Source organism: Streptomyces sp. NBC_00016 (genome assembly GCF_045040885.1).
In the GTDB taxonomy this organism is placed as follows: Bacteria; Actinomycetota; Actinomycetes; order Streptomycetales; family Streptomycetaceae; genus Streptomyces; species Streptomyces coriariae.
Map to the genome: position 1 here is coordinate 1141634 of NZ_CP108304.1, position 114663 is coordinate 1256296.

The 114663-nt window shown below is 72.3% G+C and carries 103 protein-coding genes and 1 riboswitch (1 of these 104 running past the window's edge); of the genes, 48 read left to right on the plus strand and 55 right to left on the minus strand.

All coding sequences use genetic code 11. From position 1 onward, the window contains the following. Position 1: 1 nt before the first annotated feature. Positions 2-577 carry a CGNR zinc finger domain-containing protein gene (locus OG933_RS05140; RefSeq protein WP_405625626.1) on the plus strand — a complete coding sequence of 192 codons (576 nt, stop codon included), beginning with the start codon at positions 2-4 and terminating at the stop codon, positions 575-577. 211 nt (positions 578-788) lie between these two features. Here OG933_RS05140 and OG933_RS05145 read toward each other — a convergent pair whose 3' ends face one another. Together OG933_RS05145 and OG933_RS05150 are read right to left on the minus strand one after the other, a co-directional pair. After that, complete coding sequence (locus tag OG933_RS05145) at positions 789-1535, minus strand: hypothetical protein (protein ID WP_405625629.1); 747 nt, start codon at positions 1533-1535, stop codon at positions 789-791. Further along, positions 1532-1849 carry a PadR family transcriptional regulator gene (locus OG933_RS05150; protein ID WP_405625631.1) on the minus strand — a complete coding sequence of 106 codons (318 nt, stop codon included), beginning with the start codon at positions 1847-1849 and terminating at the stop codon, positions 1532-1534. Before OG933_RS05150 ends, OG933_RS05145 begins: the two co-directional genes overlap by 4 nt. A gap of 325 nt (positions 1850-2174) precedes the next feature. Between OG933_RS05150 and OG933_RS05155 the strand changes: the two genes are divergently transcribed. From OG933_RS05155 to OG933_RS05170, 4 genes are all read left to right on the plus strand, one after another. Continuing rightward, positions 2175-3026, plus strand: a complete 852-nt coding sequence (locus OG933_RS05155) for a class I SAM-dependent methyltransferase (protein WP_362519986.1) — start codon at positions 2175-2177, stop codon at positions 3024-3026. Between the two features lie 132 nt (positions 3027-3158). Beyond that, positions 3159-3512, plus strand: a complete 354-nt coding sequence (locus OG933_RS05160; protein ID WP_405625633.1) for a hypothetical protein — start codon at positions 3159-3161, stop codon at positions 3510-3512. A 525-nt stretch (positions 3513-4037) separates the two neighbouring features. After that, on the plus strand, positions 4038-5063 hold the full coding sequence (locus OG933_RS05165; protein ID WP_405625635.1) for an NADP-dependent oxidoreductase: 1026 nt from the start codon (positions 4038-4040) through the stop codon (positions 5061-5063). A 214-nt stretch (positions 5064-5277) separates the two neighbouring features. Beyond that, entirely contained in the window at positions 5278-5814 is a 537-nt protein-coding gene (locus OG933_RS05170; RefSeq protein ID WP_405625637.1) for a GNAT family N-acetyltransferase, read from the plus strand. Between the two features lie 30 nt (positions 5815-5844). Here OG933_RS05170 and OG933_RS05175 read toward each other — a convergent pair whose 3' ends face one another. Then, complete coding sequence (locus tag OG933_RS05175; protein ID WP_405625638.1) at positions 5845-6087, minus strand: hypothetical protein; 243 nt, start codon at positions 6085-6087, stop codon at positions 5845-5847. A gap of 51 nt (positions 6088-6138) precedes the next feature. On the opposite strand from OG933_RS05175, the gene ppk2 reads away from it, so the two are divergent. Together ppk2 and OG933_RS05185 are read left to right on the plus strand one after the other, a co-directional pair. Next, a complete protein-coding gene (gene ppk2, locus OG933_RS05180; protein ID WP_142267549.1) occupies positions 6139-6942 on the plus strand; it encodes a polyphosphate kinase 2 in 804 nt (267 codons plus the stop codon). Between the two features lie 187 nt (positions 6943-7129). Continuing rightward, on the plus strand, positions 7130-8842 hold the full coding sequence (locus OG933_RS05185; RefSeq protein WP_405625640.1) for a SulP family inorganic anion transporter: 1713 nt from the start codon (positions 7130-7132) through the stop codon (positions 8840-8842). 82 nt (positions 8843-8924) lie between these two features. On the opposite strand, the gene OG933_RS05190 is transcribed toward OG933_RS05185, so the two are convergent. Next, a complete protein-coding gene (locus OG933_RS05190) occupies positions 8925-9686 on the minus strand; it encodes an alpha/beta fold hydrolase (protein WP_405625641.1) in 762 nt (253 codons plus the stop codon). A gap of 64 nt (positions 9687-9750) precedes the next feature. On the opposite strand from OG933_RS05190, the gene OG933_RS05195 reads away from it, so the two are divergent. Further along, positions 9751-10161 carry a MarR family winged helix-turn-helix transcriptional regulator gene (locus OG933_RS05195; protein ID WP_362519967.1) on the plus strand — a complete coding sequence of 137 codons (411 nt, stop codon included), beginning with the start codon at positions 9751-9753 and terminating at the stop codon, positions 10159-10161. Between the two features lie 111 nt (positions 10162-10272). Here OG933_RS05195 and OG933_RS05200 read toward each other — a convergent pair whose 3' ends face one another. Together OG933_RS05200 and OG933_RS05205 are read right to left on the minus strand one after the other, a co-directional pair. Continuing rightward, complete coding sequence (locus OG933_RS05200) at positions 10273-11850, minus strand: protein kinase domain-containing protein (protein ID WP_405625642.1); 1578 nt, start codon at positions 11848-11850, stop codon at positions 10273-10275. A gap of 510 nt (positions 11851-12360) precedes the next feature. Further along, entirely contained in the window at positions 12361-12840 is a 480-nt protein-coding gene (locus OG933_RS05205) for a MarR family winged helix-turn-helix transcriptional regulator (RefSeq protein WP_362519961.1), read from the minus strand. Between the two features lie 115 nt (positions 12841-12955). Here OG933_RS05205 and OG933_RS05210 point away from each other — a divergent pair, with 115 nt between their 5' ends. After that, a complete protein-coding gene (locus OG933_RS05210) occupies positions 12956-13339 on the plus strand; it encodes a hypothetical protein (RefSeq protein ID WP_405625643.1) in 384 nt (127 codons plus the stop codon). A 125-nt stretch (positions 13340-13464) separates the two neighbouring features. Here OG933_RS05210 and msrA read toward each other — a convergent pair whose 3' ends face one another. After that, on the minus strand, positions 13465-13977 hold the full coding sequence (gene msrA, locus OG933_RS05215; protein WP_054238819.1) for a peptide-methionine (S)-S-oxide reductase MsrA: 513 nt from the start codon (positions 13975-13977) through the stop codon (positions 13465-13467). Positions 13978-14166: 189 nt separating this feature from the next. On the opposite strand from msrA, the gene OG933_RS05220 reads away from it, so the two are divergent. Together OG933_RS05220 and OG933_RS05225 are read left to right on the plus strand one after the other, a co-directional pair. Further along, positions 14167-14775, plus strand: coding sequence for a PadR family transcriptional regulator (locus OG933_RS05220; RefSeq protein ID WP_405625644.1), 609 nt, complete (start codon positions 14167-14169; stop codon positions 14773-14775). Further along, positions 14772-15764, plus strand: a complete 993-nt coding sequence (locus tag OG933_RS05225) for an NADPH:quinone reductase (RefSeq protein ID WP_362519952.1) — start codon at positions 14772-14774, stop codon at positions 15762-15764. Before OG933_RS05220 ends, OG933_RS05225 begins: the two co-directional genes overlap by 4 nt. Before the next feature lie 54 nt (positions 15765-15818). Here the strand turns inward: OG933_RS05225 and OG933_RS05230 are convergent, their stop codons facing one another. The 5 genes from OG933_RS05230 to OG933_RS05250 all read right to left on the minus strand — a co-directional run bounded on the left by OG933_RS05230 (position 15819) and on the right by OG933_RS05250 (position 20811). Next, positions 15819-16907 carry an FAD-dependent oxidoreductase gene (locus OG933_RS05230; RefSeq protein WP_362519949.1) on the minus strand — a complete coding sequence of 363 codons (1089 nt, stop codon included), beginning with the start codon at positions 16905-16907 and terminating at the stop codon, positions 15819-15821. Between the two features lie 173 nt (positions 16908-17080). Next, the gene (locus tag OG933_RS05235) at positions 17081-18319 is read right to left on the minus strand and encodes an MFS transporter (protein ID WP_405633239.1); all 1239 of its coding nucleotides are present in this window, start codon (positions 18317-18319) and stop codon (positions 17081-17083) included. Positions 18320-18465: 146 nt separating this feature from the next. Then, complete coding sequence (locus OG933_RS05240; RefSeq protein WP_362519946.1) at positions 18466-19227, minus strand: CbtA family protein; 762 nt, start codon at positions 19225-19227, stop codon at positions 18466-18468. 25 nt (positions 19228-19252) lie between these two features. After that, on the minus strand, positions 19253-19474 hold the full coding sequence (locus tag OG933_RS05245) for a CbtB-domain containing protein (RefSeq protein WP_020129103.1): 222 nt from the start codon (positions 19472-19474) through the stop codon (positions 19253-19255). A 36-nt stretch (positions 19475-19510) separates the two neighbouring features. Then, positions 19511-19658, minus strand: a riboswitch (cobalamin riboswitch). 58 nt (positions 19659-19716) lie between these two features. Next, positions 19717-20811, minus strand: a complete 1095-nt coding sequence (locus OG933_RS05250; RefSeq protein ID WP_405625645.1) for an enoyl-CoA hydratase/isomerase family protein — start codon at positions 20809-20811, stop codon at positions 19717-19719. Between the two features lie 618 nt (positions 20812-21429). Between OG933_RS05250 and OG933_RS05255 the strand changes: the two genes are divergently transcribed. The 5 genes from OG933_RS05255 to OG933_RS05275 all read left to right on the plus strand — a co-directional run bounded on the left by OG933_RS05255 (position 21430) and on the right by OG933_RS05275 (position 28166). Next, positions 21430-22551, plus strand: coding sequence for a PP2C family protein-serine/threonine phosphatase (locus OG933_RS05255; protein WP_362519933.1), 1122 nt, complete (start codon positions 21430-21432; stop codon positions 22549-22551). Positions 22552-23008: 457 nt separating this feature from the next. Then, entirely contained in the window at positions 23009-24178 is a 1170-nt protein-coding gene (locus OG933_RS05260; RefSeq protein ID WP_362519930.1) for a hypothetical protein, read from the plus strand. 209 nt (positions 24179-24387) lie between these two features. Beyond that, a complete protein-coding gene (locus OG933_RS05265) occupies positions 24388-24948 on the plus strand; it encodes a 2Fe-2S iron-sulfur cluster-binding protein (RefSeq protein WP_362519927.1) in 561 nt (186 codons plus the stop codon). A 66-nt stretch (positions 24949-25014) separates the two neighbouring features. Beyond that, positions 25015-26055 (plus strand): FAD binding domain-containing protein, encoded by a 1041-nt coding sequence (locus tag OG933_RS05270; RefSeq protein WP_405625647.1) that lies wholly within the window; start codon positions 25015-25017, stop codon positions 26053-26055. Next, positions 26052-28166, plus strand: a complete 2115-nt coding sequence (locus OG933_RS05275; protein ID WP_405625649.1) for a xanthine dehydrogenase family protein molybdopterin-binding subunit — start codon at positions 26052-26054, stop codon at positions 28164-28166. Before OG933_RS05270 ends, OG933_RS05275 begins: the two co-directional genes overlap by 4 nt. Here OG933_RS05275 and OG933_RS05280 read toward each other — a convergent pair. Both OG933_RS05280 and OG933_RS05285 read right to left on the minus strand, forming a co-directional pair. Next, complete coding sequence (locus OG933_RS05280) at positions 28163-28339, minus strand: hypothetical protein (protein ID WP_405625650.1); 177 nt, start codon at positions 28337-28339, stop codon at positions 28163-28165. The two genes, OG933_RS05275 and OG933_RS05280, sit on opposite strands and share 4 nt — an antisense overlap. Continuing rightward, positions 28336-28701, minus strand: coding sequence for a hypothetical protein (locus OG933_RS05285; RefSeq protein ID WP_405625651.1), 366 nt, complete (start codon positions 28699-28701; stop codon positions 28336-28338). The genes OG933_RS05280 and OG933_RS05285 overlap by 4 nt, the downstream gene beginning before the upstream one ends. A gap of 227 nt (positions 28702-28928) precedes the next feature. Here OG933_RS05285 and OG933_RS05290 point away from each other — a divergent pair, with 227 nt between their 5' ends. From OG933_RS05290 to tgmB, 3 genes are all read left to right on the plus strand, one after another. Continuing rightward, positions 28929-29213: a DUF1232 domain-containing protein gene (locus tag OG933_RS05290; protein WP_200839884.1), complete on the plus strand. Its 285-nt coding sequence runs from the start codon at positions 28929-28931 to the stop codon at positions 29211-29213. 223 nt (positions 29214-29436) lie between these two features. After that, positions 29437-29628, plus strand: coding sequence for a putative ATP-grasp-modified RiPP (tgmA, locus tag OG933_RS05295; protein ID WP_020129087.1), 192 nt, complete (start codon positions 29437-29439; stop codon positions 29626-29628). A 16-nt stretch (positions 29629-29644) separates the two neighbouring features. Next, entirely contained in the window at positions 29645-30631 is a 987-nt protein-coding gene (gene tgmB / locus OG933_RS05300; RefSeq protein WP_362519909.1) for an ATP-grasp ribosomal peptide maturase, read from the plus strand. A 62-nt stretch (positions 30632-30693) separates the two neighbouring features. Here tgmB and OG933_RS05305 read toward each other — a convergent pair whose 3' ends face one another. The 15 genes from OG933_RS05305 to OG933_RS05375 form a co-directional block, all read right to left on the minus strand. Continuing rightward, on the minus strand, positions 30694-30939 hold the full coding sequence (locus tag OG933_RS05305; protein WP_405625652.1) for a DUF5133 domain-containing protein: 246 nt from the start codon (positions 30937-30939) through the stop codon (positions 30694-30696). A gap of 105 nt (positions 30940-31044) precedes the next feature. Then, positions 31045-32814 (minus strand): ABC transporter ATP-binding protein, encoded by a 1770-nt coding sequence (locus tag OG933_RS05310; protein ID WP_405625654.1) that lies wholly within the window; start codon positions 32812-32814, stop codon positions 31045-31047. Positions 32815-32840: 26 nt separating this feature from the next. Continuing rightward, entirely contained in the window at positions 32841-33701 is an 861-nt protein-coding gene (locus OG933_RS05315; protein WP_405625655.1) for an aldo/keto reductase, read from the minus strand. A gap of 169 nt (positions 33702-33870) precedes the next feature. Further along, the gene (locus OG933_RS05320; RefSeq protein WP_362519899.1) at positions 33871-35148 is read right to left on the minus strand and encodes an ABC transporter substrate-binding protein; all 1278 of its coding nucleotides are present in this window, start codon (positions 35146-35148) and stop codon (positions 33871-33873) included. Further along, positions 35145-36257, minus strand: a complete 1113-nt coding sequence (locus OG933_RS05325) for a branched-chain amino acid ABC transporter permease (RefSeq protein ID WP_362519896.1) — start codon at positions 36255-36257, stop codon at positions 35145-35147. The genes OG933_RS05320 and OG933_RS05325 overlap by 4 nt, the downstream gene beginning before the upstream one ends. Next, positions 36250-37146: a branched-chain amino acid ABC transporter permease gene (locus OG933_RS05330; protein WP_054238840.1), complete on the minus strand. Its 897-nt coding sequence runs from the start codon at positions 37144-37146 to the stop codon at positions 36250-36252. The genes OG933_RS05325 and OG933_RS05330 overlap by 8 nt, the downstream gene beginning before the upstream one ends. Beyond that, positions 37143-38063, minus strand: coding sequence for an ABC transporter ATP-binding protein (locus OG933_RS05335; RefSeq protein WP_405625657.1), 921 nt, complete (start codon positions 38061-38063; stop codon positions 37143-37145). Before OG933_RS05335 ends, OG933_RS05330 begins: the two co-directional genes overlap by 4 nt. Beyond that, complete coding sequence (locus OG933_RS05340; RefSeq protein ID WP_362519889.1) at positions 38060-38842, minus strand: ABC transporter ATP-binding protein; 783 nt, start codon at positions 38840-38842, stop codon at positions 38060-38062. The genes OG933_RS05335 and OG933_RS05340 overlap by 4 nt, the downstream gene beginning before the upstream one ends. 871 nt (positions 38843-39713) lie before the next feature. Beyond that, the gene (locus tag OG933_RS05345; RefSeq protein WP_405625658.1) at positions 39714-40991 is read right to left on the minus strand and encodes an acyltransferase; all 1278 of its coding nucleotides are present in this window, start codon (positions 40989-40991) and stop codon (positions 39714-39716) included. Next, a complete protein-coding gene (locus OG933_RS05350) occupies positions 40988-43189 on the minus strand; it encodes a glycosyltransferase (protein WP_405625661.1) in 2202 nt (733 codons plus the stop codon). The genes OG933_RS05345 and OG933_RS05350 overlap by 4 nt, the downstream gene beginning before the upstream one ends. Before the next feature lie 154 nt (positions 43190-43343). After that, on the minus strand, positions 43344-44264 hold the full coding sequence (locus OG933_RS05355) for a hypothetical protein (protein WP_405625662.1): 921 nt from the start codon (positions 44262-44264) through the stop codon (positions 43344-43346). Positions 44265-44596: 332 nt separating this feature from the next. Further along, positions 44597-45976, minus strand: coding sequence for a PucR family transcriptional regulator (locus tag OG933_RS05360; RefSeq protein ID WP_405625663.1), 1380 nt, complete (start codon positions 45974-45976; stop codon positions 44597-44599). A gap of 108 nt (positions 45977-46084) precedes the next feature. Then, positions 46085-49195, minus strand: coding sequence for a LuxR C-terminal-related transcriptional regulator (locus OG933_RS05365; RefSeq protein ID WP_405625664.1), 3111 nt, complete (start codon positions 49193-49195; stop codon positions 46085-46087). Between the two features lie 213 nt (positions 49196-49408). After that, complete coding sequence (locus OG933_RS05370) at positions 49409-50329, minus strand: alpha/beta hydrolase (RefSeq protein ID WP_405633242.1); 921 nt, start codon at positions 50327-50329, stop codon at positions 49409-49411. Positions 50330-50518: 189 nt separating this feature from the next. Next, positions 50519-50773, minus strand: coding sequence for a hypothetical protein (locus OG933_RS05375; protein WP_405625666.1), 255 nt, complete (start codon positions 50771-50773; stop codon positions 50519-50521). Between the two features lie 450 nt (positions 50774-51223). Here OG933_RS05375 and OG933_RS05380 point away from each other — a divergent pair, with 450 nt between their 5' ends. The 4 genes from OG933_RS05380 to OG933_RS05395 all read left to right on the plus strand — a co-directional run bounded on the left by OG933_RS05380 (position 51224) and on the right by OG933_RS05395 (position 55554). After that, positions 51224-52714, plus strand: a complete 1491-nt coding sequence (locus tag OG933_RS05380; protein ID WP_405625667.1) for a PucR family transcriptional regulator — start codon at positions 51224-51226, stop codon at positions 52712-52714. A 150-nt stretch (positions 52715-52864) separates the two neighbouring features. After that, positions 52865-54256, plus strand: a complete 1392-nt coding sequence (locus OG933_RS05385) for a diaminopimelate decarboxylase (protein ID WP_405625668.1) — start codon at positions 52865-52867, stop codon at positions 54254-54256. Positions 54257-54327: 71 nt separating this feature from the next. Further along, positions 54328-54531 (plus strand): hypothetical protein, encoded by a 204-nt coding sequence (locus OG933_RS05390; RefSeq protein WP_405625670.1) that lies wholly within the window; start codon positions 54328-54330, stop codon positions 54529-54531. A gap of 132 nt (positions 54532-54663) precedes the next feature. Then, positions 54664-55554 carry a Gfo/Idh/MocA family protein gene (locus OG933_RS05395; RefSeq protein ID WP_405625671.1) on the plus strand — a complete coding sequence of 297 codons (891 nt, stop codon included), beginning with the start codon at positions 54664-54666 and terminating at the stop codon, positions 55552-55554. 47 nt (positions 55555-55601) lie between these two features. On the opposite strand, the gene OG933_RS05400 is transcribed toward OG933_RS05395, so the two are convergent. Continuing rightward, positions 55602-56489: a GNAT family N-acetyltransferase gene (locus OG933_RS05400; protein WP_362519857.1), complete on the minus strand. Its 888-nt coding sequence runs from the start codon at positions 56487-56489 to the stop codon at positions 55602-55604. 230 nt (positions 56490-56719) lie between these two features. Here OG933_RS05400 and OG933_RS05405 point away from each other — a divergent pair, with 230 nt between their 5' ends. After that, a complete protein-coding gene (locus OG933_RS05405; RefSeq protein ID WP_362519854.1) occupies positions 56720-57823 on the plus strand; it encodes a PP2C family protein-serine/threonine phosphatase in 1104 nt (367 codons plus the stop codon). Here the strand turns inward: OG933_RS05405 and OG933_RS05410 are convergent. Continuing rightward, positions 57768-60032, minus strand: a complete 2265-nt coding sequence (locus OG933_RS05410; protein ID WP_362519852.1) for an MMPL family transporter — start codon at positions 60030-60032, stop codon at positions 57768-57770. The two genes, OG933_RS05405 and OG933_RS05410, sit on opposite strands and share 56 nt — an antisense overlap. Positions 60033-60172: 140 nt before the next feature. Between OG933_RS05410 and OG933_RS05415 the strand changes: the two genes are divergently transcribed. Both OG933_RS05415 and sthA read left to right on the plus strand, forming a co-directional pair. Further along, a complete protein-coding gene (locus OG933_RS05415) occupies positions 60173-60379 on the plus strand; it encodes a hypothetical protein (RefSeq protein ID WP_020129064.1) in 207 nt (68 codons plus the stop codon). Positions 60380-60442: 63 nt separating this feature from the next. Then, a complete protein-coding gene (sthA, locus tag OG933_RS05420; RefSeq protein ID WP_142267514.1) occupies positions 60443-61846 on the plus strand; it encodes a Si-specific NAD(P)(+) transhydrogenase in 1404 nt (467 codons plus the stop codon). Positions 61847-61864: 18 nt separating this feature from the next. Here sthA and OG933_RS05425 read toward each other — a convergent pair whose 3' ends face one another. After that, positions 61865-62335 (minus strand): DUF5709 domain-containing protein, encoded by a 471-nt coding sequence (locus tag OG933_RS05425; protein ID WP_362519849.1) that lies wholly within the window; start codon positions 62333-62335, stop codon positions 61865-61867. 332 nt (positions 62336-62667) lie between these two features. On the opposite strand from OG933_RS05425, the gene OG933_RS05430 reads away from it, so the two are divergent. Both OG933_RS05430 and OG933_RS05435 read left to right on the plus strand, forming a co-directional pair. Beyond that, the gene (locus tag OG933_RS05430; RefSeq protein ID WP_362519846.1) at positions 62668-64140 is read left to right on the plus strand and encodes an APC family permease; all 1473 of its coding nucleotides are present in this window, start codon (positions 62668-62670) and stop codon (positions 64138-64140) included. 11 nt (positions 64141-64151) lie between these two features. After that, complete coding sequence (locus tag OG933_RS05435) at positions 64152-65111, plus strand: hypothetical protein (RefSeq protein ID WP_362519842.1); 960 nt, start codon at positions 64152-64154, stop codon at positions 65109-65111. Positions 65112-65244: 133 nt separating this feature from the next. Here OG933_RS05435 and OG933_RS05440 read toward each other — a convergent pair whose 3' ends face one another. Further along, entirely contained in the window at positions 65245-65694 is a 450-nt protein-coding gene (locus tag OG933_RS05440) for a carboxymuconolactone decarboxylase family protein (protein WP_362519839.1), read from the minus strand. 81 nt (positions 65695-65775) lie between these two features. On the opposite strand from OG933_RS05440, the gene OG933_RS05445 reads away from it, so the two are divergent. Beyond that, a complete protein-coding gene (locus tag OG933_RS05445; RefSeq protein ID WP_405625672.1) occupies positions 65776-66657 on the plus strand; it encodes a sigma-70 family RNA polymerase sigma factor in 882 nt (293 codons plus the stop codon). Between the two features lie 61 nt (positions 66658-66718). Here OG933_RS05445 and prcB read toward each other — a convergent pair whose 3' ends face one another. The 4 genes from prcB to OG933_RS05465 all read right to left on the minus strand — a co-directional run bounded on the left by prcB (position 66719) and on the right by OG933_RS05465 (position 71247). Further along, a complete protein-coding gene (gene prcB, locus OG933_RS05450) occupies positions 66719-67582 on the minus strand; it encodes a proteasome subunit beta (RefSeq protein ID WP_405625673.1) in 864 nt (287 codons plus the stop codon). An 84-nt stretch (positions 67583-67666) separates the two neighbouring features. Next, positions 67667-70009: a glycoside hydrolase family 65 protein gene (locus OG933_RS05455; RefSeq protein WP_405625675.1), complete on the minus strand. Its 2343-nt coding sequence runs from the start codon at positions 70007-70009 to the stop codon at positions 67667-67669. Further along, the gene (locus tag OG933_RS05460; protein ID WP_405625676.1) at positions 70006-70794 is read right to left on the minus strand and encodes an HAD family hydrolase; all 789 of its coding nucleotides are present in this window, start codon (positions 70792-70794) and stop codon (positions 70006-70008) included. Before OG933_RS05460 ends, OG933_RS05455 begins: the two co-directional genes overlap by 4 nt. A 57-nt stretch (positions 70795-70851) precedes the next feature. Beyond that, positions 70852-71247 (minus strand): SgcJ/EcaC family oxidoreductase, encoded by a 396-nt coding sequence (locus OG933_RS05465; protein WP_362519823.1) that lies wholly within the window; start codon positions 71245-71247, stop codon positions 70852-70854. A 63-nt stretch (positions 71248-71310) separates the two neighbouring features. On the opposite strand from OG933_RS05465, the gene OG933_RS05470 reads away from it, so the two are divergent. Further along, positions 71311-71997 (plus strand): nucleoside/nucleotide kinase family protein, encoded by a 687-nt coding sequence (locus tag OG933_RS05470; protein WP_405625677.1) that lies wholly within the window; start codon positions 71311-71313, stop codon positions 71995-71997. Positions 71998-72007: 10 nt separating this feature from the next. Next, positions 72008-72643 (plus strand): DUF6461 domain-containing protein, encoded by a 636-nt coding sequence (locus OG933_RS05475; RefSeq protein WP_405625678.1) that lies wholly within the window; start codon positions 72008-72010, stop codon positions 72641-72643. Here OG933_RS05475 and OG933_RS05480 read toward each other — a convergent pair. From OG933_RS05480 to OG933_RS05505, 6 genes are all read right to left on the minus strand, one after another. Next, on the minus strand, positions 72633-74468 hold the full coding sequence (locus tag OG933_RS05480; RefSeq protein WP_405625679.1) for a hypothetical protein: 1836 nt from the start codon (positions 74466-74468) through the stop codon (positions 72633-72635). The two genes, OG933_RS05475 and OG933_RS05480, sit on opposite strands and share 11 nt — an antisense overlap. 70 nt (positions 74469-74538) lie before the next feature. After that, complete coding sequence (locus tag OG933_RS05485) at positions 74539-76257, minus strand: hypothetical protein (RefSeq protein ID WP_405625680.1); 1719 nt, start codon at positions 76255-76257, stop codon at positions 74539-74541. 2 nt (positions 76258-76259) lie between these two features. Beyond that, positions 76260-77162: a carbohydrate ABC transporter permease gene (locus tag OG933_RS05490; RefSeq protein WP_362519808.1), complete on the minus strand. Its 903-nt coding sequence runs from the start codon at positions 77160-77162 to the stop codon at positions 76260-76262. Continuing rightward, on the minus strand, positions 77159-78070 hold the full coding sequence (locus tag OG933_RS05495) for a carbohydrate ABC transporter permease (protein ID WP_028806721.1): 912 nt from the start codon (positions 78068-78070) through the stop codon (positions 77159-77161). The genes OG933_RS05490 and OG933_RS05495 overlap by 4 nt, the downstream gene beginning before the upstream one ends. Positions 78071-78186: 116 nt before the next feature. Further along, positions 78187-79515 carry an extracellular solute-binding protein gene (locus tag OG933_RS05500; protein ID WP_362519805.1) on the minus strand — a complete coding sequence of 443 codons (1329 nt, stop codon included), beginning with the start codon at positions 79513-79515 and terminating at the stop codon, positions 78187-78189. A 278-nt stretch (positions 79516-79793) separates the two neighbouring features. After that, on the minus strand, positions 79794-80927 hold the full coding sequence (locus tag OG933_RS05505) for an ROK family transcriptional regulator (protein WP_362519802.1): 1134 nt from the start codon (positions 80925-80927) through the stop codon (positions 79794-79796). Between the two features lie 320 nt (positions 80928-81247). Here OG933_RS05505 and OG933_RS05510 point away from each other — a divergent pair, with 320 nt between their 5' ends. The 6 genes from OG933_RS05510 to OG933_RS05535 all read left to right on the plus strand — a co-directional run bounded on the left by OG933_RS05510 (position 81248) and on the right by OG933_RS05535 (position 90238). Beyond that, complete coding sequence (locus tag OG933_RS05510; protein WP_405625682.1) at positions 81248-82156, plus strand: BadF/BadG/BcrA/BcrD ATPase family protein; 909 nt, start codon at positions 81248-81250, stop codon at positions 82154-82156. A 224-nt stretch (positions 82157-82380) separates the two neighbouring features. Beyond that, positions 82381-84297 carry a phosphatase PAP2 family protein gene (locus OG933_RS05515; protein ID WP_405625685.1) on the plus strand — a complete coding sequence of 639 codons (1917 nt, stop codon included), beginning with the start codon at positions 82381-82383 and terminating at the stop codon, positions 84295-84297. 96 nt (positions 84298-84393) lie between these two features. Further along, a complete protein-coding gene (locus tag OG933_RS05520) occupies positions 84394-86052 on the plus strand; it encodes a glycosyltransferase family 39 protein (RefSeq protein ID WP_405625686.1) in 1659 nt (552 codons plus the stop codon). A gap of 98 nt (positions 86053-86150) precedes the next feature. After that, positions 86151-87074, plus strand: coding sequence for a MurR/RpiR family transcriptional regulator (locus tag OG933_RS05525; RefSeq protein WP_054241013.1), 924 nt, complete (start codon positions 86151-86153; stop codon positions 87072-87074). Positions 87075-87377: 303 nt separating this feature from the next. Continuing rightward, on the plus strand, positions 87378-87758 hold the full coding sequence (locus OG933_RS05530; protein WP_020129043.1) for a hypothetical protein: 381 nt from the start codon (positions 87378-87380) through the stop codon (positions 87756-87758). 149 nt (positions 87759-87907) lie between these two features. Then, on the plus strand, positions 87908-90238 hold the full coding sequence (locus tag OG933_RS05535) for a SpoIIE family protein phosphatase (RefSeq protein WP_405633245.1): 2331 nt from the start codon (positions 87908-87910) through the stop codon (positions 90236-90238). 217 nt (positions 90239-90455) lie between these two features. Here the strand turns inward: OG933_RS05535 and OG933_RS05540 are convergent, their stop codons facing one another. Beyond that, a complete protein-coding gene (locus tag OG933_RS05540) occupies positions 90456-91292 on the minus strand; it encodes a peptidoglycan-binding protein (RefSeq protein WP_405625687.1) in 837 nt (278 codons plus the stop codon). 57 nt (positions 91293-91349) lie between these two features. Next, positions 91350-92177, minus strand: a complete 828-nt coding sequence (locus OG933_RS05545; protein ID WP_362519787.1) for a hypothetical protein — start codon at positions 92175-92177, stop codon at positions 91350-91352. A 185-nt stretch (positions 92178-92362) separates the two neighbouring features. Here OG933_RS05545 and OG933_RS05550 point away from each other — a divergent pair, with 185 nt between their 5' ends. The 4 genes from OG933_RS05550 to OG933_RS05565 all read left to right on the plus strand — a co-directional run bounded on the left by OG933_RS05550 (position 92363) and on the right by OG933_RS05565 (position 97685). After that, entirely contained in the window at positions 92363-93211 is an 849-nt protein-coding gene (locus OG933_RS05550; RefSeq protein ID WP_020129038.1) for a bifunctional methylenetetrahydrofolate dehydrogenase/methenyltetrahydrofolate cyclohydrolase, read from the plus strand. Positions 93212-93332: 121 nt separating this feature from the next. Continuing rightward, a complete protein-coding gene (locus tag OG933_RS05555; protein WP_405633247.1) occupies positions 93333-94082 on the plus strand; it encodes a TetR family transcriptional regulator in 750 nt (249 codons plus the stop codon). A gap of 207 nt (positions 94083-94289) precedes the next feature. Further along, positions 94290-94703, plus strand: a complete 414-nt coding sequence (locus OG933_RS05560; protein WP_020129036.1) for a Zn-ribbon domain-containing OB-fold protein — start codon at positions 94290-94292, stop codon at positions 94701-94703. Positions 94704-94880: 177 nt separating this feature from the next. After that, positions 94881-97685 (plus strand): alpha/beta hydrolase family protein, encoded by a 2805-nt coding sequence (locus OG933_RS05565; protein ID WP_405625689.1) that lies wholly within the window; start codon positions 94881-94883, stop codon positions 97683-97685. A gap of 66 nt (positions 97686-97751) precedes the next feature. Here the strand turns inward: OG933_RS05565 and OG933_RS05570 are convergent, their stop codons facing one another. From OG933_RS05570 to OG933_RS05600, 7 genes are all read right to left on the minus strand, one after another. Continuing rightward, the gene (locus tag OG933_RS05570) at positions 97752-98132 is read right to left on the minus strand and encodes a PPOX class F420-dependent oxidoreductase (RefSeq protein ID WP_362519780.1); all 381 of its coding nucleotides are present in this window, start codon (positions 98130-98132) and stop codon (positions 97752-97754) included. Between the two features lie 26 nt (positions 98133-98158). Further along, positions 98159-99415: a glucarate dehydratase family protein gene (locus tag OG933_RS05575; protein WP_362519777.1), complete on the minus strand. Its 1257-nt coding sequence runs from the start codon at positions 99413-99415 to the stop codon at positions 98159-98161. After that, a complete protein-coding gene (locus tag OG933_RS05580) occupies positions 99412-100320 on the minus strand; it encodes a 5-dehydro-4-deoxyglucarate dehydratase (protein WP_362519774.1) in 909 nt (302 codons plus the stop codon). Before OG933_RS05580 ends, OG933_RS05575 begins: the two co-directional genes overlap by 4 nt. Positions 100321-100365: 45 nt before the next feature. Further along, on the minus strand, positions 100366-101310 hold the full coding sequence (locus OG933_RS05585) for a carbohydrate ABC transporter permease (protein ID WP_362519770.1): 945 nt from the start codon (positions 101308-101310) through the stop codon (positions 100366-100368). Then, positions 101307-102221: a sugar ABC transporter permease gene (locus OG933_RS05590; RefSeq protein WP_362519767.1), complete on the minus strand. Its 915-nt coding sequence runs from the start codon at positions 102219-102221 to the stop codon at positions 101307-101309. Before OG933_RS05590 ends, OG933_RS05585 begins: the two co-directional genes overlap by 4 nt. After that, positions 102218-103549, minus strand: coding sequence for a sugar ABC transporter substrate-binding protein (locus OG933_RS05595; RefSeq protein WP_362519764.1), 1332 nt, complete (start codon positions 103547-103549; stop codon positions 102218-102220). Before OG933_RS05595 ends, OG933_RS05590 begins: the two co-directional genes overlap by 4 nt. A 216-nt stretch (positions 103550-103765) precedes the next feature. Beyond that, the gene (locus tag OG933_RS05600) at positions 103766-104944 is read right to left on the minus strand and encodes a MalY/PatB family protein (RefSeq protein WP_405625694.1); all 1179 of its coding nucleotides are present in this window, start codon (positions 104942-104944) and stop codon (positions 103766-103768) included. A 25-nt stretch (positions 104945-104969) separates the two neighbouring features. Between OG933_RS05600 and OG933_RS05605 the strand changes: the two genes are divergently transcribed. The 3 genes from OG933_RS05605 to OG933_RS05615 all read left to right on the plus strand — a co-directional run bounded on the left by OG933_RS05605 (position 104970) and on the right by OG933_RS05615 (position 108399). Beyond that, entirely contained in the window at positions 104970-106004 is a 1035-nt protein-coding gene (locus OG933_RS05605; RefSeq protein ID WP_405625697.1) for a hypothetical protein, read from the plus strand. A 50-nt stretch (positions 106005-106054) separates the two neighbouring features. Further along, positions 106055-106888: an SAM-dependent methyltransferase gene (locus OG933_RS05610; protein WP_405625698.1), complete on the plus strand. Its 834-nt coding sequence runs from the start codon at positions 106055-106057 to the stop codon at positions 106886-106888. Positions 106889-107007: 119 nt separating this feature from the next. Then, positions 107008-108399, plus strand: coding sequence for a S1 family peptidase (locus OG933_RS05615; RefSeq protein WP_327186643.1), 1392 nt, complete (start codon positions 107008-107010; stop codon positions 108397-108399). Between the two features lie 60 nt (positions 108400-108459). Here the strand turns inward: OG933_RS05615 and OG933_RS05620 are convergent, their stop codons facing one another. Together OG933_RS05620 and OG933_RS05625 are read right to left on the minus strand one after the other, a co-directional pair. Then, on the minus strand, positions 108460-108630 hold the full coding sequence (locus OG933_RS05620) for a hypothetical protein (RefSeq protein ID WP_020129024.1): 171 nt from the start codon (positions 108628-108630) through the stop codon (positions 108460-108462). A 111-nt stretch (positions 108631-108741) separates the two neighbouring features. Next, positions 108742-109902, minus strand: coding sequence for an ROK family protein (locus tag OG933_RS05625; protein ID WP_405625699.1), 1161 nt, complete (start codon positions 109900-109902; stop codon positions 108742-108744). A 173-nt stretch (positions 109903-110075) separates the two neighbouring features. Between OG933_RS05625 and OG933_RS05630 the strand changes: the two genes are divergently transcribed. The 4 genes from OG933_RS05630 to OG933_RS05645 are packed head-to-tail and all read left to right on the plus strand — an operon-like array spanning position 110076 to position 114574. Next, positions 110076-111044 (plus strand): carbohydrate ABC transporter permease, encoded by a 969-nt coding sequence (locus OG933_RS05630; RefSeq protein WP_267023019.1) that lies wholly within the window; start codon positions 110076-110078, stop codon positions 111042-111044. Between the two features lie 15 nt (positions 111045-111059). Continuing rightward, the gene (locus OG933_RS05635; protein WP_405625701.1) at positions 111060-111998 is read left to right on the plus strand and encodes a carbohydrate ABC transporter permease; all 939 of its coding nucleotides are present in this window, start codon (positions 111060-111062) and stop codon (positions 111996-111998) included. A 23-nt stretch (positions 111999-112021) separates the two neighbouring features. After that, positions 112022-113356, plus strand: a complete 1335-nt coding sequence (locus tag OG933_RS05640; RefSeq protein ID WP_362519746.1) for a sugar ABC transporter substrate-binding protein — start codon at positions 112022-112024, stop codon at positions 113354-113356. A 15-nt stretch (positions 113357-113371) separates the two neighbouring features. After that, the gene (locus OG933_RS05645; protein ID WP_405625703.1) at positions 113372-114574 is read left to right on the plus strand and encodes a Gfo/Idh/MocA family protein; all 1203 of its coding nucleotides are present in this window, start codon (positions 113372-113374) and stop codon (positions 114572-114574) included. A gap of 48 nt (positions 114575-114622) precedes the next feature. Here the strand turns inward: OG933_RS05645 and OG933_RS05650 are convergent, their stop codons facing one another. Continuing rightward, a protein-coding gene (locus OG933_RS05650) for a L,D-transpeptidase family protein (RefSeq protein WP_142267478.1) crosses the window boundary here: on the minus strand, positions 114623-114663 show its end. Its footprint extends 655 nt past the window's final position; 41 of the gene's 696 nt are visible here — the last part of the coding sequence; the start codon falls outside the window, past its right edge; it ends in the stop codon at positions 114623-114625.

Genomic DNA, 114663 nt, shown 5'->3' on the forward strand with positions numbered 1-114663 from the left:
CATGCGTGCTGGGTTCCCTGACTTCCGCCTCGGCAACGTGCTGGCGACCAGCTTCACGGGGACTCTGTCGGAGCGTCACGGCAACGCCGTGGAGCGCCTTCCCACGCCGCACCGGCTCATCGACTGGCTGGCAGTGAACGGCCTCGCCGTGGGCTCCTGCACCACTGCCCAGCTCGAACTCGCCCGGGAGCTGAGGGAGTCGATTCACGCCGCCGCGACAGCGGCCGCGATCCAGGACGCCCTCCCCCCGTCTGCTGTCCAAGTCATCAACGACTGCAGCGCTCAGGGTCGGGCCGCGGCGATCCTGACGCCCGAGGGTGAGCGGCAATGGCGGCTCGGCTCGGCTTCCTGCGTGGAAGATGCCCTCAGCGTGATCGCCGCCGACGCGATCAGCATCATCGCAGGCGAACGAGACGGAAAGCTGGCCTTGTGCGCATCGCCGACCTGCCGAGCCGCCTTCTTCGACACCAGCCAAAGCCGCACCCGCAAATGGTGTGACATGAACACGTGTGGGAATCGTCAGAAGAAGGCGCGCTTCCATGCCAACCAGCGCAAAGACCCCGGATCAGCGGAGTGATCGTTACCTCCAAGATGGGCCTGCGCAGCCCCACCTGGGCGGAGCCCTCGCTGCGGGCCCAGAGACCGCTGCAACGTGAGGCGTTGGAGTCGTACGGCGCGACAGGAAGCCGGCTGTACGCATGGGGCGTGAGCACCGGGGCCCCCGGGCATCGTCTTGCCTGTAGATGGTCTCCGGTCGTCTCGCGGGTTGCCCACGACGCGGTGGGTTGCTACTGGTCCCTGGAGTTGTTGTGCGTCGAGGCGAGTTCGATGCCGCGGATCCTGCGGAGCCAGCCGACGAACAGCCGGAGCGCGATTCCACACCCGGCACACCAGCCCCAGCCCTCGGTGGCAAGGGCATGCAAACCGTCCTCGTACTGGATGTACAGGATCTGCGCGCCAACGGCCGACGCGATGAACCCGTGCGTGCGCGACTCCGCCGAGAGCAGCCAGTCCACAGGCAGCCACAGCGGAGCGGCGAGGTCCCGGAGCCGCATTCGGAACGCTGCCCAGAGGAAGCCGAGGGCGTAGCGCATCCTGCGGCGTGACGAGAGGACGATGCCGTTCCCGGGATCGCCGGCCAGGACTGCGGCCCACTCCTCCCGGAGGTGTGCCCTGCGCTCTCCAGCAACGAAGGAGGCGAAGTCCAGAGTCCGAAGGCCGGCCCCCCGGCTCGGGGCGACCATGCCCGTAGAGGCCTCAGGCTCCTCCTCCCTCGTCTGCGGGGAGGTTCGCAGGGCGGTGAGCAGCAGACTGACCGCGGCGACCAGGATCGCGCCCGCCGTTATCCCGCCGAAGACCCAGCCGGCGGCGAGCAGATCCTGGGCGAACGCCGGCTCGGGGTCGAACATCTTCAGGATGTAGCCGGTAGCCAGAAAGATCATGGTCGCCGTGCCGGCCAGAACCGGCCCCAGCACGGCGACAACAGCCAGCAGTCCGGTGCCGGCGACCTCATCGGGGCGCTCGTCGGTGCTCACGCCGTGCCCCCTTCCCCTGCTGCACGCAGCCCGAAGAATCGAGGCTTCCGCTCCCTTGCTTCGACGGCTGCACGCCGGCCGACGGCGGTGAGTTCGTAGTAGTACCGCTTCGGCCGCCCCGGGTGCTCACCCGTTTCCTCGTACCGGGTGGCCCATCCCGCGTCGACCAGGCGCTCGAGGATGGGATACACGGTCCCGGACCCGAGGTCGGTCTCCTCGCAGATCTTCAGCCCCCATGCAGGGTCGTCGGCGGTGGACGCCAGCAACACTTTGATTACCTCAAGTGTTGTCCTTGTGAGGCGAATTGATGCCATGTCACGAGTGAAGCAGCACACCCACCATATGTCGAGTACGACATTCGAGCGGCTCGGACTGCCGCTCGGTGTCGTGTTCCGCGGATGCGAAGTCGGCCTCGTCGAGGGCGAGATGCTCATCGCTGTCCATGACCGGGCAGCGCCTCCGGGCGTCTGTGGGTCACGGCGTAAGACGTGCGCGGTCCCGGCCCGCGAGGACGCCGGGCGAGGCCACTTCGGGAGTCCCTTCGTGGTGCTGATGCGTGATCAATGTCAATGCGTTCGGGGGTCCCGCAGCCTCTGTCGGGCCTGCCCGGGAACGCAGTCGATCTTCTAGGCTGGTGCGGTGACTGATGAGCAGGAGTGGGTGCAGCCGTCGGGAGTGTGGGCCACGGCGGTGGGGGTGGCCAGGGTGCGGGCGCTGGAGACCGAGCGGGAGAACGCGCTGTTCCGCGACCCACTGGCACAGGCCTTCGCCACCGCCGGCGGCCTGTGGCCCTCCTCGCCGCCGCTGCCCGACGACGAGGCCGCGCGACGCCGCCGACTGGCCGTGTCGTTCTCCATCGTCATCAGGACGAAGTTTCTCGACGACGTGCTGCAGCAGGCCTCCGCGTCCGGGGTCCGGCAGGTCGTGCTGCTCGGTGCCGGCATGGACAGCCGGGCCTTCCGGATGGACTGGCCCGAGGGCACCCGGCTGTTCGAGGTCGACACCGCCGCGCCACTCGACTTCAAGGCTTCGGTGCTGCGCCAGGAACAGGCCGTCGCACGCTGCGAGCGGATCACCGTCGCGGTGGATCTGCGTGAGGACTGGCCAGGCGCGCTGGCCGCCGCAGGGCACGACCCGGCCGTGCCGACCGCGTGGATCGCCGAAGGACTGCTGATCTATCTGCCCGAGGATGCGGTGGAGCTGCTGCTGGCCCGGATCAGCACGCAGTCGGCGGCAGGCAGTCGGATGGGGCTGACATTGGGCTCGCGCGGCGTGATCGAGCGCTTCGGCGCGGACGCCGCGCCGGGATCGGCGGCGTCCATGTGGGTCTCGGAGATGCCCGACGACCCGGTGGGCTGGCTGGCCGGGCACGGCTGGGAGGCCGACAGCCACACCCTGCGCGAGCGAGCTGCCGCCTACGGCCGCCCGATCAGCACCCCGCCGCAGCGCGAGGAGCGGCCCGGCGGACTGATCTCGGCGGTCCGCCGGTAGAGCGCCTCCCCTGCTGAATGAAGCAGGTTCATTCGCGGCCAGCCGATCATGCAAGCACCGACCGCCTACGACCACTGAAGTTCGCCCGACAAGCGCCTGGCTGGACGGTGGTGTGGTCGACCGTCCTTCGTCGTGAACGAAGTGCTGCCGCAGTTGAACGAGCTGCTGCTTTCCTCGATCGAGGGCTTGTTGGCGGAATCCATCGAGGTGATCGACACGGTCGTCCGGGTAGAGGCCCGTACGACCGCAGACCGCAGACCGCAGGGCGGGCAGGCTGTCCGGGGCACGGGTGTTTCCCCTGGCATGGTGCCCGATGGTGTGGACATCGGCTCTGGCACGCTGTCGCCGTGGAAGATCTCATGGGCACGCAGCATCCCCGGCACAGGATCAAGGATCCGATCGAGGCGGTCGCCGCCCTGGAAGCGGCAGTCCCAGGACTTGTGCCGCATCGTCGCTGTGCTCCGGCGGCACCCCGCTGGTCCGTGATCGAGGCACGGCTCGGCACGTCACTGCCTGCCGACTTCAGACTCCTGTCGGAGGTCTGTCCGACCTTTACGCTCGGCGACTTCCTGCACGTCTCCCTGCCCCTCTCGGGGAAGGAGGACGCTTGGCTGAGCGGCATCGAGAGTGAACTGGAGATCGTCCAGGACTGGTGGGAGGCCGACATGTCCCTCGGCTTGCGCCCTCACCCTGCTCCAGGCGGTCTGCTCCCGTGGGCCGAATCGCTGTCGGGCGACGTCATCCTGTGGACGACGACCGGTGCCGATCCGGACGACTGGCCGGTCACGGTAGCTTCCCGAAACGGTGGTTGGTGGCACTACACGGGCGGCGCCGTTCAGTTCATTGCGGACTGGGCCCGCGGCGGGCTGGACCCGTGGGGGCTTCCCTCGTTGGATGGGAAGTCCGCGTCTGTGGTGGGGCCGACAGCGGCCACCTCGCCTCGGCTGCCGGTCCGGGAGCTGCTGCTCCATCCGCGTCCATGGTCAACGGCACCCGGGCCAACGACAACGCATGAGGCGAACGCCCACAGGCCCCACGGCCCCACAGGCGCACAGGCGCACAGGCGCACAGGGAGTACGCGCAGGCGAGGTACCGGATCCGGAGGTGGGTGCGGACGACGTGCCGGTCCGGATCCGGGCCGCGAGCATCAACCCGCTCGATCGCATGATCCGCGACGGCGAGATGAAGACGATCCTGCCGTACCGGGTCCCGTTCGTCCTGGGCAACGACCTGGCCGGAATCGTGGTCGAAGTGGGCTCGGCGGTCACAGACTTCGCGGTGGGCGACGAGGTCTTCGCGCGGCCCGACAAGGACCGGATCGGCACCTTCGCCGAACTCATCGCGGTGCACCGGGACGACCTGGCGATCAAACCGGCCACACTGACCATGGAGGAGGCGGCCTCCCTTCCCCTGGTCGCCCTCACCTCGTGGCAGGTGCTGGTCGAACGGGCACACGTCCAGCCGGGCCAGAAGGTCCTCGTCCACGCGGGCTCCGGCGGCCTGGGCACCGTCGCCATCCAGCTGGCGAAGCAACTGGGCGCGCACGTGGCGACCACCACGAGCACGGCCAACGTGCACCTGGTGAAGCGTCTGGGCGCGGACGTCGTCGTCGACTACAAGAAGCAGGCGTTCGAGACGGTGCTGCACGACTATGACGTCGTCCTGGACTCGCTCGGCGGCGAGACGCTCGAGAAGTCACTGGACGTGCTCAAGCCCGGCGGGCAGGTCATCAGTGTCGCGGGCCCGCCCGACGCGGCTCTCGGCAGGGAGCTGGGAGCGAATCCGGTCGTCCGGCTGGTGATGTCCGCGCTGAGTTTCCGGATCCGACGCCGCGCCCGGCGCCGCAACGTGTCGTACTCGTTCCTGTTCATGAAGGCCAGCGGGGACCAGTTGCGCAAGCTCACCCCTCTCATCGAGGCCGGCACGATCCGGCCCGTCGTCGACACCGTGTTCCCCTTCGAGTCCACCCGAGAGGCACTGGAGTACGTCGAAGCGGGGCGCGCGAAGGCCGGCAAGGTCGTCGTCAAGATGCCGTGAGGGTGCAGCACCGCCGACCGGTCGCAGCCGTCCGCGAACGCCGGAACGACAGCGCATGCACAGCGCACGTACCGCGCACCACCCCCGCGTGGTCGACGGACTCGCCGCTCGCCGTCGGGTCATCGCCTTCGACAACCAGTACGCTCGACTACTCACGCGGCGTCCCCACGGCCGATCTCCCTCAACCGGAGCCGTGGCAAGAAGCCGCTTCCCGATGCGTAATACTCTCTTGATGAACTCAGGCATTACGCCCAGGGGCGGGCCGATCACGATACGCCGGGCCGTGGCGAGGGATGCCAAACGGCTCACGCGGCTCGTGCGTGGCTCACGCGCCTACGAAGGCCAGTACGCGCCCATGGTCGCGGACTACCGGGTGGGTCCGGACTACATCGAGACCCACCGCGTCTTCGTGGCCCACGCCGCCGACGAGCACCACGGCCCTGTCCTCGGGTTCTATTCGCTCGTCCTCGCCCCACCGGAGCTCGACCTGCTGTTCGTGGCCGACGGCGCACAGGGACGCGGCATCGGACGGCGGCTCGTGGCACACATGAAGTCCGAGGCCCGCGCCGCCCAGCTCGACCGCGTCCTGGTGGTGTCGCATCCACCCGCCGAGGGCTTCTACCGCGGCGAGGGTGCGGTGCGCACCGGGACCGCGCCCGCGAACCCTCCGGCCGTGGCATGGGACCGTCCCGAGTTCGAGTTCCTCATTCCACCCGATGTGACGACGGCACGCGGCAGCACATTCGAGTGAGGTGACGACTCCGCCGGCCCGCCGACCTGATCAACGGCCGCGAGGCCGCCTGGAGCGGCTCATAGGACCCGGAGGACAGCAGTAGCCGATCACCCCTCGGCGACAGGGGCCCGTACCACGCCGCTCGGGCCTCAGGGGCTCGGTCAGCAGCGGGTGGGCCATCAGACAGAGCTGTCCGGCGGCCAGACAGTTGGCGGCCCGCCCGTACGCGTCCAGGGTGCGCGGCTCCTCGTCTGTCAGTACGGTGGCGTCCTGGTGTTCGGCCGTGGGCATGGTGGGGCTCCGGAAGTCGTCGGCGTTGGATCAACGGGCGGTGGAGGCGGCATGGCCGGCAAGAACGCGGCGCAGCTGCCGCGCAAGGCGTACGAGAAGGAACTGCTGCGACTGCAGACGGAGTTGGTGAAGCTCCAGGAGTGGGTGCGGGCCACCGGCACCCGGCTGGTGGTGGTCTTCGAGGGACGGGACGCGGCGGGCAAGGGCGGGACGATCAAGCGGGTCGCCGAGCACCTCAACCCGCGGGTGGCCCGCATCGCGGCGCTCCCGAAGCCGACCGAGCGCGAACGCACCCAGTGGTACTTCCAGCGGTATGCGGAGCATCTGCCGGCGGCCGGGGAGATCGTGCTGTTCGACCGGTCCTGGTACAACCGCGCCGGGGTCGAGCACGTGATGGGTTTCTGCACGAAGGAGGAGCACCAGCTCTTCCTCCGCCAGTGTCCGATCTTCGAACGCATGCTGGTCGAGGCCGGGGTCCTGCTGCGCAAGTACTGGTTCTCGGTGAGCGACACCGAGCAGCAGGAGCGCTTCCGGCGCCGGCTCGAGGACCCGCTGCGGCGGTGGAAGCTCTCGCCGATGGACCTGGAGTCGATCACCCACTGGGAGGCCTACTCCCGCGCCAAGGACGAGATGCTGGTGCACACCGACATCTCCGAGGCGCCCTGGTACGTCGTCGAGAGCGACGACAAGCGCCGGGCACGGCTGAACATGATCGCCCATCTGCTGTCGTCCGTGCCGTACCGCGAGGTGCCGCCGCCGGTGCTGGAGCTCCCGGAGCGGCCGCCGTCCACCGGCTACCAGCGCCCGCCGCGGGATCTCCAGACCTACGTCCCCGACCACGCGGCGAGCCTCTGATCAGCCGGGCATCTCTCTCACCTCCCCCCTCCTTCGGGAGACCTGCTCGGTACGCAACTCGACGCCGGGATGACGCAGGCGATGTGTACGAGCGGCCGCACGTCCTCGGGGGTGTGGAACTTCGTCGACGAGCTCAGGGCCATCATGTGTCCGGTGGATCATGAGGGCAGACGACGGAAGGCGGCACATGTCCAAGGCCTCGGGCAGACAGGTCCCGGAGTGGCGCCGGCTGGTGCCCGGTCTCGTCGCGCTCCTCGGCTACCGGCGCGCGTGGCTCACGGGCGATCTGCTCGCCGGGGTGACCGTGGCCGCCTATCTGGTGCCGCAGGTCATGGCCTACGCGGGCGTGGCCGGGCTGCCGCCGGTCGCCGGTCTGTGGGCGATCCTCCCGGCCCTCGGGCTGTACGCGGTGTTCGGTTCCTCGCGGCTGCTGTCGGTCGGCCCCGAGTCCACGACCGCCCTCATGACGGCCGCCGTGGTCGCGCCGCTCGCCGCCGGGGACGCGGGGCGTTACGCGTCACTGGCGGCGGCGCTCGCCGTCACGGTCGGGCTGCTCTGCCTGGTCGCCCGGGCGGTGCGGCTGGGCTTCCTCGCGGACCTGCTGTCCCGCCCCGTGCTGATCGGCTATCTCGCGGGCGTGGCGCTCATCATGATGGTGGACCAGCTGCCCAAGCTCACCGGCGTGCGGACGACGGGCGCGGAGTTCTTTCCCCAGGTGTGGTCCTTCCTCGTCCACCTGCCCGACGCGGACCCGGCGACCGTCGTCTTCTCCGCCGTCGTCCTCGTGTTCCTCTTCGTGACGGCCCGTTACGCCCGCGCCGTGCCCGGCCCGCTGGTCGCCTTCGTCCTCGGGACCGCCGCGGTCGTGGTCTTCGACCTCGACGGACGGTACGGGCTCAAGGTGATCGGCGAGGTTCCGGGCGGTCTGCCGAGCCCTGCCGTCCCGGACCTGAGCGAGCTGCCCCAGCTCGTGCTGCCGGCGCTCGGCGTGCTGCTGGTCGCCTACACCGACTTCATCCTCACCGCACGGGCGTTCGCCGACCACGACGCCGAAGGCCCCGGGCTCGACGCCGACCAGGAGTTCCTCGCCCTGGGCGCGGCCAATCTGGGCGCCGGGGCACTGCACGGCTTCCCGGTGAGCAGCAGCGCCAGCCGCACCGCCCTCGCCTCCTCGGCGGGCGCCCGCAGCCAGGCGTACTCGCTGGTGGCAGGAGCGGTGGTGCTCGCCGTGCTGCTCTTCCTGAGCCCGCTGCTGGCGCGGACTCCCTCCGCGGTGCTCGGCGCGCTCGTCGTCTACGCGGCGGTCCGCATGATCGACCTCACCGGCTTCCGGCGGCTCGCCTCCTTCCGCCGCCGGGAACTGCTCCTGGCGCTCGGCTGTCTAGCGGGCGTGCTCGCCCTCGACATCCTGTACGGGGTGATCGTGGCCGTCGGCCTGTCGGTGGCCGAGCTGCTGACCCGGGTGGCGCGTCCGCACGACGCCGTCGAGGGTCTGGTCCCCGGTGTGGCCGGCATGCACGACGTCGACGACTACCCGCAGGCCCGGACGATCCCCGGGCTGCTGGTCTACCGCTACGACTCGCCCCTGTTCTTCGCCAACGCGGAGAACTTCCGGCGCCGGGCCCTGGCCGCCGTCGACGGACAGACCGACCCCGTCCGCTGGTTCGTCCTCAACACCGAGGCCAATGTCGAGGTCGACATCACCGCCCTCGACGCGGTCGACGCACTGCGCCGCGAACTGACCCACCGCGGCATCCTGTTCGCCCTCGCGCGGGTGAAGCAGGACCTGCTGGACGACCTGGAGGCGTACGGCCTCGCGGACACGGTCGGCGCGGACCGGATATTCCCCACGCTCCCGACCGCCGTGGCCGCGTACCACGCGTGGCTCGGCCGTCAGTAGTCCGAGAACTCCCCTTCGGGGCCGTACGGCGCGCCGGAGCAGGTGAGGCGGCCGGTCTCGCTCGTGACCCGCCGGACACTCCTCAACGGCGCGCGGTCTCCGCCGCGAAGCCGTCGAGCAGGGAGAAGGTGCGCGCAGGCTGTTCGAGATGGGGCAGGTGGCCCGCTTCCGCCACGACCTCGAAGCGGGCGTTGCCGAACGACGCGGCGTACTCCTTGCCGTATGCGGGGGTCGCGATGCGGTCGCTCTCGCCCCACAGGACGAGGGTCGGGGTGGTGACGGCCGCGAGGCGGGGGCGGAGGGTGGGGTCGCTCATGGCGGGGCCGCCGGAGAAGACGCGCAGGGCCGCCATGTTGCCCTGGAAGACGGCGAGTCGCTCGGCCGGCACGGTCGCCGGGTCGACGTAGAAGCGCTCGGAGTCGTGGTAGGCGTACTCGGCGACGCCGCGCGCGTCGAGAGTGAAGAAGTCCCGGATCGGTTCGCCGTCGACCTCGATGCCGACCGAGTTCGCCAGAACGACCCCGCTGATCAGGCCCTGTGTGTCGGCCGTGGCCAGCTCGGCGGCGATCCAGCCGCCGAGCGAGGAGCCGATGACCAGGACGTCGGACAGGTGGCGCTCGCGCAGGAGGCGGAGGTAGGCGGCGGCGAGGTCGGCCACGTGGGTGAAGTCGTCGGGCCGGGGGGTGCCGTTCCAGCCCGGGTGGGTGGGCAGCAGGGTGTGGGCCGTCGCGGCGAAGTGCTCGGCGATCGGGGCGACGGTGGCGGGGCCACCGCCGCCGTGCAGGACGAGGACGGGGCGGCCGGCGGCGGGGCCGGATTCGGTGAGCGTCAGTTCCGGAGTCATGGCCAGGAATGTAACTAAGGATATTTAGATAAGCAAGTTTAGTCAGGGTGCTAGCCTGAGGAGCATGTCCGTCGAACCACAGATTCTCGGAAGGGCCGTGAAGGCCGTCCAGTACCGCCAGCACCGAGCGCTCGACAGCCGCCTCGCGTCCGTCGGCAGCACGCTCGCGCAGTGGGACGCGCTACGGGCGATCGGCCGCACGCCGGGCTCCAGCGCACGGGAGCTGGCGGCGGCGACGTTCCAGAGCGAGCAGGCGTTCGGCACGCTGGCCGGACGCCTGGTGGCACAGGGGCTGGTGGACCGGCGCCCCGGGCGCGGCCGCCGTTTCGAGCACCACCTCACCCCCGATGGGGAGCGGGTACTGGAGGCGGGCCACGAGGTGGCGAACTCGGTGCTCACGGAGTGCTTCGAGGGTCTGACAGAGCCGGAGCGAGAGGCGCTGCTGGGTCTGCTGCGAAAGATCGAGGAGCACTGAGATCTCACCGTCCAGGTGGGGGAACACCGCCTGGACAAGGCTGAGTCGAGCGTCCGGTGCCCAGCCGGGCGCACGCCACGAGGGCGCGGCCCCTCCCGGGCACCGCAAGGGTCAGCTCTCCGTTCCCGCCGCCCAGAGCACGGTGTCGCCGGACGTGATCACGACGTTTCCGTCCGCCTGGAACACGAGGACCGCTCCTGGGTGACCATTGGTCCGCGAGGCCCACACGGGCTGCCCGCCGCTGTTGTAGACGACCAGGTTGCCGTCCGCCTGGAAGCGGGCGGTGTTGCCCTCGCCGCTGGTCATCGCGGCCCAACGCGCCTTGCGATCCTGGTCGTAGATCACGAGGTTGCCGTCCTGCTGGATGATCAGACTCCTGGCCCCGGTCCCCACGGACTCTCCGGTGGCCAGGTCGAACGGGGCCTGTACGACCTTGGGCGCCGCGTCCTCTCCCTGCGGCTCCTGGGGCTCCTGGGTCTCCTGGGTCTCCTGGGGCTCCTGGGCCGTCGCGGACGGCGTCTCCCCCGCGGTCGACGAGGCGGCCGTGCCGGACGGCCGGCCCTTCGCGGACGGGGAGGAGTCGGCCGAGGATCGCTGCGTACCGAAGTGGACGGCGGCCACCACGGCCACCACGACCGCGACCGCCGCGAGGGCCGCGGTCAGCAGCCAGGCGGGCCGAAGCCGCCGACGGGGCTCCGCCGGAGCGGCGAGGACGGTGTCGGACCTCGCCGTCGTCGGGGCTGGTTCCTGACCGGCGGAGACCGCCGTGGCGTGCTGCGCGAGGTCGACCAGGGTGTGCGCCGCGTGCTCGACCTCGGTCAGTTCTCCGGCGAGGACCGTGGGGCATTCGTCGGGCCAACGCCCGGCCCTGCCGCCCCTCTCCTCCAGCCATGCGCCCAGCCGGGCCGCCGTCGGACGCTCGGCCGGGTCCTTGGCCAGACACGCGGCGAGCAGCGGCACCAGCTCCGGGGGGACGCCTGCGAGGTCGGCCTCCTCGTGGACCACTCGGTACATCAGGGTGGCCGCGGGGATCTGCTCCCCCGCGCGCGAGAAGGGGCCGCGTCCGGTCGCGGCGTACACCAGCGTCGCGGCCAGCGAGAACACGTCGGCGGGTTCGGCGGCGACGCTGCCGATGGCCTGGTCCGGTGCGAGAAAGCCGGGGGAGCCCACAGAGACACCGAGGCGGGTGTGGCGGCTGTCGTCGGCGGCCCGTGCGACACCGAAGTCGATCAGCCGTGGACGGTCGCGTGCCATCAGGACGTTCCCGGGCTTGACGTCCCGGTGCGCGAGGCCGGCCTGATGCACGGCCTGCAGCGCGCCGCACAGTTCGGCGGCGAGGGCGAGCAACGCGGCCCGGGGCAGCGGACCATGGGCCGCGACCCATTCGGCGAGCGACGGCGCGGGCACATACTCGGTGGCCAGCCACTGCGGGCGTTGGCCCGGGGCGCTGTAGTCCACGACGGTCACGGTCCACGGCGAGCGGACGCGGTCGCTGTTGCGTATCTCGCGGGCGAACCGCTCCTCGAATCCCGGCTCGGAGCTGAGATCGTCGCGGATCGTCTTCAGCGCGAGCAGCCGGCCCGAACCCGTGCGGGACAGGAACACCTGCCCCATGCCGCCCGCACCGAGCCGGCCGAGCAACGGATAGCCGCCTATGGATGTCGGGTCCGAAGGCTGAAGGTTGTTCATGACGACTGTTCCCCGGAAGTGTGCGTCAGCGCTCGAACCCACGCGCTGGGCCTTGGCTTACGTGCTGGTGAGCAGGGTGGTCCGCGCTCGCAAGTATGCCGGACGGCTCCACCCTTCGCGCTTGTCCCCAACTCGCCGACATCGAGCAGAAGTTGTGCCCGGCCGGGGGGCTTCCCGGAACCGTCGGCCCTGACCGCGAAGACCGGCAGACATCACGAAACCGGCAGATATCCGCACGACAACGGGAGGTTGCCCGACCTGCCCCACTCGGTCCCGGGCACCGGATTCCGGGCGCCACCGGCCCGGCAGGACGCCCGCGCGCCACTCGCGCCCCGCCCGGCTCCCGCCCCTGTGCCCCGAAGCTTCCCCGCTCCTGCCCTCACGGACCCGGACTTCATCCCTCAGGCTTCCTCGGACTTCCCCCAGGTTTCCCTCCGGCTGCCTCAGGCCCCCTCTTCCCTCGGCCGCGCTCGATCCGGCACCCCGCCACCGCCCTGAGGACGGCAGGACTCAGCGCTCGCGCTCCTCCGCCACCGCCGCCTCGTACGCGCGCAGGGTGTCGACGAAGAGGCGCCGCTGGGCCGGGGCCAGCGGGGTCAGTACGCGGCGCCAGGCCGTGGCGCCGGGGGCCAGCCAGGCGGCGATCGCGTCGTGCTGGTCGGGGGCGATGGCCACGATCCGGCGACGCCGGTCGGCCGGATCCTCCTGCCGGTCGAGGATGCCCTTACCGCTCAGGTCCCCGACCATCAGGCTGGCCGTGGTGGGCGCCACCTCCAGCCGGGCGGCCAGTTCGTTGACGGTCATGGGGCCGTCGAACAACAGACAGGCAAGCAGGGAGAGGTGCCGAGGTGCCAGCGACTGCGCTTCCAGGGCCTCGGGCACGGGGATGCGCTTCACCCGGCTCACCATCCGCGGCATGAGCAACAGGAGCTCGCGCACCGCGGCGTCCACCTCACCCGCCCCGGCCTCGCGCCGCGCGGATCCGGCCATCTCGCACCCCTCACCATTTACCTTTGACAGTAAAGATGTTTTGCTTGCAAAGACATCAACAGTCGGCCCGCCCGCCACCCAGGCGCGAACCGCAGGCACGAACGGAGATTCCACCATGCCCCACTTCACCGTGCACATCAGCGAGACCGCCCTCGACCGAAAGGCCGAAGAGGGCCTGATCCGCGGGCTCGCGGACGCTGTCGGATCGGTCTACGGAGAGCAGTTCGGCCGCCTGGCCGCCGTCGACCTCGTCGGCATTCCCCAGCAGCGGCGGGGCATCGGAGGGACGCCGACCGACCTGACCGCCCCGAACATCACCCTGAGCCTGCGCGAGGCGGCCTACCGGCACCCGGACGTGCCGGACGCACCCGCGCGCCTGATCACCGCGATCACCGACGCGGTGGCCGGCGTACTCGGCGAGCAGGTACGGCATCAGGTGGCGGTCGGCCTGCTGGCCGTCCCCGAAGGCCGCTCCGGCATCGGCGGCCAGGTCGCCTGACCCGCCCCGGGGAAAGCCCGGAACTCGCCGACCCGCCTTACGTCCCGCGTGCAGAACGTCCTGCACGCCTCACGTCCTGCCCGCCGAGGCCCTGGAGCAGAGGTCCGGGGCCTCGGCGCGGTGGTTCAGCCCTGTGTGCGGGCCGGAAGCCGCCATCCCGGGCGCGGGAAGTGGCAGGTGTAGCCCTCGGGGTAACGCTCCAGGTAGTCCTGGTGCTCGGGCTCGGCCTCCCAGAAGGGGCCCACCGGCTCGACCTCGGTGACGGCCTTGCCCGGCCACAGTCCGGAGGCGTCCACGTCCGCGATGGTGTCCTCGGCGACCCGCTTCTGCTCGTCGTCCACGTAGTAGATCGCCGAGCGGTAGCTGAGGCCGATGTCGTTGCCCTGGCGGTTCTTGGTGCTCGGGTCGTGGATCTGGAAGAAGAACTCCAGGAGCGTGCGGAAGTCGGTCTTCTCGGGGTCGAAGAGGATCTCGATGGCCTCCGCGTGGGTGCCGTGGTTGCGGTACGTCGCGTTCGGTACGTCACCCCCGGTGTATCCGACCCGGGTCGCCGTCACGCCGGGGAGCCTGCGGATCAAGTCCTGCATCCCCCAGAAGCATCCGCCCGCCAGCACGGCCCTCTGCGTCTGCGCTGCCATCTCAGCACCTTCCGTATCTCTCGTCCCGGCCATGTGAGCCGCTCGCTCGCACGCCGTCGACGTACCAGCCTTTGTGGATACAACAGCACGTGAGAGGCCCGAACAATTCCGCGCCCGCACAGTCGGCCGCGGCTCATCCTCGAATCGAGGTGCACATCGAATCGATGCGGGCTGTGAGACGATGGCCCCATGCTGGAACTGGCCATCCTGGGCTTCCTCGCCGAAGGACCTCTGCCGGGTCATGAGCTGCGCCGCAAGGTCTCCCAGCTGATCGGCTACACGCGACCCGTCAGCGACGGCAGCCTCTATCCGGCGATCAACCGACTGGCCAGGGCGGGACTCCTGGATCGTCAGGCGGATCCCCGGGCCGGCGCCGCCCGCTTCGTCCTCAGCCTGACCGAGGCCGGTCACGCCGACATGCTGGAGCGCCTGCGCACACCGGCAGATCACGAGATCACCGACTTCACCCGGTTCTTCACCCTCCTGGCCTTCCTCTCCGAGCTCCCCGACGTGTCGGAACAGCACGCCGTGCTGCGCCGCCGCCTGGCCTTCCTGGAGACACCGGCGAGCTTCTTCTACGACGGCGGGAAGCCGCTGCGCGCCGAAGAGGTCGATGATCCGTACCGGCGCGGCGTACTGCTCACCGCCCGCGCCGTGAGCCGCACCGAGCGCGCCTGGCTCCGCGAGGTCCTCGGCGAGGAGCCGTTCGAGGACGACCCGGCCTCCCCCGACGAAGTCGGCAGACCCGTCGAACCCACCGAACCCACCGCCCGAACCACTACGGGAGATCCCGCATGATCGCGTCCTGGTACGACGGACAGGGACCGGCCGCCGACGTCCTGCACGTGGGCGAGTTGCCCGACCCCCGGCCCGGCCCCGGCGAGGTCCGCGTCCGCGTGACCGTCTCGGGCGTCAATCCCGGCGACACCAAGAAGCGGCGTGGCTGGCTCGGCTCCTCGATGCCCTACCCCCGCGTGATCCCGCACAGTGACGCCGCCGGCGTGGTCGACGCGGTCGGCAACGGAGTCGACGCCCGCCGGGTGGGGCAGCGGGTGTGGGTGTACGGCGCCCAGTCCTACCGGGCCTTCGGCACCGCCGCCCAGTACACCGTCGTACCGCATCACCAGGCCGTCCCGCTGCCCGACCACCTCGGCGACGAACTGGGCGCGAGCCTGGGGATCCCCGGTATCACCGCGCACCGTGCCGTCTTCGCCGACGGGCCGGTCGACGGGAAGATCGTGCTGGTGCACGGCGTACTCGGCGGCGTCGGATCGTCGGCCGCCCAGCTCGCCCGCTGGGGCGGTGCCACCGTCATCGGCACCGTACGGCGCGGCGGTGACCTGGACCGGGTCGACCCGGCCGTCGTCGCGCACGCCGTCGCCCTGGACTGCGGCGACCCCGCCGCGGCGATCCGCGCCCACGCGCCCGACGGCGTGCACCGCGTCGTCGAGGTGTCCCTGTCGGCCAACGCGGACCTGGACAACGCGGTCACCGCGCTCGACGCCGTCATCGCCGCCTACGGAACCCACGCCGACCGCACCGAACTGCCTTTCTGGCCCCTGCTGTTCAACAACGTCACCGTGCGACTGCTGGGCAGTGACGACTTCCCGGCCGCGGCGAAGCGGCAGGCCGCCCGCGAGCTGACCGCGGCGGCCGCGGTCGGTGCCCTCACCGTCGACGTCGGCGGCCGCTTCCCGCTGGCGGACATCGCCGAGGCGCACGACCGGGTGGACGCGGGTGGACGCGGCCGGGTGCTGGTCACCGTCCCCGGCCGCCCCCGGCTCTAGATCCTGGATCGGCTGTGGCGGCGCGACCGGTACCGACCGCACCGCTCCCCCGGCCTATGCCGTGCGTCCCAGGCGGAAGCGGGGATGCGGCTCGGCGCGGCCGGTGGCGAGGTCGGCGGCCATCGCGCCGATGAGCGGGGCGAATTTCGCGCCGTGTCCGGAGCACGGGGAGACGATGACGAAGGGGCCGTGGCGGTCCAGGACGAAGTCCTCGTCCGGGGTGGTGGTGTAGAGGCAGGTCGCCTCGGCGACCGGGTCGGGCTCGAGGCCCGGGAGGCGGTCGCGGACGAAGCCGCTCACGCGCGTCCGCGACGACGGGTCGACGACCCCGCTGCGGGTACGGGCGGTGGCCGGGGTGCCGCGGTCGTGCTCGGCGACCTTGACCGCCGGGAGCGGGCCCCCGTCGCTTCCGGACGGCAGGCCGTAGAGGTGCAGCGCGCCGTCCCAGATCAGGGTCGGCCACCTGACGGACGGGTCCCGCTGCCGGAAGTGGAAGACCTGCTGCTGGGTCACCGCCAACGGCGGCAGGGTGACCGGCAGTTCGAGCTCGGGCAGCCAGGCGCCGGCCGCGATCACCACCGTGTCGGCGACGATCTCGCGGCCGTCGTCGGTGTGCAGACGCACCTTCTCGCTCCCCCGGGCGTCTATGCCGGTGACGCGGGTGCCGATGACCGCCCGCGCTCCGTGTTCGATCGCCCGCCGGACGCAGGTCCCGACGGTCTCGTCGGCGTCGACCACGCCCGCGTCCGGATGGTGGAGCACCGGACCGGTGATGCGGATGTACGGCCAGCGCTCCGCGGCGGCTTCCGCGCCGAGGAGTTCGTGGGGCACTCCGGCCGCGCCGAGGAGGTCGGCGAGCGCCTTCGGGTCGTGGTCCTCGCCCATGTCGAGCCCACCGGTCGTGCGCAGCAAGGAGGTCGACCCGTCGTCCTCCAACTCCCGCCACTGCTCGTAGGCCTGTCCGGTCAGCCGTACGTAGAAGGGGTCGGCGTACACCCTCCGGAAGATCCGCGAGCTGCCGTGCGAACTTCCGTGCCGGTGGCCGATGTCGTACGCCTCGACGAGCGTGACCTCGTGGCCTCGGCGGGCCAGTTGCCAGGCGGTGGCCGCGCCCATGAGTCCGGCGCCGACGACGGCGATCACAGTCCCTCCCCGGGGATCCGGTCGGTGCCCGCGAGCGGAACGCGGGCCATGACAGCAGACTCGATCGTACGGACGACCAGGTCCTCGGGTTCCAGGTGGAGGGGGGTGGGCCCGGGGTGGGCCCAGCCGCAGGCGGACGGCGGACCGGGCAGCGGACGTCGGCTGTGGGGCCCTCAGCCCGCGGACGCCCGGTCCCGGGCGACGCTGGGGTCGGTGGTGTCGCTCGGCCACCGGTCGGCTCGACGGGCGGCCACGATCATCACGGCGAGTCCGCTCAGGACGATGGCGGCGCCGACGTACAGCGGTGCGGTGTAGCCGAGGCCGGCGCTGATGGCGAAGCCGCCGAGCCAGGCGCCCAGGGCGTTGCCGACGTTGGAGGCGGACACGTTGGCGGCGGCGGCGAGCGGCACCCCGTGGGCGTGGTCGGTGACCCGGGTGATCATCCCGGGAACGCTCGCGAAGCCGAACAGCCCCGTGAGGAACACCAGGACCACCGACGCGGCGGGATGGGCGGCCAGCAGTCCGAACGCGGTGAGCGTGACGGTGAGACCGGCCAGGGAAGCGATCAGGGTGAGGTCGCGATCGCGGTCGGCGGCCCGTCCCCCGAGGATGTTGCCCATCACCAGGCCGCTGCCGTACACGACGAGCAGCCAGGCGACATCCGTGCTGGAGAAGCCGGTGACCCGGGTGAAGGTGTAGGCGAGGTAGCTGAACGCGCCGAACATCCCGCCGTAGCCGAGCGCGGTGGCGGTCAGGGTCAGCCAGACCTGCGCCGAACGGAAGGCGTGCACCTGGGTACGCAGCCCGTCCGGCCGGCCGGTGGCCTTGCCGACGGCGTCGGAGGAACGCGGCCCGTTCACCTCGCCGGCCCAGCCCGGTACGCACACGGCGATGGCGACCGCGGCGACGACACCTATGGCCGTGATCGCCCAGAACGTGGCGCGCCAGCCCCAGCGTTCGCCGACCAGGGCGCCGAACGGTACGCCCAGCACGTTCGCGACCGTCAGCCCGGCGAACATCACCGCCACCGCCCGTGACGCCCGCTCGGGGGCGACCATGCGCCGTGCGACGAGCGAGCCGATGCCGAAGAACGAGCCGTGGCACAGCGCCGCGACCACGCGGCCGAGCATCATCAGCGAGTAGTTCGGTGCGACGGCGGACAGCAGGTTGCCGACGACGAACAGTGCCACCAGCCCGGTGAGAACCGCCTTGCGGGGCAGCCCGGCGGTGGCGGCGGTCACCACGATCGCGCCGACCGCGACCGTCAGGGCGTAGCCGGAGATCAGCCATCCCGCCGCGGCCTCGGACACCGCGAGGCTGCGGCTCACCTGCGGAAGCAACCCCGCGATCACGAACTCGGTCAGACCGATCCCGAATCCACCCAGAGCGAGCGCGACGAGACCGGCGGGCATCTGCCGTGTGCGGACGGCCGGTTGGATGTTCATGCCACCATCTTCGCGCGGCCTTGCGGCCGCTGATCCGTTGTCGGCTCGCGAACGCGAGAAGGCCCCCGGGGTGGTTCCGTGGGCCCTCTCGTCGGATCGTCGTGCCGGTCGGGTCAGTGTGGGGCGGCCACCGGCGTGCCCGCGGTCACCGTGGCGGGCCTGGGGTGCAGCAGCCGTTCGGCCAGTTCACCGAAGACGAGGCCGAAGCCTGCCCAGAGCGTGACCTGCATGGCGAGGGCGGACAGGCGGAACCGCCACAGCAGGGCGGCCGGGAAGTCGCTCGGCACCTCGTTGACGGCGGGCAGGAACTCGTAGGCCAGCCCGATGACGAGCACGAAGCCGAGGACGGCTGCGACGGTGGCGTTCCAGGTGCCCAGCCTCGGTGCGAGCCGCTTGCCCAGGATCACCGCGGCGACCGCGAGCAGCACGCCGAGCACCATCATCAGGAAGTACAGGGTGGTGCGCTTGCCGATGGTGTCGGGGTCGCCGACCGCGGGCGGGTTCGCCGGGTACTTGAGGAACGGCACCACGTACACGGCGAGCAGGGCGGTCCCCGACAGCAGAAGTGCCGTGGCCCGGGGGCTGAAGCGGCCGACGCGGCCGAGGGCGAAGCAGAAGGCGAGGGCGGCTATGCCGCCGAAGGCCACCCCGTAGATCAGCACGCCGGTGGCGAGGCCGGCGGTGGACTGGAGGCTGCGGGAGACGAGTTCCACCTCGTGGTGCTCGTGGCCCGCGGCGTGCGACTCCTCGAAGCCGATCGCGCTGTCGACGTTCGGCTCACCGAGGAAGTAGGCGACGATCAGGGCGAGCACGCCGGCGCCGAGGCCGGCGAGCATGCCCCGCACGAGGAGGTTTCTTACCGTTGCGGAGTTCATGGGTGTGCCGGGGTTCCCCTCGGGATCAGTGGCAGGGGAAACCGAGCAGGTGGCGGGCGTCGTGCACCCACTCGTGAACGTCCTCGCCGGAGACGACGGCTGTCGCGCCCTGCTCCGCGCCGACGAAGTACAGCAGGACCAGCATCAGGACGCCGAAGAAGACCGCCCACGGGGCGATGTCCTTCAGCGGCAACTTGGCGGGTACGACGGGCGTGGTGGTAGTCGGCTGGGCGACATGCTGCGCCATGGCAGGACCTCCTCTGGGAGTTCGCGTCCCATCTCGGTGGTGCACATGACGACGGCCACGGGTCTGACTCGCGGTGTGTGCCCCTTCGGGGTACACCGTCCACAGTGGCGCGACCGTGCCGGGTTCTCACCGGCTTCCGTCTCGCCGTCGTCGATATCAGAGCGACGGTACCGCGTGCCGGGCCCCTGGCCAATACCGCCCCACCTGGCGTGATTCCGCTCTCCACGGCCAGGTGGCCCGGATCACCACGTCGGTCCCGCTCGGCGGAGCCCCTCCGCGGTGGTGTCGGGTCGGGCGAGCCCGAGTTCGCGCTCGCCGAGCGGGGTGAAGAAGCGCTCGACGTCGGCCGCGGTGACCTCGGCGAGGGTGGCCGGCGACCAACGCGGGTTCCGGTCCTTGTCGATGACCTGGGCGCGGATGCCCTCGACCAGGTCGGGCGTGGTCAGGGCAGCGCAGGAGACGCGGTACTCCTGTTCCAGCACCCGTTCCAGCGAGCCGAGCCGCCGGGCACGGCGCAGGGCGGCCAGGGTGACCTTGAGCGAGGTGGGCGACCTGGTCAGGAGGGTCTCCGCGGCCTCCTTCGCCGCCGGGTCGCCGTGGGCGAACAGCCGTCGGACGATCTCCTCGACGGTGTCGGCCGCGTAACAGGTGTCGATCCACGCCCGGTGGCCGGTCAACTCGCCCGCCGGCAAGGGCTGTACATGACGGTCCAGGGCTTCCCTCACGGGCAGCTCGGCGAGGTCGTCGGCCAACTGCCGGAGGGAGGCGGACGGTACGCAGTGGTCGGCGAGCCCGCACGACACCGCGTCCCCGGCACCGATCTGGGCGCCCGTCAGGGCGAGATGGGTGCCCAGTTCGCCCGGGGCGCGGGCGAGCAGGTGGGTGCCGCCGACGTCCGGCACGAAGCCGATGCCGGTCTCGGGCATCGCGATCCTCGACCGCTCGGTGACGATCCGGACGCTGCCGTGTGCGGAGACGCCGACACCGCCTCCCATCACGATGCCGTCCATCAGGGCGACGTAGGGCTTGGGGTAGCGGGCGATGCGGGCGTTGAGGTGGTACTCGTCGCGCCAGAAGGCGGCCGAGGCGGTGCCGTCGCCGTCGCGGGCGTCGTCGTGGACGGCACGGATGTCGCCGCCCGCGCACAGGCCGCGCTCCCCCGCGCCGGAGACGACGACGGTCTCGACGGCCGGGTCGCGCTCCCATGCCGTCAGCGCGGCGTCGATGCGGCGCACCATCGCGTGGTTCAGGGCGTTGAGGGCCCTCGGTCGGTTGAGCGTGATGTGGGCGGCTCGGCCGGCGGTGTGCAGCAGGACGGGTGCCTCGATGTCGTTCATCGGGATTCCTCCGTCAGGCCGCGGGCCACGATGACGTGCATGATCTCGTTGCTTCCCTTCAGGATCCGCTGGACGCACAGGTCATGGACGATCTTCCCTACTCCGTGGTCGATGCGGTAGCGCCGGCCCTGCCGCCGAAGCCGGCCGCTTCCAAGCGCGTACGGCTTTTGATCCGGTCGATCCGGGCGGGCCGACCTGCCCCGGTGGGACGATCGACCATGTGAGCGGTGTGGAGGCGGCCGTTCCGGTCCCCGGGCCGGAAAGCCGACCGGCTGACCGGGGGCGCCGCGCGCAGCGAGGTGTGGAGCCAGGTGTTCGCCCATGCGCTGCGGCGGCCGGTCGTGGGGAGCGACGTGCGGGAGAGTGCCGCCCGGGGAGCCGCCCCGCACGACGCCACCGCCGTCGGCCTGCTCGACGACGTGACGGACCCGCACGCCGGAGCCGCCGGGCTCCGGGAGCCCTCGCCGAAGGCCGCGTCCCGCTCCGCCGAAGCGGCTCGGCCTCCGGCTTCGTGGAGCGGCCGGCGGAGAAGGACTCCCGTCTCGCACAGCCACGGCCCCGTCCACGGTCCCGGAGCTCCGCAGCCCCGTACGCGGGGGTACGTGGAAGGCTTGAGGCATGGCCCTTCGATCACGGCTGGACTTGCGGCGTTCCTGGCGGCCGGGTCGCACCCCCGCGCTGGTCGTGATCCCACTGGGGCTGATCGTCACAGTCTGCGTGGTGGATGTGCTGGCTCCGCCGCACATCCACCTCGGCCCCCTGCTGGTGGCGGCACCCGCGATCACGGTGGCGTTCGCCGGCGCCCGCGTGACCGCGCTGATGGGAGCTCTCGCGGTGACGGCCCAGGTGCTGATCGGCGTGATCAGAGGGGTCCTTCCCACCGCCAACATCCAGGCCCAGATCACCGCCCTGATCGTCGTCTCCTTCGTGTGCGTCACGATCTGCGTGGTCCGGGACCGGCGTGAGCGGCAGTTGCAACGCGTGCGTTCGGTGGCCGAAGCAGCGCAGAGTGTGCTGCTGCAGCCACTGCCCGCCCGCGCCGGCCCGCTGCGGATCGCCGGCCTGTACATCCCTGCCGAGGAGGAAGCCGACCTCGGCGGAGACCTGTACGCGGCCGCACGGACCGACCACCACAGCACCCGGCTCCTCATCGGCGATGTGCGCGGCAACGGCCTGGCCGCGATCAACAACGCGGCCCTGCTGCTCGGCGCCTTCCGCGCGGCCGCCCATCGACAGGCCACCCTCCCCCGGCTCGCGATCCACCTGGACGCCGCGTTCCGCTGGGACACCGGCCAGTGGCGACCAGAGGCAGCTCAGGACACCGACGAGGACTTCGCCACAGCCATTCTGCTCGACATCCCCGACCACGATCCGGTCGTCCATCTCATCGCCTGCGGCCACCCACCGCCGCTCCTCCTGCGGGGGGATCGCCTCACCCCACTGCTGCCCGAGGCGAGCCACCTCCCGATCGGCTTCGGCGGGGTCTTCGGCGTTGCCGCCTACGACGTCCAGACTTTCCCGTTCGAGGTCGGCGACCTGCTGCTCCTCTACACAGACGGCGTCATCGAGGCACGTAATGGCGACGGACTCTTCTACCCCTTCACCGAACGGGCACCGCAATGGTGCAAGGACGACCCCGACGAACTGCTGCGCCTCCTCCAAGGCGACCTGCTGGCCCACGTCCACGGGCACCTCGACGACGACGCGGCCGTGGTCGCGATCCGTCGCCTGGCAGTCTGATCGCCGTGCGCATCCCCGCGCGGCACGAGGATCGCGTCGCAGGTGCCGGGATCCCGTCGACGGCGGGGAAGCCTGCGGGGCGACGGACAGGGCTCGCCCCGACGCGGATGGAGAGCGGGCCCTGTCCACCGGCTCCGATTCTCGGGTCCAGGAGGCCGGCGGGCCCATGGGTGCGCGGGCACCGGCCGTGGTGAACGGCGCACACCCCGTACGAGTGGCGCACACCCCCGCCCGGACCGTCGACCCGCGAGCCGGATCCGCACGCGTGACCTGCGTCGGGCCGGGGAAGGCGCATCCCGGCCGGGCGCCTGCGGGTGCCCGCGCCACCGACCCGCTTGATCGCACACCCCCCGCGGCGAGCGATACTGGCCTTCGCACGTCGTCGCCACGTCGTCACCGCACTCACGAATGGACTCACCACATCTCCGCGACCGTTCCGCCCACGACGCCCTCCACGGTGTGGCAGACCCGTGGCCGTCACACCGGCCCCACCGCTCCGGACGTCCTGCGCAAGCACCTTCAGGCACTCAAGGACGCCGAGACCGTCCAGGACTTCATGGAGCTGCCGGACACCGACACCCCCGAGGGGGAGACGGCCTTCGAAGCCCGGTGGCTGATCGCGGAGGAGGTGACCGTCCGTGCCCGGCTCAGGCTCGCCGAGTGGTCGGGCCAGGGCCAGGAATGGACGCTGACGGCGGAGGCGGAGCGGCCGTGGGACCAGCGGTGGCCCTCGCCCGCCGGGATGTTCTGGTCCTGGGAGGCGGACACCCCGTGGGGCAACGAGACCGTCACCGGTGAGCGTTTCCTCGTCGCGAACCCGCTTCCGGCCGACGAGAAGGAGCTGCGGCGCGCGCTCCGGGGCGCCCTGCGGGACACCTGGGCCGTCCACCTCGTCGTGCACGAGGCCATGACACCCGACGAGCAGGGCCGGCGGTCGCTGGTCCCGCTGCTGCCGCCCGGCCTGCACCACCGGGTCGTCGAGCACCGCGCGGCCCCGCACCAGCTGCGCACCGTGAACTGGGCGCTCAAGGAGGCCCGGGTGGAGGTGCCGCGCGGCGGGGCGCTGGTGCTGCCGGGCGTCCCCGCCCCGGCCGACTACGACGCCGCCGACTACTCGGTGCGCAGCGTGTTCCTGGACGGCACGCATCCCACCGAGCTGCTGGACGCGGTACGGCGCTTCGCGGCGCTGCCCAGGCCGCTGCCGGAGGACGCCGACGCCGCGCTCACCGCCCTGCGGGAGGAGTGGCAGCTGCTGACCCCGGAGGAGGAGCTCGCGCGCGAACGCAAGCTCGTGGTGATGTACAAGGAGGCGCTGGAGGCGATGACGGAGTCCCGGGACCTGTACCGGGAGGCCGCCGAGCACGCCCACGAGGCGCTGGCCGCGTACCGGGAGGCGGCGGCCGAGGCCGGGGAACCGCAGCAGGCGCCGGCCAGGAAGAGCGGCTCGCCGTTCCAGCAGCTGGGCCGGACCCTGGAGCGGTTCAGGGAGTCGACCAAGGGCCTGCGCCCGGTGGCGTCCGCCGCTCCCGCGGCTCGGGTGGAGTCGCCGGAGCAGGACCGCACCGGCGGCACCGGGAGCACGACCGGTGCCACCGGCGGCGACGAAACCGAGGTCACCGACCGGTAAGGGGTCGGCCGGCGCCGGCAGGCAGGTCGGTAGGCGCCGGTGGGCGCCCTGCGGGCGTCCGTGCCCGCCCGTGTCCGTCCGCCCGTGTCCGTCCGTGCCCGCCCGTGTCCGTCCGTTCCCGAATTACCTCGTACCGGGACGTGTCACACGCCCCTGTCTGGATACGCGGTCCCCACGGCACCACGGACCGCCCCGGAAGGGACCCGCACATGGGCAGCGAGCACGGCCCCCGGTCATCGCCCCACCGATCCGACACGACGCTGCGCGTCAACGGCAAGCCGCACACCCTCACCGTCGACCACCGGCGCGTGCTGCTGGACCTGCTGCGGGAGGATCTGGACCTCACCGGAGCGAAGAAGGGCTGCGACCACGGTCAGTGCGGCGCGTGCACCGTCCTCGTCGACGGGCGGCGCGTCAACAGCTGTCTGCTGCTCGCCGTCACCCTGGACGGCAGCGACATCACGACCGTCGAGGGACTGTCCGGCGACGGCGAGGATCCGCATCCGCTCCAGCAGGCCTTCCTGGAGCGCGACGCCTTCCAGTGCGGGTACTGCACGCCCGGACAGATCTGCTCGGCGGTGGGCGCGCTCGCCGAGGCGGAGTCGGGCCATCCCTCGCACGTCACGGACCCTGCGACGCCCTCCGGACGGCCGGTCGCGCTGGACCGGGACGAGATCCGCGAGCGGCTCAGCGGCAATCTCTGCCGCTGCGGCGCGTACCCGCGCATCGTCGACGCCGTCCAGGACGTGACCGGGGCGGGCAGCACATGACGGGGCAGCACATGACCGGGCCGACGGCCCAAGGGCACGACCGGGGCAACCAGAGGACGTGATCCGGTGGAAACCTTCGCCTACGTACGGGCCGGCACTCTCGCGGAGGCCGCCGAAGCCTTCGCCACGCACCCGGGCGCACGCTATCTGGGCGGCGGCACCAACCTCGTCGACCTGATGAAGCTCGGCGTGGAACGGCCGACCGCCCTCGTCGACGTCACCCGGCTGCCGCTGGACGAGGTGACGGAGCTGCCGGACGGGTCGCTGCGGATCGGCGCCCTGGTGCGCAACAGCGACCTCGCGGCGCACCCACGCGTGCGTGACCGCTACCCCGTGCTCTCCCAGGCGGTACTCGCGGGCGCCTCGGGCCAGCTGCGCAACGCCGCCACCACCGGCGGGAACCTGCTCCAGCGCACCCGCTGCCCGTACTTCCAGGACGTCTCCAAGCCGTGCAACAAACGGGAGCCGGGCAGCGGCTGCGCCGCCCGGGACGGCGTGCACCGCGACCACGCGGTGCTCGGGTACTCCGAGCACTGCATCGCCACCCACCCCTCGGACATGGCGGTGGCGCTGGCCGCGCTGGACGCCGAGGTCGAGCTGTACGGCACGGCGGGCGTGCGCCGGGTGGCGGCGGCCGAGTTCCACCGGCTGCCCGGGGAGGAACCGGAGCGGGACACCGTGATCGAACCCGGCGAACTCGTCACCGCCGTCCTGCTGCCCGCCGCCACGGCCGGGCTGCCGTCCGCGTACCGCAAGGCGCGCGACCGGGCCTCGTACGCCTTCGCGCTGGCTTCCGTCGCCGTGGTCCTGGAGGTCGCCGACGGTGTCGTCGCGCAGGTGGGGATCGCCTTCGGGGCGTTGGCCCACCGCCCGTGGCGGGCCCGGCGGGCCGAGGAGGCGCTGCTGGGCGCGGCTCCCACCCGGGCGGCCTTCGAACGCGCCGCCGAGCTGGAACTCTTTGAAGCCCGGCCGCTGCGCGACAACGCGTACAAGGTGCCGCTGGCCCGCAACCTCGCCGTCGACGTCCTGACCCGACTCGTACCGCACGAGCCCGGACCGGACGGGCCGCCACCGCACGGGCCCGGATCGCGGGAGGAGGACTCATGACCGCCGTGGGCGCTCCCGCCGAGCGCAGGGAGGGCCGGGAGAAGGTCACCGGAACCGCCCGTTACGCCGCCGAACAGCCCCTTCCCGGGCGGCTGTTCGCCCGTCCCGTCCCGGCGGGGATCGTGCGCGGCCGGGTGACCGACGTCGACGACACGGCGGCGCTGGCGCTGCCCGGTGTCGTCACCGTGCTCACCCACCGCAACGCGCCCCGCCTCGCCTCCGCGGACGACGCCACCCTCGCCGTGCTCCAGGACCCCGAGGTACCGAACCGGGGCTGGTTCGTCGCCCTGGTGGTGGCCGACAGCCCGGAGGCGGCCCGGGCCGGCGCCGCCGCCGTGCGGGTCACCTGCGTCGAGGAGAAGCACGACGTCACGCTCACCGCGTCGCACCCGCAGGCGTACGTCCCCGAGAAGATCAACGGGATGTTTCCGGGCGTACGCGAACTGGGCGACCCCGACGGCGCGTTCGCCGACGCGGAGGTGCGCGTCGACGTCGGCTACCGGGTGCCGCCCCTGCACAACCACCCCATGGAGCCGCACGCCAGCACCGCGTACTGGGACGGCGAACGGCTCACCGTGCACACCTCCAGCCAGGGCACCACGGTCGTACGCGCCGTGCTCGGCACGATGTTCGGCCTGGCGGACGAGCGGATCACGGTCGTCGCCGAGCATGTCGGCGGTGGCTTCGGGTCCAAGGGCATGCCCCGGCCCGACGTGGTGCTCGCCGCGATGGCCACCTGGCACACCGGACGCCCGGTCACCGTGGTCCTCCCCCGCCGCGTGCTGCCCACCTCCGTCGGCCACCGGGCGTCCACCCTGCACCGGCTGCGCCTGGGCGCGGACTCCGACGGCCGGCTGACGTCGCTCGTGCACGAGGTGACCACGTACACGTCGCGGATCAAGGAGTTCGTCGAGTACGCGGGCATCCCGGCCCGCATCATGTACGCCGCCCCGAACCTGCGCAGCCGGCATCACGTGGTACGGCTCGACGTGCCGACGCCGTCCTGGATGCGGGCCCCCGGCGAGGCACCGGGCATGTACGCCCTGGAGTCGGCGCTGGACGAGCTCGCCGAGGCCCTCGGGCTGGACCCGGTCGAGGTGCGGGTCCGCAACGAGCCGGACGCCGAACCGGACAGCGGCAAGCCGTTCAGCAGCCGGCACCTCGTCGAGTGCCTGCGGGAGGGCGCCCGCCGGTTCGGGTGGTCCGACCGGGACCCCCGTCCCCGCACTCGTTCCGCCGGCCCGCTGCTGCTCGGGACGGGCGTGGCCGCCGCCACGTACCCGGTGCAGGTGTATCCGTCGAGGGCGGCGGCGCGTGCCCTGCCGGACGGGTCCTTCCTCGTCGAAGTGAACGCCGCGGACATCGGCACCGGCGCCCGTACGGTCCTTGCGCAGGCCGCGGCGGACGCCCTGCAGGCACCCCTGGAGCGGGTGCGGATCCGGGTGGGCAGCAGTGATCTGCCGCCGGCCCCGCTGGCGGGCGGTTCCTCGGGTACCGCCTCCTGGGGCTGGGCGGTGCACGAGGCCTGCACGCGGCTCGCCGCACAGCTGGCGGAACATCAGGGTCCGCTGCCCGAGCAGGGGTTGGAGGCGCGCGCCGACACCAAAGGGGCGGCCGACGCCGAAAGTCCCTTCGCGCGGCACGCGTTCGGGGCGCACTTCGCGGAGGTCTCCGTGGACACGGTGACCGGAGAGGTGCGGGTGCGCCGGCTGCTCGGGGTGTACGCGGCGGGACGCATCCTCAACCCCCGTACGGCGCGCTCCCAGTTCGTCGGCGGGATGACCATGGGCCTGGGCATGGCGCTGACCGAGGGCAGCACCCTGGACCCCGCCTTCGGCGACTTCACGGAGTCGGATCTCGCGGCCTATCACGTGCCCGCGCACGCCGACGTCCCGGACATCGAGGCGCACTGGATCGAGGAGGACGATCCGCATCTCAACCCGCTGGGCGGCAAGGGGATCGGAGAGATCGGCATCGTGGGCACGGCGGCCGCCCTCGGCAACGCCGTGCACCACGCCACGGGGGTCCGCTTCCGCGAACTGCCCCTGACCCCCGACCGGGTGCTGACGGGCCTGCTGGAGACCCCGCAGCACCCGGTGCCGGCCGGCTAGCCGCCGCTGAGCGGACGCCGGTCCGGGGTGCTCGGCGCCACGCGCGTCCGCCGCCCGCCCAGCAGGCTCACGAGGAGTGCGAGGAGCGCCGTCAGCGCGGCGGCCGTGGCCGTCGGGACGGCGAGCCAGGCCGGCGCGAGGGTCGCCTCCGTGATCCCGGCCGATTCCGTCATCTCGACGCGCGGGGCGAGCAGTTGGGCGCCGGCAGCGCCACGAGCCGGGTGACCTCCTCCACGGAGCGGCTCTCGGCCGCGGCACGGATCATGTGGCCGGCGTGCTCCGCGTGGTGCGGCGGCCGGGACAGCACGGTCACCAGCAGGGGTACGTCCTCCAGGGGCCGGTTGGCCGCGGCGGCGTGGAGGAGGCCGTCGACGGGGTCGGGGTAGGCGGGTCCGGCCTCGCTCGGCGGGCCGGCGTCGGGCCCGTACACGGGAGCCGTCGGTGGGACCGGGGGCAGTGCGGTGGTGGCGGCGGAAGTGTCGGGGAGGGGTGGGACGGAACGGTCCGTGAGGGACCGTGTGGAGCGGGTGATCATGCTGAGCTCTCTTCGGAGGGTGCGGTCGCCCCTGCATCCCCGAGATGCGACACGCGACGTGACCCTGCCCATTGCACGGGCCGCCCGGCACGCTCCGCCACCTGGACGCGGCAGCCGTGTGAGCCGCCTCCGAAGCGGTAATCCCGCCGGAAACGGGAATCCGGAAACCGAAAGCGGGGAAATCGAGTAAGTGCAGACGTCGCGCGACGGACCATATGGGAGGGCCCGTGGATGCGCCAACCACGCTCGTCGTCGTCGCGGTGCTGGCCGCCGCGGCGCTGTTCGCCGTGGCCGCCGCCGTGCTCGTGCGTCTGGTCCGCGCCCGCCGGGGCCTGAGACGAGCGGGGCTTCCCACCGGGCCGCGCTGGGTGTTCTGGGGGGCGGTCCTGTACTTCGTGCTTCCCACCGACGTACTGCCGGACCCCGTCTATCTCGACGACATCGGTGTCCTCCTGCTGGCTCTGCGTTCCCTGCGCCGCACCCCCGGTGACACCGCACGCCTCCCCGACTGACCGTCCGGGAAGAGGTTTTCACCCCCGCTCGACCCGATCTCCCCTGCTCCGCGCCCTGTTCGGTGCCCGACCGCGCGATGATCACGGAGAGTAAGGAAACCAACCACCCGTTCGATTCGTATAAGTGACTGAAGGACGCACCTATCAAGCACCACGCAGCGGGCCCGAGTGACGTCGCACAGCGGCACCGCTTGATCGAAGCAGTACCGACGAGGGAGAGACGATGCAACCGTTCACGCTCAACTACGCACGCCCAGCGGCCGAGTTGGAGTTCAGCACTCCGTACGCCTATGACCCCGGAATGCAGTTGAACGTAACTCTCGACGGCCGGATCGCCGCTCGCGACCACGCCCTCCTGAGAGAACTCGGGACAACGACCTCGACGGCGGGCTCCAAGACCCACTTCGACGACTGAACACGGACCGACGAAAATGACCGTGCTCATCCTTACCTGTGAAGAGGACGTCACGGCGGACATGGTGGTCGTGCACCTGAACGCCGCGGGCGTCCCCGTCGTCCGGCTGGACCCGGCCGACCTGACCCACTCCGTCGCGCTCTCCGGCGAGTACGTGCACGGTGCCTTCCGGGGCCACCTGTCGTCCGCCGGACGGCTGGTGAGCCTCGACGGGCTGCGGTCGGTGTGGGTCCGGCGGCCCGGCGAGGCGGCGGCCCGGGCGGCCCAGCCGTCCGCGTGGCTCACGGAGGAGGCCTCGCAGGCGCTGTACGGCATGCTCCGCGGTACCGGGGCACGCTGGATGAACCACCCGGACGCGTCCCGGCGCGCCCGGTACAAGCCCTGGCAGCTGCGACTCGCGCAACTCAGCGGGCTGCCCGTGCCGGCCACGATCGTCACGACGTTCCCGCAGGCGGCCCGCGAGTTCGCGGACCGCTACCCGGATCTGGTGGTCAAGCCGGTGTCCGGGGCACATCCGCAGGACCCGCCCCGGGCGGTGCCCACCACCCGGGTCCCGCCGGGCGCGGACTTCGCCGCCGTCGCCTACGGACCGACGCTCCTGCAGCGCCGGGTGGCCAAGCGGGCCGACATACGGCTGACCGCGGTCGGCGACCGCATCCTGGCCGCCCGCAAGGAGACGGCCCCCGGCGGCGACCCCGACGTGGTGGACGTGCGCTACTCGCCCTCCACCGCACCGTGGCGTCCCGCCGACGTCCCGCCGCGCCTCGCCGAGGCCGTGCGCAGATATCTGCGGGAGGCGGAACTGGCCTACGGTGCCTTCGACTTCGCGGAGGACGCCGACGGGACGTGGTGGTTCCTGGAGTGCAACCAGTCCGGCCAGTTCGGCTTCGTGGAGGTGGACACCGGGCAGCCGATCGCCCGCACCATCGCGCAGTGGCTGGCCGACGCGCCCCCGGAGCGCGATGCCCGGCAGCCCGACCGGTGCGGCTCCACCGCCTCGTGAGACGTCCGGGCGCGGCGGGCACCGCTGGGGTGCCGCCGCGCCGGGTCCGCTCGGTGCCGCCCTCAGACGGCCAGGGACAGTCCGCCCTCCGGGTCCCGCGCCGGCACCGCCGCCGCGGCCTCGAGCAGGGCGTCCGCCGCGGCGACCGCCTCCCGGACGTCGGGCGTGTCCATCAGCACGCACAAGGTGTACGTCACGTCCTGCAGTTCACGAGCCGTCTGCGGCCTGTCCCACTCCGCCTGAGCGATCCTCAGCGTCGCGTACCGGGTCAGCAACGTCCTGGCGACCTTCGGGTCCGGAACGATCACGAGCGCCCCTCTCTCCTGTTTGCGCTGCGTGTGCCCGGACCTGGGCGAATCATGCACGGCGGGCGGGAATGTCACCCGCCGGGGTCATGATCCGGCCACCTGCGCTCACGCGACCTGCCCGCTGTGCAGCGCCGTGTAGGCGCCGCCCCGGTGCAGGAGCTCGTCGTGCGTGCCGGTCTCCAGGATCCGACCCTCCCCCATCACCACGATCCGGTCCGCGCCGCGCACGGTGGACAGCCGGTGCGCCACCACGAAGGTGGTGCGGCCGCGCAGCAGCCGGGCGAGGGCCTGCTGGACGAGGGCCTCGGACCGGGTGTCCAGCGCGGACGTCGCCTCGTCCAGGACCAGCACCTTCGGGTCCCGGATCAGGGCGCGGGCGATGGCCAGCCGCTGTTTCTGCCCGCCCGACAGCCGGGCCCCGCGCTCCCCGACGAGGGTGTGCAGGCCCTCCGGGAGGCGTTCGACGAACTCCAGCGCGTTGGCGTCGCGCAGGGCGGCGCGGACCGTCTCCTCGTCGGCCTCGTCCTCCATGCCGTAGGCGACGTTCTCGCGGATCGTGCCGTCGAAGAGGATCGACTCCTGGGGCACCACCGACACGAACCGTCGGTAGGTGCGCAGGTCCAGGCTGTTCATGTCGGCCCCGTCGAGCAGTACCCGGCCCGAGGTCGGCCGGATGAAGCCGATGACGAGGCTGAGCACCGTGGACTTGCCCGCGCCGGAGGCCCCCACGAGGGCGACCGTCTCCCCGGGGGTGACGGAGAGGGTGAAGTCGCGCACCGCCGCGCTGCCGTTGTCGTAGGCGTAGCCGACGTCCTCGAAGGTCACGGAGCCGTGCAGCGCGGTGAGTTCGGACTTGCCCTCGTTGTCCTCCAGTTCGGGTGCCTGGAGGACCTCGCCGACCGAACGCACCGACTCCAGGCCCTTGGTGATGACCGGGGCCAGGCCGGTCAGGGTGGTGGTGGAGTTGGTGAGGGTGGTCAGGAAGGCGCTCAGCATCACGACGTCGCCGGCGCTGACGCCCCAGACGCCGTAGTACGAGATGAGCGCGGCGCCGGTGAGGACGAGCACCCCGATCACGTTGAGCAGCACCCAGGCCAGCGAGCCGAAGCGGCCGTTGAGCAGGTCAAGTCGCATCCCGGAGGTGAGCAGCCGGCTCAGGGTGCCGTCCATGCGGCGCAGCGCCTTGCCCTCCAGCCCGTGGGCGCGGGTGACCGGGATCAGGCGGGTCATCTCGGTGACGCGCGAGGACAGGGTCTCCACCTCGTGCCGGAAGTCCTCGTTGTGGGTGCGCAGCCGGGCCCTGAGGCGGTCCACGAGCACGGCGGCGACCGGCACGACGACGAGGAAGACGGGCACGAACTCGGGGGTGCGCACGGCGATGATGACGAGGCCGCCGGTGAGCACGGTCAGCGCGCCGAGCCCCTGCTCGGCGGTCTGCTGCACCATCTGCTCCACGGTCTCCACGTCCCGCACCACCTTGGCCTGGAGCACGCCGGCGCTGACCCGCGAGTGGTAGCCGATGGACAGCTGCTGCATACGGGTGCACAGCGCGGACCGCAGGGTGGTGCCCATGCGGCGGACGCTGCCGTAGAGCAGCCGCACGTAGAGGAGGTGCAGGGGGTAGTTGACCAGCAGGATGAACAGGATGACGCCGGTGCTCGTCCAGAGCCTGCCGATCGGCTGGTGCTGGACGACGGTGTCGATGATGGACGCGGTGATCAGCGGCAGCAGCCACACGGGGCTGTGCTTGACCGTGAACACGCCGACCGCGCCGGCGAGGCTGCGCCGGTCGGCGCGCAGGAGGTAGGCGAGGGTGCGGATCGGGTGCTCGCCCCGGTAACGGTGGTCGAGCGGTCTTTCGTACGACGACGCCATGGACGGCGGTCCTCCCGGTGGTCGTGTCAGAGGGCGGCGTCCAGCTCGGCGAGTTCGGCGGCGGTGAGGACGAGGTCCGTCGCGGCGAGGGAGTCGAGGATCGTCTCGGGGCGGCTGGCGCCGGGAATGGGCACCACGACCGGTGACCTGGCGAGCATCCAGGCCAGGCACACCCGTTGCGGGCTGACCCCGTGGGCCTCGGCCACATGGGCGAACGGGGCGTAGGAGGAGCCCAGTTCGCGGGCCCGGGAGATGCCGCCGAGCGGGCTCCACGGCAGGAACGCGATGCCGAGTTCGTCGCACAGGCGCAGTTCGGGCTCGCTGGAGCGGAAGGCCGGGGAGAACTGGTTCTGCACGGCGGCCAGGCGCCCGCCGAGGATGTCGTTCGCCTGCCTGATCTGCTCGGGGTTCGCGTTGGAGATGCCGGCGGCGCGGATCTTGCCCTCGTCCAGCAGCTCCCGTACCGCGCCGACGGACTCTTCGTAGGGGATCCGCGGGTCGGGGCGGTGGAACTGGTAGAGGCCGATGGCGTCCACGCCGAGCCGGCGCAGCGACGCCTCGCAGGCCGCCCTGAGGTGTGCGGGGCTGCCGTCCAGGGTCCAGCTGCCGTCGCCGGGGCGCAGATGGCCGCCCTTGGTGGCGACCAGGACGTCCCGTCCCCGGTCGTGGCCGGCGAGGGCCTTGGCGATCAGGGTCTCGTTGTGGCCGACCTCGTCGGCGTGGAGGTGGTAGGCGTCCGCGGTGTCGATCAGGGTGACACCTGCGTCGAGTGCGGCGTGGATCGTGGCGAGGGACCGGGCCTCGTCCGGTCGTCCCTCGATCGACATGGGCATGGCGCCGAGGCCGATCGCGCTGACGTCCAGGTCACCGATACGGCGGGTCTGCATGGGCTCGCGACCTCTTTCGGATGCGGGCGGGCAGGGCGAAGTCCGGTGCACCGGGAGGTGATCGCGGTGCACCGGACGTCCTCCAGCCTGGCCCCGCCGTCACCCGCGGGTCCAATGGAGATAAGCGAACGCATTCAGCAGCACGGCCGCTGAATCACGGGAGTGCGGGTCAGGAGCGGCTCTTCAGGTACTCCGTCACGCCCGGCGCCTCGTGCGCGTCCTCCACACCCACCAGGCCGCCGACCGCCTTCGCGTCCGGCTTGAGCACATAGGTCGACAGGGCGGCGGGGCGGGACACGTCGGAGAAGTCCTGCGGGGAGCCGAGTCCGGTGTCGACGCTCTTCTGCCCACGGTGCGCCTTCACCACGTCCTCCCGGGCGAGGCTGCCGGCCGCGCAGGCCTTCTTGAGGTCGGCGCCCAGCAGTTGGGCCGCGTTGTAGCCGGACAGCACCCCGGAGTCCACCGGGGAGGCCGGGTACTTCTTCCCGTACGCGGTCACCATCTTCTGGACACCGGGCAGGTCCGAGCTGACGGCGGGCGCCGCACTGACCACGTTCAGCAGGCCCAGCAGGGCCGGTGCCGCGGGCGTCTTCAACAACTGCGGCGCGTAGCCGGGCGCGCTGCTGACGACGGGCACCTTCAGTCCGCGGGAGGCGGCGACCCCGACCAGGGAGGCGGTCTGGGCCGGGCCCGCGCTGATCAGGACGGCCTTCACGCCCGCCTTGCTCAGCGCCGACACCTGAGCGGTCAGATCCGTGTCCGTCGCCTTGATCTTCTGCGGGACGATCTTCAGCCCGGCCTTCTCGGCCGCCCACGTCGAGCCCTCCAGGGCGTTCGCGCCGTAGTCGCCCTCGAAGTAGACGTGCCCGATGGAGTCACCCTTGGCGAGGCCCTTGGTGCGGGTGAGGAAGTCGACGGCCGTGATCATGTCGACGTCGTAGGTGGTGCCCATGACCTGGACGGAGTCCTTGCCCAGCAGGGAGGCCGCCCAGGCCTGCGGGAAGGTGAGCAGGTGGTCGCGCTCGATGTCGTCGAGGAGGGCGGCGACGACGGGGGATCCGATGACCTGCGGCAGCGCGACCACGTCCGGGGAGAGGTCGGCGTAGGCGGTGACCGCCTTCTGCACGTCGTAGCCGTGGTCCTTGACGACGATCTCGACCTTGCGGTCGCAGATGCCGCCGGCGGCGTTGGTCTCGTCGGCCCACAGCTGCTGGGCCTGGACGATGCTCTTGCCGAGGGTGGCGTAGGGGCCGGTCAGGTCGGTGAGGGCACCGAGCTTGATGGTCTTCGCGGTCACGCCCGGGCCGGACTTGACGCCGTCGGCGCTGTCGGAGCCGCTGTCGCCGTCCGCCTTGGAGCTGCAGCCGGTGGCCGCGACGAGCAGGGCCGCGAGCGCGGCGGCGAGGAAGGTTCCGGGGACGCGGTGTCTGTGGTGCGTGCGGTTCACGGGGTGGGCTCCTTGGTTCGGACGGCGGAGGCGGATGGACGGGTGGCGGGCGCCGGGGCCGGGGCGGCGGGGCGCAGACGGGTGCGGACACGGCGGGTGATGCCGGTCAGTCCGTCGGGGGCGTACAGCAGGACCAGGACGATCGCCGCGCCGTAGAGGTAGCGGGCCGCCTCGGTCGGGCCCACCCCGCCTTCGGTGGTGCCGGGGGCGGTCACCAGGGGCAGCTGGTCGGCGTAACGGGTCATCAGCAGGGGCAGCGCGGTGACGAAGACGGCGCCCGCGGCGGCCCCGGCCACCGAGCCGAGGCCGCCGATCACGATCATCGCCAGGTAGTCGACCGAGAGGGCCAGGCCGAAGTAGTCGGGGACGACCCGCCGGAAGGCCAGCGCGAGCAGCACCCCCGCGAGGCCCGCGTACATCGACGACACGACGAAGGCCGACGCGCGGTGGCGGGCGACGTCGACGCCCATCACCGCGGCCGCCGTCTCGCTGTCGCGCAGGGCCGCGAGGGCGCGCCCCGGGCGTCCGCGCAGGAGACCGCGCGCGGTCCACCAGGTGCCGGCCAGCAGGGCGAGACCGAGGAACCACAGGCGTTCCTCGGCGCCGAACGGCACGCCGAGGACGACGAGTCCGCCACCGTCGTCGCTGAAGGAGAACCCGCCGAGGCTCAGCGGGGGCACGGAGCGGCCGTTGAACCCGCCGGTGACGGAATCGGCGGTGAGCAGCACGTGGTGGCCCAGGAAGACCAGGGCGAGCGTGGCGACGCCCAGGTAGATGCCGCGCACCCGGCCGGCCACGGGACTGAACAGTCCGCCCGCCGCCCCGGCGAGCAGCACGGCGAGCAGGGCTGCGAGCCCGGTCGGCAGTCCGGGGCCGGGTTCTCCGGCCAGCCAGGTGTAGCCGTAGGCACCCACCGCGAGGAAGAAGGCGTGCCCCAGGGAGAGCTGGCCGGCGGTGCCGGTGAGCAGGCCGAGGCCGACGGCGCCGATGGCGGCGGCCATCGAGAACAGGCCGATGCGCAGCCAGAAGGCGTCCAGGTAGAAGGGCGGCGCGCACAGGAGGAGGGCGGCCAGGAGCACGAGGGCGCCCTTGGGGATCCGCTCAGACACGAGCCGCTCCCCTCGCGCCGAACAGTCCGGTGGGCCGCACCAGCAGGACGGCCACCATGACGGCGTACGGGGCGACGTCGCCGAACCCCTCGCCCAGCACGTGCAGTTCGGACTGGTAGCCGGCCGCCAGGGCCTCGGTCAGGCCGATCAGCAGGCTGCCGGCCAGGGCGCCCGGTGGGGAGGTCAGGCCGCCGAGGATCGCGGCCGGGAAGGCCTTGAGGGCGATCTGGCCGGTGGTCCGTTCCAGCCCGGGGGCGGGGAACGCGGCGAGGAACACGGCGGCCAGCGCGGCCAGGGCGCCGGCCAGGCACCAGGCGAGCATCCGCACCCGGCTCAGCCGTACGCCCATCAGGGCGGCCGCCTCCGTGTCCTCCGCGGCGGCCCGCAGGGACAGGCCCCAGGACGTGTAGCGGAACAGGGCGAAGACGGCGCCGATGGCGAGCGCGGAGACGGCGATCGCCGCGAGCCGGCTGTCCGCGACGGTCACGGACCCCAGGCGGGTCACCGAATCGCCCCACGGGTCGCCGAGGGTCAGCAGGTCACCGCCGATGCGCCGGGAGAGGTCGGTGAGCAGCACGATGTCCACCCCGATGGTGACGATGGTCTGCACATGGGCGGCCTTGGGGTCGGGGTCGCCGCGCTGGAGCAGCAGCCGGTCGAGGGCTCCGGCGAGCGCCGCGGTGGCCAGGACGGACACCGCGAGGGCGCCGGCGAAACCGAGGTCGTCGTGGAGGACGGCGACGAGGTAGCCGCCGAACAGGAGCAGCGATCCGTGGGCGAAGTTGAGCACCCCCGACGCCTTGAAGATCACGACGAAGCCGAGCGCGACCAGGGCGTAGACCGCGCCGAGCGCGAGCCCGGTGAGGATGCTGTCGAGGAAGGCGGTCATACGGAGTCCCCTTCGGAGTCGGTTACCTCTTCGAGGGCGGTGCCCTGTGCGGTGGTGCCCTGCGTGCCCGTGTCCTGCGCGGTGGTGTCCTCGCCGGGGGTGTCCTCGCCGGGGGTGCCGAGGTAGGCGCGCAGCACTTCGGGATGGCGGCGGACCTCGTCGGGGGTGCCGTGGGCGATGCACCGGCCGAAGTCGAGCACCGTGACCTCGTCGGCCAGCCGCATCACGAGGCCCATGTCGTGCTCCACCAGCAGGACGGACAGGCCGAGTTCCGCGCGGACGGTGTGGATCACCTCGGCCGTCCGGGCGCGTTCGGCGCCGTTCATGCCGGCCACGGGCTCGTCGAGCAGCAGGACGCGCGGCTCGAGACAGAGCGCTCGGGCGAGCTCCACGCGCTTGCGGTCGCCGTACGACAGCAGGGCGACGGGCGTCTCGAAGCGGGCCGCCAGTCCGGTGAGCTCGGCGATCTCCCGGGCCCGGGCGAGGTGGGCGCGCTGTTCGCGCACCGCTCGGGGCAGCCGCAGCGCGGTCGCGGCGAAGCCCGCGTGGGAGAGGACGTGCCGGCCGAGCATGAGGTTGTCGGCGACGGTGCCCTCGGTGGTGACGATGTTCTGGAAGGTACGGGCCACGCCGAGGGCGGCGATCCGGTGGGGCGCGAGTCCGGTGAGTGTCTCGTCGCCGAGCCGGACCTGTCCGGACACCGGGCGGTACAGGCCCGACAGGACGTTGAAGCAGGTGGACTTCCCGGCGCCGTTGGGGCCGATCAGGGCGTGCACGGACCCCGGGGCGACGGTGAACGACACCGTGTCCAGCGCGGTCAGGCCGGCGAAGCGCACGGTCACGTCCTGAACCCGGAGTTCGGGAGGTGCTGCCGCGAGACGGCCGGGAGCGGTGGCGGTGGTGGGGCGCAGGCTCACGCGGCCCCCTGGTCGCCGGCTTCGTCACCGAGGTAGAGACGCCGTACCGCGTCCGTGCTCGCGAGGTCGTCGGCCGGGCCGGACAGCCGGACCTCGCCCACTTCCAGGACGTAGGCATGGTCGGCGAGGGACAGCGCCATGCCCGCGTTCTGTTCGACCAGCAGGACGGCCGTGCCCTGGGCGTTGATCTCCCGGATCACCTCGGCGATCCGGAACACCATGCGCGGGGCCAGGCCGAGGGACGGCTCGTCGAGCAGGAGCAGCCGTGGTGCGGCCATCAGGGCCCGCCCGATGGCCAGCATCTGCTGCTCTCCCCCGGACAGCAGACCCGCCGCCTGCCGACCGCGTTCGGCGAGCACGGGGAACAGCGTGTACACGCGGTCGCGGGCTTCCCGGACCTGTTCGGGTGCCCGTCGGCCGAGGCCGAGGCCGCCGGTGCGCAGGTTCTCCTCCACGGTCAGGCCGGCGAAGACCCGGCGGCCCTCCGGGACCTGGACGACGCCGGCCCGCACCGCCGCCACCGGGTCACGGCCGTCCAGGACCGTGTCTCCGTAGCGGACGAGGCCGGCCGTGACGGTGCCGCGGTGCAGGCGCAGGGTGCCCGACACCGCCCGCAACAGCGTGGACTTGCCGGCGCCGTTGGCGCCCAGCAGCGCCACGACCGCGCCGTGCGGGACGGTCAGGGACACGGAGCGCAGGGCTGACAAGGCCCGCCCGTACGTCACGTCGAGACCCTCGACGTGCAGCGCGGGCCGCTCCTGCGGGGGTACTCCGGGCATCGCGGCTCCTCGGGTCCGTGCCGGCGGGCACGGAGTTTCGGGGGAAGGGGAGCTCACGACAGCACGCCGGAGGAGGGCCGGTACAGGCGCGGACGCGGGGTCGCTGCGCCACCCCAACGGGAGGTCGGCGGGGTTGTGCGCCTGCCCAGGCGAACGAACCGCGCATACCCGCCCAGAGGCGGGACGCAAGCGCCCAGAGGGCGGGCCGGGGCCTCTGGGAAAGGCGAGACGCGGACGCCCCGGCGGCGGGCCGGGACCTCCGGAAGAGGCGAAACGCGGACGCCCCCGGCGGCGGACCGGGGCATCCGGGAGAGGGGGACGCCGACTCCCCGGGGGCGTCGGCAGAGCCTCCGCGAGACAGAACGCTGAGATCCCGGGGGCAGGCCGGGGGCTCCGGGAGAGGCGGAGCGCGGACGCCTCGGCGGCGGGCGGAGGCCTCCGGAAGAGGCAGACCGCGGAGACCCGGGGGGCAGGCCGGGGCCTCTGGCACAGGCAGAACGCGGACGTCCCACAGACCACAGGGCACCCCAGGAGCGGTGAGGCTGGGGTGCCCAGGGGGTGGCCGGGGGCCGGTGTTCAGGTGCGCGGGCCCGGGACACCCCCGTGGCCGGGCATCGGTCGGTGGCGCGGGCGAGCCGGGGTGTCGCCGACACGCCCGGGGAACCGGCCCGTCGGCCGCTGCCGGGACGCGGTCCGTGCCGACAGCGCGGACCCGGACGGCACGGACGGAGCGGCCGGAGCCGACGGCACGGACAGTGTGGGCTGCGGGGCGGACAGCGTGGACGGCGGGGCGGACAGTGTGGGCGGCGGAACCGGGCCGGGTGCCGCCGGGCTCAGTGGCGGTACCCGGGGCTGCCGGCCCGCCGTCGCGTCACTTCGCGCGTCGCGCCTTGCTCCTGCGGCCGTCGGGCCACAGGCGTGGCTTCCTCTTCGCCGCGATGTCCTCGATCCAGCCGGTCGCGAGGATCATCACCGCGATGAGGGGCCAGACCAGCAAGAACATCCACAGCATGTAGCTGGAGTCGAGGGCGGACGTGACGCTCCGGCTCTCCATGAAGGGGAGTCCGTACGCCAGGTCGATGATCGGGACCGTGGCCATGATCAGCAGGTTGTGCCACAGGTAGATCGTGACGGCGCGGTTGTTGGAGAGCGTGATCAGCCTGTCCCAACGGGACAGTGCGCGCGGGAGTTCCTGCCACGAGGGCGAGTACTGGAGCAGGATCACCACGAACCCGAAGGACCAGGCCGCCTGGGCGAGCGGGATGTCGTTGAGGTCCCAGCCGTCCGGTCCCAGGTGCCCGGAGGCCCACCACAGGCCGAGGGCCATCACGAGGGCGGAGCAGGAGACCGCCGCGTAGCGGGGTATCCGCGCGAGCAGCCCCTCCTGGTGGGCGAAGCCCAGGACCCAGCAGCTGCCGTACACGGCGAAGTCGCTGACCGCGTTGCCGGTCTCGCCGGGTATGGACACCAGGCCCGTGCCCACCACCGCCGTCAGCGCCAGCGGCGCGAACAGCGTGACCCAGGGCGCTCGGCGGAACGCCCACAGCAGCAGCGGCGAGGCGAGCACGAACCACAGGTAGGCCCGCAGGTACCAGAGCACACCCGCGGCCTGGACCGCCCAGGTGTTCTCCAGCAGGCCGGACTTGGAGCCGATGTCCCACGGGAACGGAGGCGCGCCGAGCGGGACGATGTAGTTGAGCAGTTCGACGACGCCCAGGGCGCCCCCGTGGTCGGGGTCGTCCAGCGGGTTCCAGCCGCCCGCGAACATCAGCGTCAGGACGACCGCCCCGAAGAGCCACAGCGGCGGCAGCAGCCGCCGGACGCGGTCGCGGATCACGCCGAGTGGCGGACGCTTCAGCGAGCGCGCCATCAGCGAGCCCGCCAGGGCGAACATGACGCCCATGGACGGGAACAGCACGGTGAGCCAGGCCCAGCCGAACAGGTGGTAGACGACCACACGGACCAGAGCGATCGTGCGCAGCAGGTCGAGGTAGCGGTCGCGTCCCGGCTTCTTGGCGGCCGTCGTGCCCCCGGCCCCGGCCGTGGCGGGTGGTTCCGGGAGGGCCCCCGCGGTCCGCTGCTGCGGGACGCCGAAGGCCGGCGTCCGCTCGGGGCCCGTGTTCGTCCCGGTCGGGTAACCCTGGGTCATGCGACGGGCCTCCGGTCGTTGGTGCTGCCGGTGTGCTGACGCGGCGCGGGACCGCCCGGCGCCTCGACGGCGCCGGTGCGGCGCAGCTTCTGCCAGCGCAGCCGGCCGCCGGTGAGGGCGGTGATCCAGGACTGGAGCAGCACGACGTACATGAGCTGGCGGTAGAGGATCTGCTGGAGGGGCAGCGAGATCAGGTGGGTCATGCGTTCGCGGTCGAGCCGGAAGGCGTAGGCCGCGCAGACCGCCTGGACGGCGAGGACGCCCAGCCAGGCCACGATCGTCTTCTGGGTGGGGCCGAAGACCACCCCGTAGAGGAGGAAGACGTCGATGAGCGGGGCCAGCAGCGGGGCCAGGACCATGAACAGCGAGACGAACGGCAGGCCCACGCGGCCGAACCGGCCGGACGGGCCGCGCTCGAAGACCGCCCGGCGGTGCTTCCAGATCGCCTGCATGGTGCCGTACGACCAGCGGTAGCGCTGGGACCACAGCTGCTGCACCGACTCCGGGGCCTCGGTCCAGGCGCGCGCCTTCTCCGCGTAGACCACCTTCCAGTTGTCGCGGTGCATGGCCATGGTGATGTCGGTGTCCTCGGCGAGCGTGTCGTCGCTCATGCCGCCGACCCGCTCCAGGGCCGAGCGGCGGAAGGCGCCGACCGCGCCGGGGATGGTGGGCATGCAGCCCAGGACGTCGTACATCCGGCGGTCGAGGTTGAAGCCCATCACGTACTCGATGTGCTGCCAGGCGCCGATCAGCGAGTCCCGGTTGCCGACCTTGGCGTTGCCGGCCACGGCGCCGACCTTCGGGTCGCCGAAGGGCTGCACCAGTTCACGGACGGTGGACGGCTCGAAGACGGTGTCGCCGTCCATCATCACGATGAGGTCGTACCGGGCGTTGGCGATACCCCGGTTGAGGGCCGCGGGCTTGCCCGCGTTGTGCTGGCGGACGACCCGGACGTTCGGCAGGCCCATGGCCTCCACGATCAGCGCGGTGCCGTCGGAGGAACCGTCGTCGATGACGAGCACCTCGATGGGGTGCTCACTCGCCATCAGCGAGCGGACGGTGTTCTCGATGCACTTGGCCTCGTTGTACGCCGGCACCAGCACCGACACCGGTTCGGTGACCGGCGGGCCCCAGCTGAACCCGGGCCGGCGCACCCTGCGGGCGTGCAGGGCGGACAGCAGCAGCATGAGCACGAACCGGCTGATGACCAGGACACCGATCACCGAGAGGCCGACCATCAGCACCCCGGTGATGTTCTCGGCGGCTCCGACGAGGAAGATCCAGGCCTTGCCCTTCCACAGGTCGAGGCCGGTGACGGGGGTGTGTGCGCTGGGCGCGCCGAGGGCCTCGGTGAGGTTCTCGAACTCGTAGCCACGGGATGTGAGTTCGGGCAGGAAGCGGTCCAGCGCCTGGACCGTCTGGTGACGGTCGCCGCCGGAGTCGTGCATCAGGACGATCGCGCCCTTGCCGCCCTTGGGCGTGGCGCGCCTGATGATCTCCTCGACGCCGGGCTTCTTCCAGTCCTCGCTGTCGGTGTTGTTGACGACGGTCAGATAGCCGAGTGAGCCGATGTACTCGGTGACCGGCCAGGACTTGTCGTCCATCGCGTCGGCGAAGGACGAGTAGGGCGGGCGGAACAGCGAGGTGCGGATGCCCGCCGCGCCTGCCAGCGCGAGCTGGTTCTGGGACAGCTCCCAGGAGATACGTTTCTTCGACTGGTAGGAGAGGTCGGGGTGGTTGAAGGTGTGCAGGCCGACCTCGTGGCCCTCGTCGACCATCCGCTGGACCAGGTCCGGGTAGCGGGAGGCCATGGTGCCGGTGACGAAGAAGACGGCGTGCGCGTGGTGCTTCTTGAGCACGTCCAGGACCTTGGGGGTCCAGACCGGGTCGGGACCGTCGTCGAAGGTCAGGACCAGCCGGTGGTCGGGCACCTCGCGGCTGGTGCTGCGGCCGCCGCGGCTGTCGATGACCGGGCCGCCGTCCAGGATCTGGTCGGGCACCTTGTCGGCGGACGCCTCGGGCTGGACGCGGTGGTCGGCGAGGATCTCGCTGTGGACGTAACCGCGCACCATCAGCATCGCCATCATGGCGACGAGGACGAGGCTGGGCAGCATCAGGCGCATCGGTACGCGGCGGCGCCGGGCGGCGCTGTCACGGGCCGCGGCTGCGGCCCTGCGACGGCGGGCGGGGAATGCCATCGGAAGGTGTGCTCCAGAACGGGACAGGAAGGGAGATGAGCGGGGCTGAGCGGGGCTGAGTGGGCTGAGCGGGGACTGAGCGGAAGCTGAGCGGGGCCGAGCGGGGCCGAGCGGGAGCCGGGCGGGGCCGAGCGGGAGCCGGGCGGAAGCGGCGTCAGCCGGCGGCGGACACGGAGTTCGCCTCGCCGACGATCTCGCCGGTTCCCCCGGTGTCGTCGACGGCGCTCGGCGAGGGGCTCGCGCCGCTGTCGGGCTGGCTCGCCTCGGGCGAGGCGGCGGCGGACTCCGACGCGGCCGGACCGGACGCGCTCGCCGTGGCGGTGGGGTGCACGGTCGTCGTCCCGGTGGACGCCTCGGGCAGCGCGGACGCCTCGGTCCCGCCGGGGCTCGCGCTGGCACCGGGCACGTTGGTGGCGCCCCCCAGGGAGGATGCCGTCGGGACGGAATCCGACGCGCCCGCGTTCGGAGCGGCGCGGTCCGAGCCCGAGGGGCTCTCCGAGACCGACGGCACCGACGAGGTCTCGACCTTCCCGGCGGGCGTGTCGTCGCCCTGTCCCGGCAGGGGCAGCCAGGGTGCGCTGGAGTTGCCCGAGACGAGGGTGGCGACGATGACGAGGGCGTACACGGAGCAGGCGATGCCGACGGCCACGCCGAGTCGGCGCAGCCGGCGGCTGCGGCGGCCCGACTCGTCGACGAAGACAGGGGTGCCGGGGACACCGGGGGCGCCGTGGGACTCGAGCCGACCGCCGGAGGCACCTGCCGTGGACGCCGGGTCGATGCCCGCGAGCTGCACCGTCAGTTCGTCCGCGTCGTGGAGGGGCTCGGCCGGGGCAGCGTCCGTGAAGGCGTCCGTGAAGGTGTCCGCGAAGGCGGGGTACACCGCGGTGCCGCCGGGCAGGGGGGCCGTCGCCTCGGTGCGCGCGGAACCGGGTTCCTCCGCGGTCTCCCAGAAGCTCCCGGCTCTTGGCGTCCTCGCCTGAAGGCCGGTCCTGCGCCCGGCGAACGCGGCGGCGCCGTCGAGCCCGGATGTATCGTCCGACCCTTCAGGTTGGGCGTCATCCAGCCAATGTTCCACTTACCCAACCCCCACGGGACTGCTGCGGGGGTGCGCAGACGATGCCAAGCACACGTCGACCGAACCAAGCCCCCACCTGGTCCGAGCGCCCCCCAAATAGTTGATGCTTGGACGGTGACTATAACTCACCTAGTGAAAGCGTGAAATTTGTGTCAGAAGTGTGAAGAAGATGGTCCGCCGAGCATGACTGAAAATGATCCTCGCACATTCGTGCGCAATGAATGCATCCCCATCTCACAAGGCGGACGACTTTCACGCGCGGCGCCATAGGCGACTGTTCGGGAACTCCGGCCAAAAGGTGTTTGTCGTTCCATAACGCCGACGGCGGGCGTTCAGCGGGTGCGCAGGCCCCGTGCCGTCAGGGCGAGGCTGATCTCCACCAGGTCGGCCGGCCGGGACAGGGAACGGCCCGTCAACTGCTCGTAGCGGCGCAGTCGGTTGAGGACGGTGTTGCGGTGGCAGTACAGCCGCTCCCCCGCCCGCTGGGCGGAGCCGTCGCAGGCCAGCCAGGTGGCCAGGGTGTCGAGCAGGACGGCCTCGTCGGCGGGTTCCAGACCGCTCAGCGGGCCGAGCACCCGCTCGACCAGCGCCGCACCCAGGTCGGGGGTCGAGACCACCAGCGCGGCCGGAAGGTGCTCGGTCAGCCGGATCGTGCCGCCGGTCCGCGGGCACATGTCCAGCGCGATGTCGGCGAGGCGGCGGGCGTCCCCGACCGCGGCCAGCCCCGACACCGCCGTGCTCACCCCGGTCCGCGCACTGCCGGAGGCCGGCGGGACGGCCGACGTCGGCCCCGGTGTGCCGACGTCCCGACTCCCACTCGCACTCCCCCTCCCGCTCCCCCTCCCGCTCCCCCTCCCGCTCCCGCTCCCGACCTCGCTTCCGCCCTCGATCTCGCTCTCGTTCTCGCCCAGGAGGACGATGCCGTAGTCCACCTCCACCCCCGTGTGCCAGTACACGCGCCTGCCCCGGCCGTGGGCGGCCCGCGCGCCGGCGGCGTCGGAAGGACAGCCGGCCGTGACCGCCACGACGACGTACCGGCCCTCTTCGGGGAGGTCCAGCGCCTGGGCGGTCTCCGGCAGGTCCGCGATCCGACTGGCGCCGTCGAGCAGGGCGCCGGCCAGCACCCGCAGCCGGTTCTCGCGCCGCCAGGCGAGCTGCCGCTCGACCTGCCGGTAGGCGTCCGCGACGAGGGTGCAGTGCTCGTCGACGAAGTTCCACACGTCGGCGGCGATGTGCACGAGCAGCCGCACGTCCTCGGGAGCCGTGCGGCAGGTCTCCTCGATGAGGCCCTGCCACACCAGGGACCCGCCCAGCCGGAACGCGTGCAGCAGGGCGTCCAGCGGCAGGCCCTGCTCCGCGCGGGTGGCGCCGATCTTCCACGAGCAACGGCGGGCCGCGTCCCGGCTGCCGCGCGGGTCGATCAGCGAGGCCACGCTGTGCCGCAGCGAGCGGTGCACCTCCTGCCAGATGGCGGCGGGATCGCTCGTCACGGCCGCGCGGTAGGCGGGCTCCTGGTCCTGGAGCGCGGCCACCAGCCGGTCGGTGAGGTCGGGCAGGTCCGCCAGCAGCACCCGGGCGGCACGGTGCAGGACCCGGAGGGCGTCGGCGTCGATCAGCGACCGGACATGCTGGGGATGCGGCCGGGGGCCGGGGGCCGCCGGTGCGCCAGCCGCGGGGCGGAAGACGGTCCGTGACCGTAGGGCCTGATGCATCGCGGTCCTCCCCCAAGGCAGTGTCCAGCCGTCCGACTCGTCCTGCCACGAAGGATGGCATACCGTCCGGTCGGTCCCTAGGGGTGTGCACCATTTGTTTCTCTCCGGTCAACCCTCCTGTCCGGCCTTCTCGACCATGCGCACCAGTTCGACGCGGGAGCGGACGCCCAGCGCCGCGAAGACCTTGCGCAGGTGGTAGTCGACGGTTCGGGTGCTGACCGAGAGGGTCAGCGCCACCTCCCGGTTGGTGGCGCCCTCGGCGACGCACCGGGCGATCCGCAGCTGCTGTGGTGTCAGTCCGTCCAGCCCCAGGCCCGGCCCCATCGCTCTCACGCCGCCTCCCGGTGCCACGCCACCCGCCCGCAGTTCGGCGCGGGCCTGGTCCGCCCAGGCGCGCGCGCCACAGCGTTCGAACCCGACCAGGGCGGCGCCGAGACGGTCGCGGGCCTCGCTCAGCCGGCGGCGCCTGCGCAACCACTTGCCGTGCAGCAGTTCGGTGCGGGCACGTTCGAAGTCGCCGCCGGCGGCCACGTCGTGCAGGTCCAGCGCGCGGCGGAACAGGGCGTCGGGCCGGTCGGCCGGAGCCAGCAGCGCACGGCAGCGCGTCAGCTGGGCGGGAGCCTGCGGGTCGGCGCCGAATCCGGCCCACCGGGCGAACTCCTCGACGACCTCGGCGACCCCGTCGTCGGCCCGTCCGGTCGAGGCGGCGGCCTCCACGAAGCAGGGCACGGCGAGCATCCACACCGCGAAGTGCCCCCTGCGCGGCCCCGGGCGCACGAGGGGACCGAGCCGGTCCGCGGCCTCCCGGGGGCGCCCGCGGGCGAGGTCGGCGCGGGCCGCCGCCCACTCCGCCAGCGTCGCGGCCTGGACCAGGCCGTGCCGGCGGGCGGTGGCCAGCGCGGTGTCCACATGGGCGGCGACCTCCTGCGGAGCGCCCTCGATCGACGCGGCGAGGGCGAGCACCGCGTGGTGGTGGGCGGCCGTGTTGCGCTGCCCCGTGCGGTGCGCGGCCCGCAGCCCCTCCTCCGCGTGGGTCCTGGCCAGCGTGTGCCGTCCGGCGCGCAGCTCGGCGTAGGCAAGGTACTCCCGGGCCCGCGCGAGGGCCGCGGCGGTCCCGGGAGTACGGGCGGCGGCCAGGGCCCGCGCCCCGGCGCGGCGGGCGGCCGCCAGGTCGCCCAGCAACAGGGCGGCGGCGGCCGCGCGCAACGCCGTGTCCGGCTCGTCGGCGCCGGCCGCGTCACCCGCAGCCTCCGCGTCCACCACCAGCCGCCGCAGCGGCCCCGCCGCCTGCGCGAACTGCCCTTCGAGCAGGGCCCGGAGGCCGGTGCGATAGCCACGCAGCGCGGCACTGCCGCCTGCGCGGACCTGCACACCGTTGTACGCCGGATCGCCCGGAGACTCGGACCGGACCACCGAAAGGTTCCGGGACGGCCGGACGCCGGACAGTGGGCCGGTGCCCGGGCCACCGTCCTCGCCACCCAGCAGGTGCGGCCTGCCCGCCGCGTCGCCCAGCCACCCCGCCCGGCCCGCCGGCCGGTCCTCGAACGGCCGGGGGCCGGGACACGCGTCGAAATCCGCAAGGTCGTCCCCACCGCCCGGCACCAACAGGCGGCCCGGGGCATCACCCGGGCGCCCCGCCCGGTCCGCTGGCCGGCCACCGATGGGCCGGGGCCGGGGGCCTGGACACGCGTCGGGATCCGGGAGGCCGTTCTCTGCGTCGAGCAGTACGTGCGGGCGCCCCGAGGCGGCATCCGGGGCGTCGGCACCGGTGCTCAGCAGGTGCAGGCAGCCCTGGGCGTCGCCTGCCGCCCAGGCGGCGTCCACTGCGGCCAGGAGGGCCGATTGGGCTTGCCGTGGGGACGACTCGGTCAGCAGGCGGGCCGCCAGGAGCAGGGACGCGCGGGCCTCGTCGACCGGGCCGTCGTACAGGACCGTGGTGCCGCGGACCAGTTCGACGCGGCCGCGCAGCGCCGTGGGCGCCGCGCTGTCCCGGGCCCTGTCGAGCAACCGCAGGGCCCGGTGCGTGCGGCCGCCGAGCAGGGCCTGCTCGGCCGCGGCCGTGTACCACTCCGCACGCCGCGTGCCGTCCTCGGCCAGTGCGGCGGCGTGGGCGTACGCCGCGCACCGCAGGCTCCGGGGATGCGTCCGGTCGCCGGCCGCCACGGCCAGTTCGGTCGCCGTCCCACGGCGGGGCACGGTGGCGGACCGGGCCCGGTGCAGCAGGGCGTGCAGCCTCGCGGCCCCCGACTCCTCCAGGGCCCGGGCCAGCGCGCGGTGCGCGGCACGGCGCCGCTCGGGCCGCGCCCCCGCGTACACCGCGCGGCGCAGCAGATCGCTGTGGAACCCGACCTCGCCGTCGGCCAGGACGAGCACCTCGGGAAGCGGATCGGAGGGAGGGACGGCCTCCGCGCCGGGACGCGTCGCCCGCAGGTGCTCCGCTGCCCGCCGGGCGAGTGCCAGGCCGATCCAGGAGTCCTCCGTGTCGTCCGCGTCCCGTACGGCCGCCGCGACCGTCAGCAGCAGGTCCTCCTGCGCGGGCGTGAACCCGGCCAGGAAGCCGCCGGCCAGGCCGGTCAGGAGCTCGGCGTCGGCCGGCGGGCCCGGCAGTCTGCGGTGACCGCGGATCTGGGCGGGCGACAGCCGCCGGACCATGCCCAGCAGCAGGGCCGGACTGCCCTCGGCCGCGTCCACCAGGTCGTCACGCACGGCCCGGTCGAGGGCCCCGCCCGTCGCCTCGTCCAGGAGCGCGGCCGCCTCCACCGGGGAGAGCGGGTCGACGCGGACCACCGGCAGCGCGGCGAACTCCCGGTCGACCGGGCGGTGTCCCGACACACTCAGCAGCACGCCCACCCGGTCGTTCCCGCGCAACTGCTCGGCGGCGCGCCCCACCGCGGCCCTGGTGGGGACGTCCCACAGATGCGCGTCGTCGACGCACAGCAGCATCGGCCTGCCGGCGGAGGCGGCCCGCAAGGCGTCGAGGAGCGCGGCGCAGGGCTGCCCCGTGGCGGACCACGGGCCCACCGGTGCGCCGAGGGCGCGCAGCAGCGCGCGCAGACCCCCGAGGGGTACGGCCGACGCCACCCGGTCGGCCCGGACGTCGACCACGGACGCGGCCGGGCACGAGCGGGCGACGCGGGCCAGGAACGCCGTACGGCCGCAACCGGGTTCACCGGTCACCACCCGCACACCGCCGTCGGCGGCGGTCGTCTGTCCGGTCATTCCCGTGACGTTACGTACGGGTAACGGGCGGTGGAAGCCGTGCGACCGCGCGGGCGACGACGCCGATACGGGCCGTTCGGGGCCTGTCACCAGTGGGTTCGTGTGCGACGGGCCCGGCACACCTTGTGCCGGGTCCCAACGGCCGCCGCCGCGCCGCGTGCACGGGCACAGCGACGGCGACGGCGACAGCGACCCCGTTCTCCTCACCCTGGCTCAGGACGTGTGCGGGCAGTTGCCCCGGTACTCGTCGATCGTCGTGCTCGGCTGCGGGAGCGGGCACAGGAACTGCTCGTAGCGCGTGTCGTTGTCGACGAAGCGCTTCAGCCACGAGATGCCGTACTTCGCGATCGTCGTGTTCGACGAGTTCGGGGTGAAGTGGGTGGCGTTGTTCAGCTCCAGATAGGCGCGGTCCAGGGAGGACGGCAGGCTGGAGTAGAACGGCTCGGCGTGGCTGGCGACGGGGGCGATCGTGTCGCCGTCGGCGCCGACGATCAGCGTGGGGGTGCCGACCTCGGGCCAGGACTTGTCGAGGTTCCAGGGCGTGAGCGGGATCGCCGCCTGGAGCGAGGGCCGCGCCTTGGCGGCCTCCAGGCTGCCGCCGCCGCCCATCGAGTGGCCCATGACGCCGAGCCGGCTGCTGTCGACGCGGGTACGCACGGAGCTGACCTGCGTGAGGTGGTCCAGGGCGGCGAGCAGCTGACGGCCGCGGGAGTCGGGCTGGTCCAGCGTGGTGAGGGTGTCGATGGTGAAGACGACGAAGCCCTGGGACGCCAGCCGCGGGCCCAGCCAGGCGATGGAGGACTGGGTGGCGGTGTAGCCGGGCGAGACGGCGATCGCGCCGAAGGTGCCGTCGCTGGTACTGGTCGGGTAGTAGATCGTGCCGCCGCCGAAGCCGGTCACGGCGAGCGAGGAGACGGTGGTCTGGGAGACCGCGTAGGGGCCGCGTGCCGCCTCGATGCTCGCGGTGGTCGGCGCCGGGCCCCGCTCGTAGGGGTTGTCCGCCGCCTGCGCGCCGGGGCCGCTGAGCGTGGTGAGGCCGACGACGGCGGCGACCGCCGTCGCGAGCCGGGCGAGCTGTCCGGACCTGCGGTGGGGGGAGCCGGTGGAGGCGCGGTGGGCCGCACCGGTGCGCATGTGATCCTGCACGAGGAGTCGTCCTCTCGGTCGGGCGGGCCGCGGGGGCGCCGCCGCTGGGATGGCGGTGCCACTGTCGGCGCGGGACCGGGGCGTGGGGATCGGCGATGTCACCGGTCTCGTGGCTTTCCACCGGAGGAGACCGGGGAGACGGCGCCCCGGTGCGGCCCGCGTCGCCGGCCGGGCCGCCTATCGTCGGCGGGGAGCACACGGGGTGCGTCGTAGGGACGAGGGCGGGAGCGTCGGACGATGAACGAGGAGGCTCCGGCCCTGCGAGAGGCCGCCGCGACGCTGCGGTCCCTGCTGGCCTTCGAGGACGGCAACGCGGTGCGGCTGCTGTACGCGCCCGCCGCGCCCGACACCGTCGTCCGGCGGATCGCCGTCGGCCTGGACGACCTCGACGATCCGGTAGGCCACGGCGACCTCGATCTCCCACTCCCACACGGCCTCGACGAGACGGACGCCCTCAGACGGGGTCAGGGACCGGAGCCGAGGCCGGAGCCGAAGCCGGAGCCGAAGCCGGAGCCAGGGCTGAGCCCGGGGCCGGAGCTGAGGCTGAGCCCGGGGCCGAGGCCGGAGCCGGAGTCGGGGCTGAGCCCGGAGCCGAGCCCGGGGCCGGGACCCGGACCGGGACCCGGACCGGGACCGGGACCGGGACCCGGACCGGGACCCGGATCGAACCCAGGTCCGGAATCGGGATCGGGACCCGGACCGGGACCCGGATCGAACCCAGGTCCGGAATCGGGATCGAGATCGGTCTCTGGACCGGGACCTGGTCCTGGTCCTGGTCCTGGATCGGCATCTGGACCGGGACCTGAGCCGGGTCCAGATCCGGGTCCAGATCCGGGTCCAGGACCGGGACATCCGGCGGCCGGCGGCGTCCTGCTGCTGGCCGTGGGCGCCGCCCCGGACGGCGGGACCGTGCGCGAGGCCGCCCGGCGGGGTGCCTGTGCCGTCGTGCTGGGCGACACCGGCGAGGAGGTCACGGGCCAGGAGGTCATCGGTTCGGGGGTCACCGGTGCCGTGGAGGCGGCCCGGGAGACCGGCGTCGCCCTGCTCGCCCGTGCCGAGGGCACCGGCTGGGCCGAGGCCGCCGCGCTGTTGCGGTCGGCGCTCTCCTACGTCCGGGCCGGTCGGGCCGACGACGCCGGGGCGCTCCGGGGCCCGGAGACGGCGCCCTCCCTCGCGGTCCTGGCGGCGCGGGTCGCGGCGGACGTGAAGGGGTCGATCACCATCGAGGACACCCGGTTGCGGGTCCTGGCCCACTCCGCCACCGGCCCCGGCGCCGACCCCCTGCGCCGGACCGTCATCCTCGGCGGCCGGGTGCCCGACTGGCGGGTCGCCGAGCTGCGGCGCAGCGGTCTGTTGCGCGCCCTGTGGACCTCCGAGGACGTCATCCACCGGCCCGCCGACGGCGACAACCCGGAGCGGCTGGTCGTCGCCGTGCGCAGCGGGCGGGAGGTGCTCGGCTCGATCTGGGCCGCCGCGGACGGCGCCGCACTGGCCCCGGACGCCGCCCGCCATCTGCGTACGGCCGCCGGGCTCGCCGCTCCGCTGCTGGTGCGCGAGCGGCTGAGCGAGAGCGGTACGGCCCACCGCCGGGAGGCCGCGCTGCGCGGTCTGCTGCACGGCCTCGGGGACCGGCGTACGCACGCCTGGTCGCTGGGGCTGTCCCCGGACGCGCCGTGCGCGGTGGTGGTGGCCGAGCGGCGGCCGGACGCGCGGGCCGACGACCGGGCCCTGGACGTCCTCGCCCTGGAGATCTCCGCGCACCGGCCCGGCACCGGGATCCTGCGGGGCGGCGACCGCCTCGCGCTGTTCCTCACCGGGGATGCCGCCGCGGCGGACCATGCGGGAGCCGTGCTCGGCGTCGTGCGCGAACTGGACGCGGTCGTCTCGTCGTTGCCGGGTGCGCCGGCGGTGTGGCTGGGCGTCGGCCCGGTCGTCACCCCGGAGCGGGCCGACCTGTCGTACGGGCGGGCCGGGCTCGTCGTCCGGGCGCTGCGGGAGCGGGAGGCCAGGGCGTCGGCCGCCGGGCGGCCCCGGCCCCCGCGGTATGCCGACGCGGCCGGTGCGGGCGCGGCGCTGGAGGTGCTGCGGATCCTGGACGCGGCGCGTCCGGTGTGGGAGTCGGGCAGCGGGCCGGTCCACGACCTGATCCGCACGGACCTCGCGGCGGGCGGCGAGCTGGTACGGACGCTGGCGGCGTACTTCGACGCCGGGGGCGACGTCCCCGAGGCGGCGCGACGCCTGGTCGTGCACGCCAACACGCTCCGTTACCGGCTGGGCCGGGTCCGGCAGCGGTACGGCGTGGACCTCGACGATCCCGACACCCGGCTGCTGCTGACCCTCGCGGCCCGGCTGGTCCCGCCCGAGGGATCCTGAGCGCCCGCGTGTCGGATGCCGTCTGTCCGATGACACAAAGGTTCCGCTTGTCTTTGGCCCGCTCCCCAAAGACGTGCGGCCGGTACGGGAGGAATCTGGAAGTGTCACCCGACCGCGTGACACCCTTCCTCGCCCGAAGGAGACGAGCACGTGCTGCTCCCCACCGAGAACCAGCGGACCGGCCGGCGAGCCGACCAGCCGACCGATCAGCCGACCGACGACTCTCCCGTCGCCCTCGCCGTCCGGCAGGCCGTCGCGGACGGGCTCCTCGGCGAGGACCGGCCGCTGGCCGGGTTCGTCGACGTGCGGGGCGTGCGCGACAGCGTCGCCGGCCTGCACGAGGCGTTCGCGCAGGTGCCGGACGTCCTGCACACCTTCGCCGCCAAGGCCTGTTCCCTGGTGCCCGTGCTGCGGCTGCTCGCCGACGCCGGCATGGGCTGCGAGGTGGCGAGCCCCGGCGAGCTGCGACTGGCGCTGGACGCGGGGTTCGATCCGGCGCGCATCGTGCTGGACTCGCCGGCGAAGACCCGCCGGGAGATCCGGGAGGCCCTCGCCCTGGGCGTCGCGCTCAACGCGGACAACCTCGACGAGCTGGACCGGATCGACGCGCTGCGCCCCGAGGACTGCGCGTCGGTGCTCGGAGTGCGGGTGAACCCGCAGGTCGGGGGCGGGTCGATCGGCGCGATGAGCACGGCGACCGCGCACTCCAAGTTCGGGGTGGCCCTGCGTGATCCGGGGGCCCGCAGCCGCGTCGTGGAGGCCTTCGCGCGGCGGCCGTGGCTGACCCGGCTGCACGCGCACGTGGGCTCGCAGGGCTGCCCCCTGCCGCTGATCGCGGAGGGGCTCGCGCAGACGCACCGGCTCGCCGAGGAGATCAACGCGTACGTCGGCCGCCGTCAGGTGACCAGCCTCGACCTGGGCGGCGGGCTGCCGGTGAACTTCGCCGACGACACGGTCACGCCCACCTACACGGAATACGTGGCCGCGCTCACCGCCGCCGAGCCGGCGCTGCTGGACGGCCGCTATCAGGTGGTCACCGAGTTCGGCCGCTCTCTGATCGCGAAGAACGGCTTCACAGCGGCCCAGGTCGAGTACGTCAAGGACGCCGGTGGGCGCCGGGTCGCGCTCACCCACGCCGGCGGGCAGGTCGCCACCCGCACCGTCTTCATGCCGGACGACTGGCCGCTGCGGGTGTCCGCGTACGGCCCGGACGGCACGCCCAAGCGCACGCCGCTCGTCCGGCAGGACGTCGCCGGGCCGCTCTGCTTCGCCGGGGACGTCGTGGCGCACGACCGGCCGCTGCCCGCCCTCTCCGAGGGGGACCTGGTGGTGCTGCACGACACGGGCGGGTACTACTTCTCGGCGCACTGGTCGTACAACAGCCTGCCGAGGCCAGCCGTGTACGGCTATCGGCTCGCGGAGGGCCGGGTCACGTTCGCCACGATCCGGTCCGCGCAGACGGTGCGGGAGATCTCCGCGGAGAGCGGGCTGGCCCAGGCGGACGCCCTGTTGACGGGCTTCGCCGCGCCGCCTCGCACCTGATTCGCGCACGGCAGGCATCAGCGGCCCGATTCTGAGCACCCGGCATGGCGTCGCCTGCCGAGGAGAGAACCGTGCTCTGGGTCGCCGTGCTGCTGCTGCCGCTGCTGTCCGTCCTGATGGCGGTCATGGACCGGGTCGAGGACCGCCTGCTCTCGCCGGTCCGGGACAAGCGACGCCATGCCGGGCGCAGGCGGCATCTGCGCCTGGTCCGGGGCACCTCCGCCGCCGCTCCGGTGGCGGACGACTCCCGCCCGGCAAGGGCCCGGGCGGCCTGACGGCCGGGAGCACCGCCCGGGGGTGTGCCGGGCGACGGCGGTGTGCGAGGCTCGCGGTCGGAGTCGGCGTCCCGGCGGGACGCCACCCGTCACCACCCGTCACGTCGGTCGGCATCAGGGAGAGTCAGCGGTATGCGCATCGGTCTGCTCGGCACCGGCCCCTGGGCACAGATGGTCCACGCCCCCGTCCTCCAAGCGCACGAAGCGCTCGACTTCGTCGGCGTCTGGGGCCGTCGCCCGGAGGCGGCGAAGGAACTCGCCGACCGGCACGGGACACGGGCCTACGACGACGTGGACGCCCTGCTCACGGACGTGGACGCGGTGGCCGTCGCGCTGCCGCCGGACGTCCAGGCGCGGCTCGCGGTGCGGGCCGCCGGGGCCGGCTGTCATCTCCTGCTCGACAAGCCCGGAGCCGCGACGGTGCCGGGAGCGCGGGCCGTGGTCCGGGCCGCGCAGGAGGCCGGGGTCGCCTCGGTCGTCTTCTTCACCACCCGGTTCGTGCCCGAGGCGGGTGCCTGGATCGCCGAACAGGCGGAGACCGGGGGATGGTTCACGGGACACGCCGAGTGGCTGGGCGACGTGTTCCACGGTACGGGCGACCACCCCTTCGCCACGCCCTGGCGCGGTGAGAAGGGTGCCCTGTGGGACGTGGGTCCGCACGCGCTGTCCGTGCTGCTGCCGGTCCTGGGAGACGTCCGCCGGGTGACGGCCGCGGCCCGTGGTCCCCGGGACACCGTCCACGTGGTCCTGGACCATGTGGACGGTGCCTCCGGCACGCTGACGCTCAGTCTGACGGCCCCGCCCGCGGCGACGGGCTCGGGCGTGGAGCTGCGCGGCACGGCCGGGGTGACGCGGCTCCCTCAGGGCGGCGGCGACGCCGCCGGCGCCCTCACCCGGGCCGCCGACGAACTGCTCGTGTCGGCCCGGGACGGCCGCCCCCACGCCTGCGACGCCGCGTTCGGCCTGCGCGTCACGGAGATCCTGGCCGACGTCGAGGCGCTGCTGGAGGACGGAGCGCACTGACGCACCGCCCTCCCCGGGCCCGCGGGCCGTTCACCCGATCTCGAAGATCACCCGATCTCGAAGTTCACCCGCTCCCGCACGATCGGATAGCCGGCCTTGGCGAAGTGCGCCGCCATCGGGAAGTTCCCCTGGTCGGTGGCGGCGGCGATGAACTCGGCACCCCGCTCGACGAGATAGTGGGTGCACTCGGCGAGCAGGTCGTAGGCGTAGCCGTGACCCCGGTGGTCCGGGAGCACGCCGATGAAACCGACGCAGGGTCCCGAGGGGTTGTGGGCCGGGATGTGGATGCCGGCCAGTTCTCCCCGCGGGGTGCGGGCCACCTGCCACCACTCGCGCGGCGACGGGCACCAGCGGAAGAAGTCGATCTCCTCCTGGGCGGCCCGGTCGAGGCCGCCTTCCCCGATGGCCTTGCGGGCGTGGGCGTCGAGGGTGGCGGAGTGGATGCGGCGCAGCGCGTCGAAGAACACCGCGTCGTCCGGTTCGGGGGCGAAGCTCAGGCGGCCGGGACGGTCGGGCAGCCCGCACTCCGGGGTCCAGCGGTACACGAAGCGTTCCACCAGCGGGGTGTGGCCGGCCGCGCGGGCGGCGCGGTGCCGGGCCTCGGCGGCGGCCCGCATGGCGGGGTCGTCGCGCCAGCCGCCGGGCATGACGAGTTCCAGGCCGACCTGCCAGGGGGCGGTGCGCAGGAGTTCGGCCGCGGCCTCCTCCTCGCCGTCGGCGAAGTCGAACCACTCCACCACGAGCGGTTCGGTGTCCTCGGGTCCGCCCCACCAGACGGCGCGGGCGACGACCCGGCCGTCCCGCAGGGCGACGCGCTTCCAGTCGGGCCGGTAGGTGATCCTGCCGAAGGCGTCGACGGCGCGCAGCGGGTCGGGCAGGGTGTCGAACAGATGGACGTCGCTCTCGTCGAGAGCGCGGATGACCAGATCGGTCACGGATTCCTCCGGGTCGCGTACGGCGTGGTGCGCTCCCGGGGCGTCGGACGAGGGTCAGACGCGGCACGCCGGGGTCACGGAGTGGGAGCGCGGGATGAATGCGGTTCGCATGGCGCTCGCCTCCTTCCGTGGGTGTCCGGGCGTGCGATCACACATTAGGGGGCCGCTCTCGATCGCGTCCACGGGTTTTTCGGCGTGCGCCCGTCGCGGCCACGGTGGAGCGTGGGGGTGTGGGACGACTCGACGGGGACCGCCGGGGCTGGCTGCGCGGCGCGCCGCCCCCTCGCTGGGTACGGGCGCTGCCGCTCCTCCTGATCGCGGGCGTCTGCGTCGCCACCCTGACCAGCCCCGAGCCGCTGGACATCGGGTTCATGCTGGGCGCGATTCCGCCGCTGGCGGTGCTGTCGTACGGTCCGGCGGCGACCGCGCTGCTCGGCGCGGCCGTGGTCGTGATGCTCAACCTGCCCGCGTTCCAGCTCGACCAGCCGGGCCAGACCGATGTGCTGACGGTGTGCTTCGTCGCGGTGCTGAGTGTGTTCGTGGCGTTCGTCCGCCGCCGCCGGGACGCCCAGCTGGACACCGAGCGCACGATCGCCGAGGCCGCGCAGAACGCCCTCGTGCCGCCGGTCCCCGAGCGGGTGGGTCCGCTGCGCTGCGCGGGTCTGTACCGGGCGGCACAGCGCGGGACCCTGGTCGGCGGTGACTTCTTCGACGTCCGGGCGAGCGACCACGGGGTGCGGGCGGTGCTCGGCGACGTCCAGGGGCACGGGCTGGCGGCGGTGGCGACGGTGGCCTCGCTCCTGGGGGCGTTCCGGGAGGCGGTGCTCGACCAGCCGGACCTGGCGCGGGTCGCCGCCCGGCTGGACCGGCGGCTGACGGTGGACTCGGCGCGGGTGACGCACGCCGAACTGTTCGCGACGGCGGTCCTGCTGGAGTTCACGCCGGACGCGGACGCCGTGAGCGTGGTCGTCTGCGGGCATCCTCCGCCGGTGCTGCTGCGCGAGGGCACGGCCACGGAACTGGACGTCGTCCCGTGGACGCCGCTGGGGCTCGGTCTCCCGGAGGGCGCCCCGCTCACCGCCCACGTACTGCCGCTGCGCCCCGGCGACCGCCTCTTCCTGGCCTCCGACGGCGTCTCGGAGGCCAGGGACGCCGCCGGAGTCTTCTACCCCCTGCTCGACCGGCTGCCCGCCCTCGCCGCCGGCGCCGACCCGGCGACGACGGCCGAGCGGGTGTGGACGGACGTCCTGGGCCACTGCCCCGCCGTCCGCGACGACGTCACGATGCTCGTTCTCGAGCCGGCGGGTCGGGCGGACCACCGGGCGGACCACTGAGGGTCTCCGCGTCGCCCTCGGCGTCGATGTGCGGCAGGATCCGGTCCAGCCAGTGCGGGGTCCACCAGGCGCGCGCCCCCAGCAGGGTCATGACGGCGGGCACCATCAGCAGCCGTACCACGGTGGCGTCGATCAGCACGCTGACGGCGAGGCCGAGGCCCAGCATCTTGACGACGATGTTGTCGCTGATGATGAACGCCGAGAACACGCTCACCATGATCAGGGCCGCGCAGGTGATGACCCGGGCGGTGATCTCCAGGGCGTGGGCGACGGAGTCCTTGGCGTCGCCAGTGCGCAGCCAGGCCTCGTGCACCCGGGACAGCAGGAAGATCTCGTAGTCCATGCTGAGGCCGAAGATGATCGCGAACATCATCATCGGCACATAGCTCTCGATGGGCACGTCGCCGTGCACGCCCAGCGCGGGCCCGCCCCAGCCCCACTGGAAGACGGCGACGACGACGCCGTACGAGGCGGTGATCGACAGGACGTTGAGGACGGCGGCCTTGACCGCGACGAGGAGCCCGCGGAACACGGCGAGGATGATCAGGAAGGCGAGGAGGACGACCACGCCGATGATCAGGGGCAGCCGGCTGGCGACGATGTCCCGGAAGTCGACCTGGGCGGCCGTGGTGCCGGTGACATAGCCCTTGGCGTCGTAGCCGGAGACCGCGTCGGGGAGGGTGTCGTCGACGAGCCGGTTCGTCAGCTCGGTGGTGCTCGCGTCCTGCGGGGCCTGCTTGGAGTAGACGGTCGCGAGCAGCACGTCGCCGTCGCTGGTGGGGGTCAGCGGGGTGACCGTGGCGGCGCCGGGGACCGCGCCCAGTGTCTTCTGTGCCTGGGAGGAGAGGTCGGAGCGCTTGTCGGACGGGACGGACGTCTGGTCGATGACGACGGTGAGGGGTCCGTTGGAGCCGGGCCCGAAGGCGTCGGTCATCAGGTCGTAGGCCCGCCGGTCGGTGAAGGAGGTCGGGTCGGCGCCGTCTCCGATGTGGCCGAGCTGGATGGAGAAGACCGGGATCGCGAGGATCGCGATGACGGCGACACCGGCGCCGAGGTACTGCCAGGGCCGGCGCTCGACGCGCTTGGCGTAGCGGTGCCAGGTGCCGTGCGGGGTGGCGCCCGGTTCGGCGTCGGTCTCGGCGACCGGCTTGCGGACGTGGTAGCGGTCGATGTGTCTGCCGATGAGCCCGAGGAGGGCCGGCACCAGGGTGAGGGCGCCGACGACGGCGGAGACGACGGTGATGGCGGCGGCGAGTCCGAGTTTGCCGATGAAGGACACCCCGGACGCGTACAGACCGAAGAGCGCGATGATCACGGTGGTGCCGGACACGAGCACGGCGCGGCCGCTGGTGGCGTTGGCGTGTCCGGCGGCCTCGGCGGGATCCGCGCCGTCCAACAGGTTCTGCCGGTGCCGGGTGGTCAGGAAGAGGGCGTAGTCGATGCCGACGCCCAGTCCGATCATGGTGGCGAGGGTCGGCGAGACGGTGGCGAAGGTGAAGGCGGCGGCCAGCAGCCCGAGACAGGCGAGTCCGCCGACCACACTGATCAGGGCGGTGACCAGGGGCAGTCCGGCGGCGATGACGCTGCCGAAGCCGACGAGCAGGACGACGATGGCGACCGCGAAGCCGATCAGCTCGCTGATCCGGTCGTTCGCTGCGGGCCGGGCGAGCTCGCCGAGCGAACCGCCGTACTCGACGTCGGCGCCGGCCGCCCGCAGCGGCTGGACGGCCTTGTCGACGCCGTCCAGATAGTCGTCGCCGAGGGTGGAGGGCTGCACGTCGAAGCGGACGGTGACATAGGCGGTCCTGCCGTCGCTCGACACCGGGCCGACCTTCGACGACGTCACGGAGAGCGGGTTCACGGCCGTGAGCACATGGGGGAGCTTCTGGAGGTCGCCGACGGCCGTGGACAGCTGTGAGCTCAGGGTGCTCACGGCCTGGTCGTCGTGCAGGACGATCTGGCTGCTGTAGCCACCGGCCTGCGGGTCGTGCTCCTTGAGCACGTCCAGGCCGTCCGTGGACTGCACGCCCGGCAGTTGGAAATTGTCCTCGTAGGTCCCGCCGACGGAGCGGCTGACCACCTGGAGGGCGACGACGGCCACGAGCCACGCGATGATGACGATCAGGAAGTGACGGGCGCACCAGGCGCCGAGCCTGCGCAGTCCCCCGCGGTGCGGGTTCCCGGCGTTGGTGGGTGCCATGGAGCCCATTAGACGCCCGGTGGATCTTCCCGGCATCTCGAGTCGGAGCTGATCGGGATTGCAGGGTGCGGCTCCAGGATGAATGGTGTTAGTGGACCCGATGACCGCACCGGGCCGAAGCCTCCCTTCGGACGCGAGGAGCAGACATCATGCCGACGTCACAGCCAGGCGGCTCCCGGCCCTCCCCGGAGCGCGCCACCCCGGACAACCTGCTCCACACGCGTACCGGCACGGAGGTGTCGCCGGAGGACATGGTCCTCGCCACCGGCCGGGACATCACCCCGCGCAATCTCGAGTGGGCACGGCGCAAGCTCGCCGAGGAGGGACCCAGCGCGATCGAGAAGCTGCTGCCCTAGTAATCCGGGGCAATCGGGGCCCGCCCTTTCGCGGCGGGCCCTGCGGCTGCCAGACTCCGGAACGTGCCCGACTTCGACATGCTCGTCCTCGGATCAGGTCCCGGCGGTCAGAAGGCCGCCATCGCCGCGGCCAAACTGGGCCGCCGGGTCGCCGTCGTAGACCGCCCCGACATGGTCGGCGGGGTCTCCCTCCACACCGGCACCATTCCCTCCAAGACGCTGCGCGAGGCGGTGCTGTATCTCACCGGTCTGACCCAGCGGGACCTGTACGGACAGAGCTACCGCCTCAAGGAGAACATCACCGTCGCCGACCTGACCGCCCGTACCGAGCATGTGGTCGGGCGTGAGATCGATGTCATCCGCAGTCAGTTGTCCCGCAACCACGTCGCCCTGTTCGCCGGCACCGGCCGGTTCGTCGACGCCCACACCGTCGCGCTGCGCGAGATCACCGGGCAGGAGCGGCTGATCAGCGCGGAGCACATCGTGATCGCCACCGGGACGCGCCCGGCCCGGCCGGACAGCGTGGAGTTCGACGGGCGGACCATCCTCGACTCCGACAACGTGCTGACGATCGAGCGGGTTCCGCAGTCCATGGTGATCGTCGGTGCCGGTGTGATCGGCATGGAGTACGCGTCCATGTTCGCCGCGCTCGGCAGCAAGGTCACGGTGGTGGAGAAGCGGGCCGGGATGCTCGACATGTGCGACGTCGAGGTCATCGAGTCGCTCAAGTACCACCTGCGGGACCTGGCGGTGACCTTCCGGTTCGGGGAGACCGTCGCCGCCGTGGAACGGCATGCGCGGGGTGCGCTGACCGTGCTGGAGAGCGGCAAGAAGATCCCCGCGGACGCGGTGATGTACTCGGCGGGCCGACAGGGCCTGACCGACGAACTGGATCTGGACAAGGCCGGTCTGGCGGCCGACCGGCGCGGCCGGATCGAGGTCGACGAGCACTACCGCACGCCGGTCCCGCACATCTACGCGGTGGGCGATGTCATCGGCTTCCCGGCGCTCGCGGCGACGGCGATGGAGCAGGGCCGGGCGGCCGCCTACCACGCGTGCGGCGAGCCCGTCGGGCAGATGCACCACCTCCAGCCGATCGGCATCTACACGATCCCGGAGATCAGCTTCGTGGGGCGGACGGAGGACCAGCTCACCGAGGACAGCGTGCCGTTCGAGGTGGGCATAGCCCGCTACCGCGAACTGGCCCGCGGGCAGATCATCGGCGACGCCCACGGCATGCTGAAGCTGCTGGTCTCGCCCGGGGACCGGACGCTGCTCGGGGTGCACTGCTTCGGCACCGGAGCGACCGAGCTGATCCACATCGGGCAGTCGGTGATGGGCTGCGGCGGGACCGTCGACTACCTGGTCGACGCGGTGTTCAACTACCCGACGCTGGCGGAGTCGTACAAGGTCGCCGCCCTCGACGCCACCAACCGGCTGCGGCAGTTGGACCGCATCGGCGACTGAGGGGGGCGAGGGGGCCGCTCACTCCGCTCGTTCCTCGACGATGTGGACGGCGGCCTCCTCGGCACCCGCGGCCCCGCCGTCGATGCCCACGTCCTGGGCGATCTCCTCCTTGACGGCGTCGGGGTGGGCGCCCTCGTCGGGGGCGACCAGCCGGCCGGCGCGCCGGTCACCGGCCTCGGCGTCGACGGGTTCGCCCTCGCCGTCGGGGAGGTCGCCGATGCCGTCGCCGGCCGGTTCCGAGACGTCCGGGACCTCCTGGGCGAGGCGCTGGTCGAGGTTCTCGCCCTCGTGCTGTTCGGCCGCGGTGGTGCCGTACTTGGTCACGCCGAGCGGCTTCTCGGGCGGGGACCAGCCCTCGTCGAGGGTGTCGTCGTAGGTGCGTTCGCCGATGGCGTCCTGGAGGTCGAGCGGGGCGGCGTCCTGCTGTTCCTCGTTCGTTCCGGTGGGCTGGTAGACGTCGTCGCCCATCGCCTCGGACTCCGTACCCATGGGTTGCTCCTTCGCCGTCGGGGTCTGTGGTCTCCCCGTCCGCGTTTCCCGTGCGGGCCGCTCCAATCGCGGCACATGCCACCTGCACGGGCGGCCGTGGACATTACTTATCCGTCAATCTTGAAAGCTCAATCGTTAGGGCTATAGTCACTCGCACACTCGGTGTGACCGTCCGCCGACGCAGTGCTGGCACGGTACCCCTCCGCGCTTTCTCCGCCGACGTTTCCCGAGGTCATCCCTCTCGACGCGCGGCGGCGCTCCATCCCTCACCCCCCATACGCCGCCGGGTCCTCCCCGCTCGGGCGGCGTGCACGACGGAAAGCAGCGCAACCATGAGCAACAGCACCGGAAGAGGCCTCCAGGCGAATGTCCTGGGCACCTTCGACACGGTGGTGATGGCGGTCGCCGGCAGCGCGCCGGCCTACTCCATCGCCGCCACCACGGCCGTCCTGGCCGGCGCCGTGGGCCTGGCCGGACCGGCGGCGCTGCTGTACTGCGCGATACCGATGCTGGGCATCGCGCTGGCCTTCAGCCGACTCAGCCGGATCGACGTCAACGCGGGCGCCAGTTACTCCTGGGTGGGGCGCACGCTGCACCCCTTCCTGGGCTTCATCAGCGGCTGGGCGCTGGTGATCTCGGCGACCATCTTCATGGTGGCGGGATCGCTGCCGGCCGGGTCGATGACGCTGGCCCTGTTCGACGAGGGCCTCGCCGACAACACGGCACTGTCGACCGTCGTCGGAGCGGCCTGGTTCCTGGTGATGCTGGCGGTGGTGCTGGGCGGGGCCCGGCTCACCGTGCGCGCACAGTTGATCATGTCGGGTGTGGAGCTGGCGATTCTGGCGCTGTTCGCGGTGCTCGCCGTCTTCCACACGGACAACTCGCTGCCGTTCGACTGGTCCTGGCTCGGATTCAGCCACTTCGACGGGGTGTCCGGCTTCGCCTCGGGGGCGCTGGTCGCGGCCTTCTACTACTGGGGCTGGGACGTGACCAGCAACCTCAGCGAGGAGACCCGCGACAGCCGCCGTACGACGGGCCTGGCGGGGCTGATCGGGGTGGGCATCGTCTTTCTCCTCTTCGAGGTCTTCACCATCGCGGTCAACATCATCCTCAGCTCGCAGCAGATCGAGAACAACGGGGCCAACGTGCTGGCGGCGCTGGGCGAGGAGGTGTGGCCGGGCTGGGGCGGCAAGGTGCTGGTCGTGGCCGTGCTGCTGTCCACCGTCGCCACCCTGGAGACGACCCTGATCCAGGTGACGCGCTCGCTGTTCGCGATGGGCCGGGACCGTACGTTGCCGTCCGCGCTGGGCCGGGTGCACCGCACCTGGAACACGCCCTGGGTGGCGATCGCGGTGGTGGGCGGGGTGGCGCTGGTGCTGTTCGTCGCCTCCAACGCGCTGGGCTCGGTGGGCGACATCCTCGCCGACGCCATCTCGGCGATCGGACTCCAGATCGCCGTCTACTACGGGCTCGCGGGCCTGGCGGCGGTCGTCGCGTACCGCAAGACGCTGCTGAAGTCCCCTGCCGACTTCCTCCTCGGCGGGCTGTGGCCGCTGTTCGGCGCCGCGTTCATGTTCTGGATCTTCGTGGAGTCGCTCGGTGAGCTGGCCCCCGCGGCGGTCGCCATCGGCATCGGCGGGCTCGCCGTGGGTCTGGTGCCGATGCTCTGGTACTGGCGGCAGGGCAGCGACTACTACCGGCCCGCCCGGCTGGACGCCTCGCGCACCGTCGAGGCCGACTACGTGCCCGAGGGTCGCCCGGCGACGCACGCCGCCGGCCACGAGGGTCTCTCCACCGACTTCTGAGAGGGGCCCCGATGGCGCGCGACCGCTTCGCTCCCGATTTCGACCCCGACTGCGGGGACGCACCCCTCTCCTCCACCCGGCACGACATCGTCATCGGCCGCTGGCAGGGCCTGCGGGACCTGCTGCGCGCCACCGGCCCCGCCTGGCTCGCCCGCGGCCACCGGGTGCGGCTGCTGGCGCAGGCCTGCGCCGGCAGTTCGACGGTGGAGACCTGGCTGGCCGCCGAGCCGCACAGCGCCGACGCGCTGGTGCTGCGGGCGGCCACGGAGACGGCCCGGGCGTTCAACCTGGCGATCACCGCGGGCCGTGGCGTGCCGATCGACCAGACCCGGGTCGACGCCGCGGTGCTGTCGTGCCTGTCCGCCGCCGAGGCGTACCTGGACGACCCGACGCCGTGGACCTCGCTGATCTCGGTCGCCCGTCTCTATCCGGCCGGGGTGCGCCGACAGGAACTGGCCCGCTGGTGGGACGAGTTGCACCAGCGGGATCCGTACAGCATGGAGGGCCACCTCCAGGTGCTGCACTACTACTCCGCCCGCTGGCACGGCTCGCACGGGCTGATGTACGACTTCGCCCGCGACGCGGCCGGCGCGGCCCCGCCGGGCTGTCCGCTGCCGGTGCTGGTGCAGTACGCGCGCGTCGAGGAGTTCCGCCACGCCCTCGACACCACGCAGGACCGCTCCACCGCGGTGGGGCTCGGCCAGCACTGGAACAACGACGGCGCCGTCAGCGACGTCCGCCGCACCTGGGAACGCTGGATCATGGGCCGCAAGGACGACACCGTCGCCCCGGGCGAGCTGCGCGACTTCAACTACCTGGCCCACGCGGCGTGTTCGGCGGGCACCGCGGACGTGGCGACGCCGCTGCTGCGGATCCTCGGCCCTCGGGCGACCCGCACGCCCTGGTCGTACACCGGCGACCCGGTCCAGCAGATCGCCAGACGGCGCAAGGAGTGGGGCGTACGCGACTGAGACCGGAGACCGGGGACTCGCCCGCCGTACGGCCCCCGGGAACTCGGCGCGCGGTGACCGGCGGGTTCGCGGCCCTCGGTGGCCGGGTCGGCGAGCCGGTCCGACGGGGCAGGCTCGCCACCCCGCCCCCGACTCACCAGGTCTTGCCGGCCTGCTCCCGGATCGTGTGGTTGATCCGGTTGAAGAAGTTGGTCATCGCGATCTCCAGGATGATCGCGGCCAACTGCTCCTCGCCGAAGTGGTCGGCGACGGCGTCCCAGATCTCGTCGGTCACGCCCGCCGCTCCGTCCTGGATCCGGGTCGCGGCCTCGGTCAGCGCGAGTGCCGCCCGCTCCTCGTCGGTGAAGAAGGGTGTCTCGCGCCAGGTGACCACGCTGTGCAGCCGCTGGTCGGTCTCTCCGTGCTTCTTCGCCGCCTCGACACCGGCGAACACGCACGGACTGCATCCGTTGATCTGGCTGGCCCGCAGGTGGACCAGTTCGAGCAGGCGCGGGTCGACACCCCCTGCGTGAACCGCCTTGACGAGGTGCTGGATCGCGGTGATCACGTCGGCATTCGCCGGGCCCTTCATGCGTGCTTCCATCGTCTTGCTCCTTCATCGGTTACCTGTGCCCCTCCGGGCCCGTCATCCCCATGACGGAGCAGAGCCAGGGAAGGTAACAACATGTCCGACACCAGCCCGACGGACCCGGCGGCCGACGCGTTCGAGGCCCAGCGCGACCGACTGCGCGCGGTCGCCCACCGCATGCTCGGCTCGCACGCCGACGCGGACGACGTGGTCCAGGAGGCCTGGCTGCGGTTCTCCCGCCAGGACCCGGCGACCATCCACAACCTCGCCGGCTGGCTGACCACGGTGGTCGGCCGGATCAGCCTCGACGTCCTGCGCTCGCGCCAGGCCCGCCCCGAGGCGTCCTATGACGACGGGCTGCCCGAGCTCACGGTGGCGACGGTCGCCGACGGACCGGCGCCGGAGGACGACGCGGTGCTCGCCGACTCCGTCGGCCTCGCGCTCCTCGTCGTCCTCGAGTCGCTCGGACCGAGCGAACGGCTGGCGTTCGTGCTGCACGACCTGTTCGCGGTGCCGTTCGACGAGATCGGCCGGATCCTCGGCAAGTCCACCGCCGCGAGCAAGATGCTCGCCAGCCGCGCCCGCAGAAAGGTGCAGGGCACCGAGCGTCCGGCGGTCGTCGGACGGGAGCGGCGAGAGGTCGTCCACGCCTTCCTGACGGCGGCCCGCCACGGCGACTTCGAAGGACTGCTGCGCGTACTCGACCCCGAGGTGAGACTGGTTGTCGACACCCCCGACGGCGTGATCGTCACCCTCGGCGCCACCCAGGTCGCCGCCGGCGCCCAACTGTCCGCCGGTGCGGCCGCGCGGGGGCGAGCGGTGCTCGTCGGCGGGCTTCCCGGGCTCGTGTCCTGGCGCGAGGACGGCTCTGCGCTGTCGGTCATGGCCTTCACCGTCGCCGACGGTCGGATCACCGGCATCGCGATCACGGTCGATCCGGTCAGGCTCGCCGCGATGAACCTGCCGGAACCCGAGTGAAGTCCGGCCGCGCGCGGGCCCGTCACCCGCGCGGGCCCGGCCGGCTCACGGGCGTCGTCGCCTACGGCCGCGGCTCGGTGGCGTGGGGGCCGTCGGGCCTGTCGCGGCGCTGCTCGACCATCTCGTGGCTGAGTCGCTCCGTCTCCGCCTCGGGCAGCCGCTCGAAGCCCTCCTCCGTGATGACCGAGACGATCGGGAAGATACGGCGGCCGATGTCGGGGCCGCCGGTCGCGGAGTCGTCGTCGGCCGCGTCGTACAGCGCCTGGAGTGCGGCCAGCGCCGCCTCGCGCCGGGACATGCCGGCGCGGTACAGCTTCTTCAACGCCCCGCGCGCGTACGGCGATCCGGAGCCCTCGGCGTGGAAGGGCGCCTTCTCGTACAGGCCGCCCGCCACGTCGAAGCTGAAGATGCGGCTCCTGGCGCCCGGGGCGGCCGCCGTGTCGTAGCCCGCGAGGAGCGGGACGACGGCGAGGCCCTGCATGGCCTGGCCGAGGTTCTGCCGGATCATCGTGGCCAGTCTGCGTGCCTTCGCGCCGAGGGTCATCGCGGCGCCCTCGACCTTCTCGAAGTGCGTGAGCTCGACCTGGTACAGCTTCACCATGTCCACGGCGAGTCCGACGGTGCCGGCGAAGGCGACGGCGGTGTGGTCGTCCGCCGGATACACCTTCTCCAGGTCGCGCTGCGCGATGAGGTTGCCCATCGTGGCCCGGCGGTCGCCGGCGATCAGCACACCGTCGCGGTAGACGAGGGCCAGCACGGTCGTACCGTGCGGGAAGCTGTCCGGGGCGGCGCGGAAGCCGTCGGCGAACGGGCTGCGCGTCGGCAGCAGTTCGGGGCGGTGCACCGCCAGGAAGTCACTGAAGGACGAACCGCCCGCCGTGAAGAACTCGTCCGCGAGCCGCCCGTCGTGCCCACTCTCCGCCATGCCACTCCCCCTCGCCGCCTGCGACTCCCCACTACCTACCAGCACCCGGCGGCCGGGAAACACACCGCCGGACGCCGGCCCGGCTCAGCGGGTGTTCGGCCCCCGGTGCGGCGGCTGCCGGGGCGTCGGCCGGTCCGGCACCGGCGGTACGGCGCGGACGACGGGGCCGTCGCCGTTCACCAGCACGGGAGCGCCGTGGTGCCGGATCGTCAGGGGGGAGCCGGACAGCAGGGTGTACGTGGCCTTGTCCGGGCCGATCTCCACCCGCAGGCGACGGCCGAGGAGTTGGACGCTGAAGGCGAGCCGGCTGAACCTCTCCGGCAGCCGGGGTGCGAATCGCAGGCCCTCGCTGTCACCGCGCAGCCCGCCGAAGCCGGCGACCAGGGCCATCCAGGTGCCCGCCAGGGACGCGATGTGCAGCCCGTCGCGGGTGTTGTGCTCCAGGTCGGCCAGGTCCATCAGCGCGGCCTCGGTCGTGTAGTCGTAGGCCAGTCCCAGATGGCCGGCCTGCGCGGCGATCACCGCCTGGCAGCAGGCCGAGAGGGAGGAGTCGCGGACGGTCAGCGGCTCGTAGTAGGCGAAGTTGCGGGCGATCTGCTCCTCGTCGAAGTGGTCCGCGCAGGTGTACATCGCCAGGACCAGGTCGGCCTGCTTGACGACCTGTTTGCGGTAGAGGTCGAAGTAGGGGAAGTTGAGCAGCAGGGGGTACTGGTCGGGGCGGGTGCCGGCGAAGTCCCACTGCTGGTAGCGGGTGAAGCCCGCGTGCTGTTCGTGCACACCGAGTTCGTGGTTGTAGGGCACGTGCACCGCTTCGGCCGCGTCCCGCCAGGCCGCGCTCTCCTCCTCGTCCACGCCGAGCCGGGCGGCCTCGCCCGGGTGCCGTACCACGACGTCCGCGGCGGCGAGGAGGTTCGCCCGGGCCATGAGGTTGGTGTAGGTGTTGTCGTCGGCGACCGCGCTGTACTCGTCGGGTCCTGTGACGCCGTCGATGTGGAAGGTGCCGTGCGCGTCGTGGTGGCCGAGCGAGCGCCACAGCCGCGCGGTCTCCACCAGCAGCTCGACACCGGTGGCCGCTTCGAAGTCCGTGTCCCCGGTCGCCGTGACGTACCGGACCACGGCGTCGGCGATGTCGGCGTTGACGTGGAAGGCGGCGGTGCCGGCCGGCCAGTACGCCGAGCCCTCCGAGCCCTCGATCGTCCGCCAGGGGAACGCGGCGCCGCGCAGGCCGAGTTGGACGGCCCGTTCGCGGGCGGCGGGCAGGGTGTTCTGCCGCCAGCGCAGGGCCTCGGCGACGGCGCCGGGAGCGGTGTAGGTGAGCAGGGGCAGCACGAAGGTCTCGGTGTCCCAGAAGGCGTGGCCGTCGTACCCGGACCCGGTCAGACCCTTGGCGGGGATGGCGCGTTGTTCGGCGCGGGCACCGGCCTGGAGCACATGGAAGAGGGCGAAGCGGACGGCCTGCTGGATCTCCTCGTCGCCGTCGACCTCGACGTCCGCGCGGGACCAGAAGTCGTCGAGGTAGGCACGCTGGTCGTCGAGGAGGCCCGCCCAGCCGCTGTGCCCGGCCGCCGCGAGGGCCGCCTCCACCTGGTCGCTCATCGCGGGCCGGGAGCGGGCGCCGGACCAGCCGTGCGCGACGATCTTCTCCACCCGCAGCCGCTCACCCGGCTCCAGCACGGAGGTGACGGTGAGCCGGGCGACGTCGACGTTGCTCTCGCTGTCGACGGTGGTCCGCTCGGGGCCGGTGACCTCGTGGTCGGCGGCCACGGCCACCCGCAGTCCGCTGCGTTTCGTGCGGTGGACGAGCCGCAGCCGGCGGCCGACGGCCACGTCCTCCTCCGGCTCCAGCGGTGACTTCAGGGCACGGGCCGCGCGCGGGTCGCCGTTCGGGTCGGGCAGGCTCTCGTTGGTGACCAGCTCGGACTGGATCACCACCCGGGAGGTGCTGCCGACGGCCTCCACCTCGTAGGCGACGGCGGCCACGGCCCGCTGGGTGAGCGAGACCAGCCGGGTCGAGCGCACCCGGACCGTGGATCCGGCGGGCGAGGTCCACTCGCAGGTCCGCTCCAGGACGCCCCGGCGCAGGTCGAGCACCCGCTCGTGCGTGACGAGCCGCCCGTAGCGCAGGTCGAACGGCTCGTCGTCGACCAGCAGCCGAAGAATCTTGCCGTTGGTGACGTTGATGACGGTCTGCCCGGACTCCGGGTAGCCGTAGCCGGCCTCGGCGTAGGGCAGCGGGTGCAGTTCGTGGACGCCGTTGAGGTAGGCGCCGGGCAGGCCGTGCGGCTCGCCCTCGTCCAGGTTGCCGCGCCAGCCGACGTGGCCGTTGGAGAGCGCGAAGACGGACTCGCTCTGCGCCAGGACGTCGAGGTCGAGCCGCGTCTCGCGCACGTACCAGGGCTCGACGGTGTAGGACCGGTCCTTGATCACTCCCGCCCTCCCCCGTCGACGCCGCCCGGGAGGCCGCCGAGTTCCCCGACTTCCGCGAGGTCCGCGAGGTCCTTGACCACGATGTCGGCGCCGTGCGTGTACAGCGCGTCGCTCTGCCCCACCCGGTCGACGCCGACGACGTACCCGAAGTCCCCGGCGCGGCCCGCGTCCATCCCGGCCAGCGCGTCCTCGAAGACGGCCGCCCTCGCCGGCTCGACGCCGAGGTCGCGGGCGGCGGCCAGGAAGGTGTCGGGCCGCGGCTTGCCCGGCAGCTTCCGCTCGGCCGCCACGACGCCGTCGATCCGTACCTCGAAGAGGTGCTCGGCGTCGATCGAGCGCAGTACGTCGCGGGTGTTGGCGCTGGAGGAGACGATCGCCGTCCGCAGGCCACGCGCGCGTGCCGCCGCTATGTAGCGCAGGGTGCCGTCGTACGGCCGGACGCCCTGGGTGCGGATCTTCTCCAGGAGCAGCTCGTTCTTGCGGTTGCCCAGCCCGTGGACGCTCTGCGCGTCGGGCGGGTCACCCGGTTCGCCCTCGGGCAGTTCGATGCCCCGGGAGGCGAGGAAGGTGCGGACGCCGTCGGCGCGGGGGCGGCCGTCGACGTACTCGTCGTAGTCGCGGGCCTCGTCGAACGGCCGGAAGTCCTTGCCTCCGCGCGCGTACAGGAACGCGTCGAAGGTCTCCTTCCAGGCGGCCGCGTGCACCACGGCCGTTCGGGTGACGACCCCGTCGAGGTCGAAGAGGCAGGCCTGGATCGTTTCGGGGAGACCGAGCGTCGACGTCATACGGCCCTGGTTCCCCCACATCGGGCCCCTCACCGGTGTGTCGCGCGCCACATCCGGTCAGTCGTGCGGGAAGGAGTGGTGCTCGTGGGCGATGAGCCAGCGGCCGTGCTCCTTGCGCAGGCCGAAGGTGAGCCGCAGCCGCAGGCTCGGACACTCGGCGAGTTCCTCGGGCGTGCCGCAGCGCAGCAGGGCGTGGGCGTAGGCGACGTCGTGACCTGCGGTGACGTCGAGGGTGTCGATGTCGAAGCGGGCGCCCTGGGCCTGCCAGACGAAGAAGGGCGGCCAGGTCGCCCGGTAGGCGGCCAGGCCCCGGATGCCCTCGTGGGGCGCCGGTACGTCGTACATCACCAGGTCCTCGGCGTGCCGGTCGAGGACGGTGTCGAGGTCGCCCCGGTGGACGGCCTCGGCCCAGCGGGTGATCAGGGTGCGGATCTGCAGCTCGTCGTCGGACACGGTCGTCCTCCTTTCCTTGCGGCCTTGCGGGTCACCTTCCAGGAGACTGCGACACTCTGCTGTGTGCTCACTTTCGACGATCTGCTCGTACGTGCCCGTTCCCTCGCCGGGGACGGCCGCCGACGCGCGCTCCTCGGTATCGCGGGCGGTCCGGGCGCGGGCAAGACGACGCTCGCCGAGTGTCTGGTGCGGGAGCTGAACGGCACCGGCGATCCCTGGGTCGCGCACGTCCCGATGGACGGCTTCCATCTCGCCGACGTGGAACTGGACCGCCTCGGCCGCCGGCACCGCAAGGGGGCGCCCGACACCTTCGACGCGGCCGGTTACGCGGCCCTGCTGCGGCGGCTGCGGGAGGAGACGGACGGCGAGGACCTGGTCTACGCGCCGGGCTTCGAGCGGGAGCTGGAGCAGCCGGTCGCGGGGGCCGTGCCGGTGCCGCCGACGGCCCGGCTGATCGTCACGGAGGGCAACTACCTGCTCGTCGGCACGGGTGCGTGGACGCGGGTACGCGCCGCCCTGGACGAGGTGTGGTTCTGCGAGACGGACGAGGACGAGCGGGTCCGCCGGCTGATCTCCCGGCACGAGGAGTTCGGCAAGGGCCACGAGGAGGCGGTGGCCTGGGTGCTGCGGAGCGACCAGCGCAACGCCGAGCTGGTGGCGACGACGAGGGAGCGGGCCGATCTGGTCGTGCCCCTGCCCGTCCGGCCCCGGCCCCGGCCCGCCGGGGGCGTTGTCGGTGCCACGCGTTAACTTCGGCCCCATGACCGACGGAATCGTGTGGCTGGTGGATCTGGACGGCTGGATGTCCAGCGTCGTGTTCGCGCGCGGGATCTCCCCCGAGGAGCTGGCCCACCGTATGGGAGCCGACCCGGGCGGGGCCACGGAGCCGATCACCGACGCCGAGGTGTGGCAGCTCGGGATCACCGAGTACCGGCCGGCCGAGGACGGGGACGGCGTGATCCGGGTGGGCAGATCAGGGGACTGGTCGTTCGCCCTGGAGTACGGGGACTCGACCGGCGGGGACCTGCTCGCACAGATGTCGCGCGACGGCGTGGAGGTTGTGCGGTACGTGCCGCCCCAGGAGCACCCGCCCGCCGACTTCCACTACGCGCGCGACGGCGTGTTCGTGTCCGGCCACGGGCTGCGGGAGGAGGTGTGGCGCTGGGGCGCGGAGCCGGATCTGCTGCTGCCCGAGCTGGTCGCCGCCGGCATCCTGTCCTGCGACGGAAGCACTTACCTTCCGCCGGAGGACGAGGACTACCGGACGGGCTACCGGCGCAGCCTCGGTGTGGTGGAGCGGCGGTTCGGTCTGTCCCTGTCCCCCGCGTTCCTCCGGGACGCCCGGCTGCCCGCGTACGCGGTGCGCGGCACCCCGCGGATGACCCTCAGCCCCTGACGGCGGCGCGCAGCGTCAGCGTCGGCTCGGCGTGCGCGTCGTCGGGGCCGAGAACGGCGGTGAAGGCGTCCGTCCGCACGGTCAAACCCTCCTCGGCCCAGTCGACCGCGACCGTGAGCGGCTCCTCGGTGCCGTGGCGCACCGCGAACACGTGCAGGTCGTCCGGCGCGTCCGGGAGCGGTCCCGCCTCCAGCGCCGTCGAGCTGACCAGGTGGCGCCAGCCCTCGTCGGGGTTGCCGTAGCCGCGCGGGTCGGCGGCGAGCGCGAAGGCGGCCTCCTGCTGGGTGAGTTCGGCGCGCGCGTCGAAGTGCTCGGCGCCCTCGGCTTCGGGGTGCGTGAGGCGCAGGCCGCCCGGTGAGGAGACGGCTCCGTGCGCGGTGCGCCGGACCCGGTCGCCGTCGTCCTCGGCGTACGGCAGGCCGGCCAGCAGGTACGGCGTCCCGTCGAGGCGCTCCACGGCGACCGTCGTCCACAGGGTGGTGCCGTCGGTGACGTACAGGGAGCGCACGCTGCGCAGGACGTGGTCGCGGCCGACGACCGGCTTGGTGACCAGCTTGGCCGTCAGGCCGTCGGCGCGGGCGTCACGGACCCGGACCTCGCCCATCGGCCGGCACAGCAGGAAGCCGTCGGTGACGGGGCCGAAGCCGTGCTGGCGGTTGACGGCGGCGGGCAGGTAGTAGGTACCGGCCGCCTCGACGACCGCGGGGGTCATCCGGTCGTCGAAGGCCACCGAGACCGTGCCGGCGCGCAGTTGGTGCCGTGCGGGTCCGGTGGACGGCTCGCGGTGCCAACGCGTGGTGTCCTGGATCTGCCAGACCAGCATCCACGCGAAGTGGCCGTCGACGCCGTCGTCCGCCTTGACGGCGTGCCGTGCCCAGCGGCTGTCGCCCCGGTAGCGGCCCAGGTCGGCGCCGATCCGGGCGCCGAAGTAGCGCAGGCCGAGGACGGACTCGAAGGCCGAGTGCTGCTCGCTGTAGCGGGGGCCGCCGTTGTCGAAGCCGCCGCCGGTGAGGCGGGCGTCGAGGTAGCGGGCGAGCGCCTCGCCGTCCTCGGCGAAGACCTCCTCGCCGCTGACCCGGTGGGCCTGGGCGAGGAAGGAGAGGGAGATCGGGCCGTAGTTGTTGTCGTAGGCGCCGCCGTGCTCGGGGGGCAGCAGGGCGCCCCGGTCGCGGACCCGGTGGGCGCGGATCTCGTCGGAGTACAGCGCGAGGGCCCGTGCGCGGACCGGCTCGCCGTCCTCCGGCGCAAGATGGCGGGCCAGCATCAGGCCGCCGACCACGCAGCCGATGGCCTGGTTGCCCGCCTCCTGGGGGTTGAAGAAGGTCGCATCGGTCAGCCAGCTCCAGTAGCCGCGCGCCACCTCCAGCAGCTCGGCGCGCTGCTCGTCCGGCACCAGCCCCTCGGCGGTGTCGAGCACGTTCACGGCCTGGAGCAGCGCCCACACCGTGCTCGGCCAGTCGCCGACGGGGTGTGCGCCGGCCGCCAGGGTGTAGCGGGCGTAGGGGAGTCCGGAGCCGCGCACCCTCAGGTTCGGGTAGCCCGGGTTGTCGTCCCGGTAGACCCGTTCGCGGAGGTGGAAGGCGAGGCTGCGGCGCACCGCCTCCGGCAGCCGCGGGTCCTTGGTGCGCTGCCAGGCCAGGGCCAGCAGGGAGGTGATGCCGAGCGAGGTGTCGCCGATGTCGTCGACGCAGTCGGGGTGCTCCAGGTTGCCCTGCGGGCTCAGGCGGCGCAGCGCCTGTTCGGTGACGTCGGCGAGGACGGCGTCGTACGCCTGCGGGGTGTCGGGCAGGTCGTGCAGCGGGCCGCGCTGGTGGAGGAGGTACACGGGAGGGGACGTAAGGTCCACGGGGATCAGCCCTTCATGCCTGAGATGGCCATGGAGTGGGTCGTCGGAGTCACACGACCGGTGCGGGCCGGCGGACGCGCAGTGCGAGGGTCAGTGTGTGCGGGCCGAGCCCACCGAGGCAGACGCGGTTCCCGGTCGTCGCATCGGTGCCGCCCACCACGGTGCAGTCCTGGCCCGGGTCGTACCGCAGTACGTCACTCCGGTCCGGCCCGGCAAGCGGTTCGCCTGCCTCGACGTCGGCCTCGACCCGGATCTCGTCGTGGCCGACCCGGTAGGTCATCGGCCCGGTCGTCAGGCACCAGCGCCCGTCGCCGATCGGCAGGGCGCCCTCCGGCACGCCACCCGGCCGGAAGGTCAGTTCGAGGGCCCAGGGCACCCGTGGCCCGCTGATGTCGATCCGCAGGTCCGCACCGTCCTCCCGCAGGTCCACCTCGACGCGGGTCGTGTGGGAGACCTCGTCCCGAGGCCGGTCCGGGAAGGCCATCGCGCCCGAGAAGCGTCCCTCGTCCGCCAGCCGGTAGACGCCGTCGTCCCGTCGCCGGTCCGGCGGCAGCGGCTGGTAGTAGGCGGCCGTGAAGGTTTCGGAGAGCAGGTAGCGGTTGTCGGCGAGCCGGTGCATCTCGGCGGCGCGGAACGGGCCCAGGTCGAAGAATCCCCGTGAGAGCCGGACCGCGTCGAGGACGGCGTCGCCCGCGAACAGGCGCAGGAAGGTGGGGTTGCAGGCGAGGCCCGAGCGGATGCGCCGGTGCGCGGGCACGTCGGAGCCGCCGTACACCACCGTGTGCGCGGTGGCCGAGGCGTGTGCGGCGAGACGGGCGGTGGTGAGGTACCGGTCTCGGGGCAGTGTCTCCACGGCCGGTGCAGGCAGGGCGCGGCACAGGTCCGGGGTGAGGAGGGTCTGGGCGAGCAGGTCGGGGTCGTCGATGCCGCCGGCGGCCGCGAGCCGTGCCGCCCGGCCGAAGTCGCCCCGGCCGGTGCGGATCGCGAGCAGCCGGTAGTGCGGCAGGTAGGGCGCCAGCGGGAACGGGTGGTTCTGGTCCTGCCGTCGCGAGTGGACGGTCTCCACCGTGCCGTCCGGCCTGATGAGGTCCAAGGTGGTGGCGAGATTGCGTTCGACGGCGTCCAGCAGGTCGGCGCGGCCGAGCACATCGGCCAGCAGGAGCAGCGACGGGTTGGACACGTGGGCCGCGTAGTTGGCGCTGCGTTCCGAGTACAGGCCCTCCGCGTCGATGTCGACGCCCTCGGCGAGCCACTCCTCGGCGCGGGCGAGCAGCCGGTCGTCCGGGAACGACCGGTGCAGCCGGGCCAGTGCCGCCGACAGCTCCCAGCGGTGGTTCGGGGTGTGCACGCCGCCGGTCAGGAGACTGCCGGCGGCGGCGCCGGCGATCTCGGCGAGCGCGACCGTGACGTCGTGCAGTTCCGGCCCCGCGCCGGCGGCGAGGACGTGCGCGTCGCACACGTCGTTGACGGTGAACGCGGAGTCCGGGGGTGACTGCACGTTGTCGCCGCCGGCGAACAGGCCGGTGGGTGTCTGCGCGGCCCGCAGGGCGCGGAGGTGGGTCAGGGTGGCGGCGACGGCCTGTCCGCTGCCGTGCAGTGCCGAGTCCGGGGAACGGTATGCCGCGACCAGGGTTTTCACCCGCCGCGCCAGACCACGGTGCGGTACACCGGCGGGTTCCTCGTCCGGGCGGGCCGCCAACGGGACGGCCTGCCGGTCGGCGGCGCGGGCCACCGCGCGGACGAACTCTTGGTCGAGCGGGGTGGGCAAGGTCAGTCCTTCAGTCCGGCGTTGATGTCGGCGTTCATGACGTACTTCTGGAACACCAGGAAGACGACGATCAACGGGATCATGGAGATGACCGAACCGCCGAGCAGCACCGACCAGTTGATGTTCTGCGCCCCTACGAGGCTCTGGATGCCGATCTGCACGGTGAACTTCTCGGGGTCGTTCAGCATCAGCAGCGGCCAGATGTAGTCGTTCCACCGCCACTGGAACGACAGGATGGCGAGCGTGAGCATGATGGGCCGGGAGAGCGGCACCATGATCCGCAGGAAGATCGACAGCTCCTTGGCGCCGTCGATGCGGGCGGCCTCGATGAGCTCGTCGGGGACCGTCAGGAAGAACTGGCGGAACATGAAGCACCCGGTCGCGGTGAGCAGGGCCGGGAGGATGATGCCGGCGAGCGAGTTGTAGAAGCCCAGGTCGCGGACCACCAGAAACAGCGGGGCGAGCATGACCTCGGCAGGGAGCATCGTGGTGGCCAGGATGCAGAGGAAGAAGGCCTTGAGCCATCTGTTGTCGTACTTGGCCAGCGCGTACCCGGTGCAGCAGCTGACTCCCACCGTGAGGATCGTCGCGATCACACAGACGAGGGTCGTGTTGATGAAGTACTGGGCGAAGTTGGCGCTTGCCCACGCTTCCTTGTAACCCGACACGGTGGGGTTCTGCGGGAGCACCGTCAGCGGAAGGGAGAACAGGTCTCCCGCCGGTTTGAAGGAGCTGAGGACGAACCACAGCACCGGGATCCCGTAGAGGCCCGCCAGGACCCACAGCAGAGTCGTCGGGGCAATCGCGCGCCGAAGCCCGCCGGTCGCCGACCCGCGGGACCTCTTCTTGGAGACGGCCCGTACGGAGTCGGCGTCGACCTTGCGCGGCATGTCTGTGGTTGTCATCGGTTCTCCACCCGCCGGTTGACCATCATCTGGATGACCGCGACGCCCATCAGGATGAGCATGAGCACGAACGACGCGGCGCTCGCGTAGCCGATCTGGCCTGCCTTGAACCCCGTCTGGTAGATGTACTGGACCAGCAGATTGTTCGACGTTCCGGGTCCGCCGCTGTTGAGGGAGGCGAACACCGCGTATTCCTTCATCGCGTGGATCGTGTTGAGCAGGATGACGATGAAGGAGGTGGGCGCGATACTCGGCAGTGTGATGCTGATGAACTGGCGCCACGGACCGGCGCCGTCGAGCGCCGCCGCCTCGTAGTACGACGTCGGCACGTTCTTGATCGCCGCGATGAACAGCAGCATCGAGAAGCCCGTCCAGGCCCAGGCGGCCGCCACCACGACCACGATCAGTGACAGGTCCGCGTTCGACTGCCACGGAACGGCGCTTCCGCCGAGCTTCTCGATGAGGTAGTTGACCAGTCCGAAGTTCTCACCGAACAGCCATCGCCACAGGACACCCACGATGATGGGCGACAGCAGCCACGGGATGAAGAAGAAGAGCCGGGCGACCGACGCACCCTTGGCGTGCTTGCTCACCAGCACGTTGGCGATGAGCAGCGACAGCACGAAGTTCAGCGGAACGAAGAGCACGGTGTACAGCAGCGTCCGGGTCGTCGCGTCGTAGAAGGTCGAGTCCCCGAGCAGCTTCTGGTAGTTGTCCAGTCCGACGAACTGGAACGACCCCACGCCCGTGTAGTTCGTGAAGGAGTAAACGAGCCCGATCACCGCCGGCCAGACGAAAAACAGCGCGAAGAGCACGACATTGGCCGCGATGAGGACGAGCGGCGCAAGGGTGTACTTACTACGGCTCCTGGGCGGGCTCACGGACACGTCCGAGGCTCGTTTTGTCATCTTCCTGACTCCGTGCTGGTGGATGGGATTGCGGTGGGCTCACGCCATGAGCCCGGCATCACGCGGACGTCCAGGTCCGGGCGGCGGCGGCTCGCACCGCCGCCCGGACCTGGGACCTACTTCACTCCGCCGACCTGCTGGTTGTAGCCGGCCACGATGTTCTCCAGGGCCTTGTCGGCCGACTGCTCACCGTTGATCGCCTTGCCGATCTCCGCCTTGGTCGGGTCGTCGGTGAGGCTCTTGCCGTTCAGCGCCCAGTTCGTCTGCGCGACGTTGAAGTAGCCGGAGACGGGGGCGTAGAGCGGAATCGACTCGTTGTAGAGCTTGAACGCCGCCTGCGCCGCCTCGGACTTGAAGGGGTACGTCGGGTTCAGGCCGCTCTCGACCGGCAGGAACCCGGACGCCTCGCACAGCGCCTTGTAGTGCTCGGGCTCGTACAGCCACGAGATGAACTTGTTCGCGGCGGTGGCCGCGTCGCTGTTGTTGTTGAAGCCCACGACCATGCCGCCGCTGTTGACGTCGCTGGCCTGCACCGGCTCGGCGGGGGTCGGGACGCTCGCCCACTCGAACTTCGTGACGCTGTCCGCGAAGGAGGCGACCTGCCACACACCGGACCAGTAGGCGACGACGTCACCGCTCTGGAACATGGCCGACGGGTCGGCGCCGCTGGTCCACACCGACTTCGGCATGGTCTTGTCGTCGTTCCAGCCGACGAAGGTGTTCACGGCCTTCTTGGTCGCCTCGTCCGCCGAGAACTTGCCGGAGGAGTCGGCGTGCATGTATTGCCCGCCCATCTCGTACACCATGGCGCGGAGTCTGGACGGCGACTGGTCGAACGTCAGGGAGTACTTGGCCTTGGTCTTCTCCCGGACCTCGTTCGCCGCCTTGATGAACTCGGTCCAGGTCCAGGTCTTGGAGGGCGAGGTCGGGTAGGAGACGCCGGCCTTGTCGAAGAGCGACTTGTTGATGAACATGCCGGACGCGGTGACGTCCGAGGGGATGGACAGCACCTTCCCGGACGAGTCCTTGGCGACGAAGTTGGCGTTGATCTTGTTGGTCTTGTTGTTGGCGATGGAGCCGAGGTCGAGCAGCTTGTTCGACCAGATCGGGTCGATCTTCGGCACCGCCGCCACGTCGGGCAGGGAGCTCGCCTGAGCGGCGTTGCGCAGCTTCGCGTCGTAGCCGTCGTACGGGATGTTGACGAGCTTGACGTTGACGCCGGTTTCCTTCTTGTACGCCGCCACCGACGCCTTCCAGCCCGCGTCCTGCCCCGGAACCGTGGAGATCCAGAACGTCAGCGACTTGGAGGTTCCGCCCGAGTCGGACCCCGACCCGCAGGCGGAGAGAAGCAGGGCACCTGCCGCGGCCCCGGCAGCGAGCGGAACCAGGCGGCGTATGCCGCCGCGGCCGAGTCGGCGGGAGCGCCGCACACCCACAGTGGTCATCTTCGATCCCTTTTTTTCGTCGTAGGGGACGGAGCACGGCGCCGACCGAAGCGGCACGGGTGCATTTTGCAGGAAGGTTTGCTTTCCGATGGCGTCGGCCTCGCCCGGCCGCGTCGCCTCAACGGGTGGGATCCCCGGCCATGAGGGCCGTCGTCGCACAAGCACGCCCTCGTGCGGCTGCCGTACTTCACGTACGGGCGGGATGCTCAACCCAAGCCGGCGTCCCGACCGACTTAGAAAGCGCTTGTCCGGACATTGGCAGACTGAGTTGCGGGCCGTCAATCCTTGGCCCGCGCGGCCTCGGTCACGGTTTGGACTCCCCGGGCGACCGCGAGCCGCGCGGCACCCGCGACGGTGCCGGTGTCCCCGACCGTGCTGCTGACCACCTCGGTGGGCCAGCTCAGCCGCGCCAGCTCGGCCCGCACACCGGGCAGGAGCTGCGGATCCGCGCCCGTACTGCCCCCCAGCACGATCAGGCCCGGGTCCAGCACGGCGGTCACGGCGGCGGCCAGCCGACCCACGTCCGCGGCATGGCGGCCGACGACCTCGAGGGCCGGGGCACGGCCCTCCCCGGCGAGGGCGAAGAGCCGCTCGGTGGTGCGCGGGCAGGGGCCGTCGGTGCCCTGCCAGGCCGCCGCGGCCCGGCGCAGCAGGGAACGTGCCCCGATGTACTCCTCCAGGGCCTCCTGGCGCGGTTCACGGCCGTCGTCCCAGGGGTAGGGCAGCCGGGCCAGCTCTCCGGCGGCGCCGTTCGAGCCGCGCAGCACCGAGCCGCCGACGACGATGCCGAGGCCGATGCCCACGCCGATCCGCAGATATCCGAAGGTGTGCCGGCCGCGCGCGGCCCCCTCGTGCAGCTCCGCCAGCGCGGCGCAGTTGACGTTGTTCTCCAGGTGGACGGGCACGCCCGGCGGCAGCGCGACGGCCATGGCGTCGAAGACCGGACCCGCCTTGGCGGTCGCCGGGCGCATACCGCTGCCCTGCCGGTCCCGCGCGGCCACGTCACCGACGGCGACGACGATGCTGCGCAGCGGAAGGCCGGCGGGCAGCGCGGTGAGCGCCTCGCGTACGGCGTCGGCGGCATCCGTCCGGGAGGCGGTCGCCTCGGCGAGCAGGGAGCCGTCCAGGGCGCAGCTGCGGACCCGGGTGAGGGCGGGGCCGAGGTCGACGGCGAGCACGGCCCCGGCGGCCGGCCCGAGGCAGTAGACGGCCGCGGAACGCCCGGTGCCGCTGGACGAGGTCCCGGAGTGCGTGGCGAGCCGGGCGCTTTCCAGCTCCGCCACGGCGGCCGACACGGTCGGCTTGGACAGGCCCGCCAGGCTCGCGAGCTGCGGCCGGGTCGCGCTGCCCGCCTGGGCCAGCACGGCGAACACCGCACTCGCGCTCTCGGTCAGGCGGGGGGCTTCCGCCACGTCGAGTTCCACAGTTTCCCCCACACGGGTACAGGGCCGCGCGCCCGGACCGGTCGTCCCGGCGGGCTGCGGCGATGGGATGCTCCGACGTCGCGCGTTCCCGTCCCGCGGCGGCCCGAAGGGAGCCTGGACGGTCGAGTGCGCGATTACTCTTGACGCACTGTACTTCGTTAGTTAACTTCCTAACGAACTTCACGGTACTCGCCTGCCGTGCTCGTCAGAAGCCCGTCCCGGGGCTTCCCTAGTTCACCGATCCGCAATCCCCCAGACACGGTTCGCCCGCCGTCGCAGCTCGACGCAGCAACGACGAAAGAGGATCCGTGCAGGACTCTCCACCTTCGGCCGCCCTCGTGGTCGGCGTCGACGTGGGCGGCACCAAAACCCATCTCCGCGCCCTCACGGGCGACGCCGTCGTGACCGACCACGTCCGCGCCAGCGCCGGCTGGCGGCCGCACGACGCGGCCGCCGCCGCACGTTGGCTCACCCGCCTCGTCCGCGAGACGCTGCCCGAGGGCGTGCGCCCGGCCGCCTTCGCCGTGGGCGCGCACGCCTGCGAGACACCCCGCCAGTGCGCGGAGATCCGCGATGCCCTTCAGCTCTCCCTCGGTGTGCCCGCGCGCGTGGTGGGCGACGCCGAACTGCTCGTACCCGCCGCCGGACTCGACAAGGGCGTCGGCCTCGTGGCCGGCACCGGCTCGGTGGCGGTGGGCCGCCTCCCGGGCGGTGACCCCGTCCAGGTCGGCGGCTGGGGCGCGGTCCTCGGCGACGAGGGCGGCGCCGCCGGTCTGGTCCGCGAGGCGGCCCGGGCCGTATGGGCGGCCCACGACCGCGGCGAGGAACCCGGAGCCCTGGCCCGGAGCCTTCTCGCCGCTTTCGGCGTGCCCGAGGTCCCGGCGCTCGGCGCGGCCCTGGAGGGCGCCTCGGACGTCTCCGCCGAGTGGGGACGCCGCGCGCCCGCCGTCTTCGCGGCGGCGGCCGACGGCTCCGCGCTCGCCCGCTCCGTGATCGCCGACGCCGGTGCGGCGCTCGCCGCGCTCGTCGCCCGCCTGGCCGCACGCGGCGTCGCGGTCGACGACGTGGTCGTGGCGGGCGGCACGGTGCTCGGCCAGCCGGCGCTCTACGAGGCGTTCGCCGCCGCGCTCGCCGACGTGGTGCCGGGGGCGCGGCCGCAGCCGCTCACCGTGCCGCCGGTCGAGGGCGCGGTGGCGTTGGCGCGTGCCCTCCTGTGAGGCGCGGGCCGCTCGTTCACCCGCAGGACACGCACCGGTCGCCGGGTCATCGCGGAAGCGACACGACTCGGCCGTAGATCTTCGCTCGTACGCGTCTTCCGGCTCACACGTCGTCACAGGGCAGACGAGCCGCACCCGATCGCACGTGCCCCGCACGTATCCCCACAGGTATCCCGCACGTCCTCCCCGGCCGCACGGCCGAAGAACTCGAGAGAGGCACACTCATGCCGTCACCCGCCGGGCAGTCCACCCCCTCGGCCGTGAACAGAAGGCGCTTCCTGAAGGTCTCCTTCGGCGGCTCGGCTGCCCTGGTGGCCGCTCCGACGCTCGTCTCCTGGCTGGGCGCCGCCGACGCGAAGGCCGCCGCCGGCCCGCTGCCGTTCGTCGACGACTACAAGACGAACCTCACGACGAACCTCATGCCCGAGACCAACGCCGTGGTGCGGATCCTGGGCGGATTCGCCCAGGTGTGGAAGACGGGCGCCGCCTGGAACACCGGCACCCCGCTGCGCCCGGAGATACTGCGCGCCAACATGCGCTACTGCATCGCGGTCACCCGCTCCCGCACGGAGGCCGCGGGCCGCCAGGCGTTCGTCTACGACCGTCAGCACCAGAGCTACGCGATGATCGCCGGACTCGGTCCCCTGACGGATCTCTACAAGACCGGTGCCAAGGCCGTCACGTCGATCACCAGCGCGCCGGACACCACTCCCGCCACCACGATCAGTGACGCCGTGCCCGCGGACGCGCCCGCCGGCTCCGCCATCGGCGCCGGCTCCTACACCTCCGACCTCGGTCAGGTCGCCAAGCTCGTCGACACCGTGCGCGGCCCGTTCGCCTCCGGCAACCCGGGCAAGTACGCCTTCCAGTACCCGCGCCCGTGGCGCATGAACGAGAACAGCGAGGTCGTCGACACCGGGAAGACCGATGCCCTCGGCTTCCCGGTGTACGACTCGAAGGTGGTCGTCGTCCCGCAGCTGCTGCGTCAGCGCGGTACCTCCGCGACCGACGACGGCGGCTTCCCCAGCGGGCACACCAACGCCTTCCACCTGGCGTCGCTGGCGTTCGCGTACGCGGTGCCCGAGCGGTTCCAGGAGCTGGTGACCCGGGCCCTCGAACTCAGCCACACCCGGATCGTCTCCGGCATGCACTCCACGGTGGACGTCCTCGGCGGCCGCATCATGGCCACCGCCCTCGCCGCCGCCGCGCTCGCCGACCCGGCCAACGCCGCGCTCAAGGCGGCCGCCCGCGCCCAGGCCCTGGCCTACTTCACCGAGAAGACCGGCACCACGGCCGACACCCTGCCCGCCTACGCCCACTCCGACGCCTCGGACGCGTACGCCGACCGGGAGGCCAACGCACGGGCCAACGAGCCCCGCCTGACCTATGTCCTCGAGCGCCAGGGCCGCAGGACGCCCCTCACCGTGCCCAAGGGCGCCGAGGTGCTGCTGGAGACCCGGCTGCCGTATCTGACGGCCGCCCAGCGCCGCGAGGTGCTGCGCACGACCGCGCTGCCCTCCGGGTACGTCATGCTCGACGGCTTCGAGCAGTGGGGCCGGCTGAACCTGTTCGCCGCGGCGGACGGGTACGGCGCCTTCGACTCCGACGTCACGGTCACCCTGGACGCGTCGAAGGGCGGTTTCGACGCCGCCGACGTCTGGCGCCACGACATCGAGGGCGAGGGCGGTCTCACCAAGCGCGGCTCGGGCACGCTCACGCTGACGGGGCACAACCGCTACCACGGCGGCACCGTGCTGGCGGAGGGCGTGCTCGTCGCCGGGCACGCCAATGCTCTCGGCCAGGGCGATGTGCGGCTGACCGGGGGCACGCTGCGCGCGGACGCCCCGGTGCGGGTGCGGGGCGCGTGGGCCCAGGAGTCCGGCGCGGTGCTGGACCTGACGCTGCGCGGGCACCACGGGCCCGTCCTCACGGTGTCCGGGCGGGTCCGGCTGGACCGGGGCGCCGTGCTGTCGCTGCGCCTGGACGCCGACCGGCCGCCGGCCGCGGGGACGACGGTCCCGGTGATCGACGCCTCCGCGCTGCGCGGGCAGTTCGACCGTGTCGAGCTGAACTCCGACCGCCTGCGCGCCGTACCCGTGTACACGGCAGACGGTCTGTCGGTACGACTCCTGAAGCGGTAACACCCTTCGCGGCGGGAGCCGGTGCGCAGCGAGCCCCCGAGGCGGCTCCGCACCGGCTCCGGCCGCCGCCCGGCCGGTGTCACCGCAGGGCGGACGATGGCAACCCAACCGCATCCGGTCCTGGAGACCACCCCCGACGCGGAGCCGGCGCGGCCCCCGCGGTCGGCCCGCCGGCGCCTGCTCGTCCCGGTCCTGGTCGCCGTCCTGCTGACCCAGATGGCTGTCGCGATGGTCACCACGGCGGTTCGGCAGACCCCGACCATCGACGAGCCGGTGTACGTCGCCGCGGCGGCCGGCTACCTCCACGAGCACCGGGTGCGGCTCAACCCGGAGCACCCGCCCCTCGGCAAACTCGTCGTCGCCGTCGGCGTGGCCTTCGCCCGCCCGCACGTCGATCCGTCGTTCACCGGCACCCAGGAGGCGGCGGGCCGTCACCTCCTCTACGAGTCCGGCAACGACCCCTGGCGGCTGATGCTGTGGGCCCGGCTGCCGGTGATCGCGCTGACCCTGCTGTTCGGCCTAGTGGTGTTCGCCTTCACCCGTGACCTCGCCGGGCCCGCGCCCGCGCTGACGGCGCTGGCCCTGTACGCCCTCTCCCCCGACGTCGTCGCGCACGGCTCGCTGGCGACGCTCGACGTCCCGGCGGCGGGCTTCCTGCTGACCTCGGTGTGGCTGCTGTGGCGGGCCCGCGACGGCAGGGCGCGCCGCTGCCTGCCGCTCGCCGGGGCCGCTCTGGGCGCGGCGCTCGCCACGAAGATGAGCACGCTGCCCGCGGTCCCGGTGCTGGCGGCCCTGGCGGCGCTGTCGGTGTGCGCCGGGCGGCCCCGCGACGCCCGGCGGGCGCTGCGGGCGGCGGGAGTGGTGACCGTGACCGCCGTCGCCGTGGTCTGGGCCGCGTATCTCGTGGTCGACCCGCTGCTGCGCCGGGATCCCGGGGCGACCCATGTGCCCGTCGTGCACGGCCTGCACGGGCACCTGGTCCGGATGCTGCCCTTCCCCGAGGCGTACCGGGACGGCATGCGGATCCAGTTCGGCCTGGAGAACCGGTCGTGGCAGGGCTTCCTGTTCGGGCACCGGTACTCCGGCGCCCGCTGGTATTACCTGCCGGTCGCCCTGGTCGTGAAGACGCCGCTCGGCATGCTCGCCCTGTGGACGGCCGGGGCGGTCGCGATGGTCGCGGTGCGACGGCTGCGGCCCGCGGCGCCGTACGTGCTGGTCCCGGCCGCCGTGCTGCTGGCCTCGGCCATGACCGGGGCCCGGGACCTGGGGACCCGGTACGCCGTCTTCCTGCCGATGTTCCTCGCGGTGGCCGCGGGGTGCGTCCTGACGGTGCGCCGGCGGTGGGCGCCCGTGGTGGTGGGGGCGCTGACGGTGTTCGTCGCCGTCAGCTCGCTGCGGACCTACCCCTACTACCTGCCGTACTCCAACGAGGCGTTCGGCGGGCCGGCCAGGACGCATCTGCGGCTGCACGACTCCAACGTGGACTGGGGCCAGGACCTCGGCCGGCTGGCGGACCGGCTGCACGGCCGCTACCGGGGGGAGCGGGTGTGGCTCGTGTACAAGGGCAGCGGGGTGCCCGCCTACTACGGCATCGAGGCCTCCGACCCGAGGCGGGTGCCGCCGGGGCAGGTGCACGGGCTGCTGGCCGTGTCGGACTCCGCGGTCGCCGAGGCCAGGGACGGGCTGGCCGTGCTGCTGCGCTCCAGCCGGCCGGTCGACGAGGTCGGCGACTCGATCACGCTGTACCGGCGGTAATCCACGATCACCGGGTGTGCGAGGGGCGTCTTCGCCCACCCTGTCGGGCGCTGTGGCTGAAGTATGTTGAGCCCGTGGAAGACAAAGGAGGCGCACCGGTGCCATCGCCGCAACAGGCACGCGCACAGGCATCCGCGATCACCTCGGGCAGAACCGGTCCGGAGACGGAGGTGTCCCCGACCTCCCGGCTCAGGGCGCTCTTCGACGGACCCCATCTGTCCCCGGGGCAACGGCGCATCGCCCAGTATCTGATCGAGCACATCACCGAGGCGGCGTTCCTGTCGATCACCGACCTCGCGGACCGCGTCGGGGTCAGCCAGCCCTCGGTGACCCGGTTCGCCGCGGCGGTCGGCTTCAGCGGGTATCCCGCGCTGCGGGAGAGGCTCCAGTCGATCGCGCTGGGCGCCCTGGCCGGGGGTCCGGCGGCGGCCGAGGTGAACCGGAGCAACGAGCTTCAGGCGGCGGTCGAGGCGGAGATCGAGAACCTGGAGAACCTGCGGCGCGACTTCGCCGACCCGGACCGGGTCATCGACGTGGGCCGCAAGCTGTCGCAGTCGACGCCGCTGACCGTCCTGGGGCTGCGGATCTCCGTCTCGCTCGCCGAGTACTTCGCCTACGCCGCCCGCCGGGTCCACCCGGACGTGCGGCTGGTGACCCGGGGCGGCAGCGTCGCCTACGACGCGCTCCTGCAGTCCCGGGAGGCGGGCGGGACCTGGGTGCTGGCGTTCTCGATGCCGAGGCACGCGCAGGAGACGCTGACCGCCGTACGGGTCGCGCGCAGTGCCGGTCTCAAGGTCGCGCTGATCACCGACCTGGCGCTGGGGCCGGTGGCCGACGAGGCCGACGCCACCTTCGCCACCGGCACCGGCTCCCGTCTGGTCTTCGACTCCTACGCGGCTCCCGGCGTGATGGCCGCGGCGCTGCTCCAGGCCATGACGGACGCGGGACCCGAACGCACCCAGGCGCGGCTCGAGGAGTACGAGCAGATCGCCGAGCAGCACCAGTTCTTCCTGCGTGAGTGACCGGCCTCCCGAAGGCCACCCCCCTCCCCCGGCAATACACAGAGGGATCATTGCGGGCATTTCGCGCATGAATGTTTTCATACGTCTTGCAAAGCAGTCGGCATATATAAATACTGCTCACGGCCGCATCCGCCCGCCAAGGGCTCATGTACGAGCACCCGAAGCCGCCGTCCCCTACCCGCGTCGGCGCCCAGGGTGTTCGGGGCATCGCTTGCGCGAGCGCCCGTGGTGGCCCCGGTCTTCCCCTGGGCCGGGGCCGCCCCGAACCGTCGGACCACCGTCACGACGCCAACACCGGAAGCGATGATCATGACCCTGACGACGACGCGCATCAGCTCGGACTGGCCGTGCCAGGTCAAGACTCCCGGCAGCTACGACTGGGAGCGCTCGGCGGCCAAGTGGCTGCGCGAGCTGGTGCCCGCGCGCTACGCGAGCTACCCGGCGCTGCTGCGCCACCCGGTACTGCTCGCCCGTCATGCGCAGATCCAGGTCCAGAACGAGGTCCGGGTGGCCCGCACCGCGCTGCAGACCGCCCGCGCCGACCTGCCCCGGCTGGGCCTGCCCGAGTCCGTCATCGAGCACACGATCAAGATGTACGCGGCCGAGGTCATGCAGTTGCAGCACATCGCCCGCAGCGTCCGAGCGGTCACCCAGGCCCTGGTCGAGCAGACCTCCGGACGCTGAACGGGAAGATCCGTTCGCCTCCCCCGGACGGGCATCACGCCTGGCGGGAGCGTTGCCGCAAGACCCCGATCGAAGTCATCCCGATGTGCCATGCTCAAGGCGTGACGAGCGAACCCGCCCTGCCCGCCCAGTCCGGTGAGGTGCCCGACATGGCGGCACTGACCCGGGTCGTGGCGCGCCAGCGCGCGGAGCTGGACCGGCTGCAGGATCTGGCGGCCACCTCGGCCGTGCTGGAACGCGCCAAGGGCGCGGTGATGGCGCAGCTCGGCTGCTCGCCGGACGCCGCGCAGGAGGAGCTTCAGCAGCGGGCCAAGGCCAGGGAGCGGACGCTGCTCGAGGAGTGCTGGATCAGCCTCGGCGCGCTCTCCGCCCAGCCGCACGGCGCCGCCGAGCCGACTCCGGCGGAACCCCCCGCGGTGAGGACCACGCCCGGGCCCGCCCCCGACGAGATCGACGCCGCGGCCCTCGGCCGCCTGAGCCGGGCCCTCGTCCGTGTCGGCACCCCGCACGATCTCGCCCGGTGTCTGCTGGACCGGCTCGCCGCGGACGTGGGCGCCGGCGCCGTGATGATCTTCGCTCGACGGCCGGGCGGCGGACTGGAGCTCACCGGGCACGCCGGCATCGACAGGACGCTGGCCGAACAGTGGAGCCGGGTGCCGCCGGTCGGCGGGATCGCCGCGCTGGACGCCCTCACCGCCGGGCAGGCCCGCTGGCTGGAGAACCTCCCGGAGGACGGCGAGCGGTACCGGCTGATCGGGAACCCGCCCGAGCGGTGGCCGTCCCGGGCCTGGCTGCCGGTGGTGACCGGCGAGTCGGCCGACGTCGTGCTCGGGATCCTGCGCCACCGCGAGGGCGCCTTCCCGCCCCCGGTGCGCGAACACCTGCTGGCCGTCGCCCGGTTGTGCGCCGGTCCGCTGCACACGTTCGGCACCCGGCCGGACCCCGCAGGCGAGGCCGCGGACGCCGTGCAGACGGTGCTCGACCGGCTGCCGGTCGCGGCCGTGCTCCTCGCCCCGCTGCGCTCCGCGTCGGGGGACGTCGAGGACTTCCGCATCGATGCCGCGACCAGCGTGACGTCCGACGCCGTGGGCCGCAGCGGGCGCGAGCTGGTCGGCCTGCGCTTCCTGGAGTGCTGGCCGGAGGTCGCCCGCGATCCGCTGTGGGAGGGATGCCTCCAGGTGCTGGCCGACGAACGGCCGTACGAGAGCGAGCCGTTCGCCCGGCAGCAGATGGTGTCCGGGGTCAGCGAGCTGGCCACCTACTCGGCGCGGGTGAGGGGGTTGGGCGACGGGCTGGTCGTCAGCTGGGTCCGGCACGATCCCTCCGACCGGCAGGAGCAGCGGCTGGCGGACGTGCAGCGGCTGGGCAACCTCGGCTGGGTCACCTGGAACCTGGACACGGGCGAGGGGACCTGGTCCTCCCAGGTCTTCAGCATCTTCGAGCGCGATGCCGCACTGGGTGTCGTCCCGCTCTCCGGGCTGCCGCGCCTCGCCTCCCCCGAGGACCTGCCGACGCTCGCCCGCGCCGTCGGCGAGCTGGTGCGGCACGGGCGGCCGTGCGACGTGCCGTTCCGGATCTCCACCCGGGCCGGCGTCCGGCATCTGCGGGTGGTCGCCGAGGCCGTCTCGGACGCCGACGGCACGCCCGTCGAGGTGCACGGCTTCGTGCAGGACCTCACCGCGCAGCGCAGCGCCGAACTCGCCCTCGTCGCCAGTGAGCGGGCCATGCTCACCCAGCACGGCGTGCTCGAGGCCGAGCGCCTGGTGGCCGCCCGGCTGCAGGACGCGCTGCTGCCCCTGCCCAAGGAGCCCGTCCGGCTGGCCGGGCTGCGCGTCGACATCGCCTACCTGCCCGCGCAGTCGGGCCTCAGCGTCGGCGGCGACTGGTTCAGCGCCATCGAACTGCCCGACGGCGACGCCCTGTTCGTGGTGGGTGACGTGGCCGGGCACGGCATGGGCGCCGTGGCCTCGATGGCCCTGCTGCGGTTCACCGCCAAGGGCATGGTCATCACGGGTTCGACGCTGACCGGAGCCCTCAGCCGCCTCAACGCCCTGCTGCTGCACTCCCGCGACCCGCACGGCTCGGCCACCATGGTGCTGGCCCGCTACAGCCCGCGCGAACGGCGGCTGGAGTGGGCGCAGGCCGGCCACCCGCCGCCGTTGCTGGTGCGCGCCGGTGAGGCGCACTATCTCGAGCGTCCCTTCGGGATGCTGCTCGGCGCGACCGACGCGCCGCGCTACGAGGCGGCGGAGGTCCGCCTGGAGCCCGGCGACCAGATCCTGCTCTACACCGACGGTCTGGTGGAGCGGCCCTCGGAGAGCATCGACCTCGGCCTGGAGCGACTGGCCAGGGCCGCCGCACCCCGGACCGGCACCGCGCCCACCTCATTGGACCAGTTGCTCGGCGCGACGCTGGAACCCGAGGGACGGGACGACGTGTGCGTGCTCGACATCCGGGTGCCGGCGGACGCCGAGCCGTAGGACGGCTCAGTCGTCGCGGTGCCGCCAGTACCACAGCGCCCCGACGACGACGGCCAGCAGGAACACGACGGGCAGCACCAGACCCGGGATGCGGGACACGTTCATGCGGACGGCTTTCGGCTCGACGGGCCGGGGTGCCGAACGCGCGCCGGCCCGCCGTCCATGGTGACACGCGGCACACGGCCCGGCCGTGGCCCGTTCCCGAGGCTTTACCCAGTCATCCGCCGGCCGAGGCGGTACGGGACTCCAGATCGCGGCGGGTGTCGTCGCCGTAGACGCCGCTCTCGTCGCCGCGGATGCCGTACCAGAGCTGGAACCGCGCCACGGCCTCGGTGAGAACGGTGCCGTAACGGCCGTCGGTGGGGCCGTTGGCGTACACGTCCGGGATGCGCAGCAGGCGCTGCTGGAGGTCGGTCACCTCGGCGCCGCTGTCCCCCTCCCGCAGGGTGCCGGCTCCGTCCGGGTCGGCGGACTCGGCCGCGGTGGCGGCCGGGGAAGGCGTGGCCGCCGTCGGCGGAGGTGTCTGCGCGGCGGCCTCGCCGCCCCGGCCCGGCAGCAGCAGCGCGCAGGCGAAGCCGACGAGGGCTGCCGCGCACACGCCGACCGTGATGGCGCCGCGTCGCACACCCGCGCCGGACCCGGTGCGGGCGCGGGCCCGCGCACCCTCCGCCGCCGGCGCGGCCCGCGAGCCGCTCCGCTCCCGCGCCGCACCTCTGCGGCCGCCGGGGCCGTCGCCGCCGGGCAGGGGCCGGGGGCCGCCGTGCTCACTCGCCCAGTCCCGGCCGCCGCGTGGCGTCGGCGTGGTCATCCGCGTGGCCGTGGCCGTGGTCGCCGTGCGGAGGTGGTCCAGTGGCGGGAGCTCCTCCGTCTCCGCGTCGTCCCCGGCCGCCTCGGGCCGCAGAGGTATGGCCTCGTAGGCGTCCGGGTCCTGGGTCAGTTCGGCCATCTCGCGGAACAGCTCCGCGAGGGCGTCGGTGTTGCGCGGTCGCAGGACCCGGATGGGTTCCAGGACCGGGCGTTCGTGCGGCTTTCCGGTTTCGTCCGGTGTCGGCACGCTCGTCTCCCTCCCGTGGGTCCCCCAGGAGAGATACGGGCGGACGGGCGGACGGGTTCAGCCCGCGAGGAAACGGTGCAGGGAACGCTTCGTCGCGGCGACGAAGGAGTCCTGTCCGGCCTCGTCCAGGGCGTCGAGGGAGAGGTACGGGTTGAGGTCCTCCAGCTCGACCAGCAGCAGTTCGCCGTCCGGGGCGCGGCAGGCGTCGACGCGCTGGATGCCGTGCGCGAGGCCGTTCCAGTCGATGAAGCGCCGGGCGAACTCCAGGTCCCGCACGGTGGGCCGGTAGGGCTCCAGCTGCCAGCGGCGGTCGGGATGGGGTGCGTACAGGGCGTACTGGAAGTCGTGGTCGATGTAGGTGAAGGACACCTCGTAGGCGAAGTCGACGCACGGCTGGACCAGCACCGAGCCGTCGGCCAGGGCGGGGAGCGCGTCGGGCGGGAGGATCCGCAGGCCGATGGAGTCGGCTCCGAGCTTGGGCTTGACGACGTACCGCTCGGCCTCGGGCAGCCGGTGCAGGTCCTCGGGGCGGTCGACGGTGGGGATGACGGGGTGGCCCGCGGCGCTCAGATCGAGGAGGTACTGCTTGCCGGCCATGTCGGCGCGGCCGGTGAGCGGGTTGTAGACGCGTACGCCGTCGTGGAGCGCGCGCTCCCGGAAGGCTTCGTACTCCTTCCGATAGCCCAGGACCGGGCCGCTGTTGCGGACGACGACGCCGTCGAAGGAGTGCATCAGGGCGGCCGCGTCCAGCGGGTGGCACAGGGCCAGGTCGAACTCCGCGCGCAGCCGGGAGGTGAGGAAGACGTCCTCGTCGCAGTACCGGCGCCCGCGTGCCTGGTAGGCGAGGTCCGTGACGTAGAGGAGACGGGGGCGGGCGGCGGACATGCGGTCTCCTGGTGACGGTCGAACGGTGCGGAAAGGTTACGTCAGACGGCGTGCGGGCGGTCCGGGGCGGGACCGCCCCGGCAGGAGGGACGGCCGCGGCCCCCGGGACTCGCGAGGGGCGGTGGGCGCGCGGGTCGTACGATGACAGGACCGTCGTTTTTCTCCCGAAGGGCTCGTCGACTCCCGTGACCACCGCAACACTGCTCGACGGCAAGGCCGCCGCGGCCGACATCAAGAACGAACTCGCCCTCCGTGTCCAGGCGTTGAAGGAGCGGGGCATCCATCCGGGGCTGGGCACGATCCTCGTCGGCGATGACGCGGGCAGCCGTTCCTACGTCGGCGGCAAGCACCGCGACTGCGCGCAGGTCGGCATCGCCTCGATCCGCGTGGAACTCCCCGCCGACGCCTCCCAGGCCGACGTCGAGGCCGCCGTGCTGCGGCTCAACGCCGATCCGGCCTGCACCGGCTTCATCGTGCAGCTCCCGCTCCCGGCCCATATCGACACCCATGCCGTCCTGGAGCTGATCGACCCGGTCAAGGACGCCGACGGACTCCACCCGACCAACCTCGGCCGGCTGGTGCTGGGCATCCCGGCCCCGCTGCCCTGCACCCCGCGCGGCATCATCGACCTGCTGCGGCGCAACCGGGTGGAGATCACGGGCCAGCAGTTCTGCGTCATCGGCTGCGGTGTCACGGTGGGCAGGCCGCTGGGCCTGATGCTGACCCGCAGCACCGAGCACGCCACCGTGACCCTGTGCCACGAGGCCACCCAGGACACGGCCGCGCACGCCCGGGAGGCGGACGTGGTGGTGGCCGCGGCCGGAGTGGCCCACCTGGTCAGGCCCGACTGGATCAAGCCGGGCGCGACGGTGCTGTCCGTCGGCCTGACGCGCACGGTCGAGGGCATCCTCGGCGACGTCCACCCCGACGTGAGCGATGTCGCCGGGTCCTTCTCGCCGCCGGTCGGCGGGGTCGGGCCGATGACGCGGGCGATGCTGCTGACCAACGTGGTCGAGGCCGCCGAGCGGATGTGACACCGGCACCCGGCGCCGGGCACTCGGTTCCCCGACGGAGGGAACTGAGTGCCATCGGCGCCGATCAGGTGTTACGTTCGCGTCCATGAGCGCCACTCACAAGGCGGAGGCCAAACCGCCCATGCGGGACGCCCTGGTCGCGGCGGCCTTCCGGCTGTTCCTGGAGCGGGGCTACGAGCAGACCACCGTCGACGACATCGTTGCCCTGGCGGGCGTCGGCCGGCGGTCCTTCTTCCGCTACTTCCCCTCCAAGGAGGACGTGGTCTTCCCCGACCACGAGCGGTGCCTCGCCGACATGACGGCCTTCCTCGCCGCGAGCGGCAAGGAGCACGAGCCGGTGCGCCGCGTCTGTGACGCCGCTCGTCTCGTCCTGCTGATGTACGCCGAGAACCCTTCCTTCTCCGTCCAGCGCTACCGGCTCACCAAGCAGGTCCCCGGGCTGCGGGCGTACGAACTGTCGGTCGTCTGGCGTTACGAGCGCGCCCTCGCCGAGTACCTCCGGGGCCGCTTCACCGGCCGGCCCGACGGCAACCTGCACGCCGACGTGATCGCGGCCGCCGTGGTCGCCGCGCACAACAACGCCCTGCGCTCCTGGCTGCGTTCGGCCGGACAGGGCGACGCGAGCACGACCGTGGACCATGCGCTGGGGTACGTGCAGTCGGCGTTCGGCGCACCCCCGACCGCCCCGACCGCCCCGACCGCCCCGACATCCACGGCGGCAACGGCAGCAACGGCAGGCCCTGCGTTCCCCTCGCTCCCGATGCCGCCCGCCGACGAAATGCCGGACGACGTCGTCGTGGTGGTCTCCCGGCGCGGGGCACCGCTGTGGCGTGTGGTGCAGGAGATCGAGACGACCCTCGGACGGGACTGACCCCCCTCCGCACCCCCGCCGCGCCCCCTCCGGACCCTCGCCGGACCCTCGCCGAACCCCCTCAATATTGTGGGTACGCAGTGCCTTTACGAGTGGCACTGAGTGCCATACGCTGTGGGCGTGCACGGTGGCACGGCTGACCGGGCACGTGCGTGCACGGGTGGGCCGGGCACGTGGATTCCGGCCGAGTGCAGGGAGTTGACCCGCGTGTACCACTACTCAGGAAACGCCGTTCAGCAGGCCGCCGGCTCCGCGGCGGGCGTCCTCGACCGCGCGAGCACCGACGGCGACACGATCCTCTTCCAGCGCTGCACCTGGTGCGGCACCGCCATGTACCACCGGCTGCTGTGCCCGGTGTGTCAGGGCAGCGACCTGCGCACGGAACGCAGCGAGGGCGCCGGCACCGTCCGCCACGCCACGGTGGTGAACCGCAACACCCCCGCCGCCCGCAATGTGTCCCTGGTCGAGATGGCCGAGGGGTTCGTCGTACGCGGCCGGGTCATGGGCCCGCTCATCGGCATCCACAGCGGCGACCGCGTCCGGCTGTCCACGGTCAAGGACCCGGTGCGCGGCGAACCGGTCTTCCAGCTCCTCGACGAGCCGTACCGGGCCTGGCACTAGAACCTTCGCGTCACCGGGCCGAGTCCGGACAGCGGGTCCCCGCTGTCCGGATCTTTGCGCTCGGCCCACCTGATTCCCGGTCACAGGCAACCCACAGAGGTGCTTTCGCTTCCTTCGGGGCGCGAGGGGCTCCCGATACGGACGGGGCCCCCGCCTCCGAGTGTTGAGGAGTGGACCTTGATCCGTGCCCGGCGAATAGGTGTCACCGCCGTGGCCGCGCTCGCGGCCCTGGCGGGAACACCGGGACTGGCACAAGCCCGACAGCCTTCCGAGACAAGACCGACGACCACGACCACCGACAGCGCGCTGCCGCAGGGATGGCAGGTCGGCGGGGAGGGCACCGCTCGTGCGCTGGTCTGGCGGTCGCCCACGCCCGTGCCCCTCGGCGACGCCCGCGTGGAGTTCCGCTCGGGCGACCGACTGCTCGGCGTACCGAAGACGGAGAAGGACGGCCGCACGTTCCGGCTCTCCCTCGCCGACGCGGGGGACGCCCCCTTGAAGGACCTGCGGGTCCTGGCCGGCGGGCGCCGTCTGGACGCCGCCGACAACTCCGCCCCGGCCGACAACTCCGCCCCGGGTGAACGGCGTTCCCCCACCGCCGAGCAGCCCCCGGCCCAGGCCCCGGCTCCTGCTCCGGCGAACTCCGTCGACCCCGGCAGGCCGGGCGCGTACCGCACGGCCAGCGGCGAGTACGACCTCGCCCCGGTGAAGTTGCCGGGCTTCGCCCAACCGGTGGAGATGAAAGCCGTCGTGGTGGCACCGAAGGGGACCACCGGCAAGCGGCCCCTCGCACTGTTCCTGCACGGCCGGCACACCACCTGCTACCAGCCGGGCAGCGACGACTTCGACATCTCCTGGCCCTGCCCGGCCGGCAAGAAGTCGATCCCGAGCTACCAGGGCTACCTCCAGGACCAGAAGCTCCTCGCCTCGCAGGGCTACGTCACGGTGTCGATCTCCGCGAACGGCATCAACGGCCAGGACGGCGAGGCCGAGGACGGCGGTGCGCAGGCGCGTTCCTCGCTGGTGCGCCGGCACCTCGCCACGTGGGCCGACTGGGCCGCGCACCCGGACCACGCCCCGGCGTCGGTGCCCGCCGCGACGAAGGCCGACCTCTCCCGTGTCCTGCTCGTCGGCCACTCGCGCGGCGGCGAGGGCGTCAACCGCGCCGCCCTGGACAGCCTGTACCCGCCGCCCGCCGCGCAGGACGGCTACCGGGGCCCGGTCCGCTGGAAGATCCGCGGGACCGTTCTCGTCGGACCGACGATCTTCGGCCAGAATCCGGTCGCCGACGTCCCCTCCGCGACCATCCTGCCCGGCTGCGACGGCGACGTCGCCGATCTCGAGGGCGAGACGTACCTCGACGGGACGCGCGGCATCAGCAACGGCAAGGCCCTGCACAGCGCGGTCTACATGGTCGGCGCCAACCACAACTTCTTCAACACCGAGTGGACGCCGGGCAAGGCCGTGGCGCCCTCCTTCGACGACTTCTGGGAGGACCCGGACGCGCAGCAGCCCGACCCGGTCTGCTCCACCGGTGCCCCCACCCGGCTGACCGCCGACCAGCAGCACCGGGCCGGCGCGACCTACATCGCCGCCGCGGCCCGGCTGTTCGTCGCCGGTGACGACCGGGTGCGCCCGCTGCTCGACGGCACCGGGAAGCGCGCGCCCTCCGCCGACCCGGCACGCGTCCTGACGCACGCGGTCGGCGCCCGCCGCACGGGCGGCTTCGTGCCCGACGGCGGCGTCGAGGTGACCGGCGGCCGGGTGTGCTGGGCGGACCCCGACCCGGCCAGGTCGTGTCTGGACGCGGACGCCACGGGGATGTCCCCGCACTTCGGCTGGTGGGATCTGGAGAAGGACTCCGGCAAGAGCGCGGTCGCGCTGAAGTGGTCCGCGCCGGGCACACCGACGACGATCCGTTCCCTTGCTCCGGTCTCCCTCTCCGGTGCCGAGAGCCTGGCGCTGCGGGTCTTCGTGCCGCCGAACACCACCGGCACCGAGCTGGACGTGTCCGTCACCGACGCGGCCGGCCGCCGCGCCTCGCTCGGCCGGGTCACGGTCGACGGCCTGCCGGGCTCCGACCGCACCGCCTCGTACTGGGCCCGCGAGCTGCGTGTCCCGCTGTCCGCCGCCACTCGCGCCGGCCTCGATCTACGGCACGTCAAGTCCCTTGCGCTGACTCCGCGTTCGGGGTCCGGGCAGGCGTGGTTCATGGACGCCTGGGGCTGGGCCCCCGGCACGCCGGCGGTCCGGGCGGCGGCGCTGCCGCGGGTCGACATCGGCCGGATCACGGCCAAGGAGGGCGACTCCGGCACCCGCACCTATCACGTCCCGGTCCAGGTGTCCGGGCACGGCAGCGGCCGCGTCCGCTTCTATGTCGTCGACCCGGAGACCCTCGAGGCCACGGAGAAGGTGGTCACGGTCCGGCCGGGCAGCACGCCGATCGACGTGCCGATCGAGGTGAAGGGCGACACCCGCTTCGCCTACGACGTGACACAGGACCTTCTCGTGAAGGCCGTGCGCGGCGCGGTCGTCGGCTCCTACCGGGGCGGGGTCACGGTGCAGAACGACGACCCGGCGCCGGAGGTGACCCTGACTCCGGTCGCCGACCGGGTGACCGAGGGCGAGTCGCTGAGCTGGCGGATCACCCTCTCCGAGACCGCCGACGTGGACTTCTGGCAGCCGGTCCGGGTGCTGCCGGTCACCGAGGGTGCCGAGCTGTCCACCAAGGACGTGGACCCGCAGTGGCTGCTGGACTACTCCGGTGACGTGCCCGACCCGGAGCGTCCGCTGTCGGACGCGAACCTGTGGGTCTGGCTGAACATCCGGGCCGGGACCACCGAGGTCGACTTCACCGTGCCCACGGTGAAGGACCAGGTGGCCGAGCCGGCCGAGTCGATGCGTCTCGCGCTGACCGACGACAGCGCCGAGCCGCTGCCGGACCGGCCGGTGCCGACGGGAACGGTCGTGGACGCGCCGTAGTACGGACGCGCTGCCCGAAGGGGGCCCGGACCACGCGGTCCGGGCCCTCTTTCTCCGTTTCCGGGCTCACAGCGTGACGCGGATCCCGACGGTTCCGTCCAGACCCCTGCGCAGTCGGCTGCCGAGCAGGGTGAGGCGGCCCACGACGCCGTACTTGCGGGCGAGCAGGGTGCGATAGCGGGCGGTGGTCGGCGCGTCGCAGATCTCGGCGGTGGCCGGGATCTGCTCGCCGGTGGGGTTGCCGCGGACGTCACAGGGCCCCACGAGGACGTCGCCGCGGGCCCGGATCCGCTTCACCTTCCAGGAGTCCGCGACCGACCAGACCCCGAGCGCGTCCCCGTCCCGCACCACCCACACGGGCGTGGCGACCCCGGTGCCGTTCTTGCGATAGCTGGTGATCAGCAGGTACTTGCCCGCTGCCAGCCGGTCGAGTGCGTTCTCAGCCATGCCCGAAGTCTAGGCATCCGTACGCCTCACCACCTCGGCAGCATCGGCTCGTAGTCCGGCCGGATCCGCCGCATGTACCCGGTGTCGTCGCGCTGTCGCACACCCGAGTCGAGGTAGCGGCGGTGCAGCCGGTCGAGGACGTCGGTGTCCAGCTCGACGCCGAGCCCCGGGCCGGTCGGTACCTTCACCGCGCCGTCCGACAGCTCCAGCACCCCCGGGACGATCACGTCGTCGGCGCTGTTCCACGGGTAGTGCGTGTCGCAGGAGTGGTCGAGGTTCGGGATGGCCGAGGCGAGGTGGGTCATCGCGGCGAGGCTGATGCCCAGGTGCGAGTTGGAGTGCATGGACAGCGCGATCCCGAACGCCTCGCAGACGGCGGCCAGTTCGCGGGTGCGGCGCAGTCCGCCCCAGTAGTGGTGGTCGGTGAGGAGTACCTGGATCGCGTTCTGCTCGACGGCCGGCCTGAGGTGTTCCCAGGCGATGACACACATGTTGGTGGCGAGCGGCAGCGGCGAGTCCCGCGCGACCGCCGCCATGCCCTCGATGGTCCCGGTCGGGTCCTCCAGGTACTCCAGTACGCCGTCGAGTTGCCGGGCGACGTACTTCGAGGTCTCCACCGACCACGCCGTGTTGGGGTCCAGGCGAAGCGGCCGGCCGGGGAACGCCTCCGCCAGCGCCCTGATCGCGGCGATCTCCTCGTCCGGCGGGAAGACTCCGCCCTTGAGCTTGAACGAATCGAAGCCGTACCGCTGCCGCATCAGCCGGGCCTGCTCGACGATCCCGGCCGGGTCGAGCGCCTCGGGCCAGTCGTCGCCGATGGCGGGGCGGCCGTCGAGCGCGGGGTGTTCGGCCCACTTGTAGAAGAGGTAGGCGGCGAAGGGCACGGAGTCGCGCACCCGGCCGCCGAGCAGGTCGGAGACCGGGCGGCCCAGCAGCTTGCCCTGGGCGTCCAGGCAGGCGACCTCGACGGCCGAGGTGGTCCAGCCGCGCTCGTGCGAGCTGGGCACGCCCGGCAGCAGGGCGGCGTCGATCGCGGCGGCCACGGCGGTCGTGTCGAAGACGTCCATGCCGACGACTGTCCTGGCCGCGACCATCAGCCGTTCGAGGCGCGCCGTACCACCGGGCGACTCGCCGAGGCCCACCGTGCCGTCCTCCAGGACGAGTCGCAGGATCACCCGGAGCGCGAGCGGTTCGTGGACGCCGCCCGAGTTCAGCAGCGGCGGGTCGGAGAAGGCGATGGGCGTGACGACGAGTTCGCGGATGCGTGTGGCAGGGGTGGTCATACGGCGACGGCCTCCAGTCCCCGGTCGATGAGCTTGGCGAGCCGGGCGACATGCTCCGGCGTGGGGTCGAGCAGGGGTGCCCGTACGCCGCCCACGTCCAGGCCCCGGATCGTCACCCCGGCCTTGACCAGGGACACGGCGTATCCCGGGACCTCGTCGCGCAGTTCGACGAGCGGGCCGTAGAACTCGTCGAGGAGATGGGCAACGAGGGTGTCGTCCCCTTGCGACAGGGCCCGGTGGAAGGCGAGCGCGATCTCGGGGGCGAAGGCGAAGACGGCAGAGGAGTAGAGGCCGACGCCGATTCCCCGGTAGGCGGGGGCGGTCGTCTCGGCGGTGGGCAGGCCGTTGAAGAACAGGAAGTCCTCGGAGCCGGGAACGGCCCGTACCGCCCGGACGATGCGCTGCATGTGCTCGATGTCGCCGATGCCGTCCTTCAGGCCGATGACCTTGGGCAGGGCGGCGATCTCTGCGGCGGTGGCACCGGTGAGGCGGGCGGTCCCGCGCTGGTAGAAGACCACGGGGAGGTCGGTGGCGGCGGTGACCTCCTCGACGTAGCGGACCAGGCCCTGTGGGGGCGCGGTCACCAGGTAGGGCGGCAGCAGCAGGATGCCGTCGGCGCCGGCCCGGGCCACGCGTACGGCGTGGTCGCGGGCGACGGGGACCGGCCCGCCGGCGGCCGCCAGGACGGGAACGCGTCCGGCGGTCGTCTCGACGGCGACCCGGGTGGCGCGTTCGAGCTCGTCCGGGTCGAGGGCGTGGAACTCACCCGTCCCGCAGGCGACGAACACGCCGCCCGCGCCGGCCGAGACTCCGGCCTCGATGTGCCGGCCGAGCCGTTCTGCGTCCAGCGAGCCGTCCGCGGCGAACGGCGTGACCGGGAAGAACAGCACTCCTTGGAACTTCATGTCTCCCTCGTAACTGCGTGGTGGGCGGGGGGGTTGTCCGGGGTGTCAGCCCTTGGTGGCGCCGGCCGCGATGCCGGTGACCAGCGAGCGCTGCAGGAGCAGGTAGACGATCAGGCTGGGGACGAGGGCGATGACGGCTCCGGCGAGGACCACTCCGGACCCGACCTCGGGGTCGGTGCGCAGAATGGACAGGGCGACGGTGACCGTGTAGTCGGTGGGGTCCTTGGAGGCGATCAGCGGCAGCAGGTACTGGTCCCAGATCATCACGAAGCCGAGGACACCGGCGACGCCGAGCGCGGGCTTGCACAGCGGCAGGACGATCTGCCACAGCATGCGGAACTCGCCGACGCCGTCGAGCCGGGCGGCCTCCTCTATCTCGGTGGGGATGTCCTTCATGAACTCGGTCAGGAGCATCACGGAGAAGCCCCAGGCGCCGAGCGGCAGGATCACGCCCCACGCGGTGCCCTTCAGGTCCAGCCCGACGACCGGGACATGGCCGAGGACCAGGGACAGCGGGATCGCGATGACCTCCTCGGGGAGCATCATCGTCAGCATGAACAGGGTGAGGATCAGGGCCTGGCCGCGGAAGCGGTGCCGGGCCAGCGCGTAGGCGGCCAGCACGGACACCGTGAGCTGGAGCAGCAGCGCGCCGCCGGCGATGACGAGCGAGTTGGTGAAGTAGTCCCAGATGCCCCGCTCCCCCGCCACCTGGAAGTTCTGCCAGGTGCTGTCGTGCGGGAGGAAGGACAGGGAGGATCCGCTGGCGTGCGTGGTGAAGGCGCCGGAGACAATGGTCAGGAACGGCGCCGCGAAGACGCCGATCGCGAGCGCGCAGAGCAGGATCCGCAGGCACCGTGCGGCGCCCGGCCGGTCGCTCCAGCCGAGGGCGGTGTCGAAGCGGGCGGGGGTGGCCCGGGCCGCCCTGGCGGACCTCCTTGTCGTGGCCGTCGGCGCGGGTGTCCGGACGGGGTCGATGGCGGGTGCGCTCATCGCACGTCTCCCCTCTTGCGGAAGTGATTGACCGTGACGGTGAGCAGCAGGGTCACGCAGAGCAGCACGACGGAGGCCGCGGAGGCGCCGCCGATGTCGTTGCGGGTGAAGCCGAGGGTGTAGGCCCGGGTCATCCACACCTCGGTGGAGCCGGCCGGGCCGCCGCCGGTGAGGACGTAGACCTCGGTGAAGACGCGCAGGCCGCGGATGGCGGCGAGGGTGAGGACGATGCCGAGGGCGGGGCGGATCGCGGGGAGGGTGACGTACCGCAGGCGCTGCCACAGCGACACGCCGTCCATCGCGGCGGCCTCGTACAGCGTCCGGTCCACCCCGGCCAGTCCGGCGAGGATGATCACCATGTTGTATGGGGCGAGCATCCAGACGCTCATCACCATGGTGGCCCACAGGGCGGTGTTCGGGTTGTCGAGGAACTGGGTCGGTCCGAGGCCGAGGAGGCCGAGGCCCTGGTTGATGATGCCGTCGGAGGTCGGGTAGTACAGCAGCCGCCACATCTCGCCGACGACGGCGGTGGCGGTGACGACCGGCAGGAAGACGGCCGTGCGCATGATCTTCAGGGAGCGGGCCTGGCCCTCCAGCAGCAGCGCGAGCGCGAAGCCGACGGCGATGGCGCCGAGGGACTGTCCGAGGCCGAGGAGGAGGGTGTGCCCGATGGCTTCCTGGAAGCGGTGGTCGGTGAGGACGCGGGTGTAGTTGTCCAGGCCGACCCACTGGTCGCCCAGGAAGGGCCGCACCTTGAAGAAGCTGAGCCAGACGCCCTTGCCCATGGGCAGGAACTTGAAGACGAGGGCGAGCAGCAGGCCGGGGGCGAGGAACACCCATGGCAAAACGTTTCGCTTGCTGAATGCGCTGCGGACCCGGGAGCCGCGCACGGGGGCTGTCGTGGCTGTCATTTCAGCAGGTCCTGGTCCTTGAGGTCGCCGGCGAGGGTGTCGTCGAGTTCTTTCAGGCCGGCGCGGACGTCGCTGCCGCAGTACGTGAAGATCGCGTTGAGGGCGTCCGCGGTGTCCTGCTTGATGGGGGCGAAGTCCGGCGCGTTGGGGAACTGCACGGAGGCGTCCTCGTAGGCCTTCTGGACGACGCCCCAGCGGGGGTCGTTGTGCACGGTCGCCGCGTCGAGGGTGGAGTTGACGGGGATCCGGACGACGGGCTGGTTCTTGCCGGTCATCGCGAGGCGCTGCCCCTCGGGTGAGACGAGGAAGGCGGCGAGTGCCCGTTCCTGCTCGGTCTTGCCGGTCCTGGCGCCGAAGTAGATGTTCTCGCCGTCCGCGAGGACGTCGTTGCCGGCCGGACCGGCCGGGGCCTGCACCACCTCGAACTTGTCCTTGCCGAGGGCCTGGTCGAACGTGGCGATGTTGTAGGGGCCGGTGAGGTACATACCGGCGTTGCCGTCCTGGAAGTTGGTGGCGTTGCCGGTGATGGCGGTGAGGGCGCCCGGCTGGATGACAGCGTTGTCAGACGTGCAGAAGAGATTCTTCTTCAGCCAGGAGACGGAGCGTACGGCGGCGGCCGAGTCGACAACCGGCCGATAGCCGCCGTCCTTCGTGGCCTCGATGATGCGGGCGCCGCCCTGCCACAGGAAGCTGGCGCCCCACCAGGCGGCGTAGCCGTTCTGGGCGCTGCCGGGGACGACCATCCCGTAGGTGTTCTTCCTGCCGTCCCCGTCGGGGTCGTCGTCGGCGAAGGCCTTGGCGAGGGTGAGCATGTCCTGCCAGGTCCGCGGCTGCGGCAGACCGAGCTTCTCGCGCCAGTCCTTGCGGATCATCAGGGTCATGGCCTGACGGGAGTAGGGGATCCCGTAGTGCGAGCCGTCGACGCCGACGGTGGAGGACCAGGTCTTGGCGTCGATCAGGTCGCCGCCGGCGATGTCGGCCGGGTCGATCCGCCGGAGCAGGCCCTGGCTCTGGTAACTGCCCATCAGCGCCGTGTCGTTGATCATGACGTCCGGCAGGTCCTTGGTGGACGCGCGGCTCTGGAGCTGCTGGTCGAAGTTGATGACCGGCTGATAGTCGATCTTGATGCCGGTCTTCTCGGTGAAGGCGGCGAACACCCGCTCGTACGTGGCCGCGGGATCCGGATTGCTCCGGGTCCAGACCTCCAGGGTGTTCGGGTCACCGCTCCCGGCGCTGTCCGCACCGGAGCCGCAGGCGGCCGATCCGAACAGCAGTCCCGCGAGGGCAAGCGTGGCGGCCGGGCGGCGACTTCGTCGGCGATCCCCCATGGGCACACTCCGTTCATATTCGTGAACTCGCTTCACGAATCTAAATTGAGGCGCCCAAGCTACGAACGGTTTCAGCCGTATGTCAAGACATGGCTGTGACATTGCGAGCCCGTGACGCGGGGGCTGCGATGCGACCGTCACGCGTCTCGCGCAGAACACGGCCGCCCCACCGGAGGAGCTCCGGTGGGGCGGCCGTCCGGCGGGAAGACCTGCGGCTCAGCGAAGGGCGGCCGCCATCCGCCGTACACCTTCGGTGAGGATCTCCGGCGAGGTGGCGATGTTCAGCCGGACATGCCCGGCCCCGCCCGTGCCGAAGTCGAGCCCGCGGCTGAGGGCGACCCGCCCCCGCTCCAGGAAGACCGCGGCCGGATCGTCTCCGAGGCCCAGCGCCCGGCAGTCGAGCCAGGCGAGATACGTGGCGCCCCCCGGCCGGTACCCGACGCCGGGCAGCCGCTCGGCCAGCAGGGCGGTGAGCAGGCGCCGGTTGTCGTCGAGGCCGGCCAGCAGGGCGTCCAGCCACCCCGTGCCCTCCAGCAGAGCCGCGGTGTGCGCCAGCACACCGACGTGGCTCGGTCCGTGGGACACCTCCTCGGGCAGCAGGGCCAGGTCGGCCGCCGCGTCGGGGCCCGCGACGGCCAGGGCCGCCTTGAGCCCGGCCAGATTCCACCCCTTGGAGGCCGACATCAGCGACAGGCCGCTCTCCGCGCCGGGGACGGCGAGGTAGGGCACGAAGTCGGCCCCCGGGGCGGTCAGCGGCGCGTGGATCTCGTCGGCGACCACCCGCACGCCGTACCGTCCGGCGAGCGCGGCCACGGCGGCCAGTTCCCGCGCCGTGTGCACGGTCCCGGTCGGGTTGTGCGGGCTGCACAGCAGATGCGCGGCGCGGCCACCGCCGGCGACGGCGCGCCGGTAGGCGTCCTCCAGTACGGCGAGGTCGAGCCGGCCGTCCGCGCCGAGGGGCGCCTCGGCGATCCGCCGGTCCAGGTGCGCGACGAACTGGAAGAACGGCGGGTACACCGGCGGGTTGACGATCACCGGATCGCCGGGCCCCGTCACCAGCTTCAGCATCTCGACGACGCCCAGCATCACATCGGGCACGATCGCCGTCCGCTCGACCGCCAGACCGTCCCAGGCCCACCGCTTCGCGGCGAACAGGGCCAGCGCCTCGGCGTAGGCCGTGCCCGCCGGATAGCCGGTGTCACCGAGCGCCAGGGCCCGCGTCACCGCGCCGACGACCGGCTCGGCGAGGGGCACGTCCATCTCCGCGACCCACAGCGGAAGGACATCCGCCGGATGGGTACGCCACTTCATGCTCGTACGACATCGGAGCCGGTCGAGCGTGAGGGCCTGTAAAGGGTTCGGTTCACCGGGCGTCTCGTGCGGGATGCTGGTCATGGGGCACAAGATAGGGGGCTGTGGTGTGACCTGGGATCACCTGAACGGGACAGCTGTGGCGGACGCCGGCGGCATTCCGGAGATCGCCTGTGACGAGTCGGGTTCGGACGGCGAGAACCTCACCGGCGGGAACACGGACGTGTTCGCCCATGCGAGTGTGCTGCTGTCGGCCGACTCCGCCGCCGGACATGTACAGGAGATCCGGAACCGGATCCGTTCGCCGGCCGAGGAGTACAAGGCGAACCATCTGCTCCGGGAGAAACACCGGGCGGTGCTGGAATGGCTGCTCTCGGCATCGGGTCCGCTGTACGGGCACGCCCACGTACACCTCGTCGAGAAGTCCTTCTTCGTGGTGGACCGGGCCGCCGACCTGCTGCTCGGCGACCCCGGGGCGGCTGTCCCGCTGTTTCGGCACGGGCGGCGGACTTTCACCGAGGCGGAATGGAAACAATTCCTGGAGGCGGCCAACCAATTGCTGTGGGTACGCCACGAGGACGCGTCGGAAAAGCCCGTCGGGCATTTCTTCCGCACGCTCGAGGAACTGCGGCAGCGGTATCCGGGGACGGCGGTGGCCGAGACGCTCTCACGGCTCGCGGAGGAACGCTCCCGCGCGCTCGCCTACCGGGCCGGAATTCAGGACGGACCGTTCGTGCTGACCCCTGTCCTCAATCCCCTGCTGCCCTCGATCCTGCACACGGCCGCCCATTGGAGCGCCGGCGGCCGCCCGGTCCGGCTGGCGCACGACCGGCAGAACATGCTCACCCCGGAGCGGATCGCCTGGATCGAGGGCGCGGCCCGGGTGCGGGGCATCCGCCTGGCCGGATTCCGGCTCGTCGTCTCGCGGCTCGACGCGCGGGTGCAGCTCGCCGACTTCCTGGCCGGCATCGCCCGCCGGATCGCCTCCGACGAACTGGGCGGCCGCGGCGACCCGGCGCTGACCGCGCTGCTGCGCCCCTACACCGGCGCGGCCGCCGTGTGGGGCGACGAGCGGAGCTGGGCGCGGCTCGGGCCCGCGGCGGAATCGGGAGGACGCTCCGCGCCGCTCAACTCGCCCGTCTAGATTGCTGGTTGGCACTTCCCGCTCCCCTTCTTCCGTACAGGAGCCTGCCCGTGACCGAGAACGCGCCGACCGTCGAAGCGGCCGCCCAGTCGCCGTCCCTCCGTATCGACACCTCCCGGCCGCACACCGCCCGCATCTGGAACTACTGGCTCGGCGGCAGGGACAACTACGAGGTCGACCGGGCCACCGGCGACCGGATCAGGGAGTTACATCCGGGCATCGGCGCATACGCCCGCGCCGACCGGCTCTTCCTGGGCCGTGCCGTGCAGCACCTGGTGACCGAGGCCGGCGTCCGGCAGTTCCTCGACATCGGGACCGGGCTGCCCACCGCGGACAACACGCACGAGGTCGCGCAGCGTCTCGCCCCGGACTCCCGGACCGTCTACGTCGACAACGACCCGCTGGTCCTCGCACACGCCCGCGCCCTGCTCACCAGCACGCCCGAGGGCCGCACCGACTATCTCGACGAGGATCTGCGCAACGTCGACGCGCTCCTCGAACACGCCTCGAAGACGCTGGACTTCGACGCGCCCGTCGCCCTGATGCTGCTCGGCGTGGTCATCTTCGTCGGCGACGACGAGGACCCTTACGGCCTGGTGCGGCGCCTGGTCGACCGGCTGCCCGCGGGCAGTCATCTGGTGCTCTCGCACACCGTCACCAGCCCGGCGATGCCCGATGTGGACGAGGCCGTCACGTTCTGGAACGAGCACGGCACGCCGAAGCTGACCCAGCGCACCCCGAAGGACGTGGCCCGCTTCTTCGACGGTCTGGAGCTGCTGGAGCCGGGCGTCGTGTCCTGCTCGCGCTGGCGTCCGCAGGACATCGCGGGCGGGGCCGAACCGGACGAGGTCGCGATGTTCGGCGGGGTGGCACGCAAACCGTGAGGTGATCACCTCCGCGCTGAACGCTGCGGGGTCCTCGCACGTATGGAGGTGAGGGCACTCAACGACCGGAGCGCCCCGCGGTGTTGAGGCCGTGCGTTCAGGGTTTCGGGAGCCATGACATGAGGCATGTACGACGACGGACCGTCCGGCGAGTGACACGGCTGGCGGCCGTCGGCGGACTCCTCCTGGGAGGGGCCATGGTCACGCAGGCGGCCATGGCGAGCGAGCCGGGCGGCACGGCCGCGGCGCCGCGCAGTGCGGCGGAGTCCGTCGTCACGAATCCGGGGGCGACCCTCGTCAAGAAGCTCGGCACCTCGCGCACGGCGGGCACCTGGCTCGGCGCCGACGGGCGCCCGGTCGTCGCCGTCACCGACGAGGAGACGGCCGACACGGTCCGGGCGGCGGGCGCCGAGGCCAAGGTCGTCCCGCACAGCATGAACGAGCTCAAGTCGGCCACGGCCACCTTGCGTTCGGCGCCCAAGGTGCCCGGCACCGCCTGGGTGATGGACTACCGGACGAACCAGGTCGTCGTGCAGGCCGACAGCACCGTGTCGGCCGGCGACTGGTCACAGCTGACGCAGACGGCCACCGGCATCGGCAGCTTCGTCCGCATGGAGCGCACCACCGGCGAGTTCACCACCCGGATCAACGGCGCCCAGCCGATCCTGTCGACCGGCGGCCGCTGTTCGGCCGGCTTCAACGTGACCAACGGGACGAACGACTTCATCCTCACCGCCGGGCACTGCGGGCCCACCGGCTCCACCTGGTTCGCGGACAACCAGGCCAAGCAGCAGGTGGGCCGGACGGTGAACTCCAACTTCCCCGGCGGCGACTTCTCCCTGGTGCAGTACGCGAGCGGCAAGGCCGGCGCGGGCGCCGACGTGGTGGCCATCGGCAACGGCAACGGGGTGCGGATCACGGGCACCGGCGATGCGGCCGTCGGCCAGCGGGTCTTCCGCAGCGGCAGCACCAGCGGATTGCGTGACGGCGAGGTCACCGGTCTGGACGCGACGGTGAACTATCCGGAGGGCACGGTCAGCGGGCTCATCGAGACGAGTGTGTGCGCCGAACCGGGCGACAGCGGTGGTCCGATGTTCTCCGACGGCATCGCCCTCGGTGTCACCTCGGGCGGCAGCGGCGACTGCACCACCGGCGGGACGACGTTCTTCCAGCCGGTGACCAGGGCGCTGGCCCAGCTCGGCGTACAGCTGATCGTGGCCGCCCCCTCCGACAACGCCGGCGCTTCCACCTCGTCCGCCGATCCCGCGCCGTCGGCCTCCTCCACCCAGGCGGGGCTCTCCCCGGGCGCGGCATCGCCTGGTACGACCACTCCCGTGACGGAGAGCGGAGTCAGCGAAACCCTGGCCGCCCGGCTGACCGACCCCAGGAACATCGGCCCCGGTCTGCTGGTCATCGCGGGCAGTATGGTCGCGCTCGTCGCGACCCGGTACTTCCGCGCCGAGCAGGACCGCAAGGCCTACCAGCGGTACTACTCGGCGACATGGGGGTGACGGCCGGGGGGTGCCCGGTGCGGGGCGCCGCCGTCGGGCGGCCCCGCGGCCGGGTGGTTGTCAGGCCGCTTCGACGGAGGACGGAGCGGCGGCCCACTCCAGGACGAGCCGCTGGTATTCCGCACGCTGCTCGACGCTCAGTGTCCCGCCCGACCGGAGCCACAGGGCCCGGATCTCCTCGTTGACCTCTGCGGCCGATCGCTCGGAGAGGGATTCAACAGTGGTGGACATGGCGTGAAGCTTACGGCTTCGGAAGTGAAGACCACGTGAGTCATCACGAATGAACCGGACATAACGGACGTGTTACTGATCACGTCCATCTGTCAACCCCCAGCGCACCGTTCACCCCTCCGCGGCGCCGAGGACCAGCACCTGAATGGCCAGTACGGCGGCGCCGCGCGCCCAGTCGTGGAAGTCCGACACCTTGGTCTCCAGGGCCACCGGGGCGGCCAGCGGATGCCGGTGGGCGCGGACGGCCGCCTCCACCGTCGCCCCGCCGACGTCCATCAGACCGACCCCCTCACCGGCGAGCAGGATCTTCTGCGGCATGACGAAGTGGGCGATCTGCGCGATCAGGGTGCCCAGCGCGCGGGCCGCCTCGTCGACGACCCGGGCGGGCATCGGCTCCCCGGCCGCGGCCAGGGCGAGGATCTCCTCGTACGTGTGCTCACGGCCGGTGGCGGCCTGGACCTGGTAGCGGATGCTGGGGATGGTCAGCAGCGAGACGGCGCTGCCGCGTTCCCCGTCGGGGGTGAGCGGGCCGCTGGGGTCGATGATGATGTGCCGGCCGAAGCCGCCGTCCTCCTCGACGCAGGGCACCCGCCTGCCCGACAGGACCAGGCCGTAGCCGAAGCCCGCACCGATGGTGAGGACCACGAACCGGTCGAGCCCGCGGCCCGCGCCGAACCAGGTCTCGGCCTCCACCAGGGCGGCGACGTCGTTCTCCAGGACCACGGGAAGCCCGGTGCGCTCCTCGACCAGTGCGGCCAGCGGGATGTCCCGCCACCCGAGGAAGGGCGACTCCCCGACCGTCGCACGGTCCTCGACCCGCCCGCCCACCCCGATGCCGATCCCGGCGAGGCCGGGATGGGCGCGGGCCAGTTCGTCGGTCATCTCACCCAGCAGCGCGACGACCTCTTCGGGGTCGTGCGTGCGGAGCGGGCGGTCGTGACGGGCGACGATGTCGCTGCGCAGGGTGGTGACGACGCCGTACACCATGTCACCGGTGATCTTGAAGCCGATGAAGGAGCGGGACTGGGCGACCACGTCGAGCGGCTGTGAGGGGCGCCCCTGCCGTGTCTCCTCCGCGGTGCCCCCGTCGGGCACCTCGACCAGCAGTCCCGACTCGATCAGCGGTTTGGTCAGCCGGGTGAGACTGCCGGCGGAGAGGTTGAGCCGCCGCGCGAGGTCGGTGCGCGAGAGGGGGCCGTGGACGAGCACCTCGATGGCGACCGAGCGCTCCCCCGGGCTCAGCGGCAGCCAGCTGGCGGTACCTGTGGTCATGAGGGTCAGACTCCCACACGATCGCTGATTTCTTTTGCCTTGGAAGTATCTAGGTCAGAATACGGGCCGCACGGCCTCCACAAAAGATGTTCGCCGACCCCTTGACGGCTGGATTCTTTCGCCACAAAAGTAAGTGCCCGAGGACGAGCCGCCGCGGACAAGGGAGTCTCACGATGACCATCGCCTCCAGCAGCCCACCGTCGCGCCTGCCACCGGGCGGCGCCGAGCGGACCGCGACCAAGTCGAGGACGGACCGGCGGCCGGGGACGGGCGAGAGCCGGGGTGACGGGCGGCTCGCCGCCGTGTTCATCGCGCCGGCCCTGCTGGGATTCGTCGTCTTCCTGCTCTGGCCGACGCTGCGCGGCATCTACCTGAGCTTCACCCGCTTCAACCTGCTCACGCCGGCGGAATGGGTGGGCTTCGACAACTACGTGCGCATGGCGCACGACCCGATCTTCTGGAGCTCCCTCAGGGTCACGGTCGTCTACGTGGTCATCAACATCGGGGTGCAGACGGTCTCGGCGCTGGCGATCGCCGTACTGCTCCAGCGGCTGACGCAGTCGGCGCTGCTGCGCGGGATCGTGCTCACGCCCTATCTGATGTCGAACGTCGTCGCCGGCATCGTCTGGCTCTGGATCCTGGACACCCAGCTCGGCGTCGGCAACGAGATCGTCGCGGCGCTCGGTTTCGACCGCATCCCGTTCCTGGCGGACGAGACCTGGGCGATCCCCACGATCGCCCTGATCAATGTGTGGCGGCACGTCGGCTACACCGCGCTGCTGCTGTTCGCCGGCCTCCAGGCCATCCCGAACGACATGTACGAGGCGGCGAAGGTGGACGGCGCGAGCGAGTGGCGGATGTTCTGGCGGATCACGATGCCGCTGTTGCGTCCGGTCCTCGCGGTCGTGCTGATCATGACGGTGATCGGTTCGTTCCAGGTGTTCGACACCGTCGCCGTGACCACCAGGGGCGGCCCGGCGGACGCCACCAACGTGCTCCAGTACTACATCTACGGCGCCGCCTTCGGCCGCTTCCAGTTCGGTTACGCCTCCGCGATGTCGGTGGCCCTGCTCGTCGTGCTCAGCGCGATCACCTTCGTCCAGTACCGGCTCACCCGAGCCGGTCAGACCGACCTCGGCTGAGCGGAAGGAGTCGACATGACCGCTGTGACCGTCCCGACGGCACCGGCACCACAGGCGACACCCGTACGGCCCGTCAGGCGCCGGCCCACCCCCGGGCGGATCGTGGCCTGGGTGGTGCTGGCCATGATCGTGCTCGTCACCCTGTTGCCGTTCTACTGGATCCTGCGCACCGCGCTGTCCACCAACTCCGGGCTCGCCGCGAGCCCGGGCGATCCCCTGCCGGTCGATCCGACCGCGGGCGGCTTCGAACGAGCGCTCGGCCTGCAGTCCACCAAGGAGGCGATCGCCCAGGGCGGGGCGGGCGGCGGGCTGAGGTTCTGGCGGTATCTGCTCAACTCGGTGGTCGTCTCGACCCTCGTCACCGTCTGCCAGATCTTCTTCTCCGCCATGGCCGCGTACGCCTTCGCCCGCCTTCGCTGGCGCGGCCGGGACAAGGTGTTCGCCCTGTTCCTCGCCGGTCTGATGGTCCCGACCATCTTCACCCTGCTGCCGAACTTCGTGCTCATCAAGGAACTCGGCCTGGTGGACTCCCTGTTGGGGATCGCCCTGCCGACGATGTTCATGACGCCGTTCGCGGTGTTCTTCCTGCGCCAGTTCTTCATGAACGTCCCGCGAGAGGTCGAGGAAGCGGCACTGCTCGACGGTGCCGGGAAGGTGCGGATCTTCTTCCGGGTGCTGCTGCCGATGGCGTCCACGCCGGTACTGACCCTGGCCGTGCTGACGTACATCACCTCCTGGAACGACTACTTCTGGCCGTTGATGGTGTCCTACAGCGACGGCTCACGGGTGCTCACCGTGGCGCTGGCCGTCTTCCGGGCACAGACCCCGCAGACCGGCACCGACTGGTCGGGCCTGATGGCGGCGACGCTCATCGCCGCCCTGCCCATGCTCGTCCTCTTCGGGTTCTTCGCCCGCCGCATCGTCAGCACCATCAGCTTCACCGGGATCAAGTAATGGGGACGGACATGCGGATACGGATGCGTACGCTCACCGCACTGGCCGGGGTGCTCGGGCTGTCCCTGGTGAGCGGCTGTGCCCAGGGGGGCGCCGGGTCGTCGGCGGACACGGTGACGTACTGGCTGTGGGACGCCAACCAGCAGCCCGCCTACGAGGCGTGCGCGAAGGACTTCGAGAAGCAGAACCCCGGACTCACCGTGAAGATCACCCAGTTGGGCTGGGACGACTACTGGACCAAGCTCACCGCGAGCTTCATCGCGGGCACCGAGCCGGACGTGTTCACCGACCACATCCAGAAGTTCGGCCAGTTCGCCGACCTGAAGGTGCTGGAACCGCTCGACGACCTGGGCATCGACGACGCCGACTACCAGCCGGGGCTCGGCGCCAACTGGATGGGCCAGGACGGCCGGCGCTACGGCGCCCCGAAGGACTGGGACACCGTCGCCCTCTTCTACAACCGCGAACTGGCGGAGGCCGCGGGCCTCACCGCCGCGCAGCTGAACGGCCTGTCCTGGAACCCCGAGGACGGCGGCACCTTCGAGAAGGCCATCGCGCATCTCACCGTCGACACCAAGGGCAGGCGGGGCGACGAGCCCGGCTTCGACAAGAACCACGTCAAGGTGTACGGCCTCGCCACCAACGGCGGCGGGGACGGCGACGGCCAGACCCAGTGGAGCACCTTCACCGCCTCCGCCGGCTGGACCTACACGGACCAGAAGCGGTGGGGCACGAAGTACCGGTACGACAGCAAGACCTTCCAGTCGGTCGTCGAGTGGTACTTCGGCCTGGCGAAGAAGGGCTACATGGTGCCCTTCACCGACTACAACTCCCAGTCCAACCAGGCCAACACCCAGGTGGCCGCGGGCAAGGCGGCCGCCGCCTTCGACGGCGCGTGGATGATCTCGTCGTACGACGGTTTCAAGGGCCTGGACATCGGCACCGCCGTCACGCCCGCCGGCCCGACCGGCAAGCGCGCCACGATGATGAACGGCCTCGCCGACTCGATCACCAGGAACGCCCGCAACAAGGCGGGCGCGAAGAAGTGGGTCTCCTACCTGGCGTCGGACGAGTGCCAGCGGACGGTGGGGAGTTACGGGATCGTCTTCCCGGCGACGCCCGACGGCACGAAGGCCGCGGTGGCGGCGTACGAGAAGAAGGGCATCGACGTCGGCGCGTTCACCGAACCGGTCGCCGACAAGAAGGACTTCACCACCTTCTCGTATCCGATCACCAACTACGCGGCCGACGTGTACGCGCTCATGCACCCCGCCATGCAGGACATCTTCGGTAACGGCAGCTCCGTGAGCGGTCTCGACCGGACCAACAGCCAGATCAACCTGATTCTCGACCAGTGAAGGGCACAGCCACCCATGACGTTCTCCCTCGGCATCGTCGGTGCCGGACAGTTCTCGGGCCAGTTCGCCACGCTGTTCCTGGCCCACCCCGGGGTCGGTGACGTGTACGTCACCGATCTGCTGCCCGAGCGCGCCGAGCGGCTCGCCGCCGACGTGGGCCTGACCGGGACGTTCCCCAGTTACGAGGCGATGCTGGCGTCCGAGGCGGTCGACGCGGTCGCCGTCTTCACCCAGCGCTGGACGCACGGCCCGCTGGTTCTCCAGGGCCTGGAGGCGGGCAAGCACGTGTACTCCGCCGTCCCCATGGCGATCACCACCGAGGAGATCGCGGCGATCATCGACGCCGTCAGGGCGACCGGGCTGACGTACATGATGGGTGAGACCAGCCAGTACAACCCGGCGACCGTGCACGCCCGCAACCAGATCGCGGAGGGCGCCTTCGGGCGGATCTTCTACGCCGAGGGCGACTACGTCCACGACATGGACCTCGGCTTCTACGAGGCCTACCGGTACAGCGGCGGCGAGAACTGGAAGGAGACCGCCAGCTATCCCCCGCTGCTGTACCCGACGCACTCGGTGGGCGGCGTGCTGGGCGCCTGGGGGACGCACGCGGTGAGCGTGTCGGCGATCGGTGTCGTCGACGGGCGGGGGGACGGTGTCTTCGACAAGGAGGTCAGCCGGTTCGGCAACGACTTCTCCAACGCCACCGCGCTGTTCGAGGTGGCGGGCGGCGGTTCGTTCCGCACCAACGAGTTCCGGCGGGTGGGATACCCGTCCCACATCCGCGAGTCCCGTTTCCGCTTCTTCGGTACCGAGGCGAGCATGGAGCAGCTCGCGACGGTGGCGCTGTGGCAGGACAAGAACGGGGTGAAGGACATCAGCGAGCTGCTCGAACCCAAGCCCACCCTGTCCCCCGACGACCCGTCGCTCCAGCACATCGCGCCCGATCTGCGGGCCGCCTTCACCTCGGGTTCGGCACCGGTGCACGACCGTGCGCGGCTGCCGCGGGAGTTCGACGAACTGCACAACGGGCACGAGGGCAGCCACCACTTCCTGGTGGACGACTTCGTGACCGCGGTCGGCACCCGTACGCTCCCGTCCGTGAACGCCTGGGTCGCGGCCCGCTACACCCTGCCGGGCATCATCGCGCACGAGTCCGCGCGGCAGGGCGGGGCCAGGCTGGAGATCCCGGACTTCGGGGACGCGCCCGGGGAGTGACGCCCCGGACGGCCGGGCGCCCGCGCCACGTCAGCGACCTGGGTGGACTCAGGTGCCCGGCTTGCGGCCGTACACGAAGACGTCGTCGC

Excerpts from the sequence above, each read along its gene's own strand:
- OG933_RS05245 (WP_020129103.1), bottom strand. The coding sequence starts at position 19,474 with ATGGCGCAGCATGTCGCCCAGCCGACTACCACCACGCCCGTCGTACCC.
- OG933_RS05220 (WP_405625644.1), top strand. The coding sequence starts at position 14,167 with ATGCTGGAACTGGCCATCCTGGGCTTCCTCGCCGAAGGACCTCTGCCG.
- OG933_RS05490 (WP_362519808.1), bottom strand. The coding sequence starts at position 77,162 with ATGACAACCACAGACATGCCGCGCAAGGTCGACGCCGACTCCGTACGG.
- OG933_RS05595 (WP_362519764.1), bottom strand. The coding sequence starts at position 103,549 with ATGGGGGATCGCCGACGAAGTCGCCGCCCGGCCGCCACGCTTGCCCTC.
- OG933_RS05195 (WP_362519967.1), top strand. The coding sequence starts at position 9,751 with ATGTCCGTCGAACCACAGATTCTCGGAAGGGCCGTGAAGGCCGTCCAG.
- OG933_RS05395 (WP_405625671.1), top strand. The coding sequence starts at position 54,664 with ATGCGCATCGGTCTGCTCGGCACCGGCCCCTGGGCACAGATGGTCCAC.
- OG933_RS05240 (WP_362519946.1), bottom strand. The coding sequence starts at position 19,227 with ATGAACTCCGCAACGGTAAGAAACCTCCTCGTGCGGGGCATGCTCGCC.
- OG933_RS05175 (WP_405625638.1), bottom strand. The coding sequence starts at position 6,087 with ATGCCCACGGCCGAACACCAGGACGCCACCGTACTGACAGACGAGGAG.
- OG933_RS05625 (WP_405625699.1), bottom strand. The coding sequence starts at position 109,902 with ATGACCACAGGTACCGCCAGCTGGCTGCCGCTGAGCCCGGGGGAGCGC.
- OG933_RS05570 (WP_362519780.1), bottom strand. The coding sequence starts at position 98,132 with ATGGCTGAGAACGCACTCGACCGGCTGGCAGCGGGCAAGTACCTGCTG.
- OG933_RS05585 (WP_362519770.1), bottom strand. The coding sequence starts at position 101,310 with ATGAGCGCACCCGCCATCGACCCCGTCCGGACACCCGCGCCGACGGCC.
- OG933_RS05580 (WP_362519774.1), bottom strand. The coding sequence starts at position 100,320 with ATGAAGTTCCAAGGAGTGCTGTTCTTCCCGGTCACGCCGTTCGCCGCG.
- OG933_RS05190 (WP_405625641.1), bottom strand. The coding sequence starts at position 9,686 with ATGACTCCGGAACTGACGCTCACCGAATCCGGCCCCGCCGCCGGCCGC.
- OG933_RS05285 (WP_405625651.1), bottom strand. The coding sequence starts at position 28,701 with ATGATCACCCGCTCCACACGGTCCCTCACGGACCGTTCCGTCCCACCC.
- OG933_RS05445 (WP_405625672.1), top strand. The coding sequence starts at position 65,776 with ATGTCCGACACCAGCCCGACGGACCCGGCGGCCGACGCGTTCGAGGCC.
- OG933_RS05165 (WP_405625635.1), top strand. The coding sequence starts at position 4,038 with ATGAGGCGAACGCCCACAGGCCCCACGGCCCCACAGGCGCACAGGCGC.
- OG933_RS05535 (WP_405633245.1), top strand. The coding sequence starts at position 87,908 with ATGGCGGCACTGACCCGGGTCGTGGCGCGCCAGCGCGCGGAGCTGGAC.
- OG933_RS05555 (WP_405633247.1), top strand. The coding sequence starts at position 93,333 with ATGCGGGACGCCCTGGTCGCGGCGGCCTTCCGGCTGTTCCTGGAGCGG.
- OG933_RS05640 (WP_362519746.1), top strand. The coding sequence starts at position 112,022 with ATGCGTACGCTCACCGCACTGGCCGGGGTGCTCGGGCTGTCCCTGGTG.
- prcB (WP_405625673.1), bottom strand. The coding sequence starts at position 67,582 with ATGGCGGAGAGTGGGCACGACGGGCGGCTCGCGGACGAGTTCTTCACG.
- OG933_RS05210 (WP_405625643.1), top strand. The coding sequence starts at position 12,956 with ATGCCCCACTTCACCGTGCACATCAGCGAGACCGCCCTCGACCGAAAG.
- OG933_RS05185 (WP_405625640.1), top strand. The coding sequence starts at position 7,130 with ATGTCCAAGGCCTCGGGCAGACAGGTCCCGGAGTGGCGCCGGCTGGTG.
- OG933_RS05255 (WP_362519933.1), top strand. The coding sequence starts at position 21,430 with ATGGCCCTTCGATCACGGCTGGACTTGCGGCGTTCCTGGCGGCCGGGT.
- OG933_RS05250 (WP_405625645.1), bottom strand. The coding sequence starts at position 20,811 with ATGAACGACATCGAGGCACCCGTCCTGCTGCACACCGCCGGCCGAGCC.
- OG933_RS05205 (WP_362519961.1), bottom strand. The coding sequence starts at position 12,840 with ATGGCCGGATCCGCGCGGCGCGAGGCCGGGGCGGGTGAGGTGGACGCC.
- OG933_RS05140 (WP_405625626.1), top strand. The coding sequence starts at position 2 with ATGCGTGCTGGGTTCCCTGACTTCCGCCTCGGCAACGTGCTGGCGACC.
- OG933_RS05615 (WP_327186643.1), top strand. The coding sequence starts at position 107,008 with ATGAGGCATGTACGACGACGGACCGTCCGGCGAGTGACACGGCTGGCG.
- OG933_RS05545 (WP_362519787.1), bottom strand. The coding sequence starts at position 92,177 with ATGTCCGCCGCCCGCCCCCGTCTCCTCTACGTCACGGACCTCGCCTAC.
- OG933_RS05340 (WP_362519889.1), bottom strand. The coding sequence starts at position 38,842 with ATGCCCGGAGTACCCCCGCAGGAGCGGCCCGCGCTGCACGTCGAGGGT.
- OG933_RS05415 (WP_020129064.1), top strand. The coding sequence starts at position 60,173 with ATGCCGACGTCACAGCCAGGCGGCTCCCGGCCCTCCCCGGAGCGCGCC.
- OG933_RS05345 (WP_405625658.1), bottom strand. The coding sequence starts at position 40,991 with ATGACCCAGGGTTACCCGACCGGGACGAACACGGGCCCCGAGCGGACG.
- OG933_RS05430 (WP_362519846.1), top strand. The coding sequence starts at position 62,668 with ATGAGCAACAGCACCGGAAGAGGCCTCCAGGCGAATGTCCTGGGCACC.
- OG933_RS05440 (WP_362519839.1), bottom strand. The coding sequence starts at position 65,694 with ATGGAAGCACGCATGAAGGGCCCGGCGAATGCCGACGTGATCACCGCG.
- OG933_RS05630 (WP_267023019.1), top strand. The coding sequence starts at position 110,076 with ATGACCATCGCCTCCAGCAGCCCACCGTCGCGCCTGCCACCGGGCGGC.
- OG933_RS05280 (WP_405625650.1), bottom strand. The coding sequence starts at position 28,339 with ATGACGGAATCGGCCGGGATCACGGAGGCGACCCTCGCGCCGGCCTGG.
- msrA (WP_054238819.1), bottom strand. The coding sequence starts at position 13,977 with ATGGCAGCGCAGACGCAGAGGGCCGTGCTGGCGGGCGGATGCTTCTGG.
- OG933_RS05435 (WP_362519842.1), top strand. The coding sequence starts at position 64,152 with ATGGCGCGCGACCGCTTCGCTCCCGATTTCGACCCCGACTGCGGGGAC.
- OG933_RS05600 (WP_405625694.1), bottom strand. The coding sequence starts at position 104,944 with ATGACCAGCATCCCGCACGAGACGCCCGGTGAACCGAACCCTTTACAG.
- OG933_RS05635 (WP_405625701.1), top strand. The coding sequence starts at position 111,060 with ATGACCGCTGTGACCGTCCCGACGGCACCGGCACCACAGGCGACACCC.
- OG933_RS05265 (WP_362519927.1), top strand. The coding sequence starts at position 24,388 with ATGGGCAGCGAGCACGGCCCCCGGTCATCGCCCCACCGATCCGACACG.
- OG933_RS05225 (WP_362519952.1), top strand. The coding sequence starts at position 14,772 with ATGATCGCGTCCTGGTACGACGGACAGGGACCGGCCGCCGACGTCCTG.
- OG933_RS05460 (WP_405625676.1), bottom strand. The coding sequence starts at position 70,794 with ATGACGTCGACGCTCGGTCTCCCCGAAACGATCCAGGCCTGCCTCTTC.
- OG933_RS05575 (WP_362519777.1), bottom strand. The coding sequence starts at position 99,415 with ATGACCACCCCTGCCACACGCATCCGCGAACTCGTCGTCACGCCCATC.
- OG933_RS05365 (WP_405625664.1), bottom strand. The coding sequence starts at position 49,195 with ATGACCGGACAGACGACCGCCGCCGACGGCGGTGTGCGGGTGGTGACC.
- OG933_RS05515 (WP_405625685.1), top strand. The coding sequence starts at position 82,381 with ATGCCGTCACCCGCCGGGCAGTCCACCCCCTCGGCCGTGAACAGAAGG.
- OG933_RS05620 (WP_020129024.1), bottom strand. The coding sequence starts at position 108,630 with ATGTCCACCACTGTTGAATCCCTCTCCGAGCGATCGGCCGCAGAGGTC.
- OG933_RS05370 (WP_405633242.1), bottom strand. The coding sequence starts at position 50,329 with ATGCGCACCGGTGCGGCCCACCGCGCCTCCACCGGCTCCCCCCACCGC.
- OG933_RS05520 (WP_405625686.1), top strand. The coding sequence starts at position 84,394 with ATGGCAACCCAACCGCATCCGGTCCTGGAGACCACCCCCGACGCGGAG.
- OG933_RS05500 (WP_362519805.1), bottom strand. The coding sequence starts at position 79,515 with ATGACCACTGTGGGTGTGCGGCGCTCCCGCCGACTCGGCCGCGGCGGC.
- OG933_RS05645 (WP_405625703.1), top strand. The coding sequence starts at position 113,372 with ATGACGTTCTCCCTCGGCATCGTCGGTGCCGGACAGTTCTCGGGCCAG.
- OG933_RS05590 (WP_362519767.1), bottom strand. The coding sequence starts at position 102,221 with ATGACAGCCACGACAGCCCCCGTGCGCGGCTCCCGGGTCCGCAGCGCA.
- OG933_RS05170 (WP_405625637.1), top strand. The coding sequence starts at position 5,278 with ATGCGTAATACTCTCTTGATGAACTCAGGCATTACGCCCAGGGGCGGG.
- OG933_RS05360 (WP_405625663.1), bottom strand. The coding sequence starts at position 45,976 with ATGCATCAGGCCCTACGGTCACGGACCGTCTTCCGCCCCGCGGCTGGC.
- tgmA (WP_020129087.1), top strand. The coding sequence starts at position 29,437 with ATGCAACCGTTCACGCTCAACTACGCACGCCCAGCGGCCGAGTTGGAG.
- OG933_RS05475 (WP_405625678.1), top strand. The coding sequence starts at position 72,008 with ATGACCGACGGAATCGTGTGGCTGGTGGATCTGGACGGCTGGATGTCC.
- OG933_RS05275 (WP_405625649.1), top strand. The coding sequence starts at position 26,052 with ATGACCGCCGTGGGCGCTCCCGCCGAGCGCAGGGAGGGCCGGGAGAAG.
- OG933_RS05200 (WP_405625642.1), bottom strand. The coding sequence starts at position 11,850 with ATGAACAACCTTCAGCCTTCGGACCCGACATCCATAGGCGGCTATCCG.
- OG933_RS05150 (WP_405625631.1), bottom strand. The coding sequence starts at position 1,849 with ATGGCATCAATTCGCCTCACAAGGACAACACTTGAGGTAATCAAAGTG.
- OG933_RS05315 (WP_405625655.1), bottom strand. The coding sequence starts at position 33,701 with ATGCAGACCCGCCGTATCGGTGACCTGGACGTCAGCGCGATCGGCCTC.
- OG933_RS05310 (WP_405625654.1), bottom strand. The coding sequence starts at position 32,814 with ATGGCGTCGTCGTACGAAAGACCGCTCGACCACCGTTACCGGGGCGAG.
- OG933_RS05350 (WP_405625661.1), bottom strand. The coding sequence starts at position 43,189 with ATGGCATTCCCCGCCCGCCGTCGCAGGGCCGCAGCCGCGGCCCGTGAC.
- OG933_RS05495 (WP_028806721.1), bottom strand. The coding sequence starts at position 78,070 with ATGACAAAACGAGCCTCGGACGTGTCCGTGAGCCCGCCCAGGAGCCGT.
- OG933_RS05425 (WP_362519849.1), bottom strand. The coding sequence starts at position 62,335 with ATGGGTACGGAGTCCGAGGCGATGGGCGACGACGTCTACCAGCCCACC.
- tgmB (WP_362519909.1), top strand. The coding sequence starts at position 29,645 with ATGACCGTGCTCATCCTTACCTGTGAAGAGGACGTCACGGCGGACATG.
- OG933_RS05330 (WP_054238840.1), bottom strand. The coding sequence starts at position 37,146 with ATGACCGCCTTCCTCGACAGCATCCTCACCGGGCTCGCGCTCGGCGCG.
- OG933_RS05530 (WP_020129043.1), top strand. The coding sequence starts at position 87,378 with ATGATCATGACCCTGACGACGACGCGCATCAGCTCGGACTGGCCGTGC.
- ppk2 (WP_142267549.1), top strand. The coding sequence starts at position 6,139 with ATGGCCGGCAAGAACGCGGCGCAGCTGCCGCGCAAGGCGTACGAGAAG.
- OG933_RS05235 (WP_405633239.1), bottom strand. The coding sequence starts at position 18,319 with ATGCCCGCCGGTCTCGTCGCGCTCGCTCTGGGTGGATTCGGGATCGGT.
- OG933_RS05410 (WP_362519852.1), bottom strand. The coding sequence starts at position 60,032 with ATGGGCTCCATGGCACCCACCAACGCCGGGAACCCGCACCGCGGGGGA.